This window comes from Caballeronia sp. AZ10_KS36 (assembly GCF_023631105.1).
Classification (GTDB): domain Bacteria; phylum Pseudomonadota; class Gammaproteobacteria; order Burkholderiales; family Burkholderiaceae; genus Caballeronia.
Genome location: NZ_JALQDQ010000018.1, coordinates 565,939 through 680,186, shown reverse-complemented (window position 1 = coordinate 680,186; position 114,248 = coordinate 565,939). Strand labels below are relative to the sequence as shown.

At 64.0% G+C, this 114,248-nt stretch carries 103 protein-coding genes, 1 tRNA gene and 2 pseudogenes (2 of these 106 only partly in view); 68 read left to right on the top strand and 38 right to left on the bottom strand.

Going from position 1 to position 114,248, the window contains the following annotated elements:
• The 8 genes from murG to lpxC form a co-directional block, all read left to right on the top strand.
• On the top strand, positions 1-1,008 hold the 3' portion of the coding sequence (murG, locus tag NCR35_RS13340; protein WP_250534691.1) for an undecaprenyldiphospho-muramoylpentapeptide beta-N-acetylglucosaminyltransferase. Its footprint begins 108 nt before the window's first position; 1,008 of the gene's 1,116 nt are visible here — the last part of the coding sequence; its start codon lies beyond the left edge, outside the window; its stop codon occupies positions 1,006-1,008.
• A gap of 3 nt (positions 1,009-1,011) precedes the next feature.
• Entirely contained in the window at positions 1,012-2,406 is a 1,395-nt protein-coding gene (gene murC / locus NCR35_RS13335; RefSeq protein ID WP_248320541.1) for a UDP-N-acetylmuramate--L-alanine ligase, read from the top strand.
• Positions 2,407-2,438: 32 nt separating this feature from the next.
• Positions 2,439-3,380, top strand: coding sequence for a D-alanine--D-alanine ligase (locus NCR35_RS13330; RefSeq protein ID WP_250534732.1), 942 nt, complete (start codon positions 2,439-2,441; stop codon positions 3,378-3,380).
• A 12-nt stretch (positions 3,381-3,392) separates the two neighbouring features.
• Complete coding sequence (locus tag NCR35_RS13325) at positions 3,393-4,145, top strand: cell division protein FtsQ/DivIB (RefSeq protein WP_244847283.1); 753 nt, start codon at positions 3,393-3,395, stop codon at positions 4,143-4,145.
• A 26-nt stretch (positions 4,146-4,171) separates the two neighbouring features.
• A complete protein-coding gene (gene ftsA / locus NCR35_RS13320; RefSeq protein WP_159837031.1) occupies positions 4,172-5,404 on the top strand; it encodes a cell division protein FtsA in 1,233 nt (410 codons plus the stop codon).
• A 143-nt stretch (positions 5,405-5,547) separates the two neighbouring features.
• Entirely contained in the window at positions 5,548-6,744 is a 1,197-nt protein-coding gene (ftsZ, locus tag NCR35_RS13315) for a cell division protein FtsZ (protein ID WP_175945177.1), read from the top strand.
• A 264-nt stretch (positions 6,745-7,008) separates the two neighbouring features.
• Positions 7,009-7,512 carry a peroxiredoxin gene (locus NCR35_RS13310; protein ID WP_206467070.1) on the top strand — a complete coding sequence of 168 codons (504 nt, stop codon included), beginning with the start codon at positions 7,009-7,011 and terminating at the stop codon, positions 7,510-7,512.
• A gap of 263 nt (positions 7,513-7,775) precedes the next feature.
• Positions 7,776-8,693, top strand: a complete 918-nt coding sequence (gene lpxC / locus NCR35_RS13305) for a UDP-3-O-acyl-N-acetylglucosamine deacetylase (protein ID WP_175945173.1) — start codon at positions 7,776-7,778, stop codon at positions 8,691-8,693.
• Between the two features lie 47 nt (positions 8,694-8,740).
• Here lpxC and NCR35_RS13300 read toward each other — a convergent pair whose 3' ends face one another.
• The gene (locus NCR35_RS13300; protein ID WP_248320540.1) at positions 8,741-9,235 is read right to left on the bottom strand and encodes a DciA family protein; all 495 of its coding nucleotides are present in this window, start codon (positions 9,233-9,235) and stop codon (positions 8,741-8,743) included.
• A 288-nt stretch (positions 9,236-9,523) separates the two neighbouring features.
• Here NCR35_RS13300 and secA point away from each other — a divergent pair, with 288 nt between their 5' ends.
• From secA to NCR35_RS13275, 4 genes are all read left to right on the top strand, one after another.
• Positions 9,524-12,337, top strand: a complete 2,814-nt coding sequence (gene secA / locus NCR35_RS13295) for a preprotein translocase subunit SecA (protein WP_244847279.1) — start codon at positions 9,524-9,526, stop codon at positions 12,335-12,337.
• 187 nt (positions 12,338-12,524) lie between these two features.
• A complete protein-coding gene (gene argJ, locus NCR35_RS13285) occupies positions 12,525-13,766 on the top strand; it encodes a bifunctional glutamate N-acetyltransferase/amino-acid acetyltransferase ArgJ (RefSeq protein WP_250534690.1) in 1,242 nt (413 codons plus the stop codon).
• Positions 13,767-13,798: 32 nt separating this feature from the next.
• On the top strand, positions 13,799-14,662 hold the full coding sequence (locus tag NCR35_RS13280; RefSeq protein ID WP_175945164.1) for an ATP-binding protein: 864 nt from the start codon (positions 13,799-13,801) through the stop codon (positions 14,660-14,662).
• Complete coding sequence (locus tag NCR35_RS13275; protein ID WP_284502981.1) at positions 14,659-15,099, top strand: NUDIX domain-containing protein; 441 nt, start codon at positions 14,659-14,661, stop codon at positions 15,097-15,099. The genes NCR35_RS13280 and NCR35_RS13275 overlap by 4 nt, the downstream gene beginning before the upstream one ends.
• 6 nt (positions 15,100-15,105) lie before the next feature.
• Here NCR35_RS13275 and NCR35_RS13270 read toward each other — a convergent pair whose 3' ends face one another.
• The 9 genes from NCR35_RS13270 to NCR35_RS13230 all read right to left on the bottom strand — a co-directional run bounded on the left by NCR35_RS13270 (position 15,106) and on the right by NCR35_RS13230 (position 22,911).
• Positions 15,106-15,297, bottom strand: a complete 192-nt coding sequence (locus NCR35_RS13270) for a DNA gyrase inhibitor YacG (protein ID WP_175945160.1) — start codon at positions 15,295-15,297, stop codon at positions 15,106-15,108.
• 69 nt (positions 15,298-15,366) lie between these two features.
• Positions 15,367-16,122 carry a cell division protein ZapD gene (zapD, locus tag NCR35_RS13265; RefSeq protein ID WP_175945315.1) on the bottom strand — a complete coding sequence of 252 codons (756 nt, stop codon included), beginning with the start codon at positions 16,120-16,122 and terminating at the stop codon, positions 15,367-15,369.
• Between the two features lie 159 nt (positions 16,123-16,281).
• Complete coding sequence (gene coaE, locus NCR35_RS13260; protein WP_250534689.1) at positions 16,282-16,899, bottom strand: dephospho-CoA kinase; 618 nt, start codon at positions 16,897-16,899, stop codon at positions 16,282-16,284.
• A 16-nt stretch (positions 16,900-16,915) separates the two neighbouring features.
• Positions 16,916-17,827, bottom strand: a complete 912-nt coding sequence (locus tag NCR35_RS13255; RefSeq protein ID WP_250534688.1) for a prepilin peptidase — start codon at positions 17,825-17,827, stop codon at positions 16,916-16,918.
• Positions 17,828-17,858: 31 nt separating this feature from the next.
• A complete protein-coding gene (locus NCR35_RS13250; protein ID WP_250534687.1) occupies positions 17,859-19,088 on the bottom strand; it encodes a type II secretion system F family protein in 1,230 nt (409 codons plus the stop codon).
• A complete protein-coding gene (locus NCR35_RS13245; protein WP_250534686.1) occupies positions 19,088-20,287 on the bottom strand; it encodes a GspE/PulE family protein in 1,200 nt (399 codons plus the stop codon). Before NCR35_RS13245 ends, NCR35_RS13250 begins: the two co-directional genes overlap by 1 nt.
• 85 nt (positions 20,288-20,372) lie before the next feature.
• Positions 20,373-21,659, bottom strand: coding sequence for an HlyC/CorC family transporter (locus NCR35_RS13240; protein WP_244847271.1), 1,287 nt, complete (start codon positions 21,657-21,659; stop codon positions 20,373-20,375).
• 144 nt (positions 21,660-21,803) lie between these two features.
• Positions 21,804-21,880, bottom strand: a tRNA-Pro gene (locus NCR35_RS13235).
• 38 nt (positions 21,881-21,918) lie between these two features.
• On the bottom strand, positions 21,919-22,911 hold the full coding sequence (locus tag NCR35_RS13230) for a polyprenyl synthetase family protein (protein WP_244847270.1): 993 nt from the start codon (positions 22,909-22,911) through the stop codon (positions 21,919-21,921).
• A 235-nt stretch (positions 22,912-23,146) separates the two neighbouring features.
• On the opposite strand from NCR35_RS13230, the gene rplU reads away from it, so the two are divergent.
• From rplU to proB, 4 genes are all read left to right on the top strand, one after another.
• Entirely contained in the window at positions 23,147-23,458 is a 312-nt protein-coding gene (gene rplU, locus NCR35_RS13225) for a 50S ribosomal protein L21 (protein WP_008342953.1), read from the top strand.
• Between the two features lie 31 nt (positions 23,459-23,489).
• Positions 23,490-23,753, top strand: a complete 264-nt coding sequence (rpmA, locus tag NCR35_RS13220) for a 50S ribosomal protein L27 (protein ID WP_175945147.1) — start codon at positions 23,490-23,492, stop codon at positions 23,751-23,753.
• A gap of 205 nt (positions 23,754-23,958) precedes the next feature.
• Entirely contained in the window at positions 23,959-25,065 is a 1,107-nt protein-coding gene (gene cgtA, locus NCR35_RS13215) for an Obg family GTPase CgtA (protein WP_250534685.1), read from the top strand.
• Positions 25,066-25,084: 19 nt separating this feature from the next.
• Positions 25,085-26,203: a glutamate 5-kinase gene (gene proB, locus NCR35_RS13210; RefSeq protein WP_250534684.1), complete on the top strand. Its 1,119-nt coding sequence runs from the start codon at positions 25,085-25,087 to the stop codon at positions 26,201-26,203.
• Between the two features lie 73 nt (positions 26,204-26,276).
• On the opposite strand, the gene NCR35_RS13205 is transcribed toward proB, so the two are convergent.
• Complete coding sequence (locus NCR35_RS13205) at positions 26,277-26,801, bottom strand: CNP1-like family protein (protein WP_244849160.1); 525 nt, start codon at positions 26,799-26,801, stop codon at positions 26,277-26,279.
• 177 nt (positions 26,802-26,978) lie between these two features.
• Positions 26,979-27,629 (bottom strand): RNA pyrophosphohydrolase, encoded by a 651-nt coding sequence (locus NCR35_RS13200; protein ID WP_175945142.1) that lies wholly within the window; start codon positions 27,627-27,629, stop codon positions 26,979-26,981.
• 315 nt (positions 27,630-27,944) lie between these two features.
• On the opposite strand from NCR35_RS13200, the gene NCR35_RS13195 reads away from it, so the two are divergent.
• A complete protein-coding gene (locus tag NCR35_RS13195; protein WP_250534683.1) occupies positions 27,945-29,681 on the top strand; it encodes a proline--tRNA ligase in 1,737 nt (578 codons plus the stop codon).
• Positions 29,682-30,281, top strand: coding sequence for a MarC family protein (locus NCR35_RS13190; RefSeq protein ID WP_175945138.1), 600 nt, complete (start codon positions 29,682-29,684; stop codon positions 30,279-30,281).
• A gap of 45 nt (positions 30,282-30,326) precedes the next feature.
• On the opposite strand, the gene NCR35_RS13185 is transcribed toward NCR35_RS13190, so the two are convergent.
• Together NCR35_RS13185 and ffh are read right to left on the bottom strand one after the other, a co-directional pair.
• Positions 30,327-30,878, bottom strand: a complete 552-nt coding sequence (locus tag NCR35_RS13185; protein WP_244847266.1) for a hypoxanthine-guanine phosphoribosyltransferase — start codon at positions 30,876-30,878, stop codon at positions 30,327-30,329.
• A 118-nt stretch (positions 30,879-30,996) separates the two neighbouring features.
• Complete coding sequence (ffh, locus tag NCR35_RS13180) at positions 30,997-32,364, bottom strand: signal recognition particle protein (protein WP_250534682.1); 1,368 nt, start codon at positions 32,362-32,364, stop codon at positions 30,997-30,999.
• Between the two features lie 120 nt (positions 32,365-32,484).
• On the opposite strand from ffh, the gene NCR35_RS13175 reads away from it, so the two are divergent.
• From NCR35_RS13175 to NCR35_RS13165, 3 genes are all read left to right on the top strand, one after another.
• Entirely contained in the window at positions 32,485-33,399 is a 915-nt protein-coding gene (locus NCR35_RS13175) for a cytochrome C assembly family protein (RefSeq protein WP_250534681.1), read from the top strand.
• Positions 33,400-33,423: 24 nt separating this feature from the next.
• Positions 33,424-33,744 (top strand): PP0621 family protein, encoded by a 321-nt coding sequence (locus NCR35_RS13170; RefSeq protein WP_250534680.1) that lies wholly within the window; start codon positions 33,424-33,426, stop codon positions 33,742-33,744.
• A gap of 1,273 nt (positions 33,745-35,017) precedes the next feature.
• On the top strand, positions 35,018-38,035 hold the full coding sequence (locus NCR35_RS13165) for a ribonucleoside-diphosphate reductase subunit alpha (protein ID WP_250534679.1): 3,018 nt from the start codon (positions 35,018-35,020) through the stop codon (positions 38,033-38,035).
• A 754-nt stretch (positions 38,036-38,789) separates the two neighbouring features.
• Here the strand turns inward: NCR35_RS13165 and NCR35_RS13160 are convergent.
• Positions 38,790-40,187 carry an MFS transporter gene (locus NCR35_RS13160; RefSeq protein ID WP_250534678.1) on the bottom strand — a complete coding sequence of 466 codons (1,398 nt, stop codon included), beginning with the start codon at positions 40,185-40,187 and terminating at the stop codon, positions 38,790-38,792.
• Between the two features lie 118 nt (positions 40,188-40,305).
• Here NCR35_RS13160 and NCR35_RS13155 point away from each other — a divergent pair, with 118 nt between their 5' ends.
• The 5 genes and pseudogenes from NCR35_RS13155 to NCR35_RS13135 all read left to right on the top strand — a co-directional run bounded on the left by NCR35_RS13155 (position 40,306) and on the right by NCR35_RS13135 (position 43,502).
• On the top strand, positions 40,306-40,515 hold the full coding sequence (locus NCR35_RS13155) for a DUF3820 family protein (RefSeq protein ID WP_250534677.1): 210 nt from the start codon (positions 40,306-40,308) through the stop codon (positions 40,513-40,515).
• 70 nt (positions 40,516-40,585) lie between these two features.
• Positions 40,586-40,786: a hypothetical protein gene (locus tag NCR35_RS13150; protein ID WP_250534676.1), complete on the top strand. Its 201-nt coding sequence runs from the start codon at positions 40,586-40,588 to the stop codon at positions 40,784-40,786.
• A gap of 295 nt (positions 40,787-41,081) precedes the next feature.
• Positions 41,082-42,335, top strand: a complete 1,254-nt coding sequence (locus NCR35_RS13145; RefSeq protein WP_250534675.1) for a ribonucleotide-diphosphate reductase subunit beta — start codon at positions 41,082-41,084, stop codon at positions 42,333-42,335.
• Positions 42,336-42,440: 105 nt separating this feature from the next.
• A pseudogene (locus tag NCR35_RS13140) lies at positions 42,441-42,766 on the top strand (hypothetical protein).
• A 31-nt stretch (positions 42,767-42,797) separates the two neighbouring features.
• Positions 42,798-43,502, top strand: a complete 705-nt coding sequence (locus NCR35_RS13135; RefSeq protein WP_244847258.1) for a histone H1-like DNA-binding protein — start codon at positions 42,798-42,800, stop codon at positions 43,500-43,502.
• Between the two features lie 250 nt (positions 43,503-43,752).
• Here the strand turns inward: NCR35_RS13135 and NCR35_RS13130 are convergent, their stop codons facing one another.
• The 10 genes from NCR35_RS13130 to NCR35_RS13085 form a co-directional block, all read right to left on the bottom strand.
• The gene (locus tag NCR35_RS13130; protein ID WP_250534674.1) at positions 43,753-44,232 is read right to left on the bottom strand and encodes an outer membrane lipoprotein; all 480 of its coding nucleotides are present in this window, start codon (positions 44,230-44,232) and stop codon (positions 43,753-43,755) included.
• Positions 44,233-44,257: 25 nt separating this feature from the next.
• Positions 44,258-45,196, bottom strand: a complete 939-nt coding sequence (locus tag NCR35_RS13125) for a carbohydrate kinase family protein (protein ID WP_248320524.1) — start codon at positions 45,194-45,196, stop codon at positions 44,258-44,260.
• Positions 45,197-45,325: 129 nt separating this feature from the next.
• Positions 45,326-45,826: a thiol peroxidase gene (gene tpx / locus NCR35_RS13120; protein WP_248320523.1), complete on the bottom strand. Its 501-nt coding sequence runs from the start codon at positions 45,824-45,826 to the stop codon at positions 45,326-45,328.
• Between the two features lie 102 nt (positions 45,827-45,928).
• The gene (locus NCR35_RS13115; RefSeq protein WP_250534673.1) at positions 45,929-47,254 is read right to left on the bottom strand and encodes a DUF3426 domain-containing protein; all 1,326 of its coding nucleotides are present in this window, start codon (positions 47,252-47,254) and stop codon (positions 45,929-45,931) included.
• 61 nt (positions 47,255-47,315) lie between these two features.
• Complete coding sequence (gene prmA / locus NCR35_RS13110) at positions 47,316-48,218, bottom strand: 50S ribosomal protein L11 methyltransferase (protein WP_250473066.1); 903 nt, start codon at positions 48,216-48,218, stop codon at positions 47,316-47,318.
• Between the two features lie 23 nt (positions 48,219-48,241).
• Positions 48,242-49,609 carry an acetyl-CoA carboxylase biotin carboxylase subunit gene (accC, locus tag NCR35_RS13105; protein WP_250473065.1) on the bottom strand — a complete coding sequence of 456 codons (1,368 nt, stop codon included), beginning with the start codon at positions 49,607-49,609 and terminating at the stop codon, positions 48,242-48,244.
• Positions 49,610-49,760: 151 nt separating this feature from the next.
• Positions 49,761-50,234 carry an acetyl-CoA carboxylase biotin carboxyl carrier protein gene (accB, locus tag NCR35_RS13100; RefSeq protein WP_175945107.1) on the bottom strand — a complete coding sequence of 158 codons (474 nt, stop codon included), beginning with the start codon at positions 50,232-50,234 and terminating at the stop codon, positions 49,761-49,763.
• Between the two features lie 98 nt (positions 50,235-50,332).
• The gene (locus NCR35_RS13095) at positions 50,333-50,488 is read right to left on the bottom strand and encodes a hypothetical protein (RefSeq protein ID WP_250534672.1); all 156 of its coding nucleotides are present in this window, start codon (positions 50,486-50,488) and stop codon (positions 50,333-50,335) included.
• A 195-nt stretch (positions 50,489-50,683) separates the two neighbouring features.
• Positions 50,684-51,223 (bottom strand): TlpA family protein disulfide reductase, encoded by a 540-nt coding sequence (locus NCR35_RS13090; RefSeq protein ID WP_250534671.1) that lies wholly within the window; start codon positions 51,221-51,223, stop codon positions 50,684-50,686.
• Between the two features lie 29 nt (positions 51,224-51,252).
• Positions 51,253-51,909 (bottom strand): UDP-N-acetylmuramate--alanine ligase, encoded by a 657-nt coding sequence (locus NCR35_RS13085; RefSeq protein WP_244847249.1) that lies wholly within the window; start codon positions 51,907-51,909, stop codon positions 51,253-51,255.
• A 186-nt stretch (positions 51,910-52,095) separates the two neighbouring features.
• Between NCR35_RS13085 and mpl the strand changes: the two genes are divergently transcribed.
• The 16 genes from mpl to pyrF all read left to right on the top strand — a co-directional run bounded on the left by mpl (position 52,096) and on the right by pyrF (position 69,110).
• A complete protein-coding gene (mpl, locus tag NCR35_RS13080) occupies positions 52,096-53,511 on the top strand; it encodes a UDP-N-acetylmuramate:L-alanyl-gamma-D-glutamyl-meso-diaminopimelate ligase (RefSeq protein WP_250534670.1) in 1,416 nt (471 codons plus the stop codon).
• Complete coding sequence (locus NCR35_RS13075; RefSeq protein ID WP_250534669.1) at positions 53,508-54,107, top strand: YqiA/YcfP family alpha/beta fold hydrolase; 600 nt, start codon at positions 53,508-53,510, stop codon at positions 54,105-54,107. Before mpl ends, NCR35_RS13075 begins: the two co-directional genes overlap by 4 nt.
• 59 nt (positions 54,108-54,166) lie before the next feature.
• Positions 54,167-56,206, top strand: coding sequence for a ribonuclease catalytic domain-containing protein (locus tag NCR35_RS13070; protein WP_250534668.1), 2,040 nt, complete (start codon positions 54,167-54,169; stop codon positions 56,204-56,206).
• Complete coding sequence (aroE, locus tag NCR35_RS13065) at positions 56,203-57,060, top strand: shikimate dehydrogenase (protein WP_250534667.1); 858 nt, start codon at positions 56,203-56,205, stop codon at positions 57,058-57,060. The genes NCR35_RS13070 and aroE overlap by 4 nt, the downstream gene beginning before the upstream one ends.
• Positions 57,060-57,821, top strand: a complete 762-nt coding sequence (mtgA, locus tag NCR35_RS13060; protein ID WP_250534666.1) for a monofunctional biosynthetic peptidoglycan transglycosylase — start codon at positions 57,060-57,062, stop codon at positions 57,819-57,821. The genes aroE and mtgA overlap by 1 nt, the downstream gene beginning before the upstream one ends.
• A 335-nt stretch (positions 57,822-58,156) precedes the next feature.
• Positions 58,157-59,080: an IclR family transcriptional regulator gene (locus NCR35_RS13055; protein ID WP_244847243.1), complete on the top strand. Its 924-nt coding sequence runs from the start codon at positions 58,157-58,159 to the stop codon at positions 59,078-59,080.
• Entirely contained in the window at positions 59,077-60,042 is a 966-nt protein-coding gene (locus NCR35_RS13050; RefSeq protein WP_250534665.1) for a 2-dehydro-3-deoxygalactonokinase, read from the top strand. The genes NCR35_RS13055 and NCR35_RS13050 overlap by 4 nt, the downstream gene beginning before the upstream one ends.
• 47 nt (positions 60,043-60,089) lie before the next feature.
• Positions 60,090-60,767: a 2-dehydro-3-deoxy-6-phosphogalactonate aldolase gene (locus NCR35_RS13045; RefSeq protein ID WP_250534664.1), complete on the top strand. Its 678-nt coding sequence runs from the start codon at positions 60,090-60,092 to the stop codon at positions 60,765-60,767.
• Complete coding sequence (locus NCR35_RS13040) at positions 60,764-61,543, top strand: SDR family oxidoreductase (RefSeq protein ID WP_250534663.1); 780 nt, start codon at positions 60,764-60,766, stop codon at positions 61,541-61,543. Before NCR35_RS13045 ends, NCR35_RS13040 begins: the two co-directional genes overlap by 4 nt.
• A gap of 129 nt (positions 61,544-61,672) precedes the next feature.
• Complete coding sequence (locus NCR35_RS13035) at positions 61,673-62,680, top strand: arabinose ABC transporter substrate-binding protein (RefSeq protein ID WP_250534662.1); 1,008 nt, start codon at positions 61,673-61,675, stop codon at positions 62,678-62,680.
• Between the two features lie 58 nt (positions 62,681-62,738).
• Positions 62,739-64,253 (top strand): L-arabinose ABC transporter ATP-binding protein AraG, encoded by a 1,515-nt coding sequence (araG, locus tag NCR35_RS13030; RefSeq protein ID WP_250534661.1) that lies wholly within the window; start codon positions 62,739-62,741, stop codon positions 64,251-64,253.
• A 26-nt stretch (positions 64,254-64,279) separates the two neighbouring features.
• Positions 64,280-65,296: an L-arabinose ABC transporter permease AraH gene (gene araH, locus NCR35_RS13025; protein WP_206467031.1), complete on the top strand. Its 1,017-nt coding sequence runs from the start codon at positions 64,280-64,282 to the stop codon at positions 65,294-65,296.
• Between the two features lie 16 nt (positions 65,297-65,312).
• On the top strand, positions 65,313-66,101 hold the full coding sequence (locus NCR35_RS13020) for an SDR family NAD(P)-dependent oxidoreductase (protein WP_250534660.1): 789 nt from the start codon (positions 65,313-65,315) through the stop codon (positions 66,099-66,101).
• Positions 66,092-67,003, top strand: coding sequence for an SMP-30/gluconolactonase/LRE family protein (locus NCR35_RS13015; RefSeq protein ID WP_250534659.1), 912 nt, complete (start codon positions 66,092-66,094; stop codon positions 67,001-67,003). The genes NCR35_RS13020 and NCR35_RS13015 overlap by 10 nt, the downstream gene beginning before the upstream one ends.
• Before the next feature lie 92 nt (positions 67,004-67,095).
• Entirely contained in the window at positions 67,096-68,202 is a 1,107-nt protein-coding gene (locus tag NCR35_RS13010) for an aldose 1-epimerase (RefSeq protein ID WP_250534658.1), read from the top strand.
• A gap of 95 nt (positions 68,203-68,297) precedes the next feature.
• On the top strand, positions 68,298-69,110 hold the full coding sequence (gene pyrF, locus NCR35_RS13005) for an orotidine-5'-phosphate decarboxylase (protein ID WP_250534657.1): 813 nt from the start codon (positions 68,298-68,300) through the stop codon (positions 69,108-69,110).
• Positions 69,111-69,590: 480 nt separating this feature from the next.
• On the opposite strand, the gene NCR35_RS13000 is transcribed toward pyrF, so the two are convergent.
• From NCR35_RS13000 to thiL, 3 genes are read right to left on the bottom strand one after another with little or no spacing between them, the layout of a single operon-like run.
• Complete coding sequence (locus NCR35_RS13000; RefSeq protein WP_175945071.1) at positions 69,591-70,091, bottom strand: CinA family protein; 501 nt, start codon at positions 70,089-70,091, stop codon at positions 69,591-69,593.
• A gap of 16 nt (positions 70,092-70,107) precedes the next feature.
• A complete protein-coding gene (locus NCR35_RS12995; RefSeq protein ID WP_250534656.1) occupies positions 70,108-70,668 on the bottom strand; it encodes a phosphatidylglycerophosphatase A family protein in 561 nt (186 codons plus the stop codon).
• Positions 70,658-71,647: a thiamine-phosphate kinase gene (thiL, locus tag NCR35_RS12990; protein WP_250534655.1), complete on the bottom strand. Its 990-nt coding sequence runs from the start codon at positions 71,645-71,647 to the stop codon at positions 70,658-70,660. The genes NCR35_RS12995 and thiL overlap by 11 nt, the downstream gene beginning before the upstream one ends.
• Positions 71,648-71,898: 251 nt before the next feature.
• Here thiL and NCR35_RS12985 point away from each other — a divergent pair, with 251 nt between their 5' ends.
• The 3 genes from NCR35_RS12985 to NCR35_RS12975 all read left to right on the top strand — a co-directional run bounded on the left by NCR35_RS12985 (position 71,899) and on the right by NCR35_RS12975 (position 75,682).
• Positions 71,899-74,193 carry an NADP-dependent malic enzyme gene (locus tag NCR35_RS12985; protein ID WP_250534654.1) on the top strand — a complete coding sequence of 765 codons (2,295 nt, stop codon included), beginning with the start codon at positions 71,899-71,901 and terminating at the stop codon, positions 74,191-74,193.
• Positions 74,194-74,608: 415 nt separating this feature from the next.
• A complete protein-coding gene (locus NCR35_RS12980) occupies positions 74,609-75,091 on the top strand; it encodes a ribonuclease (protein WP_250534730.1) in 483 nt (160 codons plus the stop codon).
• 15 nt (positions 75,092-75,106) lie between these two features.
• Positions 75,107-75,682 (top strand): barstar family protein, encoded by a 576-nt coding sequence (locus NCR35_RS12975; protein ID WP_250534653.1) that lies wholly within the window; start codon positions 75,107-75,109, stop codon positions 75,680-75,682.
• Between the two features lie 87 nt (positions 75,683-75,769).
• Here the strand turns inward: NCR35_RS12975 and NCR35_RS12970 are convergent, their stop codons facing one another.
• Together NCR35_RS12970 and NCR35_RS12965 are read right to left on the bottom strand one after the other, a co-directional pair.
• Entirely contained in the window at positions 75,770-76,507 is a 738-nt protein-coding gene (locus NCR35_RS12970; RefSeq protein ID WP_250534652.1) for a 16S rRNA (uracil(1498)-N(3))-methyltransferase, read from the bottom strand.
• A 48-nt stretch (positions 76,508-76,555) separates the two neighbouring features.
• Positions 76,556-76,969, bottom strand: coding sequence for a VOC family protein (locus tag NCR35_RS12965; RefSeq protein ID WP_244847227.1), 414 nt, complete (start codon positions 76,967-76,969; stop codon positions 76,556-76,558).
• Positions 76,970-77,330: 361 nt separating this feature from the next.
• Between NCR35_RS12965 and tkt the strand changes: the two genes are divergently transcribed.
• Positions 77,331-79,382 carry a transketolase gene (tkt, locus tag NCR35_RS12960; RefSeq protein ID WP_250534651.1) on the top strand — a complete coding sequence of 684 codons (2,052 nt, stop codon included), beginning with the start codon at positions 77,331-77,333 and terminating at the stop codon, positions 79,380-79,382.
• Between the two features lie 48 nt (positions 79,383-79,430).
• Positions 79,431-80,441 (top strand): type I glyceraldehyde-3-phosphate dehydrogenase, encoded by a 1,011-nt coding sequence (gene gap / locus NCR35_RS12955; protein ID WP_250534650.1) that lies wholly within the window; start codon positions 79,431-79,433, stop codon positions 80,439-80,441.
• A 60-nt stretch (positions 80,442-80,501) separates the two neighbouring features.
• Here gap and NCR35_RS12950 read toward each other — a convergent pair whose 3' ends face one another.
• Complete coding sequence (locus NCR35_RS12950; protein ID WP_244847224.1) at positions 80,502-80,891, bottom strand: hypothetical protein; 390 nt, start codon at positions 80,889-80,891, stop codon at positions 80,502-80,504.
• Positions 80,892-81,151: 260 nt separating this feature from the next.
• Entirely contained in the window at positions 81,152-81,580 is a 429-nt protein-coding gene (fur, locus tag NCR35_RS12945; protein WP_159836963.1) for a ferric iron uptake transcriptional regulator, read from the bottom strand.
• A gap of 228 nt (positions 81,581-81,808) precedes the next feature.
• On the opposite strand from fur, the gene NCR35_RS12940 reads away from it, so the two are divergent.
• From NCR35_RS12940 to NCR35_RS12900, 9 genes are all read left to right on the top strand, one after another.
• Positions 81,809-82,612, top strand: coding sequence for an outer membrane protein assembly factor BamE (locus NCR35_RS12940; RefSeq protein WP_250534649.1), 804 nt, complete (start codon positions 81,809-81,811; stop codon positions 82,610-82,612).
• A gap of 130 nt (positions 82,613-82,742) precedes the next feature.
• The gene (gene dapB, locus NCR35_RS12935) at positions 82,743-83,540 is read left to right on the top strand and encodes a 4-hydroxy-tetrahydrodipicolinate reductase (protein WP_250534648.1); all 798 of its coding nucleotides are present in this window, start codon (positions 82,743-82,745) and stop codon (positions 83,538-83,540) included.
• A 14-nt stretch (positions 83,541-83,554) separates the two neighbouring features.
• Positions 83,555-84,220: a MotA/TolQ/ExbB proton channel family protein gene (locus tag NCR35_RS12930; protein WP_250534647.1), complete on the top strand. Its 666-nt coding sequence runs from the start codon at positions 83,555-83,557 to the stop codon at positions 84,218-84,220.
• Between the two features lie 10 nt (positions 84,221-84,230).
• Positions 84,231-84,653, top strand: coding sequence for an ExbD/TolR family protein (locus NCR35_RS12925; RefSeq protein ID WP_250534646.1), 423 nt, complete (start codon positions 84,231-84,233; stop codon positions 84,651-84,653).
• A 330-nt stretch (positions 84,654-84,983) separates the two neighbouring features.
• Positions 84,984-87,578: a leucine--tRNA ligase gene (gene leuS / locus NCR35_RS12920; RefSeq protein WP_250534645.1), complete on the top strand. Its 2,595-nt coding sequence runs from the start codon at positions 84,984-84,986 to the stop codon at positions 87,576-87,578.
• Between the two features lie 59 nt (positions 87,579-87,637).
• Positions 87,638-88,189, top strand: coding sequence for an LPS-assembly lipoprotein LptE (locus NCR35_RS12915; RefSeq protein ID WP_244849157.1), 552 nt, complete (start codon positions 87,638-87,640; stop codon positions 88,187-88,189).
• A 21-nt stretch (positions 88,190-88,210) separates the two neighbouring features.
• Positions 88,211-89,293, top strand: a complete 1,083-nt coding sequence (gene holA, locus NCR35_RS12910) for a DNA polymerase III subunit delta (RefSeq protein ID WP_250534644.1) — start codon at positions 88,211-88,213, stop codon at positions 89,291-89,293.
• A 108-nt stretch (positions 89,294-89,401) separates the two neighbouring features.
• A complete protein-coding gene (locus NCR35_RS12905; protein WP_250534729.1) occupies positions 89,402-90,673 on the top strand; it encodes a glutamate-5-semialdehyde dehydrogenase in 1,272 nt (423 codons plus the stop codon).
• Between the two features lie 20 nt (positions 90,674-90,693).
• The gene (locus tag NCR35_RS12900; protein ID WP_244847216.1) at positions 90,694-91,110 is read left to right on the top strand and encodes a CopD family protein; all 417 of its coding nucleotides are present in this window, start codon (positions 90,694-90,696) and stop codon (positions 91,108-91,110) included.
• A gap of 30 nt (positions 91,111-91,140) precedes the next feature.
• Here the strand turns inward: NCR35_RS12900 and NCR35_RS12895 are convergent, their stop codons facing one another.
• Positions 91,141-91,980: a MurR/RpiR family transcriptional regulator gene (locus tag NCR35_RS12895; RefSeq protein ID WP_248320492.1), complete on the bottom strand. Its 840-nt coding sequence runs from the start codon at positions 91,978-91,980 to the stop codon at positions 91,141-91,143.
• Between the two features lie 299 nt (positions 91,981-92,279).
• Between NCR35_RS12895 and edd the strand changes: the two genes are divergently transcribed.
• Together edd and eda are read left to right on the top strand one after the other, a co-directional pair.
• On the top strand, positions 92,280-94,187 hold the full coding sequence (gene edd / locus NCR35_RS12890; RefSeq protein WP_250534643.1) for a phosphogluconate dehydratase: 1,908 nt from the start codon (positions 92,280-92,282) through the stop codon (positions 94,185-94,187).
• 80 nt (positions 94,188-94,267) lie between these two features.
• Complete coding sequence (eda, locus tag NCR35_RS12885; RefSeq protein ID WP_175945030.1) at positions 94,268-94,900, top strand: bifunctional 4-hydroxy-2-oxoglutarate aldolase/2-dehydro-3-deoxy-phosphogluconate aldolase; 633 nt, start codon at positions 94,268-94,270, stop codon at positions 94,898-94,900.
• 240 nt (positions 94,901-95,140) lie between these two features.
• Here eda and NCR35_RS29875 read toward each other — a convergent pair whose 3' ends face one another.
• Positions 95,141-95,269 (bottom strand): hypothetical protein, encoded by a 129-nt coding sequence (locus NCR35_RS29875; RefSeq protein ID WP_284502978.1) that lies wholly within the window; start codon positions 95,267-95,269, stop codon positions 95,141-95,143.
• A 765-nt stretch (positions 95,270-96,034) separates the two neighbouring features.
• On the opposite strand from NCR35_RS29875, the gene NCR35_RS12880 reads away from it, so the two are divergent.
• The 5 genes and pseudogenes from NCR35_RS12880 to NCR35_RS30005 form a co-directional block, all read left to right on the top strand.
• Positions 96,035-97,192 carry a DUF2827 domain-containing protein gene (locus NCR35_RS12880; protein WP_350029199.1) on the top strand — a complete coding sequence of 386 codons (1,158 nt, stop codon included), beginning with the start codon at positions 96,035-96,037 and terminating at the stop codon, positions 97,190-97,192.
• Complete coding sequence (locus NCR35_RS12875) at positions 97,189-98,340, top strand: DUF2827 domain-containing protein (RefSeq protein WP_250534642.1); 1,152 nt, start codon at positions 97,189-97,191, stop codon at positions 98,338-98,340. The genes NCR35_RS12880 and NCR35_RS12875 overlap by 4 nt, the downstream gene beginning before the upstream one ends.
• A gap of 46 nt (positions 98,341-98,386) precedes the next feature.
• Entirely contained in the window at positions 98,387-99,514 is a 1,128-nt protein-coding gene (locus NCR35_RS12870; protein ID WP_250534641.1) for a DUF2827 domain-containing protein, read from the top strand.
• A 442-nt stretch (positions 99,515-99,956) separates the two neighbouring features.
• Positions 99,957-102,212, top strand: a complete 2,256-nt coding sequence (locus tag NCR35_RS30010) for an ESPR-type extended signal peptide-containing protein (protein WP_350029200.1) — start codon at positions 99,957-99,959, stop codon at positions 102,210-102,212.
• A pseudogene (locus NCR35_RS30005) lies at positions 102,112-103,845 on the top strand (YadA family autotransporter adhesin); the annotation flags it as partial. The gene NCR35_RS30010 and the pseudogene NCR35_RS30005, both read left to right, overlap by 101 nt.
• Here the strand turns inward: NCR35_RS30005 and NCR35_RS12860 are convergent.
• Complete coding sequence (locus tag NCR35_RS12860) at positions 103,833-105,239, bottom strand: coiled-coil domain-containing protein (protein WP_250534639.1); 1,407 nt, start codon at positions 105,237-105,239, stop codon at positions 103,833-103,835. The pseudogene NCR35_RS30005 and the gene NCR35_RS12860 overlap by 13 nt on opposite strands.
• Here NCR35_RS12860 and NCR35_RS12855 point away from each other — a divergent pair.
• From NCR35_RS12855 to NCR35_RS12840, 4 genes are all read left to right on the top strand, one after another.
• Positions 105,163-106,371 (top strand): YadA family autotransporter adhesin, encoded by a 1,209-nt coding sequence (locus tag NCR35_RS12855; RefSeq protein ID WP_250534638.1) that lies wholly within the window; start codon positions 105,163-105,165, stop codon positions 106,369-106,371. The two genes, NCR35_RS12860 and NCR35_RS12855, sit on opposite strands and share 77 nt — an antisense overlap.
• A 40-nt stretch (positions 106,372-106,411) precedes the next feature.
• Positions 106,412-106,786 carry a hypothetical protein gene (locus NCR35_RS12850; protein WP_250534637.1) on the top strand — a complete coding sequence of 125 codons (375 nt, stop codon included), beginning with the start codon at positions 106,412-106,414 and terminating at the stop codon, positions 106,784-106,786.
• Between the two features lie 226 nt (positions 106,787-107,012).
• Positions 107,013-108,377, top strand: a complete 1,365-nt coding sequence (locus tag NCR35_RS12845) for a GntP family permease (RefSeq protein WP_250534636.1) — start codon at positions 107,013-107,015, stop codon at positions 108,375-108,377.
• 10 nt (positions 108,378-108,387) lie between these two features.
• Positions 108,388-108,882, top strand: coding sequence for a gluconokinase (locus NCR35_RS12840; RefSeq protein WP_250534635.1), 495 nt, complete (start codon positions 108,388-108,390; stop codon positions 108,880-108,882).
• Between the two features lie 70 nt (positions 108,883-108,952).
• Here the strand turns inward: NCR35_RS12840 and purB are convergent, their stop codons facing one another.
• The 3 genes from purB to NCR35_RS12825 all read right to left on the bottom strand — a co-directional run bounded on the left by purB (position 108,953) and on the right by NCR35_RS12825 (position 112,170).
• Positions 108,953-110,341 (bottom strand): adenylosuccinate lyase, encoded by a 1,389-nt coding sequence (gene purB / locus NCR35_RS12835; RefSeq protein WP_175945015.1) that lies wholly within the window; start codon positions 110,339-110,341, stop codon positions 108,953-108,955.
• Positions 110,342-110,429: 88 nt separating this feature from the next.
• Positions 110,430-111,131, bottom strand: coding sequence for an N-acetylmuramate alpha-1-phosphate uridylyltransferase MurU (gene murU / locus NCR35_RS12830; RefSeq protein ID WP_250534634.1), 702 nt, complete (start codon positions 111,129-111,131; stop codon positions 110,430-110,432).
• A gap of 13 nt (positions 111,132-111,144) precedes the next feature.
• Entirely contained in the window at positions 111,145-112,170 is a 1,026-nt protein-coding gene (locus NCR35_RS12825) for an aminoglycoside phosphotransferase family protein (protein ID WP_250534633.1), read from the bottom strand.
• A gap of 246 nt (positions 112,171-112,416) precedes the next feature.
• Between NCR35_RS12825 and NCR35_RS12820 the strand changes: the two genes are divergently transcribed.
• Positions 112,417-114,248, top strand: partial view of an LPS-assembly protein LptD gene (locus NCR35_RS12820; protein WP_250534632.1) — the 5' portion only. Its footprint extends 559 nt past the window's final position; the window shows 1,832 of its 2,391 coding nt (coding positions 1-1,832); the start codon lies at positions 112,417-112,419; its stop codon lies beyond the right edge, outside the window.

Below are 114,248 nucleotides of genomic sequence, written 5' to 3'. Positions count from 1 at the left end.
GTCTGGCTCGGCAACGCGAGCGGCATGGAAGCGACGCTCGTCCCGAAGCACGGCATCCCGATGGAATGCGTGCGCTTCGGCGGCGTGCGCGGCAAGGGCATCAAGACGAAGCTGATGCTGCCGGTGAATCTCATGCGCGCGTGCTCGCAAAGTCTGCGCGTGCTGCGTCAGGTGAAGCCCGACGTGGTGCTCGGCATGGGCGGCTACATCACGTTTCCGGCGGGCATCATGACGAAGCTCGCGGGCTGCCCGCTCGTGCTGCACGAGCAGAACTCCATCGCGGGTCTTGCCAACAAGGTGCTCGCGCATCTCGCGAAGCGCGTGCTCGTCGCGTTTCCCAATGCTCTGCCGAATGCCGAATGGACCGGGAATCCCATTCGCGCGGAACTTACGTCGACATTGCCGCCCAAAGAACGCTACGCGTCGCGCACGGGCAAGCTGAACGTGCTCGTCGTCGGCGGAAGTCTGGGTGCGGCCGCGCTCAACGAAACGGTGCCGAAGGCGCTCGCGCTGCTCGCGCCGGATGAGCGCCCGCGCATCGTGCATCAGGCGGGCGCGAAGCATATCGAAGCATTGCAGGCGAACTACGCGGCGGCCGGTCTTTCGCGCGGCGAGGATTTGCAGCTCGTGCCGTTCATCGAGGACATGGCGAGCGCGTACGCATCCGCCGATCTCGTGATTTGCCGCTCGGGCGCAATGACGGTGTCGGAGATCGCGGCGGTCGGCGTGGCGGCGCTCTTCGTGCCGTTCCCGTTCGCCGTCGACGACCACCAGACGACCAACGGCGCGTTCCTCGCGAAGAACGGCGCAGCGGAATTGATTCAACAACGCGACTTGTCGGCGGAAAAGCTCGCCGGCTGGTTGCGTGCGCAGACGCGCGACACGCTGGCGGAGATGGCCGCACGCTCGCGCGCCCTGGCGAAACCGGACGCGACCGAACGGGTCGCGGCCGTGTGCGCCGACGTCGCCGGCGCGCGTCTTACCCGCCAAGCTCGGGAGGCACATTAAGTCATGAAACACATCGTCAAGCACATTCACTTCGTCGGCATCGGCGGAGCAGGGATGAGCGGCATCGCGGAAGTGCTGCTGAATCTCGGCTATCAGGTCAGCGGCTCGGACCTCTCGAAGAACGCCGTCACCGAGCGGCTGAAGGCACTGGGTGCGCGCGTCGAGATCGGGCACAACGAGCAGAACATCGAAGGCGCGAATGCGGTCGTCGTATCGACGGCCGTGCGTCCCGACAATCCCGAAGTGCTGGCCGCGCGCCACCGGCGCGTGCCGATCGTGCCGCGCGCCGTCATGCTCGCGGAACTCATGCGGCTGAAGCAGGGCATCGCCATTGCCGGCACGCACGGCAAGACCACGACGACATCGCTCGTCGCGAGCGTGCTGGCCGCGGGCGGGCTCGATCCGACGTTCGTGATCGGCGGGCGTCTCATCAGCGCGGGCGCGAACGCGCGGCTCGGCACCGGCGATTTCATCGTCGCGGAAGCCGATGAATCGGATGCGTCGTTCCTCAATCTTTTCCCGGTGATCGAAGTCATCACGAACATCGACGCCGATCACATGGACACCTACGGCCACGACTTCGCGCGGCTCAAGCAGGCGTTCATCGAATTCACGCACCGGCTGCCTTTCTACGGCATCGCCGTGCTGTGCGTCGACGACCCGAACGTGCGCGAGATTCTGCCGTTCGTCTCGAAGCCGATCATCCGCTATGGCATCGGCGCGGACGCGCAGGTGCGCGCGGTGAACGTGGAGGCGCGCGACGGCCGCATGCATTTCACGGCCATGCGCGAAGATGCGCCGCCGCTCGACATCGTGTTGAACCTGCCGGGCTTGCACAACGTGCAGAACGCGCTGGCGGCCATTGCAATTGCGACTGAACTCGAAGTGGCGGATGCCGATATCCAGCGGGCGCTCGCCGAATTCAACGGTGTCGGCCGGCGCTTCCAGCGCTACGGCGACGTGAAGACGAACGACAACGAAGGCGCGTACACGCTGATCGACGACTACGGGCATCACCCGGTGGAAATGGCCGCGACCATCGCGGCGGCGCGCGGCGCGTTCCCGGACCGGCGTCTCGTGCTCGCGTTCCAGCCGCATCGCTACACGCGCACGCGCGACTGCTTCGAAGATTTCGTGAAGGTGCTCTCCACCGTGGACGCGCTCGTTCTCACCGATGTTTATGCCGCAGGCGAAGCGCCGATCGTCGCCGCCGACGGCCGCGCGCTCGCACGCGCGATCCGCGTCGCGGGCAAGGTGGAGCCGGTGTTCGTCGAAACGGTGGATGAAGTGCCGGACGCCGTGACGACGCTCGCGCGCAACGGCGACGTGGTGATCACCATGGGCGCGGGCTCCATCGGCGGTGTATGCGGACGGCTCGCGCAGAGCCAGCCGCAGTGAAGACAGCAACAAACGACGTCATGAGTAACACAGTGAACAACATCGATCCGAAGGTCTTCGGCAAAGTGGCGGTGCTTCTCGGCGGGAATTCCGCCGAGCGCGAAGTCTCGCTCAATTCGGGCCGCCTCGTGCTGGAAGGGCTGCGAGAGGCGGGCGTCGACGCGCATCCGTTCGATCCCGCCGAACGCCCGCTGTCGGATCTGAAGGCGGAAGGCTTCGAGCGCGCGTTCATCGCGCTGCACGGCGGCTATGGCGAGAACGGCCAGTTGCAAGGCGCGCTGGATTTCTACGGCATTCGCTATACGGGCAGCGGCGTGCTCGGCTCGGCGCTCGGCATGGACAAGCTGCGCACCAAGCTCGTGTGGCAGCAGACCGGCATTCCGACGCCGCCGTTCGAAACCGTCTATCGCGGCGACGACTACGCCGGGCGCGCGCAGGAAATCATCGCGAAGCTGGGGCTGCCGCTCTTCGTGAAGCCGGCGAGCGAAGGCTCGAGCGTCGCGGTCATCAAAGTGAAGAGCGCAGAACGGCTTGCGCCGGCGCTGGAAGAAGCCGCGAAGTTCGACAAGATCGTGATCGTCGAGCAGAGCATCGAAGGCGGCGGCGAGTACACGTGCTGCATCGCGGGCGATCTGGACCTGCCGGTCATCAAGATCGTGCCGGCGGGCGAGTTCTACGACTACCACGCGAAGTACGTCGCCGACGACACGAAGTATCTGATTCCCTGCGGTCTCACGGACGCCGAAGAAGCGCGCATGAAGCAACTCACGCAGCGCGCCTTCGACATGCTCGGCTGCACGGACTGGGGCCGCGCCGATTTCATGCTGGACGCGGACGGCAACCCGTACTTCCTGGAAGTGAACACCGCGCCGGGCATGACGGATCACTCGCTGCCGCCGAAAGCGGCGCGTGCGGTCGGCATCAGCTACAAGGATCTGGTTGTGAAGGTGCTGTCTCTCACCCTCAAGAACTGACGAAGCGCAACCATGTGGAACAACGTTCGCCAGATGAATCTCGCCGCCAGCGCGCTCAACGCCATGCTCGTGTTGATGCTGCTGTGCGCGGCGGGCGTCTACGCGATCCAGCGTCCCGAGTTCCGGCTGCGCGAGATTCAGATCGACGGCGACACGACGCACATCAATTCGCCGACGGTGCGCGCGAGCGTCGTGGGGCACCTGAAGGGCAACTTCTTCACCGTCGATCTCGACACCGCGCGCACCGCGTTCGAACAGATGCCGTGGGTGCGCCGCGCGAGCGTGCGTCGCGTGTGGCCGAACGCGATCGCCGTGACGCTGGAGGAGTACAAGCCGCTCGGCACGTGGGGCAGCGATCAGTTGGTCAGCGTGGACGGCGAGCTCTTCACCGCGAATCAGGGCGAACTGGACGACGACCTTCCCGCGTTCGACGGTCCGGAAGGCACGGCGAAGGAAGTGGTCGCGCGGTATCACGACTTCCAGAAGTGGTTCGCGCCGCTCGACGCGCAGCCCGAGGAAGTCACGCTGTCGCCGCGTTTCGCGTGGACCGTGAAGCTCTCGAACGGCACGCAGATCGAACTGGGCCGCGAGCGTAATCAGGACACGCTCGATGACCGTTGCAAGCGCTTCGTCGCGTCGTGGGCAGCGGTCACGGGGCGGTGGGGCAAGGACATCGAATATGCGGATTTGCGTTATCCCAACGGCTTCGCGATACGCGCCGCCGGCATGCGCTTCATCAACGACACCGACAAGGCCAAGAAGTAAGCAGACATCACAGGCATGAGCACGCTATGAGCAAAGACTACAAAGACCTGCTGGTTTCCCTCGACATAGGTACGTCGAAGGTGGTCGCGATCGTCGCCGAATTGAAGGGCGAAGGCCACTACGAGGTGATCGGACTCGGTCAGAGCGACTCGAAGGGGTTGAAAAAAGGCGTCGTGGTCAACATCGAGGCAACGGTGCAATCCATTCAGCGCGCGCTTGAAGAAGCCGAGCTGATGGCGGATTGCAAGATCACGAACGTCTTCACCGGCATTGCGGGCAGCCATATCCGCAGCTTCAATTCGAGCGGCATGGTCGCGATCAAGGACAAGGAAGTCACGCAGACGGACGTCGCCCGCGTGATCGAAACGGCCAAGGCGATCAACATTCCGACCGATCAGCAGGTGCTGCACATCCTGACGCAGGAATTCATCATCGACGGTCAGGAAGACGTGCGCGAGCCGATCGGCATGAGCGGCATTCGCCTCGAAGTGAAGGTGCATATCGTCACGGGCGCGGTGAGCGCGGCGCAGAACATCGTGAAGTGCGTGCGCCGCTGCGGGCTCGAAGTGAACGACCTCATCTTGCAGCCGCTCGCGTCGTCGCTCGCGGTGCTGACCGAGGACGAAAAGGAACTGGGCGTCGTGCTCGTCGATATCGGCGGCGGCACGACCGACATCGCCATATTCAGCGAAGGCGCGATCCGTCATACGGCGGTGATCCCGATTGCCGGCGATCAGATCACGAGCGACGTCGCTATGGCGCTGCGCACGCCGACGCCCGACGCGGAAGACATCAAGGTGACGTACGGCATCGCGAAGCAGGCGCTCGCGGACCCGGACGAGATGATCGAAGTGCCGGGTCTCGGCGAACGCGGTCCGCGCACGCTGTCGCGTCAGGCGCTGGCGGCGGTGGTCGAGCCGCGCGTCGAGGAGCTGTTCTCGCTCGTGCAGCAGGTCGTGCGCGAATCCGGCTACGAAGAGTTGCTGTCGAGCGGCGTCGTGCTGACCGGCGGCGCGGCGATGATGCCCGGCATGGTGGAACTCGGGGAAGACATCTTCCTGAAGCCGGTGCGCATCGGCGTGCCCGAGTACGCCGGCGGTCTCGCGGATGTCGTGCGCAACCCGCGCTATTCGACCGCGATGGGCCTGCTCGCCGAAGGACGCTCGCAGCGCATGCGCGGTCGCAAGGTCGCGGTGCAGAACGGATCGATGGGGCAAGTGCTCACACGAATGAAAGACTGGTTCCTCGGAAACTTCTGAAGCTTGCGCGGAACAGAGCAGTACGAAACAAACGTATTTAAGTAATGAATATAATTCGCGCCGGTACCGGCGGCTAGCGCGCGGCGAGAGGTTGCCCGATCTCTCTCCGGATAACGCCGATCTTCATTCTTGACGGAGGCAACATGGATTTCGAAATGCTGGAAACGGAAACCAACGGAACGATCATCAAGGTGGTCGGAGTTGGTGGTGCGGGCGGCAATGCCGTTCAGCACATGATCAACCGGGGTGTGCAGGGCGTCGACTTCATCGTGATGAACACCGACGCACAGGCGCTCGCACGTTCGCGCGCGCCGCAAGTGTTGCAGTTGGGCATGACCGGTCTTGGCGCGGGCGCCAAGCCGGAGAAGGGCAAGGAAGCGGCTGAAGATGCGCGCGAGCGTATCGCCGATGCGCTGCGCGGCGCGCACATGGTGTTCATCACCGCGGGCATGGGTGGCGGCACGGGCACGGGCGCCGCGCCTGTGGTCGCGCAGATCGCGAAGGAAATGGGCATTCTGACGGTCGGCGTCGTGAGCAAGCCGTTCGAATTCGAAGGCGGCCGCCGCATGCGCGTGGCGGAAGCCGGCTCGCAGCAACTGGAGGATCACGTCGATTCGCTGATCGTCGTGCTGAACGACAAGCTCTTCGAGGTGATGGGCGACGACGCCGAGATGGACAAGTGCTTCCAGTGCGCGGATGACGTGCTGAACAACGCTGTCGCGGGCATCGCGGAAATCATCAACGTCGACGGTCTCGTGAACGTCGACTTCGAAGACGTGAAGACCGTGATGGGCGAGCAGGGCAAGGCGATGATGGGCACGGCGACCGTCGCCGGCGTCGATCGCGCGCGTCTTGCGGCTGAACAAGCGGTGGCGAGCCCGCTGCTCGAAGGCGTCGATCTGTCGGGTGCGCGTGGCGTGCTGGTCAACATCACGTCGAGCCGTTCGCTGCGTCTGTCGGAAACGCGCGAAGTGATGAACACCATCAAGAGCTACGCCGCCGACGACGCAACCGTGATCTTCGGCGCGGTGTACGACGACGCAATGGGCGACGCCCTGCGCGTGACGGTGGTCGCAACGGGCCTCGGCCGCGCGGCGAAGAAGCAGCAGCAAGCGCCGATGACGCTCCTGCGCACGGGCACCGATAACCAGCCGGTCGCGCACGCGTCGCACAACACGTACGCGCCGCAGCACGGTCAGGCAACGGATTACGGTTCGCTGGATACGCCGGCTGTGTGGCGTTCGTCGCGCGAAACGGCGGCATCGCACGTGCAGGCATTGCAGGAAAAGGGCGTCGATACGTACGACATCCCGGCGTTCCTGCGCAAGCAAGCGGACTGAAGCCGCGCCGTGCTCGTTGCTCGCTAGCTGGCAAGAGCAATGCAGCCACCGCAGGCACGCGCCGAGCATGAGACGGCGAAGCAGGTTTCGCGTGGGGCGACTGTCCAAGGCCGCGTCAGCATCAGACGCCAGGCCGTGGCCAGCCGACCTCCACGAATTTGCCGACGAGCAAATGAAACCTGAATCGTCGATCAAGCGCGAGGCGAGACTGCGGGACGATGCAATCGCAAGGAAGTTCGAGCACTGACGAGGGAAGGACCGAGCATGATCGAAGTGGGTGAAACGTTGCCCGATGCGCGTCTCTTCGAGTTTATCGAAGTGGCGAGCGAGGGCTGTGCCGTGGGACCGAATGGGTTCGCGGTGCGCGAGCGGACCGCCGGCAAGCGCGTGGTGATCTTCGGATTGCCGGGCGCGTTCACGCCGACGTGTTCCGCCAGACACGTGCCGGGTTATGTCGAGGCGGCGGATGAGTTTCGGGCCGCCGGCATCGACGAAATCTGGTGCGTTTCCGTCAACGACGCGTTCGTCATGAACGCGTGGGGACGCGATCTCCAAGCCGCGGGCAAGGTAAGGATGATGGCGGACGGCAGTGCGCGTTTCACTCAGGCACTCGGACTGGATCAGGATTTATCCGAGCGTGGCATGGGAATCCGTTCCCAGCGTTACGCGATGGTGGTCGACAACGGCGTGGTCAAGACGCTCGCTGTCGAAGCGCCCGGAAAGTTCGAAGTCAGCGACGCTCGCAGCATTCTGGCGACGTTGCGCTGAGCGCAGCGGCGTCGCGTTGTCTTTGTACAACGCTGGAAGACGCCCTCGCATTCGGCGACAACTTGGGGCCGATGACCGGAAATGCCTCCATTCCGGCCATCGGCCCGTTCTACTTGACTGGCCCTGCGTCGCGGCGTAACACAGGGAAACAGTTGATACCTCTTCGTTTGGGACGACTTACTCCGAATGGAGTATACTTCGGTCTATTAGAATTTAATGAACGATTAATTCTCTTTATTGGGAATTGCTATCGGAAAAAGATCATGTTGAAGCAGCGAACAATCAAGACCGTCGTCAAAACCGTGGGAATCGGGCTTCATTCCGGCCGCAAGGTCGATCTGACGCTGCGCCCGGCACCGGTTGGAACGGGCATCGTGTTTTCTCGGATCGACCTGCCGCAGCCGGTCGACATCCCCGCGTCCGCCATGGCGATTGGCGACACGCGGCTCGCGTCCGTGCTGCAAAAGGACGGCGCGCGTGTGTCGACCATCGAGCACCTGATGTCGGCGTGCGCGGGCCTGGGCATCGACAATCTGTACGTCGATGTCACCGCCGAGGAAATTCCGATCATGGACGGCAGCGCGTCTTCGTTCGTGTTTCTCATTCAGTCGGCGGGTATCGAAGAGCAGAACGCGCCGAAGAAATTCATCAAGGTGAAGAAGCCTGTCGAAGTGCGCGATGGCGATAAATTCGCGCGTCTCGAACCGTATTTCGGCTTCAAACTGAGCTTTACCATCGATTTCCGCCATCCGGCCGTCGACAAGACGGGTCAGGCGCTGGAAGTCGATTTCGCGACCACGTCGTATGTGCGCGAGATTGCTCGCGCTCGCACGTTCGGTTTCGCGCATGAAGTGGAAATGATGCGCGAGCTGGGTCTCGCGCGCGGGGGCAGCATGGACAACGCCATCGTGCTCGACGAGTACCGCATTTTGAACAACGACGGCCTGCGCTACGACGACGAGTTCGTGAAGCACAAGATGCTCGACGCCATCGGCGATCTGTACGTCGTGGGGCATCCGCTGCTCGCGTCGTACACGGCGTACAAGGGCGGTCACGCGATGAACAACATGCTGCTGCGCGAACTGCTCGCGAACGAAGAGGCGTTCGAAATCGTCACGTTCGAGGACACGCAGAAAGCGCCGCGCGGTTTCGCATTCGATACGCAGACGGCGTTTGCCTGATCATCGGCAAGAAGCAGGACAAAGGTGAGCGGCAGCGAAAGCGCCGCTCATTTTTTTTGCCCGCGCCCCTGGTGACGCGCCGCCATGCGCGCGAGCGCTTCCTGTAGCGGCGAAGGCGCGAGCGTCTCGGCGAGGTCGTGCAGCGCGGACGCGCCCGCCGCGGACATGCGCGCCTGCTTCGGTGGCGGCGCTTCCTTCATCGACTGGGGACGCACGCGGATTTTGAGCGAATCCACCGCCCAGCCGCGCTGCTGAAGATCCGACAGAAGCCGCGGCTCGATATGCCGCAAGCGCGCGGCGAGTGCATTGTGCGCGGCGAAAAGCGCGAGCACGCCGTCCTTGATGAAGCCGGGCTCGACGTTCGCCGCGAGATAGTCGGGCAGAAGCGCGGTCAGATCGCGCTGGAGCGCCGCCACTTGCTCGACGCCCGCGCGCAGGGCGCGGAACGCGTCGGTTCTGTCCAGCACGTCGGCCAGGGCTTGCGGACGGCGCGGATCGAACCGCCCCGGCGCAGACCTTGAATTTGTAGAAAAGCGGCTCATTTTTTAATCAGCGGACGCCTGATGCGACCGCTCGATTGTACCGCGAGCCTGACTTCCGCTTCTCGTGGACGCCCGCCGCGAAAGCCCGCGCGGCCAAGCTTTCAACGCGTTGACTGTCGCGTGGCGCAGACGCCGGAGCGCCCACGCTGACGCAAGATGTGCTTGACTCGCGTGCTAAAATTCCCGATTCGAATTTCACCCAATGGACTTAAGTCGCCGAGGTTTTCCGAGCCCGGACGCAGCATCGCGCTGCCGCCCGTCCGAAGCCGCGACGCAGACACTGATCCAATGACGACCGGTTTCCTTCAGAAGATTTTTGGCAGCCGCAATCAGCGGCTGGTCAAGCAGTACCAAAAGACCGTTGTGGCGATCAATGCCCTCGAGCCGACCGTCGAGAAATACACGGACGATCAGTTGCGCGCGAAAACGGACGAGTTCCGCAAGCGCGTCGCGAGCGGCGAGTCGCTGGACGTGATTCTTCCGGAGGCGTTCGCCGTCTGCCGTGAAGCGAGCCGGCGCGTGCTCAAAATGCGCCACTTCGACGTCCAGTTGATCGGCGGCATGGTTCTGCACTACGGCAAGATCGCGGAAATGCGCACCGGCGAAGGCAAGACGCTCGTCGCCACGCTCGCCGCGTATCTGAACGCGCTGTCGGGCCGCGGCGTGCATGTGGTGACGGTGAACGACTACCTCGCCCAGCGTGACGCCGAGTGGATGGCGCGCCTCTACAACTTCCTCGGGCTGTCGTGCGGCGTGAATCTGTCGCAGATGGAGCACTCGCAGAAGCAGCAGGCGTACGCGGCGGACATCACCTACGGCACGAACAACGAGTTCGGCTTCGACTATCTGCGCGACAACATGGTCTACGAGACCGACGCGCGCGTGCAGCGGCCGCTCAACTTCGCCATCGTCGACGAGGTGGACTCCATCCTGATCGACGAAGCGCGTACGCCGCTCATCATCTCCGGTCAGGCTGAAGATCACACCGACCTTTACGTGCGCATGAACGCGCTGCCGCCGCTCTTGGAACAGCAGATCGGCGAGGAAAAGGCGGACGGCACGGGCGTCGAAAAGCCGGGCGATTACACGCTCGACGAGAAAGCGCGTCAGGTGTTCCTCACCGAATCGGGCCACGAGAAGGCCGAGCGCCTGCTCGCCGAGTGGGGCCTGATCGGCGAAGGCGAGAGCCTGTACGCGCCGCAGAACATCACGCTGATGCACCACATCTATGCCGCTCTGCGCGCGCATACGCTTTTCCATCGCGACCAGCATTACGTGGTGCAGAACGGCGAAGTCGTGATCGTCGACGAATTCACCGGCCGCATGATGACGGGCCGCCGCTGGTCGGACGGTCTGCATCAGGCGGTCGAGGCCAAAGAGCACGTGCAGATTCAGGCCGAGAACCAGACGCTCGCCTCCATCACGCTGCAGAACTACTTCCGCATGTACGCGAAGCTGTCCGGCATGACCGGCACGGCGGATACCGAAGCGTACGAATTCCAGGAGATCTACGGCCTGGAGACGGTCGTGATTCCGACGAACCGTCCGCCGAAGCGCGTCGACAAGCAGGACCAGATCTACAAGACATCGAAGGAACGTTACGACGCCGTCATCCGCGACATTCGCGATTGCGTCGAACGCGGCCAGCCGACGCTCGTCGGCACGACGTCGATCGAAGCGTCCGAACTGCTGTCGGGCATGCTGATGCAAGCCGGCATCAAGCACGAAGTGCTGAACGCGAAGCAGCACGCGCGCGAAGCGGCAATCGTCGCGGAAGCGGGCCGGCCGGGCGTCGTCACCATCGCGACGAACATGGCGGGTCGCGGCACGGACATCGTGCTTGGCGGCAATGTGGAGAAACAGGCGTCGTTCATCGAAGCCGATCTCTCCATTCCCGAGAACGAGAAGGCCGCGCGCATCCAGAAGCTGCACGACGAATGGCAGGCGCTGCACGACCACGTGAAGGCGGCGGGCGGGCTGCATATCATCGGCACCGAGCGTCATGAATCGCGCCGTATCGACAACCAGTTGCGCGGCCGTGCGGGGCGTCAGGGCGATCCGGGCTCGTCGCGTTTCTATCTGTCGCTGGACGATCCGCTTCTGCGCATCTTCGCGGGCGACCGCGTGCGCGCCATCATGGATCGCCTGAAGATGCCGGAAGGCGAGCCGATCGAAGCGGGCATGGTCACGCGGTCCATCGAAGGCGCGCAGCGCAAGGTGGAAGCGCGCAACTTCGACATCCGCAAGCAACTGCTCGAATACGACGACGTCGCGAACGATCAGCGCAAGGTGATCTATCAGCAGCGCAACGAACTGCTCGAAGCGAACGACGTGCAGGAAACGATCGCGGCGATGCGTCATAGCGTGATCACGGACCTCGTGCGCACGTTCGTTCCGGCGGGCAGCATCGAAGAGCAGTGGGACGCGCCCGAGCTGGAAGAAGTGCTGCGCAACGAGTGGTCGCTCGATCTCGCCATTCAGGAGATGATCAACGAGTCGAACTCGATCGACGCCGAGGAAATCTGCGAAGCCGTTCTCGCCGCCGCCGACGAAGCGTACGAGGCGAAGGTCGCGCTCGTGGGCCGCGAATCGTTCAGCGCGTTCGAGCGTTCGATCATGCTGCAGACGCTCGACAGCCGCTGGCGCGAGCATCTGGCGGCGCTGGATCATCTGCGTCAGGGCATTCATCTGCGCGGCTACGCGCAGAAAAACCCGAAGCAGGAATACAAGCGCGAGGCGTTCGAACTGTTCGCCGCCATGCTGGACGCGGTGAAGCAGGAAGTCACGCGCATTGTGATGAACGTGCAGATCCAGTCGCCGGAGCAGCTGGAAGAAGCCGCCGAGCAGTACGAAGAGAAGGGCAGCCACGTCGAGAATGTCTCGTTCACGCATGCGGACTACAACGCGGCGGCCGCGCCCGCTGCGCCCGCAGCAGCGGCGGCCACGGCCACCGCGCAGATGATCAGCCAGGCGATGGCTGGCGGCGACGACATCAGCGTGGCCACGCGCCCCGCCGACGACGTGCCGAAGGTCGGCCGCAACGACCCGTGCCCGTGCGGCAGCGGCAAGAAGTACAAGAACTGTCACGGCAAGCTCGTATAACGAACTGTCCGTCCGACAAATCTGGCAAGCGACGCAGCAATGCGTCGTTTGTCTTTCCGGGTTCGAGCACGCGTTGCGCTGCGCGCCCGGCGTTTCACGGCGCTCCCGGCCTGCCGGGCGGCGTCAGTCTTTCACAGCGTGCCGGCGCATGCGAGCCGGCACTCGCCACCTTCAGCGAGTCGCGAACATGGCTGTCAACTTCCCCTCGATCGATCCCGCCGCGCTTCATCCGGTCACTGGCGTCACGCTAGGCTGGGCCGAAGCGAATATCCGCAAGCCGAATCGCAAGGACGTGCTCGTGATTCGCGTCGATGAAGGCGCGACGGTCGCGGGCGTGTTCACGCAGAACCGCTTCTGCGCGGCGCCCGTGACGGTGTGCCGCGAGCATCTGGACGCGGTGCGCGCGGGCGGCAAGGGCATTCGTGCGCTGGTGGTCAACACGGGCAACGCGAACGCCGGCACGGGCGAGCCCGGCATGGCGCACGCGCGCGAGACCTGCGCGGAGCTCGCGCGTCTCGCGGGCGTCGAACCGCAGCAGATTCTGCCGTTCTCGACCGGTGTGATTCTGGAGCCGCTGCCCATCGATCGCCTGAAAGCGGGGCTGCCCGCCGCGCTTGGCAACCAACAGGCCGCGCACTGGTTCGACGCCGCGCAAGCCATCATGACCACCGACACGCTGCCCAAAGCCGCGTCGCGTCAGGTGCAGATCGACGGCCACACGGTCACGCTGTCGGGCATCAGCAAGGGCGCCGGCATGATAAAGCCGAACATGGCGACGATGCTCGGCTTTCTCGCGTTCGATGCCGCCGTCGCGCAGCCGGTCCTCGACGAACTGGTGAAGCACGTGGCGGATCGCTCGTTCAACTGCATCACCATCGACGGCGATACGTCCACCAACGATTCGTTCATTCTGATCGCGTCGGGCAAGTCGAGCCTGCCCGCGATCACGTCCACCGATTCGCCCGCGTACGCCGCGTTGCGCGACGCTGTCACGTCCGTGGCGCAGGAACTCGCGCAGTTGATCGTGCGCGACGGCGAAGGCGCGACCAAGTTCATGACCATCACGGTCGAAGGCGGCAAGGACGTCGCGGAGTGCCGCCAGATCGCCTACGCGATCGGTCATTCGCCGCTTGTTAAGACGGCGTTCTACGCGTCGGACCCGAATCTGGGCCGCATTCTCGCCGCCATCGGCTATGCGGGCGTGACGGACCTCGATGTCGGCAAGATCGACCTGTATCTCGACGACGTGCTCGTTGCGAAGGCGGGCGGACGCAACCCCGACTACCGCGAAGAAGACGGCCAGCGCGTGATGAAAAAGAGCGAGATCGCCATTCGCGTGTTGCTCGGCCGCGGCCAGCAGCAGGCGACCGTCTGGACCTGCGACCTCTCGCACGACTACGTGAGCATCAACGCGGATTACCGCTCGTAAAGCGCGCCCGATCGGCGCGCAAAGAAATGGACATGGACAAACTCGAACAATTTCTCACGCGCGCCGAGGCAGTGCTGGCGCGCATCGAAGGGATGCTGCCGCCAGCCGCGCCGGAAATCGACTGGGAATCGGCCGTGGCGTTTCGCTGGCGCAAGCGGCAAGGCCGCGGCTTTTTGCAGCCGGTGCCGGCCATCTCGCAGATTGCGCTCGGCGACCTGCAAAACATCGACCGTCAGAAGGCGCTCATCGAGCAGAACACGCGGCAGTTCGTCAACAAGCTGCCCGCCAACAACGTGCTGCTCACGGGCGCGCGCGGTACGGGCAAGTCGTCGCTCATCAAGGCGTGCCTCAATGCGTACGCGAAGGACGGCCTGCGCCTGATCGAAGTCGATAAGGACGATTTGCACGATCTCGGCGATATCGTCGATCTGATCTCGACGCGGCCTGAGCGTTTCATCGTGTTTTGCGACGATCTCTCGTTCGAAGAAGGCGAGTCCGGCTATAAGGCGCTGAAAGTGGCGCTGGACGGCTCGGTCGCGGCGCAGTCGGACAACGTGCTGATCTATGCGACCTCGAACCGCCGGCATCTGCTGCCCGAGTACATGAGCGACAACGAGACCTACAAGCACACGCCCGATGGCGAGATTCATCCCGGCGAAGTGGTCGAGGAGAAGATTTCGCTGTCCGAACGCTTCGGGCTGTGGGTCAGCTTCTATCCGTTCAAGCAAGACGACTATCTGTCGATCGTCGGGCACTGGCTGAAGCATTTCGGCTGCGACGCGAGCGAGATCGAAGCCGCTCGCGGCGATGCGCTCGTCTGGGCGCTCGAGCGTGGATCGCGCTCGGGCCGTGTGGCGTGGCAGTTCGCGCGCGACTGGTCGGGCCGCAAGCAATGAGCGGCGCGTCGGACGTTGGGAAGGATATCGCACCCGATGGCCGCAAGGTGACGGAAGTTGCCGTCGGCGTGATGGTGCATCCGGATGGCCGTTATCTGCTCGCGCAGCGCCCCGAAGGCAAGCCGTACGAGGGCTACTGGGAGTTTCCGGGCGGCAAGCTGGAACCGGGCGAGAGCGTCGAAGCGGCGCTCGGGCGCGAATTGCACGAGGAACTCGGCATCGACGTGACCGCGTGCGAGCTGTGGCGCACGCTCGAGCACGACTATCCGCACGCGTACGTGCGGCTATTCTTCTGCAAGGTGATGGAGTGGACCGGCACGCCGCTCGGCCGGGAAGGGCAGGCTATTGCGTGGCAGACGCTGCCCGTGGAGGTGGGCCCGCTGTTGCCCGCCGCCATTCCCGTGCTGGAGTGGCTCGCGGCGGAAGCGCAGCCATAGTGCGCGTTAGTTGAGACCGCCGTGCGAGTCGTCGTCCGGCGGCGTTTCCTGAGAGTTACCGGAAATACGGTACTTCTCGGTCGCCCAGGCGCCGAGATCGATTTGCTTGCATCGCTCGGAGCAGAACGGACGAAAGCGGTTTTCCGGGACCCAGCGCACTTCCTTCGCGCAGGTCGGGCATTTGACGACAGTGGTCATGACGGTGAGACGTTTTGGATTGAGCCAGCGTTGATCGACATTCGATCATATAAGGCCGAAGCGCGTGGTTCAAAGACTGCAAAGCGTCAGATGAAAGGGCACGTCGACATCGACGGCGCGCGGTTTCAGATCGCCGTCCTGCACGGTGAAGCGCACCCAGAGCATGTATTTGTTCGCGCTCGCCTCGGGAATGACGCGCACTTCCGGCGAAACGCGCACCTGCATCAACTGATAAGTACGGCCGGAAAGCATCTGCTGATAGCTGCCCTGCATGGCCATGACCTTCGACGCCTGGCCGGATTCGCGCGCGAGCCGCAGCACGATAGCGGCGGCGTCGCGTAGCGCGAGCATCGGCATGACCCATTTGGCGATGTCCTGACGTCGATCTTCGACAGGCAACTGCTGCCACGCGTAATACGACGGCAGGTCGAACTTGCAGGTTCCACCGGGAATGATCGTGCGGCTGCGAATGCTCGCGAGCCATTCGTTGTCGGCCAGATGCTGCCCCGTCTTGCCGTGCATGTCGGTGAGCCCGGCAAGCGTCTGCTCGATCTCGCCGAGAACGGCTTCCAGCGCTTCCTGTTCGATGCCCGGATTGCCGCGAAACGGCGCGAGTGTCTGCCGCTGCCGTTCAAGTTCCTTCATTAGATCGGCTTTGAGGTCCGTACGGCCCGCGACTTCCGCGATCTCGAACAGCGTGGTGAGCGCAACGTGGTGTTCCCGGGGATCTTCCTGCGTGAGGAAGAACGTGAAGCGCTCGAACAAGTCTTCGAGACGCAGCAGCGTCCGAATCCGCTCGTTGAAGGGATACTCGTAAAGAATCAAGCGCTCGCCTCGGCGTGGGTCGGTTGCTTCCATGAGCGGAAGTCAGGACATTCTAATGCCGCATCTTTACCCTAGCAAATCGGCTCACATTTACGGCGCTTTTGACGCGGTTCGCGGCAATAAATGGAACTTTTTCTGATGTTTCAGGCAAGCAATGCGCTACCCACGCTTTGTCAGGGACGCGAGTTCCAGATATCGCGCGTGCAGCGCCTCGACGTCGTGCGCCAACGATTCGAGCGTGGCTGAGTCGTCGTTGAGCACGATGTCGTCCGCTGCGGCGAGGCGTGTTTCGCGCGATGCCTGCTTCGCGATGATCGCCAGCACCTGCTCGCGCGAAAAGCCGTTGCGCCGCATGACGCGCGCGATCTGCGTCTCGACGGGGCAATCGACGACAAGCACGCGCGATACTCGCGACGCCCAGTTGCCCGACTCGACGAGCAGCGGCACCACGACGATGTGGTACGCGCCACCGGCCGCCGCCCGCTGGCGCTCCGTCTCCGCGCGGATCAGCGGATGAAGGATGGCTTCGAGACGAGCGCGCGCGGTGTCATCGGAGAACACGAGTTCGCGCATCTTCGCGCGATCCAGCGAGCCGTCCGCCGCGACATACGCGCTGCCGAACTCGCTCGCGATCAGCGGCATCGCGACGCCGCCCGGCGCGCTTACCTGATGCGCGATGAGATCGGTATCGACAAGCGGTACGCCGCGCGCCGCGAAGAGGTCGGCGACCGTGCTCTTGCCGCTGCCGATACCGCCCGTCAAACCGATGCTGAACATCCGTTGCTCCCTTCGCTCATCCGAACAGTGAATAGAGCGGCGTTCCGATAAAAAGCGTGATCGCGCCACCCGCCGCGAGAAACGGGCCGAAGGGCAACGGTTCCTCGAAGCGCATGCGTCCGCGCCATGTCGCGAGGATACCGAACAGCGCGCCCGCCACCGCTGAAATCAGCAGCACCTGCGCGAGCGCCGCCCACCCGAGCCACGCGCCGATGGCCGCGAGCAGCTTGAAGTCGCCGTAGCCCATGCCTTCCACGCCGCGCGCCAGTTTGAAGAGCCAGTACACGCACCAGAGGAACAGATAGCCCGCGATCGCGCCGATCACGCCGTCATGCAGCGTCGCAAAGCCGCCGTCGCCGAAGTTGACGATGAGCCCTGTCCACAGCAGCGGCAACGTGAGCACGTCAGGCAGGTAGCGCGTGTCGTAGTCGATCAGGCCCGCGGCCAGCAGTGTCGCGCAGAGTCCGAATGCGGCGAGCGCGGGCCAGTCCGGACCGAACGCATAGAGCGAGAGCGCAGCGAAGGCGCCGGTCGCCAGTTCGATCAGCGGATAACGCGGACTCACGCGCGCGCCGCACGCGGAACAGCGCCCGCGAAGCGCGAGATAGCTGATCACCGGAATGTTCTCCCACGCGCGCAAGACGTGACCGCAATGCGGGCAGGCGCTGCGTGGAACCGCGATGTTGAACCGCGCAGGATAGCCGTCCGGCGGCGGCTTCGGTGCATCGGGCAGCGCCGCGTCGAGTTCCGCGCGCCACGCGCGTTCGAGCATGACCGGCAAGCGATGCACGACCACGCTCAGAAAGCTCCCGACAATCAGCCCGAACACGATCGCAAACGCGTATTGCGCGGCCACCGGCAACGCGGCGAACGTTGCCAGATAAGGGCTCGCGTGGTGCGCGGCGGACGGAGTCATCGGAGGCTGCATGGTCGTAATGCGATGTCTTTGGCCCGCGATGCTACACCACGTTGCCGAGCTGAATGATCGGAAGATACATGGCGATGACGAGTCCGCCGACGAGCGCGCCCAATACCGCGATGACGAGCGGTTCGCACAGGCTCGCGAACGCGCCGATGCGCTCGTCCACCTGACGATCGGCGAGCGCCGCAAGATCGAGCAGCATGGAGTCGAGCGAGCCGGATTCTTCGGCGACGGCAATCGGCTGCACCACGTCTTGCGGAAAGCAGCCGAGCGCGCGCATCGCGGCGGCGAGCCGCTCGCCGTTACGCAGACGGGACGCGATATCGACGGTGGCGCTATCGAACACCGGACTGCCCGTGGCCTGCGAGAGCGAATCGAACGCGTCGGAAAGCGGCGTGCCGGCTGCGAGCAGTGTGCCGAGCGCGCGGCTCCAGCGCGCGACGGCCAGTGACCGGAGCAAGGGACCGGCAATCGGCAGCTTGAGCGCGATGCGGTCCGCCGTCTCCCGCGCGTGGGCCGATCGCTTGATCAAGCGAGCCGCGACGAGCGTCATGCACGCGCATACCGCGATGAACGGCACGCCGTGACGCCCGACGGCATCGGACAACGCGAGCACGAAGCGCGTCGGTGCGGGCAGCGCGGCGCCGAAGCCGTCGAAGATGGTCTTGAAAGTGGGCACGACGCCGATCAGTAGTCCTGCCGTGATCGCGAGCGACAGCAGCAGCACCATGACCGGATAAGCAAGCGCCGCGCGCAGCTTCGCGCGCTGGGCGCTGGCCCGCTCGCGATCGTCGGCGAGACGCGCGAGCACCGCGGGCAGCGCACCGGCTACTTCGCCGACCGCGACCAACTGACAGTACAACGCGCCGAACGCCGGGTGACGCGCGAGCGCGGCCGAGAACGGCACGCCGCGCGTGATGTCGCGCGCCAGCGAACGCACGATGCGCGGCAAACCGCCGCGCCCGCCCGCGTTGCCGAGCAGTTCGAGCGCGCTCGCGAGCGGCAATCCGGCGCGGAGCAGGCCGGCCAACTGTCGGGTGAACACGCCGATTTCCGCCGACGATGCCTTGGGCGGCGGCGCTGCCCCCAACGCGTCGAGTTCGAGCACGGTCACGCCTTCCCGGCGCAACGAGGCGCGCGCCGAAGCGGAATCTGCCGCGATCAGCTTGCCGCGCTTCGCCGTGCCTTGAGCGTCGATGCCGCGCCATGCGTAGCGCATCTCGCGCATCTCGCGCATCTCGCGCACCTCGGATAAGTCGGCGGCCATCACGCGATCTCCGTCGCGTCGGCCGCTTCCGCGACGCTCGTCACGCCTTCGCGCACGCGTGCGAAAGCGGCGTCGCGCAAGGCGGGCATGCCTTCGGACTGCGCGAGCCGCGCAACGGCGTGCGTCGCCGCGCGACCGACGATCAACTCGCGGATACCGTCCGACACCGGCATCAACTGATGCACGCCGACGCGCCCGCGATATCCGATGCCGTGACAGGCCGGGCAGCCACGCGGCTCGAACGGACGAAAACCGTCGACGAGCGTCAGCGCGGACGGCGCGCGGCAAGCGTCGCAGAGCTTGCGCACGAGCCGTTGCGCCGTCACGAGCCGCAGCGCCGACGCGAGGTTGTACGGCGCGATGCCAATGTCGATCAGGCGCGCGATGGCGGCGGGCGCGTCGTTGGTGTGCAGCGTCGAGAGGACGAGGTGGCCGGTTTGCGCGGCTTTCACGGCGACGTCGGCGGTTTCGGCGTCGCGAATCTCGCCGACCATGATGACGTCCGGGTCCTGCCGCATGAACGCCCGCAGCGCGACCGCGAAGGTAAGGCCCGCCTTCTCGCGCACGCTGACCTGATTGATGCCCGCAAGCTGAATCTCGGCGGGATCTTCCACGGCGCAGATGTTTCGCGCTTCGGCGTTGAGCATCTGAAGGAAACAGTACAGCGAAAGCGTCTTGCCGCTGCCGGTCGGACCCGTGACGAGCACGAGGCCGTGCGGCGCGCGAATGGCGGATTCGACGACGCCGCTTTGTTCGTCACTGAGGCCGAGCGCGCCGAGCGACAGGTCGCGCGGCAACGCATCGAGCCGGCGCAGAACCAGCTTCTCGCCGAAGAGCGTCGGCAGTGAACTCACGCGATAGTCGCCGCTCTGGCCGCCCGGCAAGGCGAGCCGCAGCCGTCCGTCCTGCGGCACGCGACGTTCCGCGATATCCATGCGCGCGAGCACTTTGATTCGCGTGACGAAGGCATCGCGCAAATGCGGCGGCGGACGGCGCAGAAGATGCAACGCGCCATCCACGCGCAGCCGGATGCGCCATTCGTGCTCGGACGGCTCGACGTGAATATCGGAGGCGCCGCGCTCGGCGGCTTCGCGCAAGGTGTCGGCGAGCAGCGAAACGGCGGGCGAGTGAGCGTCGGACGTTGCCTCGAAGGCGGGGTCGGCCGGGCGTGGGAACGCGGCGGGAGGAACGGAATTCATCGGCGGTAGCGGGACGGGGGTCGGGATCGGAACGAGATGACCGATCATCCCGCCGTCCCGCCTGCGCGCCTACTCGTCCGAATGGCTAACGCAATGCGCGCTTCGTCGGCGCGGCCGGACGAAAGATCTTGACCGTGCGAACCGCCTGATCGTCGCTGCGCATGACTTCCAGATACACGCCGCCGATTCGCATCGCCACGTCGCCGTCCGGAATGTCTTCGAGCGTTTCGAGGATCAGGCCGTTGAGCGTCTTCGGTCCGTCCGTCGGCAGCGTCAGCTTGAGCCAGCGGTTCAGCTCGCGCAGCGGCATGCTGCCCGGCACGATGCACTCGCCGTTCTCGTCCCAGCCGCGCGAGCCCGCGCCGCGCGGAATGGTCGACGTGAATTCGCCGATCAGCTCCTCGATGATGTCTTCCGGCGTCACGAGCCCTTGCAGCTCGCCGTATTCGTCGACGACGATCGCGATGCGGTGACCGCTCTCCTGGAAGTACTGCAACTGCTGGAAGACAGGCGTGCCGGCGGGCACGAAATAAGGCTCGGTCAGCAGTTCGCGCAGCGTCTCGCGCTCGAGTTCCTGGTTGTGCAGCGCCGACAGCGTCTTGCGCACGTGAAGGACGCCGAGCACGCGGTCGATATCGCCCTGATAGACGACGAGCTTGTTGTGATAGCACGTCTCGAGCTGATGCAGGATATCGTCGAACGGGGCGTCGAAGTCGAGCGCCTCGATACGGCGGCGCGGGATCATCACATCATCGACGGAGATGTTTTCCAGATCGAACAGATTGAGCAGGATGCTGCGGTGCTTGGTCGGCATGAAGCTGCCGGTTTCCAGCACGATGGTGCGCAGTTCTTCGGGCGAAAGACGCTGATCGCGCTTGCCCTTCAGGTTGATATGCAGCGCGGCGAGAAGCGCGTTGGCAAAGAGGTTGACGAACCACACGAGCGGCCGCGCGATGCGCATGAGCGGCGCAAGCACGAGGCTCGCCGGCAACGCGACCTTTTCGGGATATGTCGCGCCCACGATCTTCGGCGCAATTTCCGCGAACACGATGATGAGAAACGCGATCACGCCTGTCGTGACCGAGAGCACGACGTTGTCGTGCCCGAACGTGTGCAGCGCGATGGACGTGGTCAGCACGGGAATGATCGTGTTGATCAGATTGTTGCCGATCAGGATGACCGAAAGCAGCTGATCCGTCTTGGCGAGCAAACCTTGCGTCGTGCGCGCGCCCAGCGAGCCCTGGCTGGCCAAGTATTTCAGCCGATGGCGATTGAGCGCCATCATCGACGTTTCAGAGATGGAGAAAAAACCGGAGAGGAACAGCAGCAGAAAAATGGCGCAGATTTGCGCCCATAAGGGAAGGTTGTCCACGCGGTGATCGAGTAGGGGCGGTGATGGATGGACTATAGCAGACGGCTCTCCCGGGCCGCCGGGGCTTGCCAGTGGGCTTTCCGCCGGGGCATCGGCCGGAAAAGAAAAAACCCGCATGGCGAACCATGCGGGTTTTTGCAATTCTGGTCGGGGTGAGAGGATTCGAACCTCCGGCCTCTACGTCCCGAACGTAGCGCTCTACCAGGCTAAGCTACACCCCGAATTCGTTACTTGGACGCTTTTGGCTCCGAAGTCTCTTTCAAGACTGCCTCGACGTCGAGTAAGAACATAATTCTAGCAGGCTCTCTTTGTAAATGGAAGCGGGGAATGCAGAAATCGCGTTCGCCGCTGCCTGCGCCTCTTTGCGCGCGCATTCAAGCGTGTGATCCAACGCGCCCGACGTGGTGATGGCGTGGAAAATCGTCTCGAAGCGGTCCGTGCCGCCGTGCTCGATGGCTTCGCGCGCGAGCGCCGCCTGTTCCGCCGTGCCGTGCTCCATCAAATAGATGAGCGGGAGAGTGGGCTTGCCTTCGCGCAGATCGTCGCCGGCGTTCTTGCCCATGGATTCGGGCGTGCCGGTGTAGTCCAGCCAGTCGTCCATGATCTGGAACGCCGTGCCGATGCGCCGGCCAAATTCCGCCGCCGCCGCTTCCGTGCGCGCGTCCGCGCCCGAAAGCACCGCGCCTAGTTGCGCGGCCGCCTCGAAGAGCTTCGCGGTCTTGTAGCGAATGACCTGCATGTAGCGCGCTTCGTCCACATCCGGGTCGTGCATGTTGAGAAGCTGCAGGACTTCGCCTTCGGAAATGATGTTGGTCGCGACCGACAGGATCTCCATCACGCGCATCTTGCCGACGCTCACCATCATTTCGAACGAGCGCGAGTAGAGAAAATCGCCGACGAGCACGCTCGCCGCGTTGCCGAAGAGCGCATTGGCCGTCTTGCGGCCGCGGCGCAGGTCCGATTCGTCGACGACGTCGTCGTGCAGAAGCGTGGCCGTGTGAATGAACTCGACCACGGCGGCCAGTTCATGGCGATGCCCGGTCGTATCGCCCAGCGCGCCCGCCACGAGCAGCAAGAGCGCCGGACGCAGCCGCTTGCCGCCCGCGCCGATGATGTACTCGGAAATCTGGTTGATGAGCATCACTTCTGATGCCAGGCGCTGCCGGATGACGCGATTGACCTGCTGCATGTCCTCGGCGATCGGGGCAAGCAGTGCGGCGGCGTCGGGGGAGGAAGTGGCGGTGGACGACATGATCGGCAAATGAGGTAATGCGGCGGATTATAAGGCGAATCGGACCCGCGACGAATCACCGGGCGCTTTGCGGCGTCCTTCGCGCACCGCTTTGCGGCTGCTATCGCCTCCAGCGGGCTGCCAAAGCCGCTTGCGCGAAATGTCAATGCCTTTTGACGCGGCGTCTAAGCCTATGTATAATCTCGTGTTTTCCCCGCGCGGTGCGTGGAAAAACGAATTCTGAGTGAGGTTCTCAATGTACGCGGTCATAAAAACCGGCGGCAAGCAGTACAAAGTTGCCGTTGGCGAAAAATTGAAAGTAGAACAGATACCGGCAGACATTGACGCTGAAATCACGCTCGACCAGGTTCTCGCAGTAGGCGAAGGTGAATCGATTCAGTTCGGTACGCCGCTGGTCAGTGGGGCTTCCGTCAAGGCTACCGTCGTGTCGCAAGGTCGTCACAAGAAAGTGACCATCTTCAAGATGCGTCGCCGGAAGCACTACCAAAAGCACGCTGGCCATCGCCAGAACTACACCGAACTGCGCATCGACGCGATCAACGCTTAAGCGTCGCGCAACGGTCAAGGAGCTATAGCAAATGGCACACAAAAAAGCAGGCGGGTCTTCCCGCAACGGCCGCGATTCGGAATCGAAGCGCCTCGGCGTGAAGGTTTACGGCGGCCAGGCAATCAATGCAGGCGGCATCATCGTTCGCCAGCGCGGCACGCGCATGCACCCGGGTGAAAACGTCGGCATCGGCAAGGATCACACCTTGTTCGCGCTGACGGACGGCCACGTCCAGTTCACGACGAAGGGCGCAGCGAAGAAGCACACGGTCGTCGTCGTCCCGGCAGCAGCGTAAGGTTCACTGCACGGGCTTCAGGACCGCAAAAAAGGCCCCGCGAAGTTCGCGGGGCCTTTTTCATTGGCGCGCCGGAAAACGCAGCGCCCACAGAATCGAAGCATATGAGTGCCCGGCACGCGCCGGTCACGGCAAAATAGCGTGTCGACTGAGCGAGTTCGAACTCGCGGCAGTCATCGCACTGAAACACGGGACGGAGCAACGCATGAAGTTCATTGACGAAGCGAGGATCGAAGTCATCGCCGGCGACGGGGGAGATGGCAGCGCGTCGATGCGCCGCGAAAAGTTCGTCCCGTTCGGCGGGCCGGACGGCGGCGACGGCGGGCGCGGCGGCAGCGTCTACGCGGTCGCGGACCGCAACATCAACACGCTGATCGACTACCGGTTCGCGAAGAAACACCAGGCGCGCAACGGCGAAAACGGTCGCGGTTCGGACTGCTACGGCAAAGGCGGCGACGACATCACGCTGCGCATGCCTGTCGGCACCATCATTTCGGATCAGGAAACGGGCGAGATCATCGCCGACCTGACCGAGCACAATCAACAAGTGCTGATTGCGCAAGGCGGCGCGGGCGGTCTCGGCAACCTGCACTTCAAATCGAGCACGAACCGCGCGCCGCGTCAGAAGACCGACGGCAAGCCGGGCGAGCGCCGCATGCTCAAGCTCGAACTGAAGGTGCTCGCGGATGTCGGCCTGCTCGGCATGCCGAACGCGGGCAAGTCGACGTTCATCGCCTCCGTCTCGAATGCGCGGCCGAAGATCGCGGACTATCCGTTCACGACGCTCGCGCCGAATCTCGGCGTCGTGCGCGTCGGACCGAGCAAGAGCTTTGTGATCGCGGATATTCCGGGGCTCATCGAAGGCGCGGCGGAGGGCGCGGGCCTCGGCCACCGCTTCCTGCGCCATTTGCAGCGAACGGGCGTCTTGCTGCACCTCGTGGACCTCGCTCCGTTCGATGAAAACGTCGATCCGGTCGCGGAAGCGAAGGCGATCGTCAACGAACTGCGCAAGTACGACGAGTCGCTCTATGAGAAACCGCGCTGGCTCGTGTTGAACAAGCTCGACATGGTGCCGGAAGACGAGCGCGCGGCGCGCGTGAAGGACTTCCTCGAACGGTTCGAGTGGGACGGCCCGGTGTACGAAATTTCGGCGCTGACCGGCCAAGGCTGCGAGGCGCTGGTCTACGCCATCTACGACTACATCTCGACGCATTCGGACGCGTCGCGCGCAGCCGAAGCGGAAGATCTCGCGGCCGACGTGCGTTTTCGCGATGACATCGCCGGAAATAAAGCGGACGACGAAGACAGATAACCGAGGAGAGAAGCCCACGATGCGTTCGGTCATTGCCGCTGCGAAGCGAATCGTAGTGAAAGTGGGGTCCAGCCTCGTCACCAACGACGGGCGCGGACTGGATCACGCGGCCATCGCCCGGTGGGCGGCTCAGATCGCGGCGCTGCGCGAAGAGGGCAAGGAAGTCGTGCTCGTCAGTTCGGGCGCGATCGCGGAAGGCATTCATCGGCTCGGCTGGACCAAGCGGCCGCGCGAGATCGACGAATTGCAGGCCGCCGCCGCCGTCGGGCAAATGGGCCTCGCGCAAGTCTACGAGAGCAGCTTCGGCGCGCACGGCATCCGCACTGCGCAGATTCTGCTCACGCACGCCGACCTCGCCGACCGCGAGCGCTATCTCAACGCACGCTCCACGCTGCTCACGCTGCTGCGTCTGGGCACGGTGCCCGTCATCAACGAGAACGACACCGTCATCACCGACGAGATCAAGTTCGGCGACAACGACACGCTCGGCGCGCTCGTCGCCAATCTGATTGAAGGCGACGCGCTGGTCATTCTCACGGACCAGCGCGGTCTCTTTACCGCCGATCCGCGCAAGGACCCGAACGCGACGCTCGTCGAACAGGCCGATGCCGGCACGCCCGAACTCGAAGCGATGGCCGGCGGCGCGGGATCGAGCCTCGGCCGCGGCGGCATGCTCACGAAAATTCTCGCGGCCAAGCGCGCCGCGCACAGCGGCGCGAACACCGTGATCGCGAGCGGCCGCGAGGCGGACGTGCTCACGCGCCTCGCGTCGGGCGAGCTCATCGGCACGCAGCTTATCGCGCGCACCGCTCGCATGGCTGCGCGCAAGCAGTGGATGGCGGATCACTTGCAGGTGCGCGGGCACGTCGTGATCGACGCTGGCGCGGTGCAGAAGCTCACCGCCGATGGCAAGAGCCTGCTGCCGATCGGCGTCGTCGATGTGAAGGGCGCGTTCGGTCGCGGCGAAGTGATCGCGTGCATCGACGACCGTGGGCAGGAAGTCGCGCGCGGCATCACGAATTACAGCAGTGCCGAGGCGCGGCTGATTCATCGGCGGCCGAGCGCGGAGATCGAAGCCGTGCTCGGGTATATGCTGGAGCCGGAACTCATCCATCGCGACAATCTGGTGCTGGTCTGAGGCGCGCATCCCGCCGAATGAACGAAGCCCGCTGAGCCGAAAGGCCAGCGGGCTTTTTACTGCGCGAAGGCAATCAGCGCAGGTTGATGGAGCGTTGCGTGCGCTCGTACTGGATGTTGTTGACGATCTGCTTTGCGGTGCCGACCGGCAGCTTGCTCGTGCAGAAGTAGTCCTGATACAGCGCTGCCTGGTACGCGTTCAGTTCGCCGTTCTCGATGCGCCGGAAATCGAACGCGACGCCGCGATCCCAGCCGGTGCCGTCTTCGTTGATGCTCGCGTAGCGGCGCCATTCGTACGTGTCGCAGCGAATGCCTTCGTAGTTGACGTTGCGCGCGCCGCTCGGGCTCGTCGCCACGACGACGTAACGCACGACGCCGTCATCGCCGACCGTGAGCGAGGTCTTGTCGACCGCGAACGTGAGCGGTGTGTTCTGCGAAACATTGAACGGCAGCAGGTTCGACGCCTGCGGCAGCGGCGGCAGCGTATCCACTTTGTTCTCCACCCATTCGGTCTTGCGGTCGAGCAGATAGGTGAAGACGCCATCGTCCTGATTGGACGGGCCCTTGGAACTGGAACAGCCGGCAAGCGCGGCGAGCATGGCGACGACTACCGCGGATGAGACGATGACTTTCAATTCGATGTTCCCGAATAACGGATGCGCGGACGGCGAATGCCCGGCGCCGCGAGCAGTGCTCGCCGCGCCGGGCCATGAAACGTGCCGAGTGTCAGAATGAACGAAGAATCGCCGCGCTCGATGCCAGGACCGAACGCAAAGTCAGTCGCACGATGAACGCCGCGCGATGATCTGCACTTCTTCGCTGACCGTACATTCTGCCTGAACCGCGGCGCCGGCGGCGGTTACGGCAGGTGTCTCGATCGTCATGGTCTGAATGACGCGCGGGTAACGCGGCCCATGATGCGCGGCGCGCTCACCGCGTTCGCCACGAGTATTGGTTCGCCGCAAGAAGCGGGAAAGCTCGGTGAGAGCCAGTTGATAAACGTCGCGCTTGAACTCGATCACCGCGTCGAGCGGCACCCAGTATTCGTTCCAGCGCCAGGCATCGAATTCCGGATGGTCCGTCGCGCGCAGGCAAATGTCGCAGTCGCGCCCGACCATGCGCAGCAGAAACCAGATCTGTTTCTGACCGCGATAATGACCGCGCACTTCGCGCTTGATGAACTTATCCGGCACCTCATAACGCAGCCAGTCGCGCGTGCGACCGACAACTTTCACGTGCTCAGGAAGCAGGCCGGTTTCTTCGTGTAACTCCCGATACATTGCTTGCACGGGGGTCTCGCCGTATTTGATACCCCCTTGCGGAAACTGCCAGGAATGTTCACGCAGCCGCTTGCCCCAAAACACTTCGTTGCGCGCGTTCAAGAGGATGATGCCGACGTTCGGGCGAAAGCCTTCACGATCCAGCATACAACCACCTTCGAATCCTTTAGAATTGCTTTGATTATAAACAGATAACGGCCCCGGCGCATCCGTTCCAACCCGTGTCGGAGCCCTAATTTCGGGGCTCGCGGTGCGCCTGCCCGCAAGGAATCTTTGCCAGGCAACCCGGAAGTCGGCAGAATCTTCTTTTCCGGCTTCATGCAGGGCGGTCGGTCGCAAGTGGCGCGCGAGCGTTTCATTGCGGCCTCGTGCAGAGCCGTCGACCGTTTCGTCGTTCACCCGTTTCGCCAGCCTTCAACCACATGGTTTCGTGGGCGCGCGCCGCTTTTGGAAAATTTCTGAATGAAAGCATCCCGTTTCTTCATCGGCACCCTGAAGGAAGCTCCCGCCGACGCCGAGATCGTTAGCCACAAGCTGATGATGCGCGCCGGCATGATCCGCCGCGTCGCGGGCGGCATCTACGATTACATGCCGATCGGCCTGCGCTCCATCCGCAAGGTCGAAGCCATCGTGCGTGAAGAGATGAATCGCGCCGGCGCGCTCGAATTGCTAATGCCGGCCGTGCAGCCGGCCGAGTTGTGGCAAGAATCCGGACGCTGGGAGCAGTACGGCCCCGAACTGCTGCGCATCAAGGACCGTCACGAACGCGATTTCGTCGTCGGACCGACGCACGAGGAAGTGGTCACGGACATCGCGCGGCGCGAGATCAAGAGCTATCGCCAGTTGCCGGTCAACTTCTATCAGATCCAGACGAAGTTCCGCGACGAGATTCGTCCGCGCTTCGGCGTCATGCGCGGCCGCGAGTTCATCATGAAGGACGCCTATTCCTTCGATAAGGACACCGCCGGCCTCGCCGAGTCGTACAAGAAGATGTACGACGCCTACGTGCGCATCTTCACGCGCATCGGGCTGGAGTTCCGCGCGGTCGCGGCGGACAACGGCTCGATCGGCGGCAGCGGATCGCACGAGTTTCACGTCATCGCCGAAACGGGCGAAGACGATATCGCGTACTGCCCGGACTCGGACTTCGCGGCGAACGTGGAAGCGGCCGACGCGCTGCCGCTGATCGCCGAGCGCGCCGCGCCCGCCGAGGAGATGAAGAAGACGCCGACGCCCGGCGCGGCCAAGTGCGAAGCCGTCGCGCAGTTGCTCAACATCCCGCTCGAACGCACGATCAAGTCGATCATTCTCGCGACCGACAACGAAGGCGCCGAGCCGACCATTTGGCTCCTGATGCTGCGCGGCGATCATTCGCTGAACGACATCAAGGTCAGCAAGCTGCCGGGTCTCTCGGGCTACCGTTTTGCGACGGAAGCCGAGATCGTCGAATGGTTCGGCACGCCGCCGGGCTATCTCGGTCCCATCGGCACGAAGAAGCCGGTGCGCGTGATCGCGGATCGCACGGTCGCGAACATGAGCGATTTCGTCGTCGGCTCGAACGAGGTCGACTATCACACGACCGGCGTGAACTGGGGCCGCGATCTGCCGGAACCGGAAGTCGCGGATATCCGCAACGTCGTGGCGGGCGACCCTTCGCCGGACGGCCGTGGCACGCTGGAAATCTGCCGCGGCATCGAAGTGGGGCACGTGTTCCAGCTCGGCACGAAGTATTCGGATTCGATGGGCGCCACGTTCCTCGACGAAGGCGGCAAGCCCGCGCCGATGCAGATGGGCTGCTACGGCATCGGCGTGACGCGCGTCTTGGGCGCGGCTATCGAACAGAATTTCGACGACAAGGGCATCATCTGGCCGGAAGCCATTGCGCCGTTCGAAGTGGTGATCTGCCCGATGGGCTACGACCGCAGCGACGCCGTGCGCGAGCAGGCCGACAAGCTGTACGCCACGCTGCAGGACGCGGGCATCGACGTGATTCTCGACGATCGCGGCGAGCGCCCCGGCGTGATGTTCGCGGACTGGGAACTGATCGGCGTGCCGCATCGCATTGTCATCGGCGATCGCGGGCTGAAGGAAGGCAAGCTCGAATATCAGGCGCGCCGCGACACCGAGGCCACGCTGCTGCCGGTGGACGAAGCGGCGGGCGTCGTGACGGCGAAGATTCGGGCCGCGCTCGGGAAGTAAATGCAGTACAACTTCCTGTCGGCGACGATCCTTCTGCTCTTGATCACCGATCCGCTCGGCAACATTCCGATCTTCATCAACGCGCTGCGCGGGGTCGCCACCGAGCGGCGCCGCGTGGTGATCTTGCGCGAAGTGGCGATCGCGTTCGGCATTCTGCTCGTCTTCATGCTGGCCGGCGACCGCTTCCTGCGCGCGATGAATCTCACGGATGTGTCGCTGCGCATCGGCGGCGGGATCGTGCTGTTTCTGATCGCGCTCAGGATGATCTTCCCGCATCCGGATGGCCCGATGGGCGGCGACACGCGCGGCGGCGAACCGCTGATCGTGCCGCTCGCCATTCCCGCGCTCGCCGGCCCGTCCGCGCTCGCCACGGTGATGCTGCTGACGTCCCAAGCGCCGGGCAAGATGTTCGAATGGATCGGCGCGCTCACCGTCACGATGGTCGTCTGCGCGGTCGTGCTGATTCTCGCGGAGAAGATTCAGCAATGGCTAGGCGAGCGTGCGGTCACGGCGTTCGAGCGGTTGATGGGACTCGTGCTCGTCGCGATTTCCGTCGAGATGATTCTGACCGGGATACGCGCGTTCGTGCATCAGTTGTGAAAAAAGCGGCCGAGGCCGCTTTTTTTTCGTCGCGCGTGCGAGCGATCACGCGCCTTCGGTCAACGCCCGGATAGTCGGCAGATTGCGCCAGTAACCCTTCGCATCCATCCCGCAGCCGAACACGTAACGGTCCGGCACTTCGAAGCCGCAGAAATCCGGGCGCAGCGGCTTCGCCTTCGGGATGAGCTTCTCGCACAGCACCGCCGACAGAAATTGCTTCGCGCCCATCGCCATGATGCGGTCGCGAATGGCCGCCATCGTTTCTCCTTCGTCGAGAATGTCGTCGAGCACGAGCACCACGCGATCCTTCACCGATTCGGCCGGCGCCACGCGCCACTGCATTTCGCTGCCGCCCTTGATGGCGTTGCGATAGCGCGTCAAATGGATGTAGTCGAATTCGAGCGGGAAATCCAGATGCGGCAGCAGCATGCCGGTGAACACGGCCGCGCCGCCCATGACGGAGAGCAGCAACGGGAAGTCGTCCTGCGTCGCGGCCTTGATGTCCGCAGCCATGCGCTTGATCGACGCGTCGACCTGATCGGCGCTGACGATCTCTTCGGAGTGGCTGAAAATGTGGAGAGCTTCTTCGCGGTTCATAGAGGCAGGCGGGAGAGACGACGACTCAGTGTGGAAAAAACGGCGGCGTGCGCCATATGATAAACCCGCGTTCCTTTCGCGTCGGGCGAACGAAAGCGCGGGTTCGAAGCGGCGCGAATCAGCGCATGCCCGGCATCATGCCCTTCATGCCGCGCATCATCTTTTGCAGATTGCCGCCTTTGAGCTTCTTCATCATGCCGCGCATCTGCTCGTATTGGTTCAGCATGCGGTTGACTTCCTGCACGTGCACGCCCGCGCCCGCGGCGATGCGGCGCTTGCGTGCCGCCTTGATGAGCTCGGGCTTCGCGCGCTCCTGAAGCGTCATCGAATTGATGATGCCTTCCATGCGGCGCATCTGCTTCTCGGCGTTGTTCATGTCCGCGCCTTGCGCCGCCTGCTGGAACTGCGCGGGCAGCTTGTCCATCAGCGACGACAGCCCGCCCATCTTCTTCATCTGCGAGAGTTGCGCCTTGAAGTCGTTCAGGTCGAAGTCGCCGCCTTTCTTCACCTTGTCGGCGAGCTTCTGCGCGGCTTGCGTATCGACGCCGCGCTGCGCTTCCTCGACGAGTGCGAGAATGTCGCCCATGCCGAGAATCCGGTTCGCCATGCGATCCGGGTGGAAGACTTCGAGGCCGTCGAGCTTTTCCGCGACGCCGACGAACTTGATCGGCTTGCCGGTGACGTGCCGCACCGAAAGCGCCGCGCCGCCGCGCGAATCGCCGTCGAGCTTCGTGAGCACGACGCCCGTGAGCGGCAGCGCGTCGTTGAACGCCTTCGCGGTGTTCACCGCGTCTTGGCCGAGCATCGCGTCGACGACGAAGAGCGTTTCAGCGGGCTTGAGCAGCGCGTGCAGCTCGCTGATCTCCTTCATCATCGCTTCGTCGATGCCGAGGCGACCGGCCGTATCGACGATCACGACATCGTGGTAATGACGCTTCGCCCAGTCGATCGCCGCGCGCGCGATGTCCGCAGGCTTCTGGTCCGGCTCGGACGGGAAGAAGTCCGCGCCAACCTGTTCGGTCACCGTTTGCAGCTGGCGAATAGCGGCGGGGCGGTACACGTCGACGGAAACCGTCAGGACCTTCTTCTTCTGCTTTTCGCGCAGCAGCTTGGCGAGCTTGCCGGTGGTCGTGGTTTTACCCGCGCCCTGCAAGCCGGCCATCAGAATGACAGCGGGCGGCGTGACGGCGAGATTGAGTTCGGCGGCCTTGCCTTCGTAGTCGCCGCCGATCACGGCGGTCAGCTCGCGCTGCACGACGCCGACGAGCGCCTGACCCGGCGACAGGCTCGAAAGCACTTCTTCGCCGAGCGCCTTTTCCTTCACCTTGGCGATGAACTCGCGCACGACGGGCAGCGCCACGTCGGCTTCGAGCAGCGCGAGGCGCACTTCGCGCAGCATGTCCTGCGTGTTGGCCTCAGTGAGCCGGGCCTCGCCGCGCAGCGTCTTGACGACGCGCGCCATCCGTTGAGTGAGGTTGTCGAGCATGGGAATGTGAGAGTGCGGCCCTGGTTTCCGGCGACGCGCAGGCGGTTTCGCGGCGATGCGCCCTACTTTGGCGCAAGGGGGAAGACGTCGCGGGTTCGGGGCCTAGTGTAAACTTCGAACATGGATATTGTACTGTATGCCCTCACTGCGTTTCTCTACGGCGGACTGGCCGTGGCGGGCTGGCGCGCGCATCGCCATACGGCCGTGGAGCCGGTGCTGGCGGGCGTGCCCTCGGGTATCGGGACCGCGCCGGCGAGTCCGTCGAAGGCGTCGGGCATGAGCGGCATGGGACGCGCTCTATTATTAATAGCGTTGGTCGTGCACGGCGTTCTTCTGCACATGACCATCTTCCCGCAGAACGCGATGATCTTCGGCTTCGCGTTCGCGTTGTCCGCGATGTTCTGGCTCGGCGCGGGCATCTACTGGATCGAGAGCTTTTTCTTTCCGCTCGACGGCTTGCGCCTGCTCGTGTTGCCGCTCGCCTGCGTCGCGTCGCTGTTGCCGCTGGCGTTCGGCGGCGTGCGCGTGCTGTCGTACTCGGCCGCGCCGATGTTCAAGCTGCATTTCCTGATCGCGAACATCGCGTACGGCCTCTTTGCGATTGCCGCGCTGCATGCCGTGCTGATGCTGATGCTCGAACGGCGCCTTCAGCGCATGCGCGGCCTCGCGATGCGTCACAGCGGCGGCAACGGCTGGCTCGCGAGCTGGCTCGACACCTTGCCGCCGCTGCTCACGCTCGAAAAGCTGTTGTTCCGGCTGATCGGCGCGGGCTTCGTGCTGCTGACGCTCACGCTGGTGTCGGGCATCGCATTCAACGAGCAACTGGTCGATCGTGCGCTGCGTCTCGATCACAAGACCGTCTTCGCCATTCTGTCCTGGCTGATGTTCGGCGGGCTGCTCACTGCGCGCCGCATTTCCGGCTGGCGCGGACGCGCCGCGCTGCGCTGGGTGCTGGCTTCGTTCGTGGCGCTGCTGCTCGCGTATGTGGGCAGCCGCTTCGTGTTCGAAGTGCTGCTGCATCGCGCGGTCGTCTGAACGCGGTCTTACTTCTTTAAGCCGATGCGAGCTTTTCTTCTTCTTATCGTCCTCTTCTTCGTGACGCAATGGCTCTTGAAGAAGCTGCGGCGCGCCAACGAGCGCGAGCAGGCTGGAACGCGTGCTTCGTCGAACCGAGGTTCCACGACGGCGGGCGGTGCGGGCGCCGGCAACGGCGCCGCTCGCCGCGATGCGCCGCAGCTTGCCGATCCGCTTATCCGCTGCGCGCAGTGCGGCGTGCATACGCCGACGAGCGAATCCATAGCCGTCGCGGGGCAACGGTTTTGCTGCGCGGAGCACGCGCGGCGTCATGCGGCGCGTCCTGGTGGTCGGGACGCGAGATGAGTGCATTGCCTGCGGGCATCGACGCGAACATACGCTGACGAGTGAAGCAATAGTCGTCGCGTGAGAGCGCGGCCGCGCGGCGCGTGTGAGCGATTGCGACGCCAGATGAATGCGCCGACTGGGCGCGATGCCTTCGTTGACGCGCCCAGTCGGCATAACGCCGACGCTCGGCGTGACCGACAGAATCAGCCTGCCACCCGGCGACTCCAGCACCGATCGGAGCGGGCGCTGCTTACAGCACGCACTCGACCACGACGCGACCGGCCGCGCGCAAGCCATCGCGCTCATGTTCACCGTTCCGACGCTCGCCAACGTGCTCGGCGTGCCGCTCGGACTGCGCTCGATCACGCGGCCGGCTAGCCCCGACGTTCCGCTTCGTGCGTCCGTAGGTCCATTCACCTACGCCGCATGCGCGTGTCGGCGCTTTCGCGATTCACCGCGACGGCGCCTTCCCGTTGTTCCTCGCCAGCGATGATCGCGCGTGCCACGCGTGCGTGTCATCGTTCGTGAAGGCGGGCGTTGCAACGGCTACGCGAAGAGATCGAGCGCGAAGGCAGCGACAACCTGCGGCACGACGAAAACACGGTGCTCGCCCTGCTCGTAGGACCGATTCCGTCCTGTTCCGCGACTAACAGCGCCTGCGCCATGACGTGCGCTGCCAGCATCGTTTGTCGCCGTCCGTCCGTCGCCCAAGCCGACACCTCGACGGTCTCCGACCTCCGCCTACGGTCATTCTCGCTGCGACGCAACAGCGTCGCGCGGGAGCCCTTGCCGCGCTTCGACGCCGCAAAAGTCAACCCCGCGCGGGCGCTTCGGAAGCAAATAAACCTTTTTGAGACCCTGCGAAGTTCCACTATACTTGGTGCCGAAGGACGCGATTTGCACTATATCTTGTGTTGTAGAGGCGGCGCCCGCTCGCATGAGCCGGCGCCGTCGGCTTTCCGGCGTATCTGATGTCTGGCTGGCCCGGGGCGGTGCGCAAGCGGTCTCATCAAGAGGCCCTTAGCGCATCGAGCGCCAGCAAAGCAGCACCGTGAAGAACGCATGCAAGTGAACGCGAGTCGCGTCGACCGACACCGCGCGCCAACGCGGGCACCGCACGCGACGCCATGACAGTGCGGGCCGCCATCGCCGCGACTCGTGTTCAGGGCCTGCTGTCTTCACAGCCCGCACCACTGCCAAACACCGCGACGCGTCCCATGAGGCGACGCGCGCGGCATAAGTGATAAATCCGCGGATCATCCGCACCATTCGAACACCAGGAGTTTTGCACATGCAAACCACCGACAACGCCACGACTTCCTACGAAGGCGCATCCGTCCAGCATGCTGGCGGCGCGCACGTTCAGGGCGCGCAATCGCCCGCGTCGAACACGACGTATGCCGACTACAAGGTCATCCGTCGCAACGGAAGCGTGGTGTCGTTCGAGCCGTCGAAAATCGCGATTGCCGTGACGAAGGCGTTCATCGCCGTGAACGGCGGCCAAGGCGCGGCGTCCGCTCGCGTGCGCGAGCAGGTCGAGCAACTGACCCAGGCGGTCGTGCGCGCGCTTCTGCGCAGCCGTCCGCACGGCGGCACGTTCCACATCGAAGACATTCAGGATCAGGTCGAACTCGCGCTGATGCGCGGCGGCGAGCACAACGTCGCGCGCGCTTACGTGCTGTATCGCGAGAAGCGCACGCAGCAGCGCGAGCAGGACCGCGGCCACGCGCAGAATGCGAAGACGCACGAAGGCGTCATCAACGTGACGGACAACGGCATCACGCGCCCGCTCGATCTCGACGCGCTAAAGGCGCTGATCGTCTCCGCCTGCGCGAATCTGGGCGATGCCGTCTCGGCTGATCCGATCGTCGCGGAAACGGTGAAGAACCTGTACGACGGCGTGCCGATGAATCAGGTCTACGATTCGGCCATTCTCGCCGCGCGCACGATGATCGAAAAAGATCCGGCGTACAGCCAGGTCACCGCGCGCATCCTGCTGCACACGATCCGCCGCGAGATTCTCGAAGGTGAAGTGACGCAAGCCGAAATGGGCGAGCGTTACGCCGAGTACTTCCCGCAGTTCATCAAGCGCGGCGTCGAAGCGGGCCTCCTCGACGACAAGCTGCAGCAGTTCGACCTGAAGCGTCTCGGCGCCGCGCTCGACGCGAACCGCGACCTGCAGTTCGGCTACCTCGGCCTGCAAACGCTGTACGACCGCTACTTCCTGCACGTCGAGGGCACGCGCATCGAGTTGCCGCAGGCGTTTTTCATGCGCGTCGCGATGGGCCTGTCGCTGAACGAAATCGACCGCGAAGCGCGCGCCATCGAGTTCTACAACGTGCTGTCGTCGTTCGACTTCATGTCGTCGACGCCGACGCTCTTCAACTCGGGCACGCATCGCTCGCAGCTTTCGTCGTGCTATCTGACGACGGTGGCCGACGACCTCGACGGCATCTACGAGGCGCTGAAGGAAAACGCGCTGCTCTCGAAGTTCGCGGGCGGTCTCGGCAACGACTGGACGCGAGTGCGCGCGCTCGGCTCGCATATCAAGGGCACGAACGGCAAGTCGCAAGGCGTCGTGCCGTTCCTGAAGGTCGTGAACGACACGGCCGTCGCGGTGAATCAGGGCGGCAAGCGCAAGGGCGCGGTGTGCGCCTACCTGGAGACGTGGCACCTCGACATCGAAGAATTCCTGGAACTGCGCAAGAACACGGGCGACGACCGCCGCCGCACGCATGACATGAACACGGCGAACTGGATTCCCGACCTGTTCATGAAGCGCGTGATGGAAGGCGGCGAATGGACGCTGTTCTCGCCGTCGACGTGTCCGGACCTGCATGATCTGTTCGGCGCGGACTTCGAGAAGGCGTACGTCGCTTACGAAGAGAAAGCCGCGCGCGGCGAGATCAAGCTCTTCAAGAAGGTGCCGGCGCAGCACTTGTGGCGCAAGATGCTCGGCATGCTGTTCGAAACGGGCCATCCGTGGATCACGTTCAAGGACCCGTGCAACGTGCGTTCGCCGCAGCAGCATGTCGGCGTCGTGCATTCGTCGAACTTGTGCACGGAAATCACGCTGAATACGAGCGACACCGAAATCGCCGTGTGCAATCTCGGTTCGGTGAACCTCGTCGCGCACCTGACGAAGCAGGCCGACGGCACGCTCGCGCTGGATCACGCGAAGCTCAAGCGCACCATCAGCGTCGCGATGCGCATGCTCGACAACGTGATCGACATCAACTACTACGCGGTGCCGAAGGCGCGTAATTCGAACCTGAAGCATCGTCCGGTGGGCATGGGCATCATGGGCTTCCAGGACTGCCTGCACTTGCTGCGCACGCCGTACGCGTCGCAGGAAGCGGTGGAGTTCGCGGATCGTTCGATGGAAGCCGTCTGCTACTACGCCTACTACGCGTCGACGGAGCTTGCGGAAGAGCGCGGCCGTTATTCGAGCTATCGCGGCTCGCTGTGGGATCGCGGCATTCTCCCGCAAGACACGGTGAAGCTCTTGGCCGAAGCGCGCGGCGGTTATGTGGAAGTGGACACGTCCGAGTCGATGGACTGGTCGACGCTGCGTTCGCGCATTGCGACGCACGGCATGCGCAACTCGAACTGCGTGGCGATTGCGCCGACGGCGACGATCTCGAACATCATCGGCGTGTCGGCGTGTATCGAGCCGACGTTCCAGAACCTGTACGTGAAGTCGAATCTGTCTGGCGAATTCACGGTGGTCAACGACTACCTGGTGCGTGATCTGAAGGCGCGCGGCCTGTGGGACGAAGTGATGGTGTCGGACCTGAAGTACTTCGACGGCACGCTCTCGCGCATCGACCGCGTTCCGGCCGACCTGCGCGCCATCTATGCGACGGCGTTCGAAGTCGATCCGAAGTGGCTGGTGGAAGCGGCGTCGCGCCGTCAGAAGTGGATCGATCAGGCGCAGTCGCTGAACATTTACATGGCGGGCGCGTCGGGCAAGAAGCTCGACGAGGTGTACAAGCTCGCGTGGCTGCGCGGCCTCAAGACGACGTACTACCTCCGCACGATGGCGGCGACGCACGTCGAGAAGTCGACGGTGGCGCACGGCGCGCTGAACGCGGTGCCGTCGGGTGAGGGCGGCTCCGGTGCTGGCGGTGGCTTCGGGGTATCGTCAGGCGGTGCTTCTTCTTCTGCTGCCGGCGGCGTAGGTGGCGGTTTCAACGCGGCCGCTGCAGCGCCGGCGGTCGAGGCGGCTGCTGAGCCGGAAGCCGACGGCCCCGTCTGCATGATGCGTCCCGGCGATCCGGGGTTCGACGAGTGCGAGGCATGTCAGTGAGTTCTTTCGCTGGCGCTTGAGTAGGGTTCTGCTCTTGGCCGAAGGCCGGTGCTGAGTTTCTCGGTGCCGGCTTTTTGGTTTTTGTTGTCTTGTCTTGTCGTTGGGAAACTTGTTTTCGTGTCGGTCTATTAGCGTTGCCCCTCCCCGGGGCGGGGGTCACTTTCTTTGCTGCTGCAAAGAAAGTAACCAAAGAAAGCAGCTTTTTTTGGCCCGCAGCAGCGAGAGCGTAGTCACTCCGCAGAAAAGCAATGGCACTCAGCTTGAATCAGCCCTGAATCACCTTCCACGCCCGCTGAGCGCCACGTCCTCCGAGCCCCTTGGCTCGTCAACACCGAGGGTTTGCATGCGTGGACGCCGTTTATCAATCTAAGTCGGGGCGCGAGACGGGGGATAGATGTCACCGGTGCGTGCAGAAACTTAACGATGAGCTACCGACTACCACTTGCCGGAGGCAAAGCGTAAAGCGCGCGCATGGTTTTATCGAGCCAAGAGGCTCGGAGGACGTGGCGCTCAGCGGGCGTGGAAAGTGATTCAAGGCTGCCAATTCAAGTAGCGCCACCGCATGTCTGCGAAGTGACCACTCTCTTGCTGCTGCGGGCCAAGAAAGCTGCTTTCTTTGGTTACTTTCTTTGCAGCAGCAAAGAAAGTGACCCCCGCCCCGGGGAGGGGCAACGCCAATAGACCGACACGAAAACAAGTTCACCGACAAAACAAGCCCAACGAACCCCGCCGGCAGGCAAAAAACAAAGAACCGTTACCCCCGCGTCCCACGCGAAATCTCAACCCCCGCATCCCGCGCCAACCGAGCCGTAACCGGTATGGAAAGAAACGAGAACAACCCGACGACAACAAACGCAGGCCAGAAGTCCGACCACCGCACGGTCGCATGACCATTCACGTACTGCGTCAGCTCGAGCGTGATCCCCGCCACCGTGACGCCAAGCCCGAGCGACACCTGCTGCACGAAGCTGGCAAGACTCGTCGCCCGTCCGACATCGCGTGTTTCGATCTCCGCATAGGCGAGCGAATTGAGGCTCGTGAACTGCAGCGCCGGAAAGAAGCCGCCGAGCAGCACCACAGCCCAGATCACCCAAGTCGGCGTGCCGGGAAAGAACGTGCCGCATGCCGCAATCGCCAAGCCCGACAACGCCGCGTTGAAGAGAAGCGTCTGCCGAAAGCCGAATCGATGCAGCACGCGCGACGCAAGGGAGCGCATGAACATGCCGCCGAACGCCGATGCGCAGGTGATCGCGCCTGACTTGAACGCCGTCATGCCAAGACCCTCCTGCAACGCGAGCGGCAAAAGGAACGGCACCGCGCCGAGCCCGATGCGAAAGAGCGAGCCGCCGAGGACGCTCGCCTGAAACGTCGGCACGCGAAAGAAGCGCAGGTCGAGCAGCGGTCGCGCGGCCCGGCGCGCGTAGAGACAGTAGAGCGCGGCCATCAGCGCGCCGGCTGCGCACATCGCGAACGCGACGCTTTGCGGAACCAGTTCGCCGCCGACGAGCGAAAGCCCGAGCAGCAGCAACACGCCGGCGCCCGCCGAGAGAAAGAAGCCGAGCCAGTCGAGCCGGCCCGGATGTTCTTCGCGCGAGTCGGCGATGTAGCGATTGGTCAGGTAGATGCCTGCAATGCCGATCGGAATATTGATGAAGAAGATCAGCCGCCAGTGCAGATACGTCGTGATGAAGCCGCCGAGCAGCGGGCCGGCGGCCGGGCCGAGCATCGCGGGAACCGAGAGATAGTTCATCGCGCGAATGAACTCCGAGCGGCGCACCGAACGGAAGATGATGATGCGGCCAACCGGTACCATCATCGCGCCGCCCACGCCCTGTATGAAGCGCGCGACGGTGAAGGGCCCGAGCGACGTCGATGCCGCGCAAAGGATCGAACCGGCAACGAACACGCCGATGGCCGCGCGAAAGACCGCGCGTGCGCCGAAGCGGTCGGCCACCCAGCCGCAGATAGGAATGAAGACGCCCAAGCCGAGCACGTAACTCGTGACGGCGACCTTCAGTGTGACGGGATCGCGTCCGAAGGCGCGCGCCATTTCGGGGATTGCAGTGACGATGACGTTGGCGTCGACGCTTTCCATGAACATCGCACACGCGACGATGAGAGGAGCAATGAAAGCTTTGACGGCGAGCGGCATCGGAGAATGCGATCAGTCATGGCGGCAAGAGCGGCGATTATGGCACCGATACCAGGCGCATGCGATCGCGCGCCGGGCGCCATGTGATGCGATCGACATAACGAGGAGTGAAGACACGATGGACCCCGAAGACCTGCAGCGTCTCGTGACGCAGACCATGCCCTATGGCAAGTACAAGGACAGACTCATCGCGGACTTGCCCGGTCACTATCTGGCGTGGTTCGCGCGTGAGGGTTTTCCTCAAGGCAAGCTCGGTGCGTTGCTTGCGCTCATGCACGAGATCGATCACAACAATCTGCGGTCTTTGCTAGACCCTTTGAGGCGTTGACTCCGCGCGCTATAGGTAGTAGAGAAGCGCCTGAGCGGACACAATATATAGTGGTAAAGCGAGGCAGCGAATGCTAAACTTCGGCAACGAATTCGAAGCGCGCGAAGGCAACAACGACGCCTCGCTCGGCTGCTCGAGCGTCATCGAGCGAAGCCGAAACGAGCACGCGCTTTCATCTTCGCTCGCAAACGCATTGCAACCGATCAGCGGCACTCGCGTCGACCGCGTCGATCGCGTCGATCGCGTCGATCGCGTCGATCGCGTCGATTGATCATCGCGGGTTGTCGCCAAGCTTTCGCATGACAGCGTCGAAGCATCGATCGAAGCATTGAAGCCACGCAGTCCGATCACACATCGCAACGCTTGAAGAGAGTCGATGAGGACCGCTTCACACCCGTCTCTCTCTTGCTCGCATCACGCATGAAAGACCATGCGCAGAGCCAAGTGTTGTATGCAGGTAGCAACGCTGAATCCAAATCGCTAGAAAACGAGAATTTTCATGAGCAAGCTCTTTTATCGCTCATGAAAAGATGGTACAAACCGATCTAAATTGATGGTGAGAATTTATGCTCAACTGGGATGACGAGACCACTGCCGTAACTCCGTCGAGCGGTTCGCAACACAACACGTTGCGCAACGCTCAAGGCACGGCTTTCGGTACGCAGAGCGCAGCGCATGCTGCCCAATCGTTCGATCATCAAGCCGCCCATCAGACTGCTCAGGCGCAGAACATCTTCTCGGATGGCTTCGTGCCTCCCGCAGCCGCCACGCCTTCCGCTGGCGCCATCGCCGCGCAGAGCGAAGCGCGCGTCAACGTCGCAGACAAGCGCATCATCAACGGCAAGACCGACGTCAACCAGCTCGTGCCGTTCAAGTACAAGTGGGCGTGGGAGAAGTACCTCGCCGGCTGCGCGAATCACTGGATGCCGCAGGAAGTGAACATGTCGCGCGACATCGCCCTGTGGAAAGACCCGAACGGTCTGTCCGACGACGAGCGCCGCATCGTCAAGCGCAACCTCGGCTTCTTCGTCACGGCCGACTCGCTTGCCGCGAACAACATCGTGCTCGGCACGTATCGTCATATCACCGCTCCGGAGTGCCGCCAGTTCCTGCTGCGCCAGGCGTTCGAAGAGGCGATCCACACGCATGCGTATCAGTACATCGTCGAATCGCTCGGCCTAGACGAAAGCGAGATCTTCAACGCGTATCACGAGGTCAAGTCGATCCGTGACAAGGACGAGTTCCTCATTCCGTTCATCCAGACGCTGACCGACCCGGCCTTCACCACCGGCACGCTGGAAGCGGACCAGAAATTGCTCAAGTCGTTGATCGTGTTCGCCTGCATCATGGAAGGGCTCTTCTTCTATGTGGGCTTCACGCAGATTTTGGCGCTGGGTCGCCAGAACAAGATGACGGGCGCGGCGGAGCAGTATCAGTACATCCTCCGCGATGAATCGATGCACTGCAACTTCGGCATCGACCTCATCAACCAGATCAAGCTGGAAGAGCCGCAACTGTGGACCGCCGATTTCAAGGCGGAGATTCGCGAGCTCTTCAAGCAAGCTGTCGATCTCGAATATCGCTACGCTGAAGACACCATGCCGCGCGGGGTTCTCGGCCTGAACGCGTCGATGTTCAAGAGCTACTTGCGGTTCATCTGCAATCGGCGTTGCCAGCAGATTGGCCTGGACCCGCTCTACCCGAACGAGGAAAACCCGTTCCCGTGGATGAGCGAAATGATCGACTTGAAGAAGGAACGCAACTTCTTCGAGACACGCGTGATTGAGTATCAAACCGGCGGCGCGCTGACCTGGGAATAACAACAAGCCCAGGACGTGTTGCAGACGAAATCGATGGGACGGCTGGGCAGCAGCGTGCGTCATTGCGCGCGCCCCGCCGACAAGGTTTAGGAGAACGGTCGCCTGATGCAAAGTGCGCCTACTGACTTGACGGACCAAGTGGTTCGATTGAAAGACAGGCGTTTTGCGTTCCCTTCAATGGGATGGGCAAACTTCCCCCCGGAAAATGCCGGCGACAAGCTCGCTGGCTCGATCAAGCGATGGCCGGCGCCGTGTATGGGCGCTGACTCAATTTGGCGCGCGGTGCCTCGGGGCACGGCGCGCCTTGCCGTATTCATTAGCGTAAGCAGGTGGGATCAGCGTACGCCGATGAATAATCCGCTTCGTAGCGTGTGCCCTGAGAGCCTCCACGCGAAGAAGCGGGTTTTGACGAAGGGTGTTGTTTGAACTGACTCTCATCTGAAAACCTGAAGGAGAAAAACCATGGCAGTTGCCAAGAAGAAACCCGCCGCGAAAAAGGCTGCAGCAAAGAAAGCCCCCGCCAAGAAAGCCGCCGCTCCGGCGAAGAAGGTAGCCGCGAAGAAGGTCGCTGCGAAGAAGGTTGCAGCGAAGAAAGTCGCCGTGAAGAAGGTCGCGGCGAAGAAGGCTGCGCCGGCCAAGAAGGCAGCAGCAAAGAAGGTCGCAACGAAGAAGGTGGCGGCCAAGAAGGCGCCCGCGAAGAAGGCCGCAGCGAAGAAGGTCGCCACCAAGAAGGTAGCCACGAAGAAGGCCGCAGCCAAGAAGGCGCCTGCCAAGAAGGCCGCCGCGAAGAAGGCGCCTGCGAAGAAGGCCGCCGCCAAGAAGGCGCCCGCGAAGAAAGCGGCGGCGAAGAAGGCCGCTGCGAAGAAAGCGCCCGCGAAGAAGGCTGCCGCGAAGAAGGCTCCTGCAAAGAAGGCGTCGGCCAAAACCGCCGCTGCCCCTGCTGCGCCTGCTGCCTCCGCGCCCGCTCCCGCAGCGAAGAAAGCCGAGCCTGCTGCAAAGAAGGCGCCGGCCAAGAAGGCTGCCGCTGCAAAGAAGACGACGGCTGCGGCTCCCGCAACGACGGCTACCACGGTGTCGACGCCCGCTCCGGCGGCTCCGGCCACTGCGGTCAAGACGGCGCTGAACCCGGCGGCGGCATGGCCGTTCCCGACGGGCAGCCGTCCGTAAGTCGCGGCAACAGCAGTCGGAAGCACCGCGGCACACGTCGATGTGCCTTACGACCGGGTAGGCCTACCCGGCCACGACCCGTCGCCGGTCAAGACCGGCGGCGGGTTTTTCGCTTCGGCGCCCGAAGTAAGTTCGCGCCGTGCTCGCAGCGCGTGACGAACGAAAAAAGCGCATGCCTCTTTCGATGCATGCGCTTCTTTGAGCAACCGCAGGCTGGCTGCGAATCCTCGGCGGAATAGCTCCGACGAACTCAGTGCGTCACGCGCGTCACGCCGCCGCTCGACAGCAGCCGAACGCGCTCGCCGGCTTGAAACACTTCGCCATTCGACGTCTGGGTGATGGCGCGCAAGTCGCCGTTGTCCAGACGCACGGTGATTTCCAGCCCGTTCTTCGTCGCGACGCTGTTCTCGACCGCGTTGCCCGCGACCGCGCCGGCCAGACCGCCGATGATGCCCGCGATGATCGACCCGTTGCCGCCGCCGATTGCGCTGCCCGCCGCGACGCCGCCGAGCGCGCCGCCGCCGATGGCGCCGAGGCCGGTCGGCTGGCCGTTGTTCGAGCTGATCTTCACGCCGCGCACGCTCTCGACGGTCGCCATGCGCACCGTTTCCTCGCGCTGCGCCTGCGACGCCGTGTAGACGTCGGGCGAACTGCTGTTGTAGGCGCAGCCCGTCAGCGCGACTGAGCCGATGAGCGATGCTGCCAGCACCACGCGACTTACCGTTTTCATTCCTTCACTCCCTTCATCCACTCGATCACGACAGGCTGCTTCCGAATGCCTGCTTGAAACGCTCTTCGATTTCGGCGCGCGTCGGCGCATAAGTTTGCGGGCCCTGATGCTCGATCTTCAACGCACCCATCAGACTCGCGAGACGCCCCGTCTTTTCCCAGCCAAGCTTGTTCTCGATGCCGTACAACAGGCCGCCGCGAAATGCGTCGCCACAGCCGGTCGGGTCCACCACTTGCCGCGCCTTCACGGCCGGCACGTCCATCACGCCGTCTTCATGATAGATCTGCGCGCCGTGTTCGCCACGCGTGACGACCAGCGCCTCGACGCGGCTCTTGATGTCTTCGATCGACCAGCCGGTCTTGTTGCTCAACAACTTGGCTTCGTAATCGTTGACCGTCACGTATGTGGCAAGTTCAATCATGCGACAAAGCTCTACACCTTCAAGAATGGGCAAACCCTGACCCGGATCGAAGATGAACGGCACGCCCGCAGCCGCGAACTGCTTCGCGTGCTCGCGCATGCCGTCCGCGCCGTCCGGCGCCACGATGCCGAGCGTAATGCCCTGCGCCTCGTCCGCGCGGTTCAGGTGCGATTCCATCATCGCGCCGGGGTGGAAGGCCGTGATCTGATTGTTCGCGAGGTCGGTCGTGATGAAGCATTGCGCCGAGTGCTGGCCGGGCAGCACGCGCACGTATTCCTTCGACAATCCGAGCGCGTCGAGCCGGTCGATGTAGAGCTGCGCGTCCGCTTCGCCGAGCGTCGCCATGATCTTCGCATCGCCGCCGAGCAGCTTCAGCGCATACGCGATGTTGCCCGCGCAGCCGCCGAAGTTGCGCCGCATCGTCGGCACCAGGAAGCTGATGTTCAGCATGTGCACCTGGTCCGGCAGGATGTGGTCGCCGAAGCGGCCCTGGAAGGTCATGATGTTGTCGTAGGCGAGCGAGCCGCAGATAAGCGTAGCCAAGGCGAACGTCCTTATTGGTTAGGCGCGAGGAAAGGTTGGCGCATACGGCGCGCGGCGGTGTGGCATCGGTCGAACCGAAAGACCGCCGCGCCCCGTATGCGGACCGCCGCAGCGGTCCGTCGATGCACTTTACTTCAGCGCGGCGAGCGCCGAATCGTAGTTCGGCTCGTTCTTGATTTCCGGCACGAGCTCGGCGTGCAGCACCTTGTCGTTCTCGTCCAGCACGACGACCGCGCGCGCGGTCAGCCCTTTGAGCGGACCGCTCGTCACGTCGACGCCGTAGGACTGCGCGAACTCGTGACCGCGGAACGTCGATGCCGTCACCACGTTGGCGAGACCTTCCGTCGTGCAGAAGCGCTTGGCCGCGAACGGCAGGTCGCCCGAGACGACGAGCACCACCGTGTTGTCCAGCTTGCCGGCCGCTTCGTTGAACTTGCGCGTCGACGTCGCGCACGTGGGCGTGTCGAGGCTCGGCACGATGTTCAGCACCTTGCGCTTGCCCGCGAAGCTCGCGAGCGTGATATCGCCGAGATCCGCGCCGACGAGCGTGAACGCGGGCGCTTGCTGTCCTTCGCTCGGGAACGTGCCGCTGACTTCGATCGGGTTGCCGCCGAGGGTAACTTGACTCATGTTGCGCTCCAGAGGATGTGTCAGATGCTGACGGGAACTGTGCGACCGGCTCTTGCTGCCGGGTCGCGTCTTGAAAAGCCGGGCGCTCGCGCCGCTATCCGGTCACGGATAGAAGACCTGCACCCGGTAATTCGCGGCGATGGCATCGCCCGTATCGAGCCGGACGACGACCGGTTGCGCGCTTTGCGGCGGAAGGCCGATGGCGAATATCGTACCCGGTCGCGCGTAATCCTGCGGCCATAGCACGCGGCGAATGGCGACGTCGCTCTTGTCGTCGAGCAGCGTGAGTTCGAGCGCCGGATAGGCGAGGGCGACGTCCGAGCGGTTGCGCAGCATGAGCTTCAGTTCGAGCTTGTGCGGGCCGTCCACCTGACGCAAGCCGGAGCTCTCGATCTGCAAACCGGAGATGTAGCGCGGCGGCGAAATCGTGCAGCCGATCTGGTCGCAGATACTGACGTAGAACGCGTGCGAGCCGGGGACATTCACCATGATCGCTTCGCGTTGCCACCACGCGAACTGGACCAGGAGCAGCAGCGCGAGCAAGACTGCAATGACGATACCGAGCGCACGCAAGCCCTTGCGCGCAGGCTTGGCCGGTTGCGTCGTCTCCATACGCGGTTCTCGCGAGACCGGAAACGCTTCGTTGGCGCTCGGCGGGTGGGCGGTGCCGAGACCGGACGGCCGCGCGCCGAAGCCGGGTTCGTCCTCGTCCCATGCAGAAGCCGGAGCCGGGGCCGGGGTCGGGGCAGCGGCGGGGCGCGCGCGCGGCGGTTCTGGCCGCCTTTGCGCCGGACCGATGAAAGGCTCCGCGCGGTCGTCGAGCGGATCGACGAAGCGCGAGGGCGCCGGCGCGGGTTCCGGGCGCCTCGGCGCTTCGCTTCTGGCGGGCGACGCGGATGCGTCGTCGTTGAGCGGCGCGCCGGACACGGCGACCGGCTTCACCCGGCCGAGCGGAACCGGCTCGACGACAGGTTCGGCGTCGGGTTCGTTCGCGGCGTCCTTGCGCGGGACGTTGCGGGGCACATTGCGTTCGGGAGGCGGCGGCATCGACGCGCTCGCGAACGCCGGCGCATTTGCATGCACGGTCGGATCGTTGTCTTCTTTCGCCGCAGGCGAGAAGGGCTTCGCGGCCGGCTTGTTGCCGAGATCGAGCTGACGCGGCACTGCCAGCGTGGGCGGCACGCTCGTGGCTTCCTTCTTCGACGACGAGAACGTCGACGGCCCGACCGCAACTTCATCGTCGATCAGCGCGGCGTGCTGCGCTTCCTCGGCTTCGGCCGACTCGTCCGGCAACTCGAACCGGTGATGCGCGGCGTCGAAAATTTCCTGGCAATGGCCGCAACGCACCCGCCCGTCATGCGGCGCGAGCAGATGCGGATCGAGCTTGAATACGGTTTCGCAGTGTGGGCAGCGGGTAGCCAGCGCCATAGGAAGTGCCAGTGGAAAGTGCCAGCGGCCTCACGGCCGAAACGGTGACGATGGCGCTATTCTAAAGGCTTTCGCGCCGCGTTCCGGCGAGGCACACCCAGCCTTCGTGCTCGCGCCAGACGCCGATGTCGATCCACTTCGCATAGACCGCCGCGACCTCGTCGGCCTGGCGCGCGAGGATGCCCGACAGCGCGATGCGCCCGCCCGGCTTCACCTTCGCGGCGAGCATCGAGGCCATGAGCTTCAGCGGATTCGAGAGGATATTGGCGACCACGATGTCGAACTCGCCGGCGGGGCAGTCGTCGGGCAGGCCGTAGGTGACGTCCGCGTGATTGCGCTCGCTGTTCTGGCGCGCGGACTCGACCGCTTGCGGGTCGATGTCGATGCCATAGACCGGATTCGCGCCGCACTTCTTCGCGAGAATGGCGAGGATGCCGGAGCCGCAGCCGTAGTCGAGCAACGACTGCCCCGGTTTCACCGATTGCTCCAGCCATTCCATGCACAAACGCGTGGTCGGATGGCTGCCCGTGCCGAACGCGAGGCCAGGATCGAGTTCGAGCACGAGGGCGTCGGGATCGGGCGCGTCGTGCCACGACGGCACGACCCAGATGCGCTCGCCGATGGCGATCGGATCGAACTGCGCCTGCGTCAGACGCACCCAGTCCTGCTCCTCGACTTCGCGCACCGAGAACGCTGGCGTCGCTTTCAGGCCGATGTCGTTGGACGCCGCAGCCAGCAGCACGGCCGGGTCCGCGTCCTGGCCGAGCAGCGCGACCACGCGCGAACGCTTCCACGCGCTGCGCTCGGGCGTGAGCCCGGGCTCGCCGAAGAGCGGCTGCTCGTCGGGCGTGTCGGCGTCGGCGTCCTCGACGGACACCGAGAGCGCGCCCATGTCCAGCAGCGCATCCGACAGCGCCTCCGCGTGCTCGCGGTCCAGCTCGGCGATCAGTTCCCGGTAACTCATGCTCGTGTCTCTGCCAATGCGCTTTACGACTCTTCGGCCACCGCCGCCTGACGCGCGGCGAGCTTGTTTTCGAGGTAATGGATGCTCGTGCCGCCTTCGACGAACTTGGCGTCGATCATCAGTTCGCGGTGCAGCGGAATGTTGGTCGAAATGCCTTCCACGACCATTTCCGACAGCGCGATGCGCATGCGATTGATCGCCTGTTCGCGCGTCGCGCCGTACGAGATCAGCTTGCCGATCATCGAATCGTAGTTCGGCGGGACGAAATAGCCGTTGTACGCGTGCGAATCGACGCGAATGCCCGGGCCGCCCGCCGCGTGCCACGACGTGATGCGTCCCGGCGACGGCGTGAACTTGAACGGATCTTCCGCGTTGATGCGGCATTCGATCGCGTGGCCGCGGAACTGAATGTCCTTCTGGCGCAGCGTGAGCTTTTCGCCGGCGGCAATGCGAATCTGTTCCTGCACGATATCGACGCCCGTGATCAGCTCCGTCACCGGATGCTCCACCTGCACGCGTGTGTTCATCTCGATGAAGTAGAACTCGTTGTTCTCGTACAGGAATTCGAACGTGCCCGCGCCGAGATAGCCCATCTTCTTGCACGCTTCGGCGCAACGATCGCCGATGCGGTCGATCAGACGCCGCGCGATGCCCGGCGCCGGCGCTTCTTCGACCACCTTCTGGTGGCGGCGCTGCATGGAGCAGTCGCGCTCGCCGAGCCACAGCGCATTGCGGAACGAATCCGACAGCACCTGAATCTCGATATGCCGCGGGTTCTCCAGGAACTTCTCCATGTAGACCTGCGGGTTGCCGAACGCACGGCCCGCTTCTTCGCGCGTCATGTTCACCGCGTTCACGAGCGCCGCTTCGGTATGGACCACGCGCATGCCGCGCCCGCCGCCGCCGCCCGCCGCCTTGATGATGACGGGATAGCCGACCGCGCGCGCGATCTTCACGATCTCCTTCGGATCTTCCGGCAACGCGCCTTCCGAACCCGGCACGCACGGCACGCCGGTCTTGATCATGGTCTGCTTGGCCGTGACCTTGTCGCCCATCAGGCGAATGGTTTCCGGACGCGGGCCGATGAACGTGAAACCCGATTGCTCGACGCGCTCGGCGAAATCCGCGTTCTCGGAAAGAAAGCCGTAGCCGGGATGGATGGCTTCGGCGTCGGTGACTTCGGCCGCGCTGATGAGCGCGGGCATGTTCAGATACGACAGATTCGACGGCGCCGGTCCAATGCAGACGGCTTCGTCGGCGAGCTTGACGTACTTCGCTTCCTTGTCGGCTTCTGAATAGACGACGACTGTCTTGACGCCCAGTTCGCGGCAGGCGCGCTGGATGCGAAGCGCGATTTCGCCGCGGTTCGCAATGAGGATTTTTTCAAACATGGCAGTGGGTCGGCTCATCAACGGGCACGCGCGAGCGGCCCTCGGGATTCGAATCGGCGGCGCGCGCGTCCAGATGCTTCCGGATGGCGCGCGCCGGCGCGGTGAAGCCGGGCAGACCGGAGCGAGGCGTCCGGCGCACGGCCCGACGCGCTTAGTCGCCGATCACGAAGAGCGGCTGGCCGTACTCGACCGCCTGACCGTTCTCGACAAGAATTTCCTTCACGACGCCGGACTTGTCCGATTCGATCTCGTTCAGCAACTTCATGGCTTCGATGATGCACAGCGTCTGGCCTTCCTTGACCGTATCGCCGACCTGCACGAAAGGATCGGCGCCCGGCGACGGCGCGCGGTAGAACGAGCCGACCATCGGCGAGGTCACGACGTGGCCCTGCGGCGCGGCGGCGCTCGCGGCGGCGCCAGCGCTCGCGCCGGCATCGCCCGATGCGGATGCGCTCGGCGCGGCTTGCGCCTGCACTTGCGGCGCGTACTGCTGCGGCGCCTGCATATAGACGGGCGCCGCGTTCTTGACGATGCGAACCTTGCCTTCGCCCTCCGTCACTTCCAGCTCCGAGATGCCGGATTCCGAGACGAGGTCGATCAGCGTTTTCAGTTTACGAAGGTCCATCGAAAAATCCCCTTTCAATACTTGGAGACCGGGACTGCCCGGTGCTTGACTTGATTTGTGGGTGTGTTCTGAGCGTCAGCCGCGTGCCGGCGCGGCCATCATCCGGTGCGCGCGGGCGTGCGGCGCAGCGCGCCCGCGGCGAAACTGGCGGCGTAGCGACCTGTCGTATGGCGCGCGGTGGCTCGGCCAGCGCCGCTTTCGCGGGCGGCGGAACGGGCGGCTGCGTGGCCTTGCTGCACCGGCGGAATAGTCATGGTCGCTTCGGGTTGTGCGGAATTCGGCGCACTTTAGCGCCGTTTAGAGAATTTTGTCTAGTTTTACAGTGCGACTGACGGTGCTCGTTCGCGCGTGCGGCCCGACATTATCGCAGCGAAACAGACAAGTTACAGCAAACCGCCGCCAACTTGCTGTTTAATCCTGCGATCGTCAGCCGAACCCGCAGCGAATTTTTACAGCGCGTCGAGGGTGTGACGCAGTTCGCCTTCGTTGACTTCTCCGAGCTTGGTCGAGCGAACCGTGCCCTTGCTGTCGATGACCACGGTGAACGGCAGCCCGCCCGCGTTATTGCCGAAGCTACGCGCAAGGTCCGCGCCACCGAAGCCCGTGACGTAGACCGGATAATCGACCGGGACTTTCTTCAAGAAGTCGTTGACGTTCTTTTCGCTGTCCACGCCGAGCCCGATGAACGTGATGCCTTTCTTCTGATACTCGCGCTGCAAGGCCGAGAGCGTCGGCATTTCCTTGACGCACGGTCCGCACCAGGACGCCCAGAAATTCACGACGACCGGCTTGCCCTTGTACGCCGCGAGCGGTTGCGACGTCCCGGACGCGGCGGGCGGCGTGGTCTTCCAAAGCTGATCGACGGCGTTGCCGTTCGGCTGCGTCGCGGCTTCGGTGTCGTTGCCGGTAAACAGATGACCTGCGTAGAAGCCGCCGACCGTCGCGGCGATGGCGACCGCCAGGGCCGCGAAGATACGTGTGCTTTTCATGGAGCTGAGATTGGAAGCGTCTCGCCGTTTCACTCGCCGATGTAAAGCGGCGGGCGATCCGGATCGTCGGATTGATCGAGCAGCGCGCGCACGGCGGCGGCGTTCGCGCGGGCGAGCCGGCCGCGTCCGTCGGCGCGCACCGCGCCGCGCAGATCCACGGTGTTGTAGAGCGCGATGTGAACCCCGATCGGCTCCTCGCCGCGCAGGCGATGCAGAAAGCTCAACGTCTCCACATAACCGCGCCCCGCGAAGTGCCGTGTCTCCGAGACGTCGTATTGAATATTGGCGTTGAGCAGGTAGATTGCGACTTCCTTCGGGTTGTCGCAGAAGCATTGCAGATGGATATCCGAATGCTCGCCGGCCGTGCCGTTGAGCACCGCGCCGGTCAGATACGGATCGTAAGGCTTCAGGCGCTCCATCCATTCGAGCGCGGTTTCGCGCATGCGGCGCAGCACGGCGGGCTGGCTGTCGCTCTGGAAAATCGCCTGATATTCGCGGATTTCCTCTTCGATCTGATCGTTGTCGGGCAAAAACTCGCCGCCGATCTTGCTTTCGCCCACCACGAGCCGCGCGGCCTTGCGCTTGGCGGTGGAGTAGTCGAGACCGTCTTCGGCGATCATTCTCGCGGCCGCGATCGCGATTTCCTCGCGCACGCGCTGCGGATCGATATGTGATTTGCGAACCATGGGGGCATCATACTAGATAACGTCTGAGCGCCCGGCGGGGGCGGCGGCCGTGGCAGCCTTGGCCTCAGGGCGGCGGGCGCGCTCGGTTACAATATGCGCCTCCGGGCGCACTCCCGCACGGCTTTTATCCGTGGTGCGCCGTTCCAGTTTTCCGCACTCCATCGCCCGCGCGGCGCGACACGCTTTATGCACATCCACATCCTCGGCATCTGCGGCACCTTCATGGGCGGTCTCGCCGTCCTGGCGCGCGAGGCCGGACACAAGGTCACCGGCTGCGACGCCGGCGTCTATCCGCCGATGAGCACCCAGCTCGAAGCACAAGGCATCGAACTGATCGAGGGCTTCGGGGCCGAGCAGATCGAACTCGCGCCGGATCTCTTCGTTGTCGGCAATGTGGTGTCGCGCGGCAATCCGCTGATGGAAGCCATTCTCGATCGCGGCCTGCCGTACACGTCCGGCCCGCAATGGCTCGGCGAGCATGTGCTCGCGGGCAAATGGGTCCTGGCGGTCGCGGGCACGCACGGCAAGACCACGACCAGTTCCATGCTCGCGTGGCTGCTGGAAGACGCCGGCATGAATCCGGGCTTTCTGATCGGCGGCGTGCCGCTCAATTTCGGCATTTCCGCGCGCCTGACCGATTCGAGTTTCTTCGTGATCGAAGCCGACGAGTACGACACCGCGTTCTTCGACAAGCGGTCGAAGTTCGTTCACTACCGCCCGCGCACGGCGGTGCTCAACAACCTCGAATTCGATCACGCCGATATCTTCCCGGATCTCGCGGCTATCGAAACGCAATTTCATCACCTCGTGCGCACGGTGCCGGGCGTAGGCCGCATCGTCGCGAACGGGCGCGAGGCGGCGCTCGAACGCGTGCTGTCGCGCGGATGCTGGTCGGGCGTCGAGCGCTTCGGCGTGGACGGCGGCTGGCAGGCGCTGCCTGCCGAGGACGGCGCGACCGTCGACGAACAATTCGCCGTCTACTGGCAAGGCGAGCGGCAGGGCGTGGTCGACTGGCAAGTGCAGGGCGAGCACAATCGCATGAACGCGCTCGCGGCCATCGCGGCGGCGCGCTCGGTCGGCGTGCCGGCGGCGCAGGCGGCGACGTCGCTCGCGAGCTTTCGCAACGTGAAGCGGCGCATGGAAGTGAAGGGCAGTGTCGACGGCGTGACTGTCTACGACGACTTCGCGCACCATCCGACCGCCATCGAAACCACGGTGGCGGGATTGCGCACGCGCATCGGCGATTCGGGTCACGCGCGCATTCTCGCCGTGCTCGAACCGCGCTCGAACACGATGAAGCTCGGCACCATGAAGGCGCAATTGCCCGCGAGCCTCGCCGGCGCGGACATCGTGTTCGGCTACGGCGCGCGCGAAGGCCGCGACAAGCTCGGCTGGAATCTGGCCGAGGCGCTGTCCCCGCTCGGCGACAAAGCGCACGCCTTCGACGAAATCGAACCGCTCGTGAAGGCGGTCGCCGCCGCCGCGCGCCCCGGCGACCACGTGCTCGTCATGAGCAACGGCGGTTTCGGCGGCGTGCATCAGAAACTGCTGGACGCGCTTTCCGCGCGTCTCTCCGGCACCACGACACGAGGCCCCGCGTGATCCTCTACCTGCACGGCTTTCGCTCGTCTCCCCAATCGTTCAAGGCGCGCGCCATGCGCGCGCGCCTCGCGGAACTCGGCCGGTTGAGCGAATGGCAGTGCCCGGTGTTGCCCGTTTCTCCGTGCGACGCCATCGCGCTGGCGGAAACCATCGCGAGCACGGCGGCGTCGGACGAAGTCACCGTCGTCGGCAGTTCGCTCGGCGGCTATTACGCGACCTATCTCGCCGAAAAGCACGGCTGGCGCGCGGTGTTGCTGAATCCCGCCGTCGTGCCGCAGTCGGATCTGAGCGCGTACTTGGGCGAACAGCCGTTGTGGCACGGCGGCGGCAGCATCACCGTATTGCCGCGCCATCTGGACGAACTGCGCGCGCTCGCCGTCGATGCCATCACGCGGCCCGAGCGATACTTTCTGATTGCCGCGACCGGCGACGAAGTGATCGACTACCGCACGATGCTCGCGCGCTATCCCGGCGTGCGCACCACGTTGATTCAGGGCAGCAACCACGCGATCAGCGACTTCGCGGACTATCTCGGCGACGTGCTCGCGTTCTGCGATCAGTCGCCGCGCGCGGCCGTCGCGCCCGCGGCGGCATGACGCCTCATTCATCCACCGGCGCATGCCGCGTCCGGTCCACCGTCTTACGAGAGTATTGAGTGAACGTTTTCTTCGAGGAATCGGGTAGTTTCAAGGCCGGCTCGGTCTTGTCGAAACAAGGCGACGCGTTCCAGGTCGAGTTGCCGGGCGGACGCCGCGCGAAGGTGCGCGCGAAAGACGTGCTGATCGAGTTCGAAAAGCCCGCCGCCGCGGATCTGATGCAGGAAGCCGACGCCATCGCGCAGGACATCGACCTCGATTTCCTGTGGGAATGCGCGCCCGAGGAAGAGTTTCCGTTCACCGCGCTCGGCGCGGACTACTTCGGCGACAAGTTCGGTCCGAGCGAGCGCGCCGCGCTGGTGCTGCGCATGCACGGCGCGCCGGTCTACTTCCGTCGCAAGGGGCGCGGGCAGTATCAGCGCGCGCCGCAGGAGCAGTTGCAAATGGCGCTCGCGTCGCTGGAACGCAAGCGCCAGCAGGCGCTCGTGCAGGCGAGCTACGAAGAAGAACTGAAGGCGGGCAAGCTGCCCGAGGCGCTGAAGGACAAAGCCATCGGCCTTCTGACGAAGCCGGACAAGAATTCCATCGAATACAAGGCGCTCGAAGCGGCGGCGGCCGCGCGCGGCATTTCGCAGGCGCGGCTCATGCTCGAATGCGGCGGCATTGCGTCCGCGCGTCAATTGCACGAAGCGCGTTTCCTCGCCGAGTACTTCCCGCACGGCGTCGGCTTTCCTTCGGTGCAGCCCGCGCCGCTGCCCGAGGACCTGCCCGAAGCGGACGTCGAAGCGTTCTCCATCGATGACGTGACGACCACCGAAATCGATGATGCGTTCTCCGTGCAGCATCTGGCGGACGGGCGCGTGCGCATCGGCGTGCATATCGCGGCGCCGGCGCTCGGCATCGCGCGGGGCGACACCATCGATTCGATCGCGCGCAGCCGTCTTTCGACGGTCTACATGCCCGGCGACAAGATCACGATGCTGCCGGACAACGTCGTCGATGTGTTCACGCTCGGCGAGGGCGGACTGCGGCCGGCGCTGTCGCTGTACATCATCGTGAATCGCGAGACGCAGGACATCGTCGCGACCGAAACGCGCGCCGAGCGCGTGTTCATCAAGTCGAATCTGCGCCACAACCATCTCGACGAGCACGTGACCGAGGAAAGCCTCGCCGCCGGCACGGGCAATTATCCGCACAAGGAAGACATCGCCGTGTTGTGGCCGCTCGCGCAGGCGCTCTTCGAAAAGCGCCAGCAAGCGCGGGCGACGTACGGCCTCAAGCGCGAAGTGCAGCGCAACAACGACTTCAATTTCTACGTCGAAGGCGAGCACATCACCATCACGCCGCGCCGCCGCGGATCGCCGCTCGACCTGATCGTGGCGGAACTCGCGATTCTCGCGAATTCGTCGTGGGGCGCGTTTCTCAACGATCACGGCGTGCCGGGCATTTACCGCTCGCAGCGCGGCTTCGGCGGTCCTGGCCCCAAGCGCACGCGCATGCAGACGACGCCCGCGCCGCACGAAGGTTTGGGCGTCGCGCAATATGCGTGGAGCACGTCGCCGCTGCGCCGTTACGTCGATCTGGTCAATCAGTGGCAACTGCTCGCGTGCGTGCAGCACGGCGTGACCGCGAAGCTCGCCGCGCCGTTCAAGCCGAAGGACGCGGACCTGTTCGCCGTGGTGCAGGGCTTCGACGATACGTACACCGCTTACGCGGATCACCAGCGTCGCATGGAGTACTTCTGGTGTCTGCGCTGGCTGAAGCAGGAGAACAAGCGGCAGGTTCCGGCGTCGGTGGTGAAGGACGATCTCGTGCGCTTCGAGGAAATCCCGCTGATCCTCCACGTGCCGGGCTTGGGCGTGCATGCGCGCGGCACGCGGGTCATGCTCGAAGTGGTGTCGATCGACGAACTGACCGTCGAGGCGTCGTGCCGTCTGCTGCACGTGATCGACGCGCCGTCCGCGGCCGCGCCCGTCGAAGAAGACGAAGCCGAGGAAGAAATCATCGAAGCCGACGACCTCAGCGCCGAAAGCGAAGCCGAAGCGCAGGCAGAGGCATCGGTGGAAGCATCGCCGCAGCCACAGGAGCCGAACGCATGAACGCGCCGCAGCCGCGCGACCGGTACGCGGTGATCGGCAATCCGGTCGAGCACAGCAAGTCGCCGTGGATTCACGCGCGCTTTGCCGAGCAGACCGGCGAAGCGGTCGAATACGGGCGCATTCTCGGGCCGCTCGGCGGCTTCGAGCAGGCAGTCGAAGCGTTCATTGCGTCGGGCGGACGCGGCATGAACGTGACCGTGCCGTTCAAGCTCGACGCGCACGCGTTCGCCGATTCGCTATCGCCGCGCGCGGCGGCAGCCGGCGCGGTCAACACGCTGTCGTTCACCGAAGACGGCGTGCGCGGCGACAACACCGACGGCGTCGGCCTCGTGCGTGACATCGAAGCGAATCTCGGCGTGAGTTTCGAAGGCGCGCGCGTGCTGCTGCTCGGCGCCGGCGGCGCGGCGCGCGGCGTCGTCTTGCCGATCTTCGACCGACGGCCGGCGTCGCTCGTCATCGTCAATCGCACGGCGGCGAAGGCGCAGCAACTCGTCGATCAGTTCGAGCAGGCCGCGCGGGACGCGAACGTGAGCCTGTCGGGCGGAGGCGCCCACAGCATCGAAAAGACGCGCTACGACGTGATCGTGAACGCGACGGCCGGCAGCCTCGACGCCGCGCTGCCCGAATGCGACGACGCGGCTTTCGGCGCGGGCACGCTCGCCTACGACATGATGTACGGCCCGAAGCCGACGGTCTTCATGCAGCACGCGGAGCGTCTCGGCGCGCGCGCGGCCGATGGTCTCGGCATGCTGGTCGAACAGGCCGCCGAATCGTTCTTCATCTGGCGCGGCGTGCGCCCGGACGGCGGCGCGGTGCTGCGCGAACTGCGTCGGACACTGGCGGCAAAAGCCTGATGACCACCGCGCCCGGCCACAGCCGCACGTCGCCGAGCGACCGGCCCACGCGTCGCGCGGTGCGGCTCGGTCCCGCGCGATGGATCGCCTACGGTGTCTCCGTGTTCTTCATCGCGATTCTCGCGACGCAGCTCTACTTCTTCCTTCAGATCGGCGTGTGGACGGTGACGAATCCCGGTTCGACCGCCTTCATGCGCGCCGATGCGTGGACGCTCGCGAAGACGCATCCCGGCATCGCGCTGCAACGCACGTGGGTGCCGTACGACCAGATCTCGCGCAATTTGAAGCGCGCGATCATCGCGTCCGAAGATGCGAACTTCGTCAATAACAACGGCTACGAAACAGACGCCATCTTGCAGGCGTGGGAGAAGAACAAGTCGCGCGGAAAGATCGTCGCGGGTGGCTCGACCATTTCCCAGCAACTCGCGCGCAATCTGTTTCTGTCGCGCGAGAAGAGCTATATCCGCAAGGCGCAGGAACTGGTGATTACGTGGATGCTCGAATTCTGGTGGACCAAGGAACGCATCTTCGAGGTCTATCTGAATTCGGTCGAATGGGGCAACGGCGTCTACGGCGCGGAAGCGGCGGCGCGCTATTACTACAAGACGTCGGCGGCCAAGTTGACGGCGGGACAGAGCGCGCGCCTCGCCGTGATGCTGCCGCGCCCGAAATACTTCGACGACCATCGCAATTCGACGTATCTGACGATGCGAGCGCGCGTCATCGCCCGGCGAATGGGCGCCGCCGAACTGCCGGAATAGAATTTAGCTCGCGTCGCTAAACTCGATAAAGCCCTGATCCGTCAGGGCTTTTTTGTTGGCGTGTCGCTTTCAGTTGTCAGCTAGACTCCCATTATGTGAACAGCGCGGTCACATATTGAAGATTCGAGATAGCCGGAACTACAATCCGTCCAAGCCTTCGACGACACCGCCAGAAGGCACCGCGCAGGCCAGGACGCCTCGCGCCAACAAGAACAAAACCGGAGACACGTCATGCACTCGATCGCCTACCCGCGCTCGCGGGTCGCGCCGCACGATTCATCCGCCTCACGCGAAAAGCGCGCGCCGTCTTGCGCGCGCATCGAGGGGTGAGCGACATGACCAAGCTCCAGCCCGCCGATACGCAGGGTGCCGATAACAGCCTAGCCGCCAACGACGCCCGCGCGCGGGAAACCGGCCGCCGCGACGCCGACGCGATCGCGCTGCCGAGCGCGCTCGTCGACGTCACGCCGCAGCAGGCCGGCACGCAGACGCTGCTGCGCGGCCTGGCGATTCTCGAAGCGGCCGCGAATGGCGCGCGCGATCTGCGGTCGTTCAGCGCGGCGCTCGGCACGACGCGCAGCACCACGCACCGGCTCGTGAGTTCGCTCGTGCAGGCGCGCTATCTGCGGCAAGTGCAGGGCGGCTATCTGCTCGGGCCGAAGCTGATCGAACTCGGCACCATTGCGCTCGAACAGATGCCGCTGACGGCGGTCGCGCGTCCGCATCTTCAGGCGCTCGCGCAGCATACGCACGACACGATTCACTTGGGCGTGCGCGACGGCGACGACGTGCTCTACATCGACAAGATTCCCGGCACGCGCGGGCTCGAAATGCGTTCGCGCGTCGGGCACCGCATGCCGCTCGCATCGACGGGCATCGGCAAGGCGATGATGCTCGACCTCGAAGCCAACGCGTGGAAGAAGCTGCTCGACGCGTCGCACCGGGCGCTCGCCCGCACGAGCTTCAAGCCGGAGAACCGCCCGGACGTCGATACGTTTCTCCAGCGCATGACGCGCTATTCGCAAGGCGGTTACACGTTCGACCTCGAAGAGAACGAGGCGTCGATACGCTGCGTCGCCGCGCCCGTGCGCGATGCGTCGGGCGCGATCGTCGCGGCGCTTTCTGTCGCGAGCACCATCCCTTATATGCCGGACGAACGCATGGAAGAACTGATCCCGGTCGTGCAGCGCGAAGCGCGCTCGATCTCCGAAGAACTCGGCTGGCGCGCGCCGCAGGCCAATCGCAGGATCAAGCGATGACCGCGCCCGCTCTCATTGCGCTCGACTGGGGCACTACGTCCCTGCGCGCCTATCTGCTCGGCGACGACGGCACGGCGCTCGACACCCGCGCGTCGTCGGCAGGCATCATGAAGCTGCCCGCCGGCGGCTTCGACGAGGCGTTCGAGGAAACCTGCGGCGCGTGGCTCGACGCGCATCCGCGCTTGCCCGTGATCGCGGCAGGCATGATCGGCAGCGCGCAGGGCTGGATCGAAGCGCCGTATGTCGACACGCCCGCCGACGCCAGCGCGCTCGTCGCGGGCATCGTGACGGTGACGGCGGCGCGCGGCGTGACCGTGCGCGTGGTGCCGGGCGTGCTCGAACGCGGCGTGCTGCCCAACGTAATGCGCGGCGAGGAAACGCAGATCGTCGGCGCGCTTTCGGCCGACGCGTCGCTGTCCGCGCCGGGCGGCGCGCTGATCGGCCTGCCCGGCACGCATGCGAAATGGGCGTTCGTCGAGGACGGCCGCATCGAGCGTTTCTACACGTTCATGACCGGCGAGACGTTCAGCGCGCTGCGCGACCACACGATTCTCGGCCGCACGATGCAGCAGGGCGCGGCCCCCGATGCAGCCGCGTTCCTTCGCGGTGTCGATACTGCGCGCGATGCCGGTCATCCCGGCCTGCTCGCGACCATCTTCAGCACGCGCACGCTCGGACTCACCGGGCAACTGACGCCCGAACAGCAGCCGGAGTACTTGTCGGGACTGCTCATCGGCCATGAACTGCGCGGGCTGAACGAAGTGCTGGCGCGAGACGCGTCGTCGCTCGCGGGCAGGACGCTGCGCCTGATCGGCAACGATGCGCTCTGCGACCGCTACCGCGCCGCGCTCGCGCGGTTCGGCTGCCAGGACGCGCAGACGGTCGCGCACGCCACCGAACACGGTCTGTACCGAATCGCCGCGCAAGCCGGGCTCGTCAGCGCGCCCGCGAGCGCCGCCTGACGCAACGCATACGAACGCACACGAACGCACACGCAAGGAGCAAGACGATGCAACCTCACATCAATCTGCCGGGGCCGTACGAGATGCACGCCGGTCTCGCGAAGGCGTTCGCCCAGTGTCCGCTCATCGCGATCCTGCGCGGCGTCACGCCCGCCGATGCCGCCGAGCACGGCCGCGCGCTCTACGAAGCGGGCTTTCGCATCGTCGAGGTGCCGCTCAATTCGCCGCAGCCGTTCGACAGCATCGCCGCGATCCGGCAGGCGCTGCCGGACGACGCCATCGTCGGGGCCGGCACGGTGCTGCATCCGAGCTACGTGGATAACGTGAAGGATGCGGGCGGCGAACTGATCGTGATGCCGCACAGCGACGGCGACGTCGTGCGGGCCGCGAAGGCGCACGGGCTTGCGTGTGCGCCGGGCGTCGCCACGCCGAACGAAGGTTTTCTCGCGCTCAAGAACGGCGCGGATGTGCTGAAAATGTTCCCCGCCGAGCAACTCGGTCCGACGGTCGTGAAGGCGTGGCGCGCGGTCATCGCGAAGGAAGTGCCGCTCGTGCCGGTCGGCGGCATCGCGCCGGACAACATGGGGCCGTTTTTGACGGCGGGCGCGAACGGCTTCGGCTTGGGGTCCGCGCTCTACAAGCCGGGACAGAGCGCGAGCGTGACGGCATCGCACGCGAAGGCGTTCGTCGAAGGGCTCGCCATCGCGAAAGGTGAGAAGCGATGAACCGGCTCGCCGGCAAAGTCGCGATGGTCACCGGCGGGGGCCGCGGCATCGGCGCGGCGATCGCGCTGGCGTTTGCACGCGAAGGCGCTGCGGTGGCGCTCGCGGAACTGGACATCGAGACGGCGCGCGAGACGGCAAGGCGCATCGCCGACGAAACGCAGTCCGAGCGCGTCTTCGCCGTGCAGACCGACGTGACGCAAAGCGCGTCCGTGAAAGACGCCGTCGCGCAAACGGAAGCGAAGTTCGGCGCGCTCGACGTGCTCGTGAACAACGCCGGCATCAACGTGTTCTGCGATCCGCTCACCATGACCGACGACGACTGGCGGCGCTGCTTCGCCGTCGATCTCGACGGCGTGTGGAACGGCTGCCGCGCGGTGCTGCCCGGCATGGTGGAACGCGGCCGGGGCAGCATCGTGAACATCGCCTCGACGCACAGCTTCAAGATCATCCCGGGCTGCTTTCCGTATCCGGTCGCGAAGCACGGCGTGATCGGGCTGACGCGCGCGCTCGGCATCGAATACGCGCCGAACAACGTGCGCGTGAATGCCATCGCGCCGGGTTACATCGAAACGCAATTGACGCTGGACTGGTGGGACTCACAAGCCGATCCGAAGGCAGCGCGGCAGGCGACGCTCGATCTCCAGCCGATGAAGCGCATCGGCAAGCCGCAGGAAGTCGCGATGACGGCGGTGTTCCTCGCATCGGAAGAAGCGCCGTTCATCAACGCGAGCTGCATCACGGTAGATGGCGGGCGTTCCGCGTTGTATCACGACTAAAGACGCACGTATCGAAGAATGACGCACTGGCCGCGGTGCGGCATCCACGCAGAAAGACACGCGGCCACACGCTTTGTACCACCCGCACGCGGGTATTTTGAGACAACGCAAAAAGTCGGGAGACACAAGATGAAACGCAGACTGTTCCTCACGCTGATCGCCGCCGCCACCGCGACGAGCGCCACGATGATCGCCGCGCCCGTCGCGCAGGCCGCCGACGACATCAAGATCGGCTTTCTCGTGAAGCAGCCGGAAGAGCCGTGGTTCCAGGACGAATGGAAGTTCGCCGAGACCGCCGCCAAGGAGAAGGGCTTCACGCTCGTGAAGATCGGCGCGCCGTCGGGCGAAAAGGTGATGAGCGCGATCGACAACCTCGCCGCGCAGAAGGCGCAGGGTTTCATCATCTGCACGCCGGACGTGAAGCTCGGGCCGGGCATCGTCGCGAAGGCGAAGGCCGACAAGCTGAAAATGATGACGGTGGATGACCGCCTCGTCGATGGTTCCGGCAAGCCGATCGAGTCGGTGCCGCACATGGGCATTTCGGCCTACAACATCGGCAAGCAGGTGGGCGACGGCATCGCCGCCGAAATCAAGAAGCGCGGCTGGGACATGAAGGATGTCGGCGCAATCGACGTGACTTACGAGCAATTGCCGACCGCGCATGACCGCACGAGCGGCGCGACCGACGCGCTTGTCGCCGCCGGTTTTCCGAAGGCGAACGTGATCGCCGCGCCGCAAGCGAAGACCGACACGGAGAACGCGTTCAACGCGGCGAACATCGCGCTGACGAAGAACCCGCAGTTCAAGCATTGGGTCGCCTACGGCCTGAACGACGAAGCCGTGCTCGGCGCGGTGCGCGCGGCGGAAGGCCGCGGCTTCAAGGCGGACAACATGATCGGCATCGGCATCGGCGGGTCGGATTCGGCGTTGAACGAGTTCAAGAAGCCGAACCCGACCGGCTTCTTCGGCACGGTCATCATCAGCCCGAAGCGTCACGGCGAAGAGACCTCCGAACTGATGTACGCGTGGATCAAGGACGGCAAGGCGCCGCCGCCGCTCACGCTCACGACGGGCATGCTCGCCACGCGTGAGAACGTGTCGTCGGTGCGTCAGCAAATGGGCCTGGCGTCGAACTAAATCCATCGAGCAGGCGGGCCGCATGACAGCGCGGCCCGCCGCAGAACAAGGAGGCGATGTGTCAGCGACGCTGCGTTTTGACAATATCGGCAAGGTGTTTCCAGGCGTGCGCGCGCTCGACGGCGTGTCGTTCGACGTCAATGCCGGCGAAGTTCACGGTTTGATGGGCGAGAACGGCGCGGGTAAATCGACCTTGCTCAAGATTCTCGGCGGCGAGTATCAACCCGATTCGGGGCGCGTGCTCATCGACGAGAAAGAAGTGCATTTCGGAAGCGCCGCGGCTTCGATTGCATCGGGTATCGCGGTGATCCACCAGGAATTGCAGTACGTGCCGGACCTGACGGTGTCCGAGAACCTGCTGCTCGGCGCACTGCCGAACCGGCTCGGCTGGGTGGACAAGCGCGCCGCGAAAAAGCACGTGCGTGAGCGGCTCGCCGCGATGGGCGTCGATCTCGATCCCAACGCGAAGCTGCGCAAGCTCTCCATCGCGCAGCGGCAGATGGTGGAAATCTGCAAGGCGCTCTTGCGCAATGCGCGCGTGATCGCGCTCGACGAGCCGACTTCATCGCTCTCGCACCGCGAAACCGACGTGCTGTTCAAGCTCGTGCGCGACCTGAAAGCGGACAAGCGCGCGCTCATTTATATCTCGCACCGCATGGACGAGATTTACGAGCTATGCGACGCCTGCACCATTTTCCGCGATGGCCGCAAGATCGCGTCGCACACGCGTCTTGCCGAAGTGCCGCGCGACACGCTCGTGCAGGAAATGGTCGGCCGCGAAATCTCGGACATCTATAACTATCGTCCGCGCAAACTGGGCGACGTGCGCTTCGCGGTGGAGAACGTGCAGGGCGAGGCGCTTTCCGCGCCGGTGAGCTTCGAGGTGCGGCGCGGCGAAATCGTCGGGTTCTTCGGCTTGGTCGGCGCGGGGCGCAGCGAACTCATGCATCTGATCTACGGCGCGGACAAGAAGAAGGAAGGCACGATTCAGCTCGACGGCAAGCCGATCAAGATTCGCAGCACTGGCGAAGCGATTCGCCACGGCATCGTGCTGTGTCCGGAGGATCGCAAGGAAGAGGGCATCGTCGCAATGGCGACGGTCGCGGAGAACATCAATATCTCGTGCCGCCGTCACTATCTGCGCGCGGGGCTTTTCCTCGACCGCAAGAAGGAAGCGGAGACGGCGGACCGCTTCATCCAGCTTCTGAAGATCAAGACGCCGAGCCGCCGTCAGCGCATCCGCTTTCTGTCGGGCGGCAATCAGCAGAAGGCGATTCTCTCGCGCTGGCTCGCGGAGCCGGATCTCAAGGTCGTGATTCTGGATGAACCGACGCGCGGCATCGACGTCGGCGCGAAGCACGAAATCTATAACGTGATCTATCAGCTGGCGGAGCGTGGCTGCGCGATCGTGATGATCTCGTCGGAACTGCCGGAAGTGCTCGGTGTATCCGATCGCATCGTCGTAATGCGGCAAGGGCGCGTGGCGGGCGAATTGCCGCGCGGACAGGCGAACGAACAGTCCGTTTTGAGTCTCGCGCTGCCGCAATCGGAGACGGTCGCCGAGGCCGCGTAAAAACAAGGGGACTGAGGAAAGAAATCATGGAAGCCAGAGAAAACATCGTGGGGCAGGCTAGCGAAACGGTCGCGAACGCGCTGATCCCGCAGAGAAGCGACAAGCAGAAGTGGTGGCAGCAGATCACGGAATACAGCCTGATCGTCATCTTCATCGTGATGTTCGTCACGATGTCGCTGACCGTCGATCACTTCTTCTCCATCGAGAACATGCTCGGGCTCGCGCTGTCGATCTCGCAGATCGGCATGGTCGCCTGCACGATGATGTTCTGCCTCGCCTCGCGCGACTTCGACTTGTCGGTGGGCTCGACCATCGCGTTCGCGGGCGTGCTCTGCGCGATGGTGCTGAACGCGACGAACAACACCTTCATCGCGATCATCGCGGCGGTGGCGGCAGGCTCGGTGATCGGCTTCGTGAACGGCGCGGTGATCGCGTATCTGCGCATCAACGCGCTGATCACCACGCTCGCCACCATGGAGATCGTGCGCGGGCTCGGCTTTATCGTGTCGCACGGGCAGGCGGTCGGCGTGTCGTCGGATACGTTCATCGAACTGGGCAGCCTCACCATGCTCGGCATTTCGCTGCCGATCTGGGTCACGCTCGCGTGTTTCATCGTGTTCGGCGTGCTGCTGAACCAGACGGTTTATGGCCGCAATACGCTTGCCATCGGCGGCAATCCTGAAGCGTCGCGGCTCGCGGGTATCAACGTCGAACGCACGCGCGTATGGATTTTCCTCGTCCAGGGCGCGGTAACGGCGCTCGCAGGCGTTATCCTTGCGTCTCGGATCACGTCGGGACAACCGAACGCGGCGCAAGGCTTCGAGCTGAACGTGATTTCGGCGTGCGTGCTCGGCGGCGTCTCGCTGCTCGGCGGCCGGGCGACGATTTCCGGCGTGGTGATCGGCGTGCTCATCATGGGCACGGTCGAGAACGTGATGAACTTGCTGAACATCGACGCGTTCTATCAGTACCTCGTGCGCGGCGCGATTCTGCTCGCTGCCGTGTTGCTGGACCAATTGAAAAATCGCGGATCGCGCGACTGAAAGGACGGCGAAACATATGACATCCATCGACAGCACCCTCGCGCGCTACCCGAGCCTCGCGGGCAAGACCGTGCTCATCACGGGCGGCGCGACCGGCATCGGCGCGGCGTTCGTCGAGCATTTCTACGATCAGGGCGCCAAAGTGGCGTTCTTCGATATCGACGCCGAAGCCGGCGAGGCGCTTGCGAACCGGCTCGGCGTGGACCTGGCGGGAGCCCACACGCGGCCGATGTTCCTGCGCGTGGATCTGACGGACATCGACGCGTTGCGCCAAGGCATCGCGGAGGTGCGCGGCGCGCTCGGCCCGATCGGCGTGCTCGTGAACAACGCGGCCAACGACAAGCGTCATACCATTCAGGAAGTCACGCCCGAATCGTTCGATTGGGGCATCGCGGTGAATATCCGTCACCAGTTCTTCGCGGCGCAGGCGGTCGTCGACGACATGAAGCAACTCGGTGGCGGCTCGATCATCAATCTCGGCTCCGTCAGCTGGATGCTGAAGAACCCGAATCTGCCCGTGTACGTGACGGCGAAATCGGCGGTGCAGGGCTTGACGCGCGGTCTCGCGCGCGACCTCGGCAAGTTCGGCATCCGCGCGAATTCGCTGGTGCCCGGCTGGGTGATGACGGAAAAGCAGAAGCGCCTGTGGCTCGACGAAGCGGGCAAGCTCGCGATCAAGCAGGGCCAGTGCATCGACGCCGAAGTGCTGCCCGAGCATCTCGCGCGGGCCGCGCTCTTTCTCGCATCCGACGATAGCAGCATGATGACGGCGCAGGAAATCATCATCGACGGAGGATGGGTCTGATGAACCAAAGCGGCGCGAGCGATGCAACCGAGGCACGCCTTCTGATCGACAGCCAATGCGCGCTCGGCGAGGGCGCGACGTGGTGCGCCGCGAGTGGGCGGTTCTACTGGACGGATATCGAAGGCAAGCGGTTCTTGCGATACGATCCGCGCGACGGATCGACCGAAGCCTTCGACATGCCGGAGCGCCTCGCGTGCTTCGCGCTCTGCGCGGACCCGGACTTTGTGCTGCTCGGCCTGGCGTCGCGGCTCGCGTTCTTTCAGTTCTCGACGGGCAAGATCGAGACGATCACGGAAGTGGAAGCCGGCCTGCCGACGCGTCTGAACGACGGCCGCTGCGACCGCGAAGGGCGCTTCGTGTTCGGCACGAAGCACGACGTGGACGACGCACAGCCGCTCGGCGGTTACTATCGGCTGAACCTGGATCTGTCGCTGGAGCGCCTGCCGCTCGGAAATTGCGCGATCAACAACAGCACCGCATTCAGTCCTGACGGCACGACGCTCTACTACTGCGATACGCCGACGCGCCATATTCGCGTCTGCGATTACCCGAGCCTCGCGAACGACCGCGTGTTCGTCGAATTGACCGACGATAGCGGCGCGCCGGACGGCTCCACGGTCGACGCGGAAGGCGGCCTGTGGAACGCGCAGTGGGGCGGGCGGCGCGTGGTGCGCTATGCGCCGGATGGCCGCGAGACCGCGCGCATCGAGGTGCCGAGCGCGCAGCCGAGTTGCGTCGCGTTCGGCGGAGCGTCTCTCGATACGCTCTTCGTGACGACGGCGCGCATCGGCTTGAGCGAAGACGCGCTCAAGACCGACGCCCACGCGGGCGGCATTTTCACCGCGCAGCCCGGCGTGCGCGGCATCGCGGAGCCGGTTTTCGCCGGCAAGCCGCGAGCATAAGAAACCGAGGTGGCGCGCGATCCGACGCGCCGCCCGTTCAGCACCCGGCCGCCGCCGCGCCGGGTTTTTCGCCTCTCGATGGAGCACAGGTCATGACGGTTGCGCGCAATGAGCAAAGGGTGAATACGCCGTCCGCGTCCACGGCGCAGGCGAACGCGCGCCGCTCGCGGCTCGCCGCCGCCGCCGAACCGCCGATCCGGCCGGGGCCGAGCACGGCGGTCGTCGCCATTGGCGGCGCGGCCGTCGAAGGCTGCATCACGCTCGCGAACGCGCACTTGAGGCTCGATGTCGCGCCGGCGCTCGGCGGCGGCGTCACGCGTTTCGACTGGCGTCACGAAGGCGGGCTCGTGCCGATTTTCAGGCCCTGCGCCGAACCGGGCCCGGACACCGATCCGAACCAACTTGCGTGTTATCCGCTGCTGCCATATTCGAACCGCATCGGCAACGGGCATTTTCGATTCTCCGGACGCGCCATCGACGTGCCGCGCAACCGCCCGGATGAGCCGCTGCCGCTGCACGGCGACGGCTGGCTGGGTGCGTGGACCGTCGAGGAAGAAGACGCGACGCATGTGCGGCTCGCGTTCGAGCGCAGCGACGGCAAGCCGTACTCGTTTCGCGCGTCGCAGACGTATGCGCTCGACGAAGCCACGCTCGTCGTCACGCTCGATGTGCAGAACACCGGCGACGAGGCGCTGCCCTTCGGTCTCGGCCTGCATCCGTTTCTGATGCGCGAAGCCGACACCGAGCTTTCGGCGGCGGCGGGCGGCCTGTGGCTCTGCGGCGACGATTGGCTTCCGGTGCGCCATGTGCCCGCGCCGCCTGCGTGGCAGTTCGGCGTCGCGTACCCGATGCCATCCGAAATGGTGAACAACGCGTTCACCGGCTGGAGCGGACGCACGAGCGTGCTCTGGCCGAAGCGCCGTCTCTCGCTGACGATCGCCGCCGACACCGATTACTACGTGCTGTACGCGCCTCCCGGCGAAGACTTCTTCTGCTTCGAGCCGGTCGATCATCCGATCAACGCGGTAAATCTGCCGGGCGGCGGCGAGGCGAACGGCATGACGGTGCTCGCGCCCGGCGAGCGGCTGTCGCGCGAGTTCCGTTTCACTGTGGAGCGCACCGGCGAGGCCGCGCGCCGCGGCCGGCCACGCACGCGTGCGGGAGCGAAGGCGCGCGGCCGCGCGGCGCTTGCGCGCTGAACGCGCCGAACGCACTAAACGCGCCGAACGCCCGAACCGGAAAGCGCTGCCGCGCACGTTAAAATGCGTGGCATCCCTTTCCGCCGATCTTTCCCATGTCTTTCATCCAGTCGCTCAACGCCGCGTGGTCGCGCACGCAATCGCTCCTGTGCGTCGGCCTCGATCCGGAGCCGTCGAAGTTTCCCGGCGCGCTGAACGGCCGCGCCGACGCGATCTTCGAGTTCTGCAAGACCATCGTCGATGCCACCGCGCCGTACGCGTCGTCGTTCAAGCCGCAGATCGCGTACTTCGCGGCGCATCGCGCGGAAGATCAGCTCGAAGCGCTGATCGCGCATATTCACGAGAAGCACGCGGGGCTGCCGGTCATTCTCGATGCGAAGCGCGGCGATATCGGCAGCACGGCCGAGCAATACGCGAAGGAAGCGTTCGAGCGCTACAAAGCGGACGCCGTGACGGTGAATCCGTACATGGGTTTCGATTCCATCGAGCCGTATCTCGCGCATGAAGGCAAGGGCGTGATCGTGCTGTGCCGCACGTCGAACGCGGGCGGTTCCGACCTGCAATTTCTGACGACGGACGGCAAGCCGCTGTATCAGGTCGTCGCGAAGCTGGCGGCCGAGAAGTGGAACGCGAGCGGGCAACTGGGGCTCGTCGTCGGCGCGACGTTTCCGAAGGAAATCGAAGCGGTGCGCGGCATGGTCGGCGACATGCCGCTGCTGATTCCGGGCATCGGCGCGCAAGGCGGCGATGTCGAAGCGACCGTGCGCGCGGGCCGCACGGCGAATGGCACGGGCATGCTCATCAACTCGTCGCGCGCAATTCTGTACGCCGGCAAGGGCGACGATTACGCGAGCGCGGCGGCCGAAGCCGCGAAGAAGACGCGGGATACGATTAACGCGTATCGGTGATGCGCGGGCGGGTTCATCGCTCGCGGTCACTTAGCACGTCGCGCAGCTTTCGCAGCGTTCGGCGGTGATCGATGATGTGCACGGCGGGGGATTGCCGCTCGCGCTAAATCAGATGGTCCAGCAGCTTTGAGAGCGCGTGTGCCGCGACCGCTAATGCGCGCCGTGTAGGTCCATCACTCGCGCTGATGCATGGAGTCGAGTTATTTCCGCTGCGCCTGCGCGATCGTATGCGCTCGGCCCGAGTTCACCGCTCGCGCTATTCCGAAAATCCACCGGCTTTCGCAGCGTTTTAACGGGGGACCGCTCATGTGCGCGGCGGGCTGATCGCTCGCTCTGATCTAGATGGTCCAGCAGCTTTGAGAGCGCGTGTGCCGCGACCGCTAATGCGCGCGGCGCGGGATCGCCGCTCGCGCGGTTCCAGCAAGTCCAGCCGCGGTCGCAGCGTCTGCGCCGCGACGGCTTATCTGCCCTGGCGCCGCTTCACCGCTCCCGCTGTTCCAAAAACTCCAACAACTTCCTCAAAGCGTGCGCCGCCGCCTGCGTGCGCACCTGCTCGCGGTCGCCCTTGAAATGCTGCGTCTCGAACGCGGTATGCAGGCGATTGCTCCAGGCGAAGCAAACCGTGCCAACCGGCTTCGCTTCGCTGCCGCCAGCGGGACCGGCCACGCCCGTGATCGACACCGAAACCTGCGCGCGGCTGTTGCGCAAGGCGCCTTCGGCCATGGCTTTCGCGACCGGCTCGCTCACCGCGCCGTGCTGCTCGATCAGCGCGGCCGGCACGCCGATCATCTCCGTCTTCGCCAGATTCGAATACGTGACGAAGCCGCGCTCGAACCACGCGCTGCTGCCCGAAATGTCCGTGATCGCGGCCGCCACCATGCCGCCCGTGCACGATTCGGCGGCGGCGAGCATCAGCCGTTCGTCGCGCAGCTTGTTGCCGACGCGGATCGCAAGTTGATGAACGACGGTATCGGTCGGCATGGCAGTGTCTCGCAGATTAATGAATGAAACGTCCGGCGGTCATGCGCCACAGCGAAATCACGAGCAAGCTGAAGAACGCGGCGACGAGATCATCGAACATGATGCCAAAGCCGCCTTTCAGATGGCGGTCGAAATAGCGGATCGGCGGCGGCTTCACCATGTCGAAGAAGCGGAACACGATGAACGCCCACAACTGTCCGGTGAAGGTCGCGGGCGTCACGACCAGCAGCACGAGCCAGAACGCGACGATCTCGTCCCACACCACCGGCGACGGGTCCGCGACGCCCATCTTCTTCGCGGTGAAGCCGCAGAACCAGCATCCGGCGATGAAGCCGACCGCGATCAGCACGCCCCATTCCGCCACGGTCAAATGCCGGTTGAGCGGCATGAACGAAGCCCACGCGAAGAGCGTGCCGACCGTGCCGGGCGCAATGGGCGACAGGCCGCTGCCGAAGCCGAGCGACAGAATATGCAGCGGATGCGTGAGCATGAAGCGCGCGCTCGCCTTGCGCGGTTTGGCGGGGGTGGGCGAACGCGGCGGCGCGGATTCGCTCGCGGCGGTGGGGTCAGTCTGCATGAAAGTGGTCGAATCCTTGCAACGTCAGGGAAAGCGGCGCGCCCGCGCCGTCGCACCAGGCGATGGCGGGCGCGCCCGCGGAACCGATTGTACCGATGCGCGTGAGCGGCACGCCCACGCGCTCGCCGATGCGCGCCACGGCGTCGCGCGCGTCGCGCGGCGCGGTGAAGCAGAGCTCGTAGTCGTCGCCGCCCGCGAGCGTGCACTGGCGCCGCGCCGTTTCGGGCAGCGCGCGCACCGCGTCGCAACATGGCACGGCGTCGGCATCGACGGTCGCGCTAACGCCCGAGCGCGTGAGGATGTGCATGAGGTCGCCCGCGAGGCCGTCGGAGATATCGAGCGCCGCGTGGGCGATGCCGGCGAGCGCGCGCCCGAGCGCCACGCGCGGCTCCGGGCGTTCGAGCGCCTGCTTCCATGCCAACGCGCTCGCTTCGTCCGGCGCGCGCCATTCGTCGCGCAAGACGCCGAGGCCCGCGCGGGCATCGCCGAGCACGCCCGACACGTAGATGTCGTCGCCGGGTCTCGCTGCGTCGCGCCGCAGCGCCGCGCCGTGCGCGACGTCGCCGAACACGGTAATGCAGATGTTGAGCGGCCCGCTCGTCGTGTCGCCGCCGACGAGCGCGCAGTCGAAGCGTTCGGCCAGCGCGAACATGCCGTCGCTGAACGCGGCAAGCCACGCTTCGTCGGCGCGCGGCAAGGCGAGCGCGAGCGTGAACGCGTGCGGCTTCGCGCCCATCGCGGCGAGATCCGACAGATTCACCGCGAGCGCCTTGTGACCGAGCGCGTAGGGATCGACATCGGGGAAAAAGTGACGGCCGGCGACGAGCATGTCCGTCGAGATCGCAAGCTGATGGCCGGCGGGCGGCGCGATCAGCGCGCAGTCGTCGCCGATGCCGAGCGGCGCGTCGCCTTGTCTCGGCGAGGGCGCTTTCGCGCGGCGGGCGAAGTATCGATCGATCAGGGAGAACTCGGAAAGCATCGTCGGGAAAGCGAGTTATTTGTGCAGTGCAAGAGGAAGACGGTGCGGCAACGACTGCGTTTTGAAGCGCCGCCGCACGTCTCGAAAAATCGGAACGATGTGTCGAAAGCCTTGCCAAGCCGGGCGATCAGGCGTTCTCCGGTCACGGCACTTGTAGCCGAATTGCATGGACTGCGCGTAAAAGCGGGGCTTGATTGGCGCTACAATGCGTTCGAGGTTCCATTCTAATTCCCGCACTGCTAGCCCGCCTTATGACGACTCCCGCCAATACGAAGTTGCGCGAAGCCGCGCTCGATTATCACGAGTTTCCGACACCCGGCAAAATCGCGATCGCCCCGACCAAGCAGATGATCAACCAGCGCGACCTCGCGCTGGCGTACTCGCCGGGCGTGGCGTTCGCATGCGAAGCGATCGTCGAAGATCCGCTGAACGCCGCGCGCTTCACCGCGCGCAGCAACCTCGTCGGCGTCGTGTCGAACGGCACGGCGGTGCTCGGGCTCGGCAACATCGGGCCGCTCGCCTCGAAGCCCGTCATGGAAGGCAAGGCCGTGCTCTTCAAGAAGTTCGCCGGCATCGACGTGTTCGACATCGAGCTGAACGAAAGCGACCCGCACAAGCTCGTCGACGTGATCGCCGCGCTGGAGCCGACTTTCGGCGGCATCAATCTGGAAGACATCAAGGCGCCGGACTGCTTCATCGTCGAGCGCGAGGCGCGCAAGCGCATGAAGATTCCCGTCTTCCACGACGACCAGCACGGCACGGCCATCGTCGTCGCGGCGGCCATCACGAACGGCCTGAAGGTGGTCGGCAAGAACATCGGCGAAGTGAAGCTCGTCGCATCGGGCGCGGGCGCGGCGGCGCTCGCGTGTCTGGATCTGCTCGTCGATCTCGGCATGAAGCTCGAGAACATCTTCGTGACGGATCTGGCCGGCGTGGTCTACAAGGGCCGCGTCGAACTCATGGACCCGGACAAGGAACGCTTCGCCCGCGAAACCAGCGCGCGTACGCTTGCCGAAGTGATCGAAGGCGCGGACGTGTTCCTCGGCCTTTCGGCGGGCGGCGTGCTGAAGCAGGACATGGTGAAGGGCATGGCCGCGAAGCCGCTGATTCTCGCGCTCGCCAATCCGACGCCGGAAATTCTGCCGGAGCTCGCGCTGGAAGTGCGTCCGGACGCGGTGCTCGCCACCGGCCGCACGGACTACCCGAATCAGGTCAACAACGTGCTGTGCTTTCCGTTCATCTTCCGTGGCGCGCTGGATGCCGGCGCGACGACGATCACGAAGGAAATGGAAATCGCCGCGGTGAACGCAATCGCCGAACTCGCGCGTCAGGAGCAGAGCGATATCGTCGCGACGGCGTATGGCATTCAGGACTTGTCGTTCGGGCCGGAGTATCTGATTCCAAAGCCGTTCGATCCGCGTCTCATCGTGAAGATCGCGCCCGCGGTGGCGAAAGCCGCGATGGAATCCGGCGTGGCCACGCGTCCTATCGAAGACATGGACGCCTACGAGCAGCACTTGCAGCAGTTCGTCTACCACAGCGGCACGACGATGAAGCCGGTGTTCCAGCTCGCGCGCAGCGTGGAGCCGGAGAAGAAGCGCATTGTGTTCGCGGAAGGCGAGGAAGAGCGCGTGCTGCGCGCCGTGCAGATCGCCGTGGACGAGAAGATCGCGAAGCCCATTCTCATCGGCCGTCCCGCGGTCATTCAGCAGCGCATCACGAAGTTCGGCCTGCGCCTCACGCCCGGCGTCGATTTCACCGTAGTCGACACGGACCACGACGAGCGTTACCGCGACTTCTGGCAGACGTATTACGCGATGATGGCGCGCAAGGGCATCAGCCAGCAAATGGCGAAGCTGGAAATGCGCCGCCGCACCACGCTGATCGGTTCCATGCTCGTGAAGAAGGGCGAAGCGGACGGCATGATCTGCGGCACGGTGAGCACCACGCATCGGCATCTGCACTTCATCGACCAGGTGATCGGCAAGAAGGAGGGCTGCAACGTGTACGCGGCGATGAACGCGCTCGTGCTGCCCGGCCGCCAGATCTTTATCGTCGATACGCACGTGAACGTGGACCCGACGCCGGAGCAGCTCGCCGAAATCACGATCCTCGCGGCGGAAGAAGTGAAGCGCTTCGGCATCATGCCGAAGATCGCGCTCTTGTCGCATTCGAACTTCGGCACGAGCAACGCGCCGACGGCGCAGAAGATGCGCGACGTGCTCGCCATCCTGAAAGAGCGCGCGCCCGATCTCGACGTGGACGGCGAAATGCACGGCGACGTGGCGCTGGATGCGCGTTTGCGCAAGGAAGTGCTGCCCGAATCGACGCTCGAAGGCGACGCGAATCTGCTGATTCTGCCGAACATCGACGCGGCGAACATCTCGTACAACTTGCTGAAGACGGCAGCGGGCAACAACATCGCGATCGGGCCGATTCTGCTCGGCGCGGCCGAGCCGGTGCATGTGCTGACGGCATCGGCCACCGTGCGGCGCATCGTCAATATGACGGCGTTGCTGGTGGCGGACGCATCGGCGGCGCGCTAGTCTTCGCTCGATGTAGTCGCGTCGCGGCGGGTCTTCCCGCCGCGTTTTTTTTGGGCGAAAAAAAACGTGCCGCGAAAAGCGGCACGCCGGGGCAAGAGCAAGGGGGAAGTTTGCTGTTCCCTAAATGTGCGGGGCGTCGGCATGGAGCGCATACCGTGAAACTGACGACAAGTGAGGCGGCTTGTCCAAGGGTTTCGATCCCCAGCGCGTGAATTATTATCTTGCTCAGTTGAAAAATCTCTCAGATTTAGGCTAGATGTAGTTGCCTTTTCTCCGCAAACCGGTGCATGCGCCTGCGAAGTTGAGAAAAAATTTCCGAAAACCCGCCGAACGTTGCTTCGCTTTGGCATTAGCGATACCCTTACATCTTTCGGGGTTGTCGCATTTTTCGGTTCATCGCGGGGACAATCGTTTCGTGAAGCGCGCTACGGCACTTGCCTGCATGGTCGCACTCGGCGTCTTTCTGGGCGGCTGCGGCAAGGACGAATCCCGAAGCGCGGCGGACACGGTCATGTCCGCGAAGCCGGCGAACCAGGCCGATTCGGCGAAGATCGCGCCGGAGGCCAGCCGGTCGGCCGCAGCGCAGGCCGGCCAAGCGCGCAACGACGACTTCGCGACCGTGGCCGTCGCGCAGTTGCCGAAACAGGCGGTCGAGACACTGCAGTTGATCCAGGCGGGCGGGCCTTTCCCTTACGAGAAAGACGGCGTCGTGTTCGGCAACCGCGAACGCTTGCTGCCACGGCGTGCGCGCGGCTACTACCACGAATACACAGTCCCCACGCCGCGAGCGCGGGATCGCGGCGCACGCCGGATCGTATGCGGCGGCCCCAAGCGGCAGATCGACGATTGTTACTACTCGGACGACCACTACGCCAGTTTTAAACGCATTGCGGGATAACGAGGGATTAACGGCATGAGCGACAACATCTACGCGCACGACAACGGCGTTGCGGGTGATTTTTTCGCAACCGGCGACGGCAACCTGTTCCAGCGAGTATTGCGGCTACGCATGACAGAACACGACAACAGACCCGATGACGAGCCGAATCATTCGAACGAGCATCCGGCGGGGCATCCGCAGGACGAGTCGGAGTCTCTGTTTGCGACGGTGCGGCCGAACATCGTGCAGTCCATCCGCGCGTTTCGCGTGCAGGAACTCGCCGACGAGGCCAACCGCCTCGGCCAGCACTTTCTGTATGCGTATCTCGGCCAGGCGCAGAGCAAACAGGAAGTGCTGGAAACCATCGCGACCTCGTTCCTGTTTCCGAAGCACTTCGGCAAGAACTACGACGCCCTCTACGATTGCCTGACCGACCTCGTTCATCGCGCGGGTTCGCAGCCGGGGTTCGTGATCGTGCTGGAGCAGTTGCCCATCGCGCAGAAGTTCGACAAGGAAGGTCGCGAAACGCTGCTCGACGTGTTCCGCGATGCCGCCGAATTTTGGGCCGAGCGCCGCGTGGCGTTCCGCGTGTTCTATTCGTTCGTCTGAGTTCGTCTGAGTTCGTTCGATCGCGTCAGCCGTTAGCAGAACAGCCCGTCACCGGGCTGTTTGCTTTTGTGGCGGCCGGGCGCGCGCTCACCATCCGCCCCAGCGCGCGGCCAGCGCCGCGAGCACCGCGATTCCCGCCGTTTCCGTGCGCAGCACGCGCGGTCCGAGGCCGAGCGCCGCGAAACCCGCCGCGACGATCTCGCTTTCTTCTTTCGGCGAAAAGCCGGCTTCCGGACCGATTACGAGCGTGACGCGGCCGCGCGGCGGCTCCGAAGGCAGCGCGGCGAACGACACGTCGGCGCCAGGCGAAAGCAGCAGCCGCAGGTCGCCATCCGCAGCGGCTGGCAATGACGCCAGCCACGCGCTCAGGTCGCGCGGGGCGGCCACTTCCGGCACGCGATTGCGCCCGCATTGCTCGCAAGCGGCGCGCGCGAGCGCTTGCCAGTGCGCCTGACGCCGCAACGCCCGCTCGCCCGCGAGCCGCACGACGCCGCGCTCGGCCGTGAGCGGCACAATCTGCGCGACGCCCAGTTCCACCGTCTTTTCGATCAGCCAGTCCATTTTGTCGCCGCCCGCGACGCCCTGCGCGAGCGTCACGCGATACGGCGGCTCCGCTTCGCGTTCGCTGTGCGCGTCGATGCGCGCGAGCGCCGCGCGTTTGCCGATCTCGACGAGCGCGCCGTGATACTCGCCTCCGGTCCCGTCGAAGAGCGTGATGGCGTCGCCGTTCTGCAAACGCAGCACATGAACGTGGCGCACGACGTCGTCGGGAAGAGAAGTGGTCTCGCCCGCCGCGAGCGGGCCGTCAACGAAAAAGCGTGGCATGGGATCGATCACGGACGCACGGTCCGCGGATAGCGCCTTGCGGCGAGTTCAACGAAGATGGCGCGCAATCGCCCAGCGATAACCGTCCGGGTCTTCGATCTGCGCGAAGCGGTCGCCCCAGAACTGGTCCTGCGGCTCGATGAGCGGCTTTGCGCCGACGGCGAGCGCCTGCGCGAAGGTGGCATCGACATCGTCGACATAGAGATAAAACGACTGCGGCGCCATCTGGCCCGCGCTCTTCGGCGTGCGCGCCTGCGATCCGTACGCGCCCTCCGGCGCGAACATCAGAATCAGTTGCCCGCGATACGTCATCTCGACGTGGATGATGGTGCCGTCGTCGTTCACGCTGTCACGTACCGCGAAGCCGAACGCCTTCTCGTAGAACCCGACGCTCACGCGCGCATCGCGCACGGTGAGATAGGGCGTGAGCCACGGGACGTCGGCGGGGCGAGGGTCAGTCATCGAAAGCACTCCTTGAGGCCTTTTGCTCGTACCAGTGAGGGGCATTTTGCCATGAGGCGCGAACCGCCCGCGGCGCGTGGCGGCGTTTCAACGCGATGAACGGCTTCGCGCGGCTGCAGGGAACATGCCCGCGAACGCCGGAAGCCGCACGTTCGGCGCCGTGTCGCACGCCTGTCCATCGGACCCGTCTGTTAGAATGACCGCCTCCCGATCCTCGTCGTTTCTCGTCGTTCCGGTACTGAAAACGCGGTGTGCCGCGGGTCCGGCGTCCGGTGCGAAGTACCGGTCAGACGCAGCGTCAAGAAGCACCGTGGATCATTCCAGCACTGCCTCACTGCTCCCGTAGCCGCCGACACCCGACATGACGATCCCGACTTCCAGCCCGACCGCCCTCATGGCCAACGCAATTCGCGCGCTCGCCATGGATGCCGTTCAACAAGCCAACTCCGGCCACCCCGGCATGCCCATGGGCATGGCCGAGATCGGCGTCGCGCTGTGGTCGCGCCATCTGAAGCACAACCCGTCGAACCCTCACTGGTTCGACCGCGATCGTTTCGTCCTGTCGAACGGTCACGGCTCCATGTTGCTGTACGCGCTTTTGCACCTCACCGGCTACGACCTGCCGATGAGCGAGATCAAGAACTTCCGCCAGCTGCATTCGAAGACGCCGGGCCATCCCGAAGTGGGCATCACGCCGGGCGTCGAGACGACCACCGGCCCGCTCGGCCAGGGCGTCGCCAACGCGGTCGGCATGGCGCTCGCCGAAGCGCTGCTCGCCGCCGAGTTCAACAAGGCGGACGCGAAGATCGTCGATCACCACACGTACGTGTTCCTGGGCGACGGCTGCCTGATGGAAGGCATCTCGCACGAAGCCTGTTCGCTCGCGGGTACGCTGAAGCTGAACAAGCTGATCGCGCTGTACGACGACAACGGCATTTCCATCGACGGCCACGTCGAGCACTGGTTCCACGACGACACGCCGAAGCGCTTCGAAGCGTACGGCTGGAACGTGATTCGCGCCGTGGACGGCCATGACGTCAACGCAGTCGATGCCGCCATCGCCCAGGCGAAGCAAGCCGACAAGCCGACGCTCATTTGCTGCCGCACGGTCATCGGCAAGGGCGCGCCGACGAAGGCGGGCGGCCACGACGCGCACGGCGCGCCGCTCGGCGGCGACGAGATCGCGGCCACGCGCGCCGCGATCGGCTGGCAGTACGAGCCGTTCGTGATTCCGCAGGAAGTCTATGCAGCGTGGGACGCGAAGGAGCAGGGCGCGCGCGTGGAAGGCGAATGGAACAAGGCGTTCGACGCCTATCGCGCCAAGTACGCCGAACAGGCCGCCGAGTTCACGCGCCGCATGAAGGGCGAACTGCCCGCTGACTGGAAGCAGAGCGCCGCGAAGATCATCGAGGACGCGAACCAGCGTGCGGAAACGGTGGCGACGCGCAAGGCATCGCAACAGGCCATCGAAGGGCTCGCCGCCGCGCTGCCGGAGCTGCTCGGCGGTTCGGCCGACCTGACCGGCTCGAATCTCACGAACTGGAAGGCGTCGAAGGCCGTGCGCGCCGCCGGCGACGCGGAGAACGCGAACGCGGGCCACGCGGGCATCCAGTGGGGCAATCACATCAATTACGGCGTGCGCGAATTCGGCATGAGCGCGGCCCTCAACGGCATTGCGCTGCATGGCGGCTTTCGTCCGTTCGGCGGCACGTTCCTGACGTTCTCGGACTACAGCCGCAACGCGCTGCGCGTCGCCGCGCTGATGAAAGCGCGCTCGATTTTCGTGTTCACGCACGATTCCATCGGCCTCGGTGAAGACGGTCCGACGCACCAGTCGGTCGAGCACGTCTCCAGCCTGCGTCTGATTCCGCAGTTGCAGACGTGGCGCCCAGCGGATACCGTGGAAACGGCCGTCGCATGGACGCATGCCATCGAACACGAAGGCCCGTCGACGCTCATTTTCAGCCGCCAGAACTTGCAGTTCTCGCCGCGCAACGACATTCAGATTGCGAACATCGCGAAGGGCGGTTACGTGCTCGTCGACTGGAACGACGACATTCCCGCGCGCAAAATCATCCTGATCGCGACGGGTTCGGAAGTGCAGCTCGCGTTGCAGGCCGTGGAGGCGCTCGCGAAAGAAGGCATCGGTGCGCGCGTCGTCTCGATGCCCTGCACGAACCTCTTCGACAAGCAAGACGCCGAGTACCGCGAGCGCGTGCTGCCGAAGGGCGTGGCGCGCGTAGCGATCGAAGCGGGCGTGACGGATTTCTGGCGCAAGTACGTGGGCCTCGAAGGCGGCGTGGTCGGCATCGACACGTTCGGAGAGTCCGCGCCGGCCGGTGCGCTCTTCAAGCACTTCGGCTTCACGGTGGAGCACGTCGTCGAAACGGCGAAGGCCGTTCTGGCAGCGTAAGCATCCGCGTGCAGCGAAGCAGGTTTTTTTAAGCCAAGGAGATAGACCATGACGATTCGCGTTGCAATCAACGGCTACGGCCGGATCGGCCGCAACACGTTGCGCGCCTTCTACGAGAACGGCAAGAAGCACGACATCGAGATCGTCGCCATCAACGATCTCGGCGATGCCAAGACGAACGCGCACCTGACGCAGTACGACACCGCGCACGGCAAGTTTCCCGGCGACGTGTCGGTGGACGGCGACTACCTCGTCGTCAACGGCGACAAAATCCGCGTGCTGGCGAACCGCAACCCGGCCGAACTGCCGTGGGGCGAGCTGAACGTCGACGTTGTGATGGAGTGCACCGGTTTCTTCACGACGAAGGAAAAGGCGAGCGCGCACATCAAGGGCGGCGCGAAGAAGGTCATCATTTCCGCGCCGGGCGGCAAGGACGTAGACGCGACCATCGTGTACGGCGTGAACCACAACGTGCTGAAGGCATCGGACACCGTCATCTCGAACGCATCGTGCACGACGAACTGCCTCGCGCCGCTCGTCAAGCCGCTGAACGACAAGATCGGCCTCGTCAACGGCCTGATGACCACGATCCACGCGTACACGAACGACCAGGTCCTGACCGACGTGTATCACGAAGACCTGCGCCGCGCGCGCTCGGCCACGCACAGCCAGATTCCGACGAAGACCGGCGCTGCGTCGGCGGTCGGCCTCGTGCTGCCGGAGCTGAACGGCAAGCTGGACGGCTACGCGATCCGCGTGCCGACCATCAACGTGTCGGTGGTGGATCTGTCGTTCATCGCGGCGCGCGACACGACGGTCGAAGAAGTCAACAAGATCATGAAGGAAGCGTCGGAAGGCGAGCTGAAGGGCATCCTCGGCTACAACGAAGCGCCGCTGGTGTCGGTCGACTTCAACCACAACCCGGCTTCGTCGACGTTCGACGCGACGCTCACGAAGGTGTCGGGCCGTCTCGTGAAGGTGTCGAGCTGGTACGACAACGAGTGGGGCTTCTCGAACCGCATGCTGGATACGGCGGTCGCGCTCGCGAACGCGAAGTAACGTTCGGTCCGCTGAAATGACAAAGCCGCTCCTCGGAGCGGCTTTGTTTTTTGCGCGGCGTTATGCGAACCGCTGGCGCAGGAACGAAATGACGTAAGGCGTCGCGGCCGCCGCGACCGTCGACGCCGTGCCCGGGTCGAGGCCCATGCGCGCGCCGATGGATTCCGCGATGCGTCCGGTGAGCACGCCTTCGCCGCCTTCTTCCAGCGACTTGAAGAAGCCGTCGCCGCGCACGAGTCCCGCCGCGAACGCCGCAAAGAAGCTCTTGCCGGGATGGTCGCCCAGCAAGCCCTGGCTCTGTTCTTCGGCGTGCGCGTGCGCCGTTTCCGCAGCCGTACTAAGCATTTGCTGACTGTCTTCCTGGCTGAAGCCCTGATCGGTCAGCGCCTGCGTGGCTTGCGCCCCGTGCGACGAAGACAGAAATTCTGATACGAGTTGTTGCACGTCCATTGACGTTACTCCTTTGACGTTCGCTAATTGCAGGTCCGCGGAAAGCTGATTGAAGCCACGGAGGGCTAGTGATCGCTGGCGGCCGGTGCTATGACAGCGGCTGTCGCGGGAAGTGCCTGCGTCAGCGGAGACGGGCGTCGTTATCGGAATTCGCCGCATAGGGACGAGGATGGACGAAACAAAACCGCCGTCCATCGAAGCCGATGGACGGCGGCTCATTTTGGTCACTATGCTTTCGCGCCCGGCCGGGCGCATGCCGCTCAGTGCTTGCGGTGCGGGCAGTTTTCCTTGGTGCAGGCGCCGTAGAGCGCGAGCGCGTGCTCGTGCAGCTTGAAGCCGCGCTCCTTCGCGATGGACTGCTGGCGGCGTTCGATTTCGGCGTCGAAGAACTCTTCGACGCGCCCGCAGTCGATGCAGACGAGGTGATCGTGGTGCGAACCTTCGTTCAGTTCGAACACCGCTTTGCCCGATTCGAAATTGCTTCGCGAGAGCAGGCCCGCTTGCTCGAACTGCGTGAGCACGCGGTACACGGTGGCGAGCCCGATATCGAGTTCTTCGTTGAGCAAGTTGCGATACACGTCTTCAGCGGTCAGGTGACGCACCGGACTATGCTGGAAGATTTCCAGAATCTTGAGGCGGGGCAGGGTCGCCTTGAGCCCGATATTTTTCAGATCGGAGGGATTGGTCATGGCTAGGCATCCCTAGAGTACAATTCAAGGTTCTCATAGTAATGCGTTTTTCCGAATCCTGACATCTCATGCGGAAAGTACGCAAAACCGCGCGGAAGGCACGTAATAACGACGCAGAAGCGCACTGAGAGCGGAACGAGAAGCGCGGCGTTGTCAGTGTCATCGGCGCTGTGCGCGAAAGGTGAAATGATCTCAAAATTTTTATCGAATTGCAGGGAGAGCCGTCGCATGCGGGGAACCATCATCGCAGCAACCCTCGCCGCGCTGCTCGCGGGTTGCTCGACGTACGACAGCGTCACGCAGAAGATCGCGCAGAGCATCACGCCATACCGCATCACGGTCGTGCAGGGCAACTTCGTTTCGCAGGAAGCGGCGAGCCAGATGCAGGTCGGCATGTCGCGCGATCAGGTCAGGCAACTGCTCGGCACGCCGCTGCTCACCGACATGTTCCACGCGGACCGCTGGGACTACGTCTTTTACTTCAAGCGCGGTTCCACCTCCGTCGTGCAGCAGCGTGACTTCGTCGTGAATTTCGCGAGCGATCGCGTCGTGAGCTGGTCGGGCGGCGAGAATCTGCCGTCGAACCTCGAATTGCTCGCGGAAATCGACGGCGACCGGGGCTTGAAGGTCGCGAAGGCGCCAACGGCGCCCGCAGCCGTGGCGGCGGCATCGGCGGCGTCGGCGGCTTCGGCAAGCACCGTGACCGCGCCGCCCGGCGAGCCGTCCACGCAGCCGAACACCGCGGCCGCCTTCGCGGGCGACGCGAACCAGCAAGCCGCGCAGGCTGCGAATCGCGCGACGGCGCAAGTCGAAATGCCGACTGGCCGCACGCAATCGTCCGTGCGCCCGAACGTGCCGCAAAGCGCGGGCGCGGCGCCCGGCGCGGCCAGCGTGGGCGGCAACTCGCAGATCCAGTTGCAGCGCAAGCCGCAGACGATCACGATTCCGGACAGCAGCGCCGTCGGTCCCGCGAGCACGTCGCCGGCTCCGGCCAACGCGGGCGGACAAGCGCAGTTCAGCATGCCGCAGTAACGCGGCTCAGAAGCAACGTCGGCAAGGCGCGCCGTCCGCGCCTTGCCGGACAGACCGGCGTCGCGGGCGCTCACCGCGTGACGCCGTATCAATCAGCCGCGCTCGCCGCGCGGTTCAACACGAGACAGCCATGAAGATCGCCATCGCCGGGGCGTCGGGCCGCATGGGCCGGATGCTGATCGAAACCGTTCTCAACGATTCCGACGCGCAACTCGTCGGCGCGCTCGACCGTCCGGGCGTGCCGCAGCTCGGGCAGGACGCAGGCGCCTTCCTCGGCAAGACCACCGGCGTCACGCTCACCGACGACATCGAGCGCGTGTTCGCCGACGCCGACTATCTGATCGACTTCACGCGCCCGGAAGGCACGCTTGCGCATCTCGAAGCGGCGCTGCGTCATAACGTGAAGATGGTGATCGGCACGACGGGCTTCTCCGACGAGCAAAAGGCGCAGTTGAAGCAGGCCGGCGACAAGATCGGCGTGGTGTTCGCGCCGAACATGAGCGTCGGCGTGAACGTGACGCTCAAGCTGCTCGAATTCGCCGCGAAGCAGTTCGCGCAGGGTTACGACATCGAGATCATCGAGGCGCATCACCGGCATAAGGTGGATGCGCCGTCCGGCACCGCGCTGGCGATGGGTGAAGTGGTGGCCCGCGCGCTCGGCCGCGACTTGAACGACTGCGCCGTCTACGCGCGCGAAGGCGTGACCGGCGAGCGCGATCCGTCGACCATCGGCTTCTCGGCGATTCGCGGCGGCGATATCGTCGGCGATCACACGGTGCTGTTCGCGGGCATCGGCGAGCGCATCGAGATCACGCACAAGTCCGCGAGCCGTCTGTCGTATGCACAAGGCGCGCTGCGCGCGGTGCGCTTCCTCGCCGCGCACGACAAGGGCTTTTTCGACATGCAAGACGTGCTCGGCTTGCGCTGAGGCGTTTACGGACGATGGCGGCAACGGGCGTTATCCACTATCTGCAAAGCGGCGATGCCGTCACGCATGCTGTCGCGGGCGTGCTGCTCGCCATGTCGCTCGCGAGCTGGTGCTTCCTGCTCGTGAAGGCGTGGGTGCTGGCGCGCGCCAAATGGCAGGGGCCGCTCGCGCTGCAACGCTTCTGGCAGGCATCGACGCTGAAGGACGGCATTGGCGCGTTGCGCAGCGCGGATCGCGAGCGCGTGTATCTGCCGCTCGCCGAAGCGGCGTGGCGCGCAGCCGAAGCGGAAGTGCCCGGCGCGCTGCTTGCCGGCGTCGAGCGCAACGAGCGCGTGTTGCGCGCGCTGCGCCAGGCGTTGCTGCGCTCGCAGCGTCGGCTCGAATTCGGACAGGTGCTGCTCGCGTCGGTGGGCAGCACGGCGCCCTTCGTCGGCTTGCTCGGCACGGTCTGGGGCATCTATCACGCGCTCGGCAGCATTGCGGCGAGCGGGCAGGCGATGATCGAAAACGTCGCGGGGCCGGTGGGCGAGGCGCTCATCATGACCGCGTTCGGTCTGGTCGTCGCGATTCCGGCGGTGCTTGCGTACAACGTCCTTGGCCGCTACGTGCGTCAGATCTCCGAGGAACTCGACGGCTTCGCGCACGATCTGCACGCGTTCGTGTGCGGCGAGAAAGAATAGGGAGCGCGCGATGGCCTTCGGCGGACTCGACAACAAGCCCAACGGCTCGCCCATGGCCGACATCAACATGACGCCGCTCATCGACGTCATGCTCGTTTTGCTGGTGATCTTCATCATCACCGCGCCGCTTTTCACGCACGCCATCCGGCTCGATCTGCCGAAGGTTTCGTCGCAGCCGGCGCGCGAGACGCCGCAGACCATCACGCTTTCCATCGACGATAAAGGCAAGCTCTATTGGAACGACGCGCCGATCAGCGCCGCTGACATGCGCGCGCGCTTCGCCGCAGCCGGCAAGGCGGCCGAGAAGCCGGAGCTGCATCTGAGGGCGTCGAGCGGCACGCGCTATGAAATCGTCGCGCAGGTGATGGGCGCGGCGCAGCAGGCCGGAATCGAGCGGATCGGTTTCGTGACGCAGCCCGTGCCGGCGCATTGAGACGTTCAGATTCGGCCTATGCCGTTCGGCTGAATTGCCGGGTGAACGCGCGCCGCGCAAACTTCCAGCGAACGTTGCAGTAATTGGCCCGAAAAACGCGCGGCCAGCGGCTTTGCGAATCCAGGACACGGGGAGAGCGGACGGTATAATCGCCCTTTGCCCGTCCAACGCGTCCCGCGTCAATCAGAGCAGGCCCGATTCCGCCGTTGCATGGCGCGAGTCGCGCCACCCGGTCGACCACGCAGCGTCTGGATTCGCCACCGCAAGCCAGCGGCCAAGCCCAACGAAGCTCGCGCCCGTTCACAGCATCAAGCGTAAAGCCATCACACCATGCACGATAAATACGTACCCGCCGACGTCGAATCCGCCGCGCAGAGCAACTGGCGCGCGAACGACGTCTACCGGACGACCGAGACGTCGGCCAAGCCCAAGTTCTACTGCGTCTCGATGCTGCCGTATCCGTCGGGCAAGCTGCACATGGGGCACGTGCGCAACTACACCATCAACGACGTGATGTACCGTTATCTGCGCATGAACGGCCACAACACGCTGATGCCGATGGGCTGGGACGCGTTCGGCATGCCCGCCGAAAATGCCGCGATGGCCAATGGCGTGCCGCCCGCGAAGTGGACGTACGACAACATCGCGTACATGAAGAAGCAGATGCAGTCGATGGGCCTCGCCATCGACTGGTCGCGCGAAGTCGCCACGTGCTCCCCCGAGTACTACAAGTGGAACCAGTGGCTGTTCCTCAAGATGCTGGAAAAAGGCATCGCGTACAAGAAGACGGGCACGGTGAACTGGGACCCGGTCGACCAGACGGTGCTCGCGAACGAACAGGTCATCGACGGGCGCGGCTGGCGCTCGGGCGCGCTCGTCGAGAAGCGGGAGATTCCGATGTACTACCTGCGCATCACCGATTACGCGGATCAACTGCTCGACGATCTCGAAGGCCTCGGCTGGCCCGAGCGCGTGAAGATCATGCAGCAGAACTGGATCGGCAAGAGCTTCGGTGTCAACTTCGGCTTTCCGTATGAAATCGACGGCGAGGCGAAGCTCTTGCGCGTGTTCACTACGCGCGCCGACACCATCATGGGCGTGACGTTCGCAGCGATCGCGGCGGAGCATCCGCTCGCCACGCGTCTTGCGCGCGACAACCCCGGTCTGCAGGCGTTCATCGAGGAATGCAAGCGCGGCGGCGTCGCGGAAGCCGACGTCGCCACGATGGAAAAGAAGGGCATGGCGACCGGCTTTTTCATCACGCATCCGCTGACGGGCGAGAAGGTCGAAGTGTGGATCGGCAACTACGTGCTGATGTCCTACGGCGAAGGCGCCGTGATGGGCGTGCCGGCGCACGATGAGCGCGACTTCGCGTTCGCGAAAAAATACGATCTGCTGATCAAGCCGGTGATCGCCGTCGAAGGCAAGACCTACTCCACCGCGGCGTGGGAAGAGTGGTACGGCGACAAGACGGCCGGCCGCCTCGTCAACAGCGGCAAGTACGACGGCATGACCACCGAGGAAGCGATCGATGCGATCGCCGCCGACCTGAAAGCCAAGGAACTCGGCGACAAGCAGGTCACCTGGCGTCTGCGCGACTGGGGCATCTCGCGCCAGCGTTACTGGGGCACGCCGATCCCTATCATCCACTGCCCGAGCTGCGGCGACGTGGCGGTGCCGGAGAAGGATCTGCCGGTCGTGCTGCCGGAAGACCTCGTGCCGGACGGCACGGGCAATCCGCTCGCGAAGTCCGAAGCGTTCCTGAACTGCTCGTGCCCGAAGTGCGGCGCGGCGGCAAAGCGGGAAACCGACACCATGGACACGTTCGTCGATTCGTCGTGGTACTTCTCGCGCTACAGCGCGCCGGATGCCGCGACGATGGTCGACGAGCGCACCGATTACTGGATGCCGATGGATCAGTACATCGGCGGTATCGAGCACGCCATTCTCCACCTCTTGTACTCGCGCTTCTGGACGAAGGTCATGCGCGACATGGGCCTCGTGAAGTTCGGCGAGCCGGCCAAGAACCTGCTGACGCAGGGCATGGTGCTCAACGAGACGTTCTATCGGGAAGACGTGAGCGGCAAGAAGACCTGGTACAACCCGCTGGAAGTCACCGTGTCGCACGACGACAAGGGCCGTCCGACGGGCGCGACGCTGATCGCCGACGGCCAGCCGGTCGTGCTCGGCGGCGTTGAAAAGATGTCGAAGTCGAAGAACAACGGCGTGGATCCGCAGACGCTCATCGACCAGTACGGTGCCGATACGGCGCGTCTCTTCGTGATGTTCGCCGCGCCGCCGGAGCAATCGCTCGAATGGTCGGGCGCGGGCGTCGAAGGCGCGAGCCGCTTCCTGCGCCGCGTGTGGCACTTCGCGCACGACAACGCCGAGGCGCTGCGCCAGCACCGCAAGCTGGACGCATCGAAGCTGAGCGACGCCGACCGCGCGCTGCGCCGCGAAATCTACACTGTGCTGAAGCAGGCCGATTTCGACTATGGCCGCCTGCAGTACAACACGGTCGTGTCTGCCGCGATGAAGATGCTCAACGCGCTCGACAGCGCGAAGAATGCAGGCGAAGGCGTGCTGAACGAGACCTTCGGCGTGCTGCTGCGGGTGCTGTATCCGGTCGTGCCGCACATCACGTTCCAGTTGTGGTCGGAACTCGGTTATGCCGACGAGTTCGGCCCGCTGCTCGACGCGCCGTGGCCGAAGGTCGACGAAGCCGCGCTCGAACAAGCGGAAATCGAACTGGTGCTGCAGGTCAACGGCAAGGTGCGCGGCGCGCTGACCGTGGCGAAGGATGCAACGCGGGAAGCCATCGAACAGGCGGCGCTCGCGCACGAAATGTTCGAAAAATTCTCGGAAGGCCGCGCGCCGAAGAAGATCGTCGTGGTGCCGGGGCGTCTCGTCAACGTGGTGGTCTGATGGCCAAAACTTGGGGATTCGATGTGAGCGTCAAAGCCGTCGAAAATCGCGCGGCGCGCGTGAGCCGGCGTACTTTCCTCGCGCTCTTGGGCGGCGCGGTGGCGCTGTCCGCGTGCGGCTTCCAGTTGCGCGGCGAGCAGGACTACGCCTTCAAGCGCCTGGCGATCAGCGGCGGCGCGCCGCAGATGGTCGGGCGGCTCGAACGCATGGTTCAGGGCGGAAGCGATACGGTTATCGTGAAGCCCTCGGAGAAGCCCGACGCGACGCTCTATCTCACGGAAGGCCAAGGTCTCAGCACACTCAGCCTGAATTCGCAGGGCGTGATCCAGGAGTACGAGCTCGTCTACAACCTGAGCTATACGCTCGTCGGCGCGGACGGAACCGTGCTGATTCCGCCTAGCGCCATCGCGCTGAATCGCGCGATGACGTATAGCAACCAGTACACGCTCGCGAAGTCGCAGGAAGCCACACTGCTCTACAACGACATGCGCAACGACGCCGTGGATCAGCTGACGCGCCGGCTCGCGGTCGTGCGTTCGCTGCATCCGACGCCGGCGGAGCAGACGCCGGGCATCGCGCCGCGGGCCCCGTTGCCCACGCCGCCGCTGTAACGCGCCGCGCGACTGTTCACCATGCAACTGAAGCTCGACGCGCTCGAAGCGCATCTCGCCAAAGGCCTGAAGGCGCTGTACGTCGTCTATGGCGACGAGCATCTGCTCGTGCAGGAAGCGTGCGACCGCATCCGGGCCGCCGCGCGCGCGGGCGGTTTCACGGATCGCACGGTGTTCACGGTCGAGCGCGGGTTCGACTGGAGCGCGCTCATCGGCGCGACGCAGTCGATGTCGCTCTTCGGCGACCGGCAGCTGATCGAGTTGCGCATTCCGACGGGCAAGCCCGGCAAGGAAGGCGGCGAGGCGCTGAAGACGCTCGCCGCCGCCGACAATCCGGACGTCGTGACCTTGGTCACGCTGCCGCGCCTCGATTCGGCAGCGCAGAAATCCGCGTGGTTCACCGCGTTGATCGGCGCGGGTGTCGCGCTGAAGGTCGATCCGGTCGACCGCGCGCAGTTGCCGATGTGGGTCGGTCAGCGGCTCGCGCAGCAAGGCCAGCGCGTCGCGCCGGGCGAAGAGGGCCGACGCGCGCTTGTCTTCATTGCGGAGCGTGTCGAGGGCAATCTGCTTGCCGCGCATCAGGAAATACAGAAGCTGGGGCTGCTTTATCCGCAAGGCGTGCTTACGTTCGAGCAGATTCACGACGCGGTGCTGAACGTCGCGCGCTACGACGTTTTCAAGCTGAACGAGGCGATGCTGACGGGCGACGTCGGCCGGCTTTCGCGCATGCTCGACGGTCTGAAAGGCGAAGGCGAAGCGGCCGTGCTCGTGCTGTGGGCGCTTGTCGACGAGGTGCGCACGCTGCTGCGCATCAAGCGCGGCGTGACGTCGGGCAAGCCGCTCGCGACGCTGCTGCGCGAAAACCGCGTATGGGGACCGCGCGAGCGGTTGATCGGCCCGGCGCTTTCCCGCGTGACGGAAGACGCGCTCGAACGCGCGCTTTCGCTCGCGGCGCGGCTCGACCGGCAGGTCAAAGGGCTTTCGGGTAGTTCCGCCACGGGTGCGCGCGGCAGCGAGCCGCCGCCCGATCCGTGGGCCGGCATGTTCGAACTGGCGATGGCCGTGGCGCAAGGCGCGTCGCCAGCGCCGCGACCGCGTCGCTAAATACGCGGTACGGCTTAGAATGATTCTTTGCGCGTCGGGCCATGCAACCGACGCGACTCCCATCTCACTGATGCCACGCTTTCGCAGCCGGCATACGGAATGATCCAGATGAACATCGACCAGTACATGACCGATCTCGGCCGCCGCGCGCGCGTGGCGTCACGCGCGATGGCGCGGGCGTCGACGGCGGCGAAGAACGCGGCGCTCGTCGCGGTGGCGGATGCGATCGAGCGGGAGCGCGACGCGCTGAAGGCCGCGAACGCGCGCGATCTGGATCGAGCCCGCGAGAAGGGCTACGACGCGGCGTTCATCGACCGTCTGACGCTCTCCGACAAGGCGCTCGGCACGATGGTCGAAGGCTTGCGGCAAGTGGCGTCGCTGGCCGATCCGATCGGGGAAATCAGCGGACTCAAATTCCGTCCGACGGGCATTCAGGTCGGGCAGATGCGCGTGCCGCTCGGCGTGATCGGCATCATCTACGAATCGCGGCCGAACGTGACCATCGACGCCGCCGCCCTCTGCCTGAAGTCCGGCAACGCGACGATTCTGCGCGGCGGTTCCGAGGCGCTGGATTGCAACACTGCGCTTGCCAGGCTGATCGGCGAGGGACTGCGGGCGGCGGGGCTGCCGCAGGACGCGGTGCAAGTGGTCGAGACGGCGGATCGCGCGGCGGTCGGCAAGCTCATCACCATGACGGAGTTCGTCGACGTGATCGTGCCGCGCGGCGGCAAAAGCCTCATCGCGCGGCTGATGGAAGAGTCGCGCGTGCCGATGATCAAGCATCTCGACGGCATCTGCCACGTGTACGTGGACGACCGCGCCGATCTCGCGAAAGCGGCGGCGATCTGCGACAACGCGAAGACGCATCGCTACGGTACCTGCAACACGATGGAAACGCTGCTCGTCGCGCGCACTGTCGCCGACGCCGCGTTGCCCAAGCTCGCGCGTGCGTTTCAGGCGAAAGACGTCGAACTGCGTGTCGACGCGGCGGCGCGCAAGGTGCTCGAAGCGGCGCAGATCGGCGGGCTCGTGGATGCCACCGGCGAAGACTGGAGCACCGAATATCTCGCGCCGATTCTGGCGGTGAAAATCGTCGACGGTCTGGACGAGGCCATCGGCCATATCAACACGTACGGCTCGCATCATACGGACGCGATCGTCACCGAAGATCACGACCGCGCCATGCGCTTCCTGCGCGAAGTGGATTCGGCGAGCGTCATGGTCAACGCGTCGACGCGCTTCGCGGATGGCTTCGAGTTCGGGCTGGGCGCGGAAATCGGCATCTCGAACGACAAGCTGCACGCGCGTGGCCCCGTCGGACTGGAAGGGCTGACATCGCTGAAATACGTCGTGCTCGGTCACGGCGAAGTGCGTCAATAAGAACGACCCAAAGAGAAACGATGCTCTGGATCAAATCGCTGCATATCGTGCTGGTCGCCTCGTGGTTCGCGGGGCTGTTCTACTTGCCGCGCATTTACGTCAATCTCGCGATGGAGAAGGACCCGGCAGCGACCGCGCGCCTGCTGCTGATGGCGCGCAAGCTCTTTCGCTTCATGACGTTCATCGCGGTCCCGGCGCTCGCGTGCGGGCTGTGGCTGTGGCTGGACGTCGGCATCGGACGCGGACAGGGTTGGTTGCACGCGAAGCTCGGCATCGTCGTATTGCTGATCGCCTATCACGCGTATTGCGGCGTTCTGCTGCGCACGTTCCAGCGCGGCGAGAACACGCGCTCGGACAAGTGGTACCGCATGTACAACGAGTTGCCGGTGTTAGGCTTGCTCGGCGCGACGCTGCTGGTGGTCGTCAAACCGTTCTGATGTCTCTTCCGTGAGCCCGGCGGCGTCGGCTCACGTCCCCACCCGGCGTCCTTCCAGCACGTCCTTTGCCTCGGCGAGTTTCTCCGCCAATTGCGGTCCGCGCGCCAGTGCCAGTCCCACCGCCAGAATGTCGCCGATTGCGAGATGCGAGACGCGCGATGTCATCGGCGAAAAAATATCCGTGTCCTCATCGACATTCGCGAACAGGCCGACGCTCGCCAGCCGCGCGAGCGGCGAATTGCCGTGCGTGATCGCGATCACTTTCGCCCCGCCATTGAGCGCGGATTTGCACGCATCGAGAATGTCCTTCGTGCGGCCGGTGTTCGAGATGGCGACAACCACATCGCCGGGACCGAGCAGCGCCGCCGACGTCGTGTAAGTATGCGGATCGGCGTACGCGACTGACGGCACGCCGAGGCGGAAAAATTTGTGCTGCATGTCGAGCGCAGCGATGCCCGAGCCGCCCGCGCCATAGAACTCGATGCGCCGCGCATCCGAAAGAATCGCGATGGCCGCCGCCACGCTGTCCGACGACAAGCTGTTGCGCACCGCGATCAGCGCGCCGATCGTGCGGTCCAGCACTTTCGCCGCGACGCCGGCGGCGGGCTCGTCGCTGCGGACGTCGCGGTAGACGGTGGGCACATCCCCTGCGACGCTTTGCGCGAGCCGGATCTTGAACTCCCGGAATCCGGAGAAGCCGAGCGCCTGACAAAAACGCGCGATGGTCGGCTGGCTGACGCCGGCACGGGCTGCGAAATCAGTCATCGAAAGGTCGAGGACTTCGCGCGGCGCTTCCAGCACGTAATCGGCGAGCTTGCGCTCGGACGGGCGCAACTGCTCGCGCATTGCTTCGACTTGGGACAGCAACATCGGAAAACTCGCCTATGCTGGAATTTGCCTGCGACTATAGCCGATGAATCAGTTTGTACAAATACTACCTGCTTCGACACTCCGTTCTAAGGGAATTCCCTGAGATGCCGGTCGATAAAGGCGGTGACTTAGGCGTTCGCTGAATACGAGTGCGTGTCCGATGCATTGTCACCATGTAGTTTTTCTACTAATATGACGCCAAACGGCCAGCCACACAACAACGACGCAGCCGCCGTTCTTCGCGATTGTCCAATCCACAACTCGACGGCACGCGCGCCGCAGTGAGACAAGGAGCTTCGATGGTTTCCCCGCATTCACAACTCAAGAAGGTCACCGACCGCGTGATCCAGCGCAGCAAGTCCACTCGCGCGGCGTATCTCGCGCGCATCGACGCGGCGCACGGCAAGTTCCCGGCGCGCGGCGCGCTGTCCTGCGCAAACCTCGCGCACGGTTTCGCCGGACTCGAAGGTCAGGAGAAGTTCGCAATCAAGGCGGTGCGCGAGCCGAACATCGGCATCGTGTCGTCGTATAACGAGATGCTCTCCGCGCACGCGCCGTACAAGAGCTTTCCGGACATCATCAAGCAGGCGGCGCGCGAACACGGCGGCATCGCGCAATTCGCCGGCGGCGTGCCGGCCATGTGCGACGGCATCACGCAGGGCAATGCGGGCATGGAACTGTCGCTGTTTTCGCGCGAAGTCATCGCGATGAGCACGGCCGTCGCGCTCACCCACAACATGTTCGACGCGGCGCTGTGCCTCGGCGTCTGCGACAAGATCGTGCCGGGCTTGGCCATCGGCGCGCTGCAATTCGGTCATCTGCCGACCATCTTCGTTCCCGCAGGCCCGATGACGAGCGGCCTCACCAACGACGAGAAGGCGAAGGTTCGCCAGGAGTTCGCAACCGGCAAGTGCAATCGCGACGCGTTGCTCGAAGCGGAGGCCGCCGCGTATCACGGTCACGGCACCTGCACGTTCTACGGTACGGCCAACAGCAATCAGATGCTGATGGAAGTCATGGGCCTGCATCTGCCGAGCGCGGCGTTCGTGCATCCGCACACGCCGCTGCGCGATGCGCTCACCGCCGAAGCCGCGCGCCGCGTGCTCGATCTCACGCTCGAGCGCGGCAACTACACGCCGATCGGCCATGTGGTCGATGAGAAGGCGATCGTCAACGGCATCGTCGCGCTGCTCGCGACTGGCGGGTCGACCAATCACACGCTGCACCTCGTGGCGATCGCGCGGGCGGCGGGCATCGTGATCGACTGGAACGACTTCGACGAGTTGTCGCAAGTCGTTCCGCTGCTCGCCAAGATTTATCCGAACGGCAAGGCCGACGTGAACCACTTCCACGCGGCGGGCGGCGTGGCGTTTCTCGTGCGCAATCTGCTCGAAGGCGGCTTGCTGCACGAGGACGTGCAGACGGTCGCGGGCCGCGGCTTGTCGCACTACACGAAGGAGCCGAAGCTCATCGACGGCAAGTTGCAATGGGTCGATGGCGCCGCCGAAAGTCACGACACGAAGGTGCTGCGCGGCATTCGCGAGCCGTTCCAGCCGGACGGCGGCTTGCGGCTCATGCAGGGCAAGCTCGGGCGCGGCGTCATCAAGATTTCGGCGGTGGCGCCTGAGCATCGCGTGGTGAAGGCGCCGGCCATCGTCTTCAATTCGCAGGAAGAAGTGCAGGAAGCCTTCGACAAGGGCGAGCTGAAGCGCGATTTCGTCGCGGTCGTGCGCTTTCAGGGGGCGCGCGCGAACGGCATGCCGGAGCTGCATCGGTTGACGCCGCTTCTGGGCGTGTTGCAGGATCAGGGCTTCCATGTCGCGCTGGTCACCGACGGGCGCATGTCGGGTGCATCGGGGAAGGTGCCGGCCGTGATCCACGTGTCGCCGGAGGCGCTGTTGCACGGCCCGCTCGGCAAAGTGCGCAGCGGCGATATGCTCGTGATCGACGCGCCGGCTGGCGTGCTCGACATCGAGATCGATGCACGCGAGTGGGCGTCGCGCGAAGTCGAAGCGCCCGTGAATCAGGCGGAGAACGAAGTCGGCTTCGGGCGCGAGCTGTTCGGCGTGTTCCGCAGCGCGGCGTTGCCGGCCGAGGAGGGCGCGTCGGTGTTCGGTCCGCTGATCGGCGCGAAGACTGCGTCGACGGATGGCGGCGCGACGGCAGCTGCGAGCCACGCCGATCGTCAGATGGTGCATGGACGCTAGCGAATCGAGCCTCAGTTCGAACCTGAAGAAACCCGCGGTCCGACGACAGCGTCGCCGCACAAAAGAAGGAGTCGCATCACATGAAGACGGTAAGCGAAATCGTGCGTCTGGGCCCGGTCATTCCGGTGCTCGCATTCGATTCGGTCGAGCAGGGCGAACATGTATCGCGGGCCCTGCATGCGGGCGGCGTGAAGGTGCTCGAAATCACCTTGCGCACGGCGGCGGGCATCGGAGCGATCGAGCGCGCGAGTCAGCTCGCGGAGGACATCGTCGTCGGCGTTGGCACGATCACCAAGCCGGAGCATTGCGAACAGGCGAAGAAGGCGGGCGCACAGTTCGGCGTGTCGCCGGGCCTGACGAAAGACATGCATAAGGCCGCGCAGGACGCTGGATTGCCGCTGCTGCCGGGCGTGATGACGCCGAGCGACATCATTACCGCGATGGAACTGGGCTATGAAATCGTGAAGTTCTTTCCCGCGCAGCAGGCGGGCGGTGTTCCGATGTTGCAGGCGTTCTACGGGCCGTTCCCGAATCTGAAGTTCTGCCCGACTGGCGGTATTACTGCGGAGACGGCGTCGCTGTTTCTCGCGCAGCCGAATGTCGTCTGTGTCGGGGGATCTTGGCTGACGCCGAAGGCGGCGCTCGCTGCGCAGAATTGGGAGGAAGTGACGCGGCTAGCGCGTGCTGCGAGTGAGCTTGCACCGCAGAAGTAAAAAGGGTAGTGCGGGGCGGTCTCGCTGAACCTCTGCGGTGAGATCGCCTTGTGTGGGACCCGCTACGTTGCGTCTGGCGTTGTTCTTATGGCTAGATCGACGTCGCAACTCAACAGAACAAAGACCTCGCGGGAGAGCTCGTGCGCAGCACGGAATTCGTTGTCCGGTTCGGTTAACCCGAGCCGGACAACTTCATTACACCTTTAACGCGTGCCAGACCGGCTAGTGCGCTTACGGCGTTCAGGGCAGTATGCTTTGGGACGAGATGTTGATATTGACGGTTGTCGACGAAGTGGAACTGGAACTGCTCTTCGTGGAGCCGCCTGCCACTTGCGCTTGCGTCAACGCGCTGCGATCAATCTTAATCATGACGAGATTCCTGCTAATTAATAAATGGAACAGCTTGCCTCTGACGGAACGTTAACTCGCATTCGGCGCTGAGCTCCGATATAGAAGCTTCAGTGCCGGCGGTTATGCAAGGTCGTTCCTGATGGAAATGAACATGACGAGCATAAACTGACTTTCGGTCAGCTTGATTCGCTCATCCGGATTAACTACGGACGTCATGCTCGTCGCCATATTAGCAGTGGATGGTTATCTGCCGAATGACGACTATTCCGAATTGCCCAGATAAATAGAATGATAAAAAGCAATTGATTATCGGTTTAATTGCCCAGACGCGAAGATTATCGCCATTCGCCAAGTAATTGCCAGTTTTTGTCTGCCTGAAGTGTGCGGAACTCGGTGCCGCAGGCGGCAGTGACGCGTGCCGTGTACCGGAAGACCGCTACCTCTGCGCTCGAAGCGATAGCGTCCTGTCAAACCTCAACCAATTCGTTCCCTCCGTCTTCTTCTCGCCCACGTCCAGCGGCTGCGCTTCGCTTCCTTGCAGGATTCGAAACACTGGGACTACTCTTATAAATATCTGGATTGCTGGGAAAATTAGACAATCTTCTATATATTCAAGCGGTAGGCTGCCCGTTCGTCCTTGAGACTCATTGATGCTTCCGCTCGTCCGTAGGGGCTTCGGGCCGGGATGTGTAATTCCGCGGCTAGGCAAGCTTTGCCGATACAAAGCCGAAACATGCAGGTTCATTTCAAAACACGCAGTCCCGCATTTCTGAGATATCAACTGTGACTATTCGAATCGGAATATCTGTCGTCACGCATCAAGGACAAAACATTTGGCAGAATGGTCTCGGCCAGAACGTTGTATTCCTGGGTGAGGCGTTGCAGCGGTTGCCTTTCGTAGAAAGCGTTTCACTCATCGACGTCGGTGATCAGAACGTGTTGCCTCCGCAAGTGGATGCATCGGCGAAAGGCATGCGCATCATGCGGACCCACGACGCGACCGATAACGTCGACGTCATCTTCGAGATGGGTGGCGCGCTTGACACGCAGTGGCTCGACCTGATGCGTGCGCGAGGCAAAAAGGTCGTGTATTACTGTTGCGGCCAGCCGTATGTGGGACTCGTCGAATCGCCGGTGTTCGATAAACCGGTGCACGTGATGCGGCCGGACCGTTACGACGAGATCTGGTTGATGTCCAAAGACCGTCTCTCCATTCCGATGATGCGCACGCTTCACCGTTGCGCTGTGCATCTCGTGCCCTTTATCTGGCATCCGCAGTTTCTCGAGCAGCGCATCGCGGAGGTCAGCGAACATGGACTTCATTACGGATATCAGCCGCGCGCCGAGGGGTCGCTGAATGCTCATGCGCAGCGGCAGGGCTTCCGCGTGTCGATCTTCGAGCCGAATATTTCAGTTGTCAAAACGTCGAGCATTCCCATGCTCGCCTGCGAAGAGGCTTACCGGAGCGATCCTTCCAGCGTGTCACACATGCATGTGCTGAACACATTGCACATGAAGGACCATCCTACGCTCGTGCAGATGGCCAACTCCCTGAATATCGTAAAAGACAGCAAGGCGACGTTCCACGGGCGCAACGATATTGCGGGTTTCATGGCGCAATTCTCCGATGCTGTCGTGTCGCATCAATGGGGCAACGACCAGAATTATCTTTATCTCGACGTGCTGTATGGCGGCTATCCGCTCGTGCACAACTCGCCTTGGCTCGACGCCGGGTACTACTACCCGGGTTTCGACTCGCAGGAAGGCGGGCGCCAACTGTTGCGAGCGGCGCGGGAACACGATGCGTCGCTTGCCGATTATCGAGCCCGCGCGCAGCGTGTCATCGACTCGGTGAATCCCTTCAATCAAGCCAACCTGGACAGCTTTGCCGACCGGTTACTGAGCCTTTTCAAAGGTAGCGAGGCGAAGCTCGGCGTATGAACAAGCAAACCCATTCCCGTATGCCGGAACGGCTCAATGTCGGCGTATCGATTTTTATCCGTAAAGGCGAGCAGTCGCTCTGGGAAAACGGCATTTTCCAAAATTGCCTTTATCTTGTGATGTTGCTGAAACTCTCGCCGCGCGTGAAGGCCACCTACCTCGTGACGGGCGGGGGAGACGGCGGTCCGGAAGACGCGAAGCGTTTTCTGGTGGATTCGCCGGCGCCGCTCATCGACATGGAAACGGCGATGACCACGCTCGACGTGATGATCGAGATGAGCGCGCAACTCAACCGCGAATGGTCGATCAAGTTCCGGGAGAAGGGCGGCAAGATCATTACGATGCGCGTTGGTAACGATTATGTAATCGACATCGAGCGCATGATTTTCAACCTCCAGCACGCCTTGCTGATTTCGGGCGCGCCTTACGACGAAGTCTGGACGCTTCCCGAATACGAAAGCAGCTGTGCGCCGTATTTCGAGACGCTTTTCCGCGCGCCGGTCAAACTCATGCCGCATCTTTGGAGCCCGGTGGTGCTCGACCGCGAAGTCGCGAAGTTACCGGAAGGGCAGTCGTTCGGCTATCAACCTGGTCGCCGCCGCTGGCGTATCGGCATTTTCGAACCGAACGTCTGCATGGTGAAGACGAGTTTCATTCCCATGCTCTGCTGCGAGGCGGCGCATCGAGAGAATCCCGACATGATCGAGCGCATGTATGCCTACAACACATTCAAGTTGAAAGAGCATCCGGCGTTCGCGGGATTCGCGCAGAGCCTCGATCTTGTGAAGCACGGACTCGGGTTCTTCGAGGGGCGTTATCCGTTCGCGCAGATCGTGCCGGTGTCGGTGGATGCCGTGGTCAGTCACCAGTGGGAGAACCCGCAGAATTACGTCTATTACGAGGCGTTATACGGTGGTTACCCGCTCATTCATAACTCGCATCTCATCGGGAATTGCGGCTACCGCTATCACGATTTTGACTGCGAGGAAGGCGGTAAGGCGTTGCGTCGCGCTTTCACGGTGCACGACGAAAATCTGGAGAGTTACCGTGCGACAGCCAAAGCGTTCCTCCATACACTCGATCCGGAGAACGAAGACAACGTGCGTATTTACACGCAGGCGATAGAGGCAGTTTACGCGAGAACATGATCGCAAAATCAATTGAACGGACAGCGCGGCACTGGAGTATCGGACGATGAAAAAGCTTCGTGTTGGAATTACGATCGGTCTACATCACGAGGCCGAGACTTTGTGGAACAACGGCATTAAGCAGAACGCGGTCTTTCTCGCTGAAGCGCTGAAGAATTGTCCGAACGTGCAGAGCGTTGTGCTGGTTAACACGACACACGTTCCGATCACGGACAAGCTGCCATGGGACCTGGATCGCTGGCCGACCGTGACCTTCAGCGACGCGAAGGACAATATCGATGTGCTTATCGAGTTGGGCGGACAGATCGACCCGGGCGCGACCGAGTACCTGAAGCAGCGGGGCGCGCGGCTTGTTTCCTATTGCTGCGGATTCGAATATGTTCACACGATGGAATCCATTCTGTTCAACAAGCCCAGCTTCGGGGACAACCTGTTCGTCAATCAGCGTTACGACGACATCTGGATGATCCCGCAGGTCGCCAATATCAGTCAGCCCTATTTCGAGGTGCTGCGTCGACAGACAGCGCGAGTCGTTCCTTTCATTTGGAGCCCGGTGTTTCTGAATGCACGCACGGCTCATTTGCCCGACTCGGGTCAGTACCGTCCACACGGCGGTCCGCGGCGACTGAGCGTGATGGAACCTAACATCAACGTCGTCAAATTCTGCCTTTATCCGGCGATGATTGCGGAGCTTGCCTATCGCGAGCGGCCGGACGCCATCGAATTGCTCCAGGTGACCAACGCGCAGCACCTTGCAATCAATTGCAGGGAATTCATTTCGCTGATGAATCAGCTTGATATCGTGCGCCAACACAAGGCGGTATTTCTGGGGCGCTTCGATACACCGACTTTCCTGGCAGAAAAGACGGATATCGTTGTCTCTCACCAATGGGAGAATCCGCTGAATTATTTTTACCTGGAGGTGTGCTGGCAAGGATACCCGCTTGTGCACAATGCGACGTTGTGCACGGATCTCGGTTACTACTACCAGGCAAACGATGTGAGTGAAGGAGCGCGCCGGGTCATCGAGGCGATAGACGGCCACGACCAGCAAGCCGCGCAGTATCGCGACGAGCAGCGTAAAGCGATCTCGCGTTTCCTGCCGGACGATCCGAAACTCGTCGCTGACTACAGCCAATTGCTGAATGCCTTGATGGATAAGGCGTTGCGCTGATCCACCTCCGCATACCGATCTTTTCCCCGCTATAAGCTATTGGCCGGCTTTTTCTGGCCGGCCATTTAGCCATCTTCCAAGTCTGCCTGTCTTTAGCTGACCGCCGCCGCTCAGGCGGTGCGTCGCTTTGCGAAATGATCTTCTTCCGCGCCTAGTGAATGGCCGCGACTACTTCTCTCTCGTTTTCACAAAATTCTCATCGCGTCCGAGCTCGGACGACGCCTGAACGCTTTGTTCATGGCTATTGGGCGCTAAGTCGTTCGTATATAGGAATTTGCTGAAAATCCGTGCGGCCGCATTTTCGTGATGTCGATAGAGTTTCATCGAATTTAGGATGTGTCCGCTTTAAGAAAGGTGCGTGCGTGAATATCCTCTGTCTTGGTCAAAGGTGTTTCTTTCTTTTTTTGTAAAAGACACTCGTTTTTGTGGGTCAATTCGGTTTATGAATAAGTCATACCGCAGTATTTGGAATGAGAAGGCAGGGACGTTCGTCGCCGTCGCAGAAACCGCGATGGCGCGTGGCAAGAAGGTCTCGAGCGGCGCTGTCGCCGCAGGGAACGGGAGCGACGCAGCGTCGGGCGAGTTCAGCCTCGCCAAGGCCGTCCTGAACGGCCGGGTCACGGCAGGCGTCGCGGCATCGGTCGCGCTCCTGTTCGGGCATGCATCTGCGTGGGCGGGAGTACCCGTCGTGACGGCGTGCTCCAATGGAACAGGCACCGGCTTCAATAACACAGCTACTTATACGGGTTACGGAAGCTCGTACTGCGGTTCGACGGTGGGTCTGCCCTCGACTTTCACGGGCATCTTCATGGCCGATGACAATTCAACCCCTACCGCCTGGATGTCGGTGGGCGGAGGACAGATAAAGCTGAACGCCAACTCCGTCATCCAGATGAACCAGTATCTGGACATGACAGGGCATAGCATCACTAACCTGCTTGGGGGCGCCGTAACCGCCGGCAGCACGGATGCTATCAACGGTAGCCAGCTTTTCACGGTGTCGAATTCGCTCTCCACCGCCGTGAGTTCGGCGTCGCTGTCGCTTTCGACCAACATCAGTTCGATGTCCACCGGCATGGCCTCCCTGTCGACGGCATGGAGCAGCGCATCGTCGAGCCTTTCCACAGGCATGAGCTCGGTGTCGACCGCCTGGAACAGTGCTTCGGTGAGCTTGTCGACGGGCATGAGTTCTGTCTCGACGGCGTGGTCGTCGCTGTCCGTGAGCACATCGTCTACCGTCGGGTCGATGTCGAGCTCGGTCTCGTCCCTCTCGATCGCAGTCAGTTCGCTTTCGACCGGGGTCAGCACGACGAACAGCACCGCGATCAACAGCATCACGAGCATCTCGACGTCGGTGAGCAGCATGACCGGCGGCAAGGGCATCAAGTACTTCCATGCCAACATGGAAGACGGCATGCCTGATTCCGAGGCAAGCGGCGTGAACTCGATCGCGATCGGCAGCAACGCCCGCGCTACGGCGATCAACTCGATCGCGATCGGTAACAACTCGGTCGCGAATCAGGCGAATACCGTGTCGTTCGGTGATGGCAACGGCAACAACTTGCGTCTGACGAACGTCGCAGATGGTATTGCCAACAGCGATGCAGCAACGGTCGGCCAGTTGAAGGCAACGGGTCTGTACGGTCCGAACGGCGTCAAGACGGCTGTCACGTACGACACGTATTCTGACGGCACGACGAACCTGGGCAGCATCACGTTGGGCAACGACACGACGGGCACGGCGATTCACAACGTGGCCGACGGCGTCAATGCCATGGACGCGGTCAACGTTCTCCGGCTCCACGTCTACCGCCGTCAACTCGCTGTCCACGGGCTTGGGCTCGCTGTCGACCTCGACTTCGACCGGCATCAGCTCGCTGTGGACGGGCCTGAGCTCGCTGTCGGTGTCGACTTCCACGGGCATCAGCTCGCTGTCCACGGGCGTGAGTTCGCTCTCGACCGGCGTGAGCTCGCTGTCCACCGGCCTGAATTCGCTGTCGGTGTCGACTTCCACGGGCATCAGCTCGCTGTCCACGGGTCTGAACTCGCTGTCGGCTTCGACTTCCACGGGCATCAGCTCGCTGTCGGCTTCGACCTCCACGGGCATCAGCTCGCTGTCGACCGGCCTGAGTTCGCTGTCGGTGTCGACCTCGACCGGCATCAGCTCGCTGTCGACCGGTATCAGTTCGCTGTCGGTGTCGACCTCGACTGGCATCAGCTCGCTGTCGACCGGCATGAACTCGCTGTCGAGCTCGACGTCGACGGGCATCAGTTCGCTGTCGACCGGCATGAGCTCGCTGTCGACCGGCATGAGCTCGCTGTCGAGCTCGACCTCGACGGCCATCAACTCGCTGTCCACGGGCGCGAACTCGCTGTCGACCGGCATGAGCTCGCTGTCGAGCTCGACCTCGACGGCGACCAACTCGCTCTCGACCGGCATCAGTTCGCTGTCGACCGGCATGAGTTCGCTGTCGACCTCCACGTCGACGGCGGTCAGTTCGCTCTCGACCGGCATGAGCTCGCTGTCGACCGGCATCAGCTCGCTGTCCACGGGCATCAGCTCGCTCTCCACGGGCGTGAGCTCGCTCTCCACGGGCATGAGCTCGCTGTCGGCCTCGACCTCGACTGCAATCGGTTCGCTCTCCACGGGCGTGAGCTCGCTGTCGACCGGCATCAGCTCGCTGTCCACGGGCATTAGCTCGCTGTCGACCGGCGTGAGTTCGCTGTCCACGGGCATCAGCTCGCTGTCCACCGGCGTCAGTTCGCTGTCCACCGGTATCAGTTCGCTGTCGACGGGCGTGAGCTCGCTGTCCACCGGCATCAGTTCGCTCTCGACCGGCGTGAGTTCGCTCTCCACCAGCGTGAGTTCGCTGTCGACCGGCGTGAGTTCGCTCTCCACCGGCATGAACTCACTGTCGACCTCGACCTCCACGGCCATCAGCTCGCTGTCCACGGATGTCAGTTCGCTGTCCACCGGCATCAGTTCGCTGTCCACCGGCGTGAGCTCGCTGTCGACCGGCATGAACTCGCTGTCGGCCTCGACTTCGACCGCCGTCAGCTCGCTGTCCACGGGGGTGAACTCGCTGTCCACGGGCGTGAGCTCGCTGTCGACCGCCGTTAGTTCGCTCTCGACCGGCGTGAGCTCGCTGTCCACCGGCATCAGTTCGCTGTCGACCGGCGTGAGTTCGCTCTCGACCGGCATGAACTCGCTGTCCGCTTCGACGTCGACCGGCATCAGTTCGCTGTCCACGGGCGTGAACTCGCTGTCGACCGGCGTGAGCTCGCTGTCCACCGGCATGAACTCGCTGTCGGCTTCGACTTCGACGGCCATCGGCTCGCTGTCGACCGGCGTGAGCTCGCTCTCCACGGGCATCAGCTCGCTGTCGACCGGCGTGAACTCGCTCTCCACGGGCATGAATTCGCTGTCGGCTTCGACCTCCACGGCCATCAACTCGCTGTCGACGGGCGTGAGCTCGCTGTCCACGAGCGTGGATTCGCTGTCCACGGGCGTGAACTCGCTCTCCACGGGCATGAGCTCGCTGTCGGCCTCGACCTCCACGGGCATCAGTTCGCTGTCGACCGGCGTGAGCTCGCTGTCCACCGGCATCAACTCGTTGTCCACGGGCGTGAGTTCGCTGTCCACCGGCATGAACTCGCTGTCGGTGTCGACTTCCACGGGCATCAGCTCGCTGTCGACGGGCATGAACTCGCTGTCGGCGTCGACCTCTACGGGCATCAGCTCGCTGTCGACCGGCATGAACTCGCTGTCGGCGTCGACCTCCACGGGCATCAGTTCGCTCTCGACGGGGATGAACTCGCTGTCGGCGTCGACCTCCACGGGCCTCAGTTCGCTGTCGACCGGGATGAACTCGCTGTCGGCGTCGACGTCGACCGGCATCAGTTCGCTGTCGACGGGCATGAACTCGCTGTCGGCTTCGACGTCGACTGGCATCAGTTCGCTCTCAACCAGCATGAACTCGCTGTCGACGTCGGCTTCGACCGCGGTCAACTCGCTGTCGGTGTCCACCTCCACGGGCATGGCGTCGCTCTCCACGGGCGTGAGCTCGCTGTCCACGGGCATGAGCACGCTGTCGGCGTCGGCCTCCACGGGTATCGCGTCGCTCTCCACGGGCGTGAACTCGCTGTCGATGTCCACGTCAACGGCTATCAACTCGCTGTCCACGGGCGTGGCCAACTCGGTGCAGTATGACGATGCCAGCCACACGAAGGTGACGCTCGGCGGCGCCGGCGCGAGCACGCCGGTGACGCTGACCAACGTGGCCAATGGCACGAGCCAGTACGACGCGGTGAACTTCGGTCAGTTGAGCTCGCTGTCGAGCTCGACCTCGGCGGGCATCAACTCGCTGTCCACGGGCCTGAGCTCGCTGTCCACCTCGACGTCGACCGCGGTCAACTCGCTCTCGACCGGTGTGAGCTCGCTGTCGGCCTCGACCTCGACGGCCATCAACTCGCTGTCGACCGGCGTGAATTCGCTCTCCACGGGTGTGAACTCGCTGTCGACCTCGACGTCGACTGCGATCAGCTCGCTGTCCACCGGTGTGAGCTCGCTCTCGACGGGCATCAGCTCGCTGTCCACGGGCATCAGTTCGCTCTCCACGGGCGTGAGCTCGCTGTCGAGTTCCACGTCGACGGCCATTAGCTCGCTGTCCACGGGCGTCAGCTCGCTCTCGACGGGCATCAATTCGCTGTCCACGGGCATCAGTTCGCTCTCCACGGGCGTGAGCTCGCTGTCGACTTCGACGTCGACCGCGATCAGTTCGCTCTCGACGGGTGTGAGTTCGCTCTCGACGGGCATCAGCTCGCTGTCCACGGGCATCAGCTCGCTGTCCAGCTCGACCTCGACCGCGGTTGATTCGCTCTCGACCGGTGTGAGTTCGCTGTCCACGGGCCTGAGCTCGCTGTCGACTTCGTCGTCGACGGCCATCAGCTCGCTCTCGACGGGCGTGAGTTCGCTGTCGAGCTCGACCTCCACGGCAGTCAACTCGCTCTCGACGGGTGTGAGTTCGCTTTCGACGGGCATCAGCTCGCTGTCCACGTCGTCGTCCACGGCGATCAGCTCGCTGTCGACCGGTGTGAGTTCGCTCTCGACGGGCATCAGCTCGCTGTCGACGTCGTCGTCGACGGCCATCAGCTCGCTGTCCACGGGTGTGAGTTCGCTCTCCACGGGCATCAGTTCGCTGTCCACGGGCATCAGCTCGCTGTCGAGCTCGACGTCCACGGCAGTCAACTCGCTGTCCACGGGCGTGAGTTCGCTCTCCACGGGCCTGAGCTCGCTGTCGAGCTCGACGTCCACGGCAGTCAACTCGCTCTCGACGGGTGTGAGTTCGCTCTCCACGGGCATCAGCTCGCTGTCGACTTCGTCGTCGACGGCCATCAGCTCGATGTCCACGAGCATGAGTTCGTTGTCCACGTCGACCTCGACGGCGATCACCTCGCTGTCGACCGGAGTGGATTCGCTCTCGACGGGCATGAGCTCGCTGTCGACCTCGTCGTCGACCGCCATCAGCTCGCTGTCCACGGGCGTGAACTCGCTGTCCACGGGGATTAGTTCGTTGTCCACGGGTCTGTCCTCGCTGTCGACGGGCTTTAGTTCGCTGTCCACGTCGATCTCCACCGGCGTCAACTCGATGTCGACGACCATCGGCTCGATGTCGACGAGCATCAACTCGGTGTCGACGACGGTCAGCACGGTGGTGAGCGACATCACGAGCCTCTCGACCGCGGTCAGCACCGCGACGAACGGCGGCGGCATGAAGTACTTCCACGCCAACTCGGTCCTGATCGACTCGTCGGCCACGGGCAAGAACTCCATCGCCATTGGCGGCAATGCTTCCGCGACGGCCGAAAACGCTGTGGCGTTGGCGACGAACGCGGTCGCCGACCAGGCGAACACGGTTTCGTTCGGCAACAGCACGGACAAGCTGCGGATCACGAACATTGCTGACGGTATCGCCGACAGTGACGTTGCCACGGTGGGCCAGTTGAAGCAGTCCGGTCTGTACGACGGCGGCAACAAGGCGACAAAGACTGCGGTGACGTTCGACACCGGCGCCAGCGGCGAGAACGACTACGGCAACATCACGCTCGCGGGCGCCAACGGCACGCAGATCCACAATGTCCAGGCCGGCGTCGCGCCGACGGACCTGGCCAACAAGGCGCAGTTGGATGCGCTGGCCAGTTCCATCCAGAACGTGACGGCGAACGACAGTCCGCTCTTCGCAGCAAACGGCGACCGCACGACCGAAGCGGCTGTCGCGAGCGGCCCGCATGCAACGGCGGCTGGCGCACACGCTCAGGCAACCGGCATGAACACCGCCGCCTATGGCGCGGGTTCGCTCGCAAGCGGCAACTACGCCACTGCGATCGGCGCGAACAGCCAGGCGACGGCGGACAACTCCGTTGCTTTGGGTGCGAGTTCCGTGGCGGATCGTGCGCAGACGGTGTCGGTGGGTTCGGCTGGAAACGAACGCCAGATCACGAACGTGGCTGCGGGTACGCAAGACACCGACATGGTCAACGTCAAACAGCTGGACAACGCGGTGTCGCAGGCCAACAGCTACACCGATAGCGCTGTCAGCGGCATGCAGAGCCAGGTGAACAGCATCGGCCGCAGCGCCTACTCGGGCATCGCGGCGGCCACGGCGCTGGCGATGGTTCCGAACATCGATCAGGACAAGACCATGTCCGTCGGTGTGGGCGGTGCGTCGTTCCAAGGCTATGCGGCTGCGGCCGTCGCGCTGAACCTGCGCGTCACGCAAAACCTCGTGCTGAAGGCGGGTGCAGGTACGAGCCGCAACGGCACCGTGTACAGCGCGAACGCGTCGTATCGCTGGTAAGCAGCGGCCCGGGGGAACTCGGGCAGAGCGGGCGATCGCCATGCGCGATCGCCCGATCACCCGATCACTCACCGTCGCTATCCAGCCAGTCGCATTAACTGACGAAACCAAGATGTCCAAACTTCTTATCACCGCTCTCGTATGCGCCGGCGTGCTCTCCGCCTGTTCGACGGATACGGGCATGACCTACACGGCTCGCAGAGTCAACATTGCCGGAGAACCGAACGCCTATCGAGTGACGTGCTCGGGTCTTTTCGAATCGCAGAACGCGTGCACGGCAGCCGCTGCGAAGATTTGCAAGGAACAACAGGTCGTCGTGGCGCAAGCCGTCGATAGCGTTCCCGGCGGCGGCAATCCGCGCGAAATGACTTTCAGGTGCGGCGATCCGCGCGCAGCAGCCAAACCGGCTGCATAGTCGCAGAAGCAATCCCAAAAAACCGATACTCCCGCGAGTATCGGTTTTTTGCTTTTTGGCGTGAACATTGCGTCGGCTGCCGTTTACCGACGCATTTCCCGCTTACCAGTAGAATTCGGTTCGTCCGCGCCGTGCGTGCGCTTGCCGGACATTGCCCGACGCAGCAGGGCAGCGACGGCAAACGCACGGGCAGCGCAAATAATCTCAACAAACTCAAGGAGGCGTTATGCCAGCCGTCCACGGGAGCATGTTGCTGCTCTACGCGGTGATCGCGATCGCGGTTCTGATCCTGATGATCGCCCGCTTCAAGGTTTACCCATTTCTGGTGCTCATGATCGTGTCGGTGTTGCTGGCCCTCGCGGTCGGCATGCCGATGGACAAAATCGTCAAGTCGTTCGAAACCGGCAACGGCAACACGCTCGGCCATATCGCGGTCGTGGTCGGTCTCGGGACCATGCTCGGCAAGATGATGGCCGAATCCGGCGGCGCCGAGCGCATCGCGAATACGCTCATTAATCTCTTCGGCGAGAAGAACATTCACTGGGCGATGATGGTCGTTGCGATCATCGTCGGCTTGCCGGTCTTCTTCGAAGTCGGTTTCGTGCTGCTTATTCCCATCGCGTTCAACGTCGCGAGACGAACCGGCAAGTCGCTGCTGCTGATCGGCCTGCCGATGGTCGCAGGTCTTTCCGTCGTGCACGGTCTGATTCCGCCGCACCCGGCCGCGCTGCTCGCCGTGCAGGCGTACCACGCGGATATCGGCAAGACCATCGCTTACGGTCTGATCGTCGGCGTGCCGACGGCGATCGTCGCAGGTCCGCTTTTCGCGCTCTTGATCCACAAGTACGTCAAGCTGCCGGATGCCAACGCGCTCGCCGATCAGTTCACGCAAAAGCATGGCGACACCGATAAGAAGCGTGACCTGCCGAGCTTCGGCATCACGCTGTTCACCATCTTGCTGCCGGTCATTCTGATGCTGGTCGGAAGCTGGGCCGATCTGATCTTCGCGCCGAAGACCTTGCCGAACAATCTGCTGCGCTTCATCGGCCAGTCGGATATGGCGCTCTTGATCGCCGTGCTGGTCAGCTTCTGGACTTTCGGCGCGAAACAGGGCTTCAATCGCGAGCAGATTCAGAAGTTCTGCGGCGAGTGTCTTGCTCCTATCGCGGGCATTACGCTGATCGTGGGGGCGGGCGGCGGTTTCGGTCAGGTTCTGCGCGATAGCGGTATCTCGCAGCAGATCGTCTCGACGGCGTCGTCGGCGAACCTGTCGCCGCTGTTGCTCGGCTGGTTCGTCGCTGCGCTCATTCGCCTCGCGACGGGTTCGGCTACAGTTGCCATGACGACCGCGTGCGGCATCGTCGCACCGGTCGCGGCGGCAGCGGGCGGGCACGTCACGCCCGAATTGCTGGTGCTGGCCACGGGCTCGGGCTCGCTCATCTTCTCGCATGTGAACGATGGCGGCTTCTGGCTGATCAAAGAATATTTCGGGATGACGGTCGGACAGACGTTCAAGACCTGGTCGTTGCTGGAAACCATCATCTCCCTGATGGGACTCGGTTTGACCCTCGCACTCGCGGCGGTCGTGTAAGGAGCTTTAGATGATTCTCATCGCGATGGGCGTGTCGGGCGCCGGCAAGACCCGAATCGGCGAATTGCTGGCAGAGCGCCTGCACTGTCCGTTCACGGACGGCGACGCCTTTCACAGCGCCGCCAACAAGGAAAAGATGCACCACGGCATTCCTCTGACCGACGAGGACCGTTGGCCGTGGCTCAAGACCATACGCGCGGCGATCGAAGAGAAGCAGCGCGCCGGCGAGACGGCGGTGTTCACGTGTTCGTCGCTCAAGCGCTCGTACCGCGACATCCTGCGCGACGGCGACAAGGACGTGTGCTTCGTCTATCTGCACGGCACCTTCGAGACGCTGCAGGAGCGCCTGCAAACGCGCACCGGGCACTTCTTCGATCCGTCGCTGCTGGAGAGCCAGCTCAACACGCTGGAAGAACCGGGCGAGGACGAGGCGATCATCGAGAGCATCGAGAAGACGCCTGAGCAGATCGTCGATGACGTGATCGAGAAGCTCAAGACGCGCTGAACGTGCTGCAAAGAATAAGCCCCGCGCTCGCGAGAGCGCGGGGCTTTCTTTTGCTTCGCGGCGGCCAGCGTTAAGCGATGCGCTTCGCCAGCTCCGCTGCCTTGCCGATGTACGACGCAGGCGTCATGTCGAGCAGCAGTTGCTTCGCGTCGGCCGGAATCGCGAGACCGCCGATGAACGCTTGCAGCGCCTCGCGCGTGATGCCTTTGCCGCGCGTCAGTTCCTTCAGTTGCTCGTAAGGATTTTCGATGCCGTAACGGCGCATCACGGTCTGCACCGGCTCCGCGAGCACTTCCCAGCAGTTGTCGAGGTCTTCGTTCAGCCGCGCGGCGTTCACTTCCAGCTTGTCGAGCCCGCGGATCAGCGCGTCATACGCGAGCAGCGAATAGCCGAACGCGACGCCGATGTTGCGCAGCACGGTCGAATCGGTGAGATCGCGCTGCCAGCGCGAAATCGGCAGCTTGTCGGCGAGGTGGCGCAGCGTCGCGTTCGCGAGACCGAGATTGCCTTCCGAGTTCTCGAAGTCGATCGGATTGACCTTGTGCGGCATCGTCGACGAACCGATTTCGCCCGCCTTCGTGCGCTGCTTGAAGTAGCCGAGCGAGATGTAGCCCCAGACATCGCGGTCGAGGTCCAGCAGGATCGTGTTCGCGCGCGCGACGGCGTCGAACAGTTCGGCCATGTAATCGTGCGGTTCGATCTGGATCGTGTACGGATTGAACGTGAGCTTCAGCCGGTTCTCGACGACATCTTTCGAGAACGCTTCCCAGTCGAACTCCGGATACGCCGACAGATGCGCGTTGTAGTTGCCGACCGCGCCGTTCATCTTGCCGAGCAGCGGCACGTGTGCGATACGCTCGATCGCACGCGACAGGCGCGCCGCGACGTTCGCGATTTCCTTGCCGAGCGTCGTCGGGCTGGCGGGCTGGCCGTGCGTGCGCGAAAGCATCGGCTGTTCGGCGTGCGTGTGCGCGAGCTTGACGAGGCGCTCATGCACCGAACGCAGCGCGGGCAGGATCACGTGTTCGCGAGCGCCCGCGAGCATGAGCCCATGCGACGTGTTGTTGATGTCTTCCGACGTGCAAGCGAAATGGATGAACTCGCTCGCGCGCTCCAGTTCCGGCTGGCCCTTGACCGATTCCTTGAGCCAGTATTCGACCGCCTTCACGTCATGATTCGTGACGCGTTCGATATCCTTGATGCGCGCCGCGTCGTGCGCGGTGAAGCGGCTGACGAGGCCCAGCAGAAACTGCTCGGCGGCTTCGGAAAAGCGCGGCACTTCGGCGAAACCCGCACGCGAGAGCGCGATCAGCCAGTGAATCTCGACCGTCACGCGATGACGCATGAAAGCCGCTTCGGAAAGCCAGTCGCGCAGTGCTTCGGTTTTGGCGGCGTAGCGGCCGTCGAGCGGCGAAAGCGCGGTGAGCGCAAAGAGGGTATCGGGGCGAGTATCGGACATGGTGACGTGTCGGCAGCGGCGTGCGGCTGGAGGGAAAAGACGGAAGAACCGCGCATTTTACCATCGGATGCGTCCCATTCCGGGGCGCTCAGCGCGCGCGAAGTTCCTTGTCCAGCGACTGGAGCTGCTGCGGCGTGCCGACGTTCTCCCAGCGGCCTTCGTACAGTTCGCCGGTCGCGCGTCCCTGCGCGATGGTTTCGCGATAGTAGGGCGTCAGCGCGCGGCGGGTGCCGGGCGCGAGATCGCGGAACATGCGCGTGTCGTAGAGCCCGATGTTGCCGAACGTGTAGCGCGGCGAGCCATCGAGCGCGAGCTTGCCGTCGATCAGCGCGAAATCGCCGTTCGGGTGAAACGGCGGATTCGGCGTCATCACGAGATGCAGTCCCGGCTGTTCGCTGCGCGTGAGTTCGCCGGCGCGTTCCCGCAGCGTCGCGTAGTCGAAATCGCAGAACACGTCGCCGCTCACCGCGATGAACACGCCTTCGCCGATCAGCGGCAACGCCTTCGCGATGCCGCCCGCCGTTTCGAGCGCCTCGCCCTCGGGCGAAAAGCGCAACTCGACGCCCCAACGCGATCCGTCGCCGAGCGCCGCTTCGATCTGCGCGCCCAGCCACGCGTGATTGATGACGATGGTTACGACGCCCGCCGCCGCGAGCCGCTCGATCTGCCAGACGATGAGCGGCTTGCCGCCCGCTTCGAGCAGCGGCTTCGGGCATGTATCGGTGAGCGGGCGCATGCGCTCGCCGCGGCCGGCGGCGAAGATCATCGCCGTCTTCAGGTGTCGGGTCATGCGGGATGGAGAATCAGAACGTGTAGCCGACTTCGACCGCGCGGCCTTCGAGCGAATCGAGCAGGCGCGCGAACGGCCAGAGCGGCGCATAACGCTCCGCGACCTTGCGCGCATAGCCGATGAACCGCGGCAGATCCGCCAGATAGTGTGACTTGCCGTCCCGATAATGAATGCGCGCGAACAGCCCGAGCACCTTGATGTGCCGCTGCAGGCCCATCCATTCCAGTTGACGATAGAACTCGCCGAAGTCCAGATCGACGTCCAGTCCCGCCTTCTTCGCGCGCTCCCAGTAATACGCGATGCAATCGAGCTGAAACTCCTCGTCCCAACTGATGAACGCGTCGCGCATGAGCGATGCCATGTCGTACGTGATCGGGCCGTATACCGCGTCCTGAAAATCCAGCACGCCGGGGTTCGGCTCGCTCACCATGAGATTGCGGGGCATGAAATCGCGCAGCATGAACGTCTGCGGCTGCGCGAGCGCGCTTTCTGCGAGCAGCGTGAACGTGTCGTCGAGCGTCTTGCGTTCGTCCGCCGTCGCTTCGCGGCCCAGATGCCGGCCGATGAACCACTCGGGCATCAGTTCCATCTCGCGGCGCAGGAACGCTTCGTCGAACGGCGGCAGCACGCCCTCGCGCGCGGTCCGCTGAAAGCGGATCAGGCTGTCGATGGCCGAGCGCATCAAGGGCCGCGCGTTCTTTTCATCGAGCACGGACATATACGTGGTCGTGCCGAGATCGGTGACGAGCATGAAGCCCGCTTCGAAATCCGTTTCCAGGATTTTGGGCACATGCACGTTCGCCGCCTTCAGCAGGCCCGCGACCTGAACGAACTCGCGACACTTTTCCGGCGGCGGAGCGTCGACGGCGATCAGCGTCTTGCCGTGCTCGGAATCGCAGTCGAGACGGAAATAGCGGCGAAAACTGGCGTCGGCGGAGGCGGGGGCGAGGCTGTCCAGATTCAGCCGATACGTTTCGGCGAAAGTCTGAAGCCAGGAACGGAGTTGCTCGAAGCGGGTGTCGGCGGGAATGTGCGTCATAAATTCGAGAGGCAAAACATCTTGCCATATAATACCCCACGACTTTTTTAAGCGATCCTTGAGCTATCTGTTCGCGCCTGGCGCCAGGCGCCGACGACCGTGCCGCGTCATCGTTCGATCGAGTGTCGTCCCTGCCTAGCCACGGACCGTCGAATTCACTCCGGCAATGACGCGGGCGAACCGCGGCCGCTCAGTTGGCGGCATCGAGCGCGTCCGACGCGAACGGGATCGAACCGCCACCCATACATGCCGCCACGACAGTTTCCCGCATCGAAGATTCAAGGCGACGCACAGCCACGCCGGCGGCGGCTCGTCGCCGCGCTGCTTTCCGTACCCGGCCTGATGCCCGCTCTCGCGCATGCACAGCTCGCCGGTCCGGCCGCCGACGCGCAGCCGATCGACGGTCCGGGCAGCCTGCGTCTCGCGCCGCAGTTGCTCGAACGGCCGCTCAAAAGCGGTCAGCAGCCCACGACCTTCCTGCTCGGCGACAAGGCCACCGGCACGTCCGACGAGGACATGGCGGCGAAAGGCTCCGCCGAAGTGCGCCGCACGGTCACGGTCATCAAGGCCGACGCGCTGCATTACGATCAGGACACGGACATGGCCGATGCTTTCGGTCACGTCAGGCTCATCAACAACGGCGTGTCGTTCGTCGGCCCTGAAGCGCATCTGAAGGTGGATTCGAACGAAGGGTTCATGACGAACCCGAAGTACCACTTCAATCTGACGGGCGGTTCGGGCAGTGCGGAGCGCATCGATCTGATCGACAACGAGCGGGCGCGCGTCGATCACGGCACCTATACCGCGTGCCAGTGCGACACGAATCCGGCGTGGTACATCAAGGGCTCGTCGTTCGATTTCGATACCGGCTCGGAAGAAGGCATCGCGCATAACGGCGTGCTGTTCTTCCAGGGCGTGCCCATGTTCGCGAGCCCGTGGCTCTCGTTCCCGCTGACGGGCGACCGCCGCAGCGGCCTTCTGCCGCCGACGTTCTCGCTCAGTTCGACGACGGGCTTCGAAGCCACGATCCCGTACTATTTCAACATCGCGCCGAACCGCGATCTGACCGTCACGCCGCGCATCATGTCGCGGCGCGGCGTGCTCGGCGAAGCGAACTACCGCTACCTCTCGCCGACGTACTCGGGCTCGCTCACGGTCGACTATCTGCCGAACGACCGCGAAACGCACACGAACCGTTATGCGATCTTCTGGCAGCATCAGCAGAACTTCGGCGGCGGCTTTGGCGGCTACGTCAATTACAACAAGGTTTCGGACGATCAATATCCGGAAGACCTAGGCAACGCGTCGAATCAGTTCCTGAACGGCACGCAGTTGCTGTATCAGCAGGAAGCCGGGCTGACGTACAACAACGGGCCGTGGTCCGTGCTCGCCCGCGAGCAACGCTGGCAGACGCTGCAGCCGTCGATTCCGCCGTACGCGCGCGAACCGCAGTTGAACGTGCAGTACAACAAGTACAACGTCGGCGGCTTCGATTACGGCGCGGAAGCGGACTTCACGCGCTTCACGATCACGCAGGAAGGCGCGACCGACGGTCAGCGCATGTACTTGAACCCGTACGTGAGCTACGGGATCAACGCGCCGGGCTACTTCTTCACGCCGAAGGTTCAGTGGCACTTCGCGTCGTACGACCTGAGTCACATCGCGACGGGGCCCATCCCGGGCCAGCCGCTGACGCCGGCCGGGCAGCCGAAGAATTTCACCGAGTCGATTCCCACGGTCAGTCTCGATACCGGGCTCGTGTTCGACCGTTCCGTGCGGCTCTTCGGGCAGGACTACATTCAGACGCTCGAACCGCGGCTCTATTACGTCTACACGCCGTATCGCAATCAGAATTTCGCGCCGATCTTCGATACCGCCGAAGCCGACTTCGGGCTCGCGGAAATCTACACGCCGAACACGTTCGTCGGTAACGACCGCATTGCGGACGCGAACCGCCTGACGGCCGGGCTGACCACGCGCTTCATCAACCCGGCGACGGGCGACGAGCGCGCGCGCTTCGTGATCGCGCAGCAGTACTATTTCACGAGCCAGCGCGTCACGATCAGCCAGGACCAGCC

What these genes read in the sequence shown, in the direction of transcription:
- NCR35_RS13190 (WP_175945138.1), top strand. Translation starts at nt 29,682, where the DNA reads ATGCAGTACAACTTCCTGTCGGCGACGATCCTTCTGCTCTTGATCACC.
- NCR35_RS13115 (WP_250534673.1), bottom strand. Translation starts at nt 47,254, where the DNA reads ATGGCGCTGGCTACCCGCTGCCCACACTGCGAAACCGTATTCAAGCTC.
- NCR35_RS13300 (WP_248320540.1), bottom strand. Translation starts at nt 9,235, where the DNA reads ATGAGCCGCTTTTCTACAAATTCAAGGTCTGCGCCGGGGCGGTTCGAT.
- NCR35_RS13085 (WP_244847249.1), bottom strand. Translation starts at nt 51,909, where the DNA reads ATGGTTCGCAAATCACATATCGATCCGCAGCGCGTGCGCGAGGAAATC.
- cgtA (WP_250534685.1), top strand. Translation starts at nt 23,959, where the DNA reads ATGAAGTTCATTGACGAAGCGAGGATCGAAGTCATCGCCGGCGACGGG.
- NCR35_RS13250 (WP_250534687.1), bottom strand. Translation starts at nt 19,088, where the DNA reads ATGGCCGCCGACTTATCCGAGGTGCGCGAGATGCGCGAGATGCGCGAG.
- NCR35_RS12970 (WP_250534652.1), bottom strand. Translation starts at nt 76,507, where the DNA reads ATGCCACGCTTTTTCGTTGACGGCCCGCTCGCGGCGGGCGAGACCACT.
- rpmA (WP_175945147.1), top strand. Translation starts at nt 23,490, where the DNA reads ATGGCACACAAAAAAGCAGGCGGGTCTTCCCGCAACGGCCGCGATTCG.
- NCR35_RS13135 (WP_244847258.1), top strand. Translation starts at nt 42,798, where the DNA reads ATGGCAGTTGCCAAGAAGAAACCCGCCGCGAAAAAGGCTGCAGCAAAG.
- secA (WP_244847279.1), top strand. Translation starts at nt 9,524, where the DNA reads ATGACGACCGGTTTCCTTCAGAAGATTTTTGGCAGCCGCAATCAGCGG.
- NCR35_RS13020 (WP_250534660.1), top strand. Translation starts at nt 65,313, where the DNA reads ATGACATCCATCGACAGCACCCTCGCGCGCTACCCGAGCCTCGCGGGC.
- argJ (WP_250534690.1), top strand. Translation starts at nt 12,525, where the DNA reads ATGGCTGTCAACTTCCCCTCGATCGATCCCGCCGCGCTTCATCCGGTC.
- NCR35_RS13010 (WP_250534658.1), top strand. Translation starts at nt 67,096, where the DNA reads ATGACGGTTGCGCGCAATGAGCAAAGGGTGAATACGCCGTCCGCGTCC.
- NCR35_RS13230 (WP_244847270.1), bottom strand. Translation starts at nt 22,911, where the DNA reads ATGTCGTCCACCGCCACTTCCTCCCCCGACGCCGCCGCACTGCTTGCC.
- NCR35_RS13000 (WP_175945071.1), bottom strand. Translation starts at nt 70,091, where the DNA reads ATGCCGACCGATACCGTCGTTCATCAACTTGCGATCCGCGTCGGCAAC.
- NCR35_RS12975 (WP_250534653.1), top strand. Translation starts at nt 75,107, where the DNA reads ATGAGCGACAACATCTACGCGCACGACAACGGCGTTGCGGGTGATTTT.
- NCR35_RS13130 (WP_250534674.1), bottom strand. Translation starts at nt 44,232, where the DNA reads ATGAAAACGGTAAGTCGCGTGGTGCTGGCAGCATCGCTCATCGGCTCA.
- NCR35_RS13310 (WP_206467070.1), top strand. Translation starts at nt 7,009, where the DNA reads ATGATCGAAGTGGGTGAAACGTTGCCCGATGCGCGTCTCTTCGAGTTT.
- leuS (WP_250534645.1), top strand. Translation starts at nt 84,984, where the DNA reads ATGCACGATAAATACGTACCCGCCGACGTCGAATCCGCCGCGCAGAGC.
- NCR35_RS12925 (WP_250534646.1), top strand. Translation starts at nt 84,231, where the DNA reads ATGGCCTTCGGCGGACTCGACAACAAGCCCAACGGCTCGCCCATGGCC.
- pyrF (WP_250534657.1), top strand. Translation starts at nt 68,298, where the DNA reads ATGTCTTTCATCCAGTCGCTCAACGCCGCGTGGTCGCGCACGCAATCG.
- mtgA (WP_250534666.1), top strand. Translation starts at nt 57,060, where the DNA reads ATGACCACCGCGCCCGGCCACAGCCGCACGTCGCCGAGCGACCGGCCC.
- prmA (WP_250473066.1), bottom strand. Translation starts at nt 48,218, where the DNA reads ATGAGTTACCGGGAACTGATCGCCGAGCTGGACCGCGAGCACGCGGAG.
- NCR35_RS13055 (WP_244847243.1), top strand. Translation starts at nt 58,157, where the DNA reads ATGACCAAGCTCCAGCCCGCCGATACGCAGGGTGCCGATAACAGCCTA.
- araH (WP_206467031.1), top strand. Translation starts at nt 64,280, where the DNA reads ATGGAAGCCAGAGAAAACATCGTGGGGCAGGCTAGCGAAACGGTCGCG.
- NCR35_RS13035 (WP_250534662.1), top strand. Translation starts at nt 61,673, where the DNA reads ATGAAACGCAGACTGTTCCTCACGCTGATCGCCGCCGCCACCGCGACG.
- NCR35_RS12905 (WP_250534729.1), top strand. Translation starts at nt 89,402, where the DNA reads ATGAACATCGACCAGTACATGACCGATCTCGGCCGCCGCGCGCGCGTG.
- NCR35_RS13155 (WP_250534677.1), top strand. Translation starts at nt 40,306, where the DNA reads ATGGACCCCGAAGACCTGCAGCGTCTCGTGACGCAGACCATGCCCTAT.
- NCR35_RS30010 (WP_350029200.1), top strand. Translation starts at nt 99,957, where the DNA reads ATGAATAAGTCATACCGCAGTATTTGGAATGAGAAGGCAGGGACGTTC.
- accB (WP_175945107.1), bottom strand. Translation starts at nt 50,234, where the DNA reads ATGGACCTTCGTAAACTGAAAACGCTGATCGACCTCGTCTCGGAATCC.
- NCR35_RS13325 (WP_244847283.1), top strand. Translation starts at nt 3,393, where the DNA reads ATGTGGAACAACGTTCGCCAGATGAATCTCGCCGCCAGCGCGCTCAAC.
- fur (WP_159836963.1), bottom strand. Translation starts at nt 81,580, where the DNA reads ATGACCAATCCCTCCGATCTGAAAAATATCGGGCTCAAGGCGACCCTG.
- NCR35_RS12965 (WP_244847227.1), bottom strand. Translation starts at nt 76,969, where the DNA reads ATGACTGACCCTCGCCCCGCCGACGTCCCGTGGCTCACGCCCTATCTC.
- NCR35_RS13095 (WP_250534672.1), bottom strand. Translation starts at nt 50,488, where the DNA reads ATGACTATTCCGCCGGTGCAGCAAGGCCACGCAGCCGCCCGTTCCGCC.
- coaE (WP_250534689.1), bottom strand. Translation starts at nt 16,899, where the DNA reads ATGTTCAGCATCGGTTTGACGGGCGGTATCGGCAGCGGCAAGAGCACG.
- NCR35_RS12825 (WP_250534633.1), bottom strand. Translation starts at nt 112,170, where the DNA reads ATGACGCACATTCCCGCCGACACCCGCTTCGAGCAACTCCGTTCCTGG.
- NCR35_RS13275 (WP_284502981.1), top strand. Translation starts at nt 14,659, where the DNA reads ATGAGCGGCGCGTCGGACGTTGGGAAGGATATCGCACCCGATGGCCGC.
- NCR35_RS12895 (WP_248320492.1), bottom strand. Translation starts at nt 91,980, where the DNA reads ATGTTGCTGTCCCAAGTCGAAGCAATGCGCGAGCAGTTGCGCCCGTCC.
- NCR35_RS12940 (WP_250534649.1), top strand. Translation starts at nt 81,809, where the DNA reads ATGCGGGGAACCATCATCGCAGCAACCCTCGCCGCGCTGCTCGCGGGT.
- NCR35_RS12985 (WP_250534654.1), top strand. Translation starts at nt 71,899, where the DNA reads ATGACGACTCCCGCCAATACGAAGTTGCGCGAAGCCGCGCTCGATTAT.
- NCR35_RS13090 (WP_250534671.1), bottom strand. Translation starts at nt 51,223, where the DNA reads ATGAAAAGCACACGTATCTTCGCGGCCCTGGCGGTCGCCATCGCCGCG.
- NCR35_RS13185 (WP_244847266.1), bottom strand. Translation starts at nt 30,878, where the DNA reads ATGAACCGCGAAGAAGCTCTCCACATTTTCAGCCACTCCGAAGAGATC.
- accC (WP_250473065.1), bottom strand. Translation starts at nt 49,609, where the DNA reads ATGTTTGAAAAAATCCTCATTGCGAACCGCGGCGAAATCGCGCTTCGC.
- ftsZ (WP_175945177.1), top strand. Translation starts at nt 5,548, where the DNA reads ATGGATTTCGAAATGCTGGAAACGGAAACCAACGGAACGATCATCAAG.
- proB (WP_250534684.1), top strand. Translation starts at nt 25,085, where the DNA reads ATGCGTTCGGTCATTGCCGCTGCGAAGCGAATCGTAGTGAAAGTGGGG.
- NCR35_RS13270 (WP_175945160.1), bottom strand. Translation starts at nt 15,297, where the DNA reads ATGACCACTGTCGTCAAATGCCCGACCTGCGCGAAGGAAGTGCGCTGG.
- NCR35_RS12870 (WP_250534641.1), top strand. Translation starts at nt 98,387, where the DNA reads ATGAAAAAGCTTCGTGTTGGAATTACGATCGGTCTACATCACGAGGCC.
- NCR35_RS13165 (WP_250534679.1), top strand. Translation starts at nt 35,018, where the DNA reads ATGCAAACCACCGACAACGCCACGACTTCCTACGAAGGCGCATCCGTC.
- tpx (WP_248320523.1), bottom strand. Translation starts at nt 45,826, where the DNA reads ATGAGTCAAGTTACCCTCGGCGGCAACCCGATCGAAGTCAGCGGCACG.
- NCR35_RS13160 (WP_250534678.1), bottom strand. Translation starts at nt 40,187, where the DNA reads ATGCCGCTCGCCGTCAAAGCTTTCATTGCTCCTCTCATCGTCGCGTGT.
- ffh (WP_250534682.1), bottom strand. Translation starts at nt 32,364, where the DNA reads ATGCTCGACAACCTCACTCAACGGATGGCGCGCGTCGTCAAGACGCTG.
- NCR35_RS13045 (WP_250534664.1), top strand. Translation starts at nt 60,090, where the DNA reads ATGCAACCTCACATCAATCTGCCGGGGCCGTACGAGATGCACGCCGGT.
- dapB (WP_250534648.1), top strand. Translation starts at nt 82,743, where the DNA reads ATGAAGATCGCCATCGCCGGGGCGTCGGGCCGCATGGGCCGGATGCTG.
- holA (WP_250534644.1), top strand. Translation starts at nt 88,211, where the DNA reads ATGCAACTGAAGCTCGACGCGCTCGAAGCGCATCTCGCCAAAGGCCTG.
- eda (WP_175945030.1), top strand. Translation starts at nt 94,268, where the DNA reads ATGAAGACGGTAAGCGAAATCGTGCGTCTGGGCCCGGTCATTCCGGTG.
- thiL (WP_250534655.1), bottom strand. Translation starts at nt 71,647, where the DNA reads ATGCTTTCCGAGTTCTCCCTGATCGATCGATACTTCGCCCGCCGCGCG.
- NCR35_RS12850 (WP_250534637.1), top strand. Translation starts at nt 106,412, where the DNA reads ATGCGCGATCGCCCGATCACCCGATCACTCACCGTCGCTATCCAGCCA.
- NCR35_RS12995 (WP_250534656.1), bottom strand. Translation starts at nt 70,668, where the DNA reads ATGCAGACTGACCCCACCGCCGCGAGCGAATCCGCGCCGCCGCGTTCG.
- NCR35_RS12860 (WP_250534639.1), bottom strand. Translation starts at nt 105,239, where the DNA reads ATGTCGCTCACCACCGTGCTGACCGTCGTCGACACCGAGTTGATGCTC.
- purB (WP_175945015.1), bottom strand. Translation starts at nt 110,341, where the DNA reads ATGTCCGATACTCGCCCCGATACCCTCTTTGCGCTCACCGCGCTTTCG.
- ftsA (WP_159837031.1), top strand. Translation starts at nt 4,172, where the DNA reads ATGAGCAAAGACTACAAAGACCTGCTGGTTTCCCTCGACATAGGTACG.
- NCR35_RS12845 (WP_250534636.1), top strand. Translation starts at nt 107,013, where the DNA reads ATGCCAGCCGTCCACGGGAGCATGTTGCTGCTCTACGCGGTGATCGCG.
- NCR35_RS13200 (WP_175945142.1), bottom strand. Translation starts at nt 27,629, where the DNA reads ATGCTGGATCGTGAAGGCTTTCGCCCGAACGTCGGCATCATCCTCTTG.
- NCR35_RS12900 (WP_244847216.1), top strand. Translation starts at nt 90,694, where the DNA reads ATGCTCTGGATCAAATCGCTGCATATCGTGCTGGTCGCCTCGTGGTTC.
- NCR35_RS12930 (WP_250534647.1), top strand. Translation starts at nt 83,555, where the DNA reads ATGGCGGCAACGGGCGTTATCCACTATCTGCAAAGCGGCGATGCCGTC.
- lpxC (WP_175945173.1), top strand. Translation starts at nt 7,776, where the DNA reads ATGTTGAAGCAGCGAACAATCAAGACCGTCGTCAAAACCGTGGGAATC.
- gap (WP_250534650.1), top strand. Translation starts at nt 79,431, where the DNA reads ATGACGATTCGCGTTGCAATCAACGGCTACGGCCGGATCGGCCGCAAC.
- aroE (WP_250534667.1), top strand. Translation starts at nt 56,203, where the DNA reads ATGAACGCGCCGCAGCCGCGCGACCGGTACGCGGTGATCGGCAATCCG.
- rplU (WP_008342953.1), top strand. Translation starts at nt 23,147, where the DNA reads ATGTACGCGGTCATAAAAACCGGCGGCAAGCAGTACAAAGTTGCCGTT.
- tkt (WP_250534651.1), top strand. Translation starts at nt 77,331, where the DNA reads ATGACGATCCCGACTTCCAGCCCGACCGCCCTCATGGCCAACGCAATT.
- NCR35_RS13245 (WP_250534686.1), bottom strand. Translation starts at nt 20,287, where the DNA reads ATGAATTCCGTTCCTCCCGCCGCGTTCCCACGCCCGGCCGACCCCGCC.
- NCR35_RS13015 (WP_250534659.1), top strand. Translation starts at nt 66,092, where the DNA reads ATGGGTCTGATGAACCAAAGCGGCGCGAGCGATGCAACCGAGGCACGC.
- NCR35_RS12950 (WP_244847224.1), bottom strand. Translation starts at nt 80,891, where the DNA reads ATGGACGTGCAACAACTCGTATCAGAATTTCTGTCTTCGTCGCACGGG.
- murU (WP_250534634.1), bottom strand. Translation starts at nt 111,131, where the DNA reads ATGACCCGACACCTGAAGACGGCGATGATCTTCGCCGCCGGCCGCGGC.
- NCR35_RS13145 (WP_250534675.1), top strand. Translation starts at nt 41,082, where the DNA reads ATGCTCAACTGGGATGACGAGACCACTGCCGTAACTCCGTCGAGCGGT.
- edd (WP_250534643.1), top strand. Translation starts at nt 92,280, where the DNA reads ATGGTTTCCCCGCATTCACAACTCAAGAAGGTCACCGACCGCGTGATC.
- NCR35_RS13040 (WP_250534663.1), top strand. Translation starts at nt 60,764, where the DNA reads ATGAACCGGCTCGCCGGCAAAGTCGCGATGGTCACCGGCGGGGGCCGC.
- NCR35_RS12855 (WP_250534638.1), top strand. Translation starts at nt 105,163, where the DNA reads ATGTCGACGACCATCGGCTCGATGTCGACGAGCATCAACTCGGTGTCG.
- NCR35_RS13150 (WP_250534676.1), top strand. Translation starts at nt 40,586, where the DNA reads ATGCTAAACTTCGGCAACGAATTCGAAGCGCGCGAAGGCAACAACGAC.
- NCR35_RS13050 (WP_250534665.1), top strand. Translation starts at nt 59,077, where the DNA reads ATGACCGCGCCCGCTCTCATTGCGCTCGACTGGGGCACTACGTCCCTG.
- NCR35_RS13255 (WP_250534688.1), bottom strand. Translation starts at nt 17,827, where the DNA reads ATGCAGCCTCCGATGACTCCGTCCGCCGCGCACCACGCGAGCCCTTAT.
- NCR35_RS12875 (WP_250534642.1), top strand. Translation starts at nt 97,189, where the DNA reads ATGAACAAGCAAACCCATTCCCGTATGCCGGAACGGCTCAATGTCGGC.
- NCR35_RS13175 (WP_250534681.1), top strand. Translation starts at nt 32,485, where the DNA reads ATGGATATTGTACTGTATGCCCTCACTGCGTTTCTCTACGGCGGACTG.
- NCR35_RS13170 (WP_250534680.1), top strand. Translation starts at nt 33,424, where the DNA reads ATGCGAGCTTTTCTTCTTCTTATCGTCCTCTTCTTCGTGACGCAATGG.
- murC (WP_248320541.1), top strand. Translation starts at nt 1,012, where the DNA reads ATGAAACACATCGTCAAGCACATTCACTTCGTCGGCATCGGCGGAGCA.
- NCR35_RS13195 (WP_250534683.1), top strand. Translation starts at nt 27,945, where the DNA reads ATGAAAGCATCCCGTTTCTTCATCGGCACCCTGAAGGAAGCTCCCGCC.
- NCR35_RS29875 (WP_284502978.1), bottom strand. Translation starts at nt 95,269, where the DNA reads ATGATTAAGATTGATCGCAGCGCGTTGACGCAAGCGCAAGTGGCAGGC.
- mpl (WP_250534670.1), top strand. Translation starts at nt 52,096, where the DNA reads ATGCACATCCACATCCTCGGCATCTGCGGCACCTTCATGGGCGGTCTC.
- NCR35_RS13280 (WP_175945164.1), top strand. Translation starts at nt 13,799, where the DNA reads ATGGACAAACTCGAACAATTTCTCACGCGCGCCGAGGCAGTGCTGGCG.
- NCR35_RS12840 (WP_250534635.1), top strand. Translation starts at nt 108,388, where the DNA reads ATGATTCTCATCGCGATGGGCGTGTCGGGCGCCGGCAAGACCCGAATC.
- NCR35_RS13205 (WP_244849160.1), bottom strand. Translation starts at nt 26,801, where the DNA reads ATGCTCGCCGCGCTTGCCGGCTGTTCCAGTTCCAAGGGCCCGTCCAAT.